Genomic DNA, 112,177 nt, shown 5'->3' with positions numbered 1-112,177 from the left:
CATCATGGCCACCGAGACCCGCCCGCTCCGCTTCGCCACCCAGGCCGTCCATGCCGGCGCGGCACCCGACCCCGCCACGGGCGCGCGCGTCCAGCCGATCTACTTCACCAACGGCTTCGTGTTCGAATCCACCGAGCAGGCCGCCGACATCTTCGCCATGCGGCGCACCGGCTTCTCCTACTCGCGCGGCTCGAACCCCACCGTGGCCGCCCTGGAGCGCCGCGTCGCCGCCCTGGAAGGCGCCAAGGCGGCCGTGGCCGTCTCCTCGGGCCAGTCCGCCCTACTCCTCGTGCTGATGACGCTGATGAAGAGCGGGGACGCTTATGTGGCCTCGCCGCGCCTGTTCGGCGGCTCGCTGGGGCTGATGAACCGGCTCGACGCCCGCTACGACCTCAAGCCGCTCTTCGCCAAGGGCCTGACGCCCGCCGATTTCGAGGCCGCGATCACGCCGCAGACGAAGGCCATCGTCTGCGAGTCGATCGTCAATCCCTGCGCCACGGTGATGGACATCGCCGGCATCGCCGAGGTCGCCAAGCGCCACAACCTGCCCCTGGTGGTGGATAACACCCTCGCCTCCCCGGCCCTGATCCGGCCGATCGAGCACGGGGCCGACATCGTGTTCCACTCGACCTCGAAGTTCCTCGGCGGGTCCGGCCAGACCATCGGCGGCATCATCTGCGACGCGGGCACGTTCGACTGGCCGGCGGCCGTGGGGCGCTACAACCTCATCACCGAGCCCTGGGCCGATTACGACGGGCTGGTCGTCTCCGACCGCTTCCCCGATTTCAGCTTCGCGGTCGCCTGTCGACTCTTCGGCCTGCGCGACCTCGGCCCCGGCCTGTCGCCGATGAACGCCTTCCTGACGCTCACCGGCATCGAGACCCTGCCCCTGCGGATGAAGCGGCATTGTTCGAACGCCAAGGCGGTGGCCGCCTTCCTCAAGGACCATCCGGCGGTGGCATGGGTGAGCTATCCGGCGCTGCCCGGCCAGAAGGGCGAGGAACTGGCCGCCCGCTACGTGCCCGATGGGCCGGGCTCGATCTTTACCTTCGCGCTGAAGGGCGGAGAGCCGGCGGCCGTGAAGTTCATCATGGGCCTGGAGCTCGTCTCGCACCTCGTGAATATCGGCGAGATCAAATCCCTGGCGATCCACCCGGCCACCACGACGCACCGCCAGCTGAGCGCGGCCGACAAGGCGGCGGCCCTGGTCGGGCCGGAGACGGTACGCCTGTCCATCGGCCTGGAGAATGTCGAGGATCTGATCGCCGATATCGCCCAGGCGCTGGATCAGGCCGCCGCCTGATCAGGCGAATTTGAGCGCGGCGGAGACCGCCGCTCCCAGGGAGGCGGCTCTGCCGCCGTGCTTCTTCAGGAACCACGGCACCCGGCTCTGCGGCATGGGCTTGCTGTACAGGTAACCCTGCGCATAGGCGCAGCCCTGCTCGCGTAGGAATTCCGCCTGCGCCTCGGTCTCGACACCCTCCGCGGTGACGTCGAGGCCGAGATTCTGGCCGAGCTGCACCACCGCCGTGACGATGGCGGCATCGTTGGGGTCTCGTTCGAGGTCGCGCACGAAGCTGCGGTCGACCTTGATCTCGTCCACCGGATATTGCTTCAGGTGGGTGAGGGAGGCGTAACCGGTTCCGAAGTCGTCCAGGGCGACGCGGATGCCGGCGCGGTGCAAGTCCGAGAGGATCGCCGAGACGCGGTCGCCATGGCCGCCGAGGAGCACCGTCTCCGTCACTTCCACGCCGATCCTGTCATGGGCGAGCCCCGCGGCGGAGAGATCGGCGATCAGGCATTCGGCGAGGTTGTCCTGCGCGAACTGCGCCGAGGACAGGTTCAGGAACACCCGGCCGGGATCGTACCCTTGCGCGATCCATCCCGCGATGTCGGCGAAGATCTGGCGCGCCAGGACATGGCCGACCGCGATCCCGATCTCCGCATCGTCGAAGACCGTCGAGAAACTAGCCGGCGAGAGGAGGCCGCGGGTGGGATGCTGCCACCGCGCCAGGGCTTCGAAGCCGATGATCCGACCCGAGGCGAGGCTGATCTTGGGTTGATAATAGGGGATCAGGCCGCCGACTTCGAGCGTCGACCTCATCTCGCGGGCGACGGAGACGCGATGTTCGATATCCGCCCGAAGCGCCGGAATGAAGAGCGTCGCGCGGTTTCGTCCGGCCGCCTTGGCCGCGTAGAGGGCGAGGTCCGCGTTGGTGAAGAGGTCGGTCGAATTGGCGGCGTGTTCCGGGTAGAGGGCGAGGCCGAGACTGGCGCGGAGCGAGACCACGCGCCCCGATACCCCCATCGCCGGTTTCAGCACGTCGAGGATCGCCCGTGACAGGGCATGGATGCGCCGGCTCGGCTGGTGACGGTCTTTCTCGCAGGGCGCGATGATGACGAACTCGTCGCCACCGAGGCGGGCGACGAGATCGTGTTCGCCGATGGCTTTGCCGAGACGCCGGGCGACCTCCTTGAGCACCGCGTCGCCCGCCTCGTGGCCGAGGGTGTCGTTCACTTCCTTGAACGCATCGAGATCGATGAGGATGAGGCCGATGCGCTCTCCCGACGCCTCTGCCCGGCTCAGCGCCGCATCGAGGGTGGTCTGGAACAGGGCGCGGTTCGGCAGGCCGGTGAGGACGTCGCGCTGGGCAGCGAGGCGGATCCGCTCTTCCACCGCCTTGCGGCTCGTCATGTCGACGAGGCTCGAAATGATGCGGGTCGACCCGTCCATCTCGACGGTGACCGCCGACAGCATGGCGTCCCGTCGCACCCGCCCCTGGGCTCCCGTGCTGATCTCGATCTCGTCGGCGGTGCCGGTCCTGTCGAGTTCCGCCTGGATCAGGCGGCGGGCATCCCCGCCGAGAAGATCGCGCGTCCTGTATTGTGTCAGGTCTTCCCCGTCGTCGAGCCCGTAGAAGCGGTTGGCGGCGTCGTTGGCATCCACGATCTGGCCGTCGTCCCGGCGGGACACCACGATCGGGATCGGCACCGCCTTGAACATGGTCTCGAACAGGCGGCGGCTTTCCGCCAGTTCCGTGTTGGCACGGCGCTCGGCCTGGGTCGCCATCCATTCCAGACGCCTGAGGCGGTTCGACCGCACCACGAACAGCAGCATCGCGATGTTGGACACCAGCACCGCGAGGCAGATGCCGAATGCCGTGGATGGCAGGGGGCCGGGCAGGAGATAGCCCGCCGTGAGCGCGACCGACGCGATTGCGCTGCTCGCCACGCTCCAGAAGAAGCGCGTCGGCACGACGATCATGTAGATCGCGGGCAGCAGGAGCATGACGAAGAGCGCGATGTCCGACCGCGACGAGCACAGGAGCGCGACGCAGCCGGCGACGATGATCTCCCACGTCACCATGACGGCCTGCAGCCTGCCGAAGCTCGCGACGTTCCGGGTTGCCAGCAAACAGATGAGGGAGATCAGGATGACGCCGCTACGGGCCGGTACGGCGACCCAGAAATGGGTCTGTCCCGCAAAGCGCCAGTCACTCAGGAGAAAGAGCGTGTTGAGGAGAACGCCGCAGAGGAAGACCAGCCGGGCATGGCGCAGGGTCTCGGGCAGGCGCTCCTGCTGGAACGCCGTTTCCCGCTCGACCGAGACGAATTCGCCGCCAATGGCGCTGAGACGATGCTTCCACATGGTGCATCACACTCTCACGCAATCGTCGCGCAGGCGTTAAGAACCGGCTGGACCGATAACAATCATCACTCTTTCGCCTTGATTCGTGTCAAGGCCCTCAGCGCACCGCGAAACGTCCGGACATCCTGCTCCGTCATGGCCATGCGGTGCAGCATGTCGCGCATGTTGCGGGCGATCACGTCACGCTTCTCGGGCGGGTAGAACCCGCTTGCGTCGAGGCTGCCTTCCAGGCTGGCGACGAGGGAGGCCATCGCCTCGCGCGTGGCGGGCGGCGACTGCATCTCGCCGGTGAAGGGGAGCCGGGCCTGGCCCGAGGCCTTGCGCCATTCGTAGCCGACGAGGAGCACCGCCTGGGCGAGATTGAGGGACGGAAAGTCAGGGGAGACGGGAAAGGTGACGATGGCGTCGGCCAGCGACACCTCGTCGTTGGTGAGCCCGATCCGCTCCCGGCCGAACATCACGCCCATGCGCTGTCCCGCCCGCGCGGCCACATCCGCCATCGCCTCGTCGGGGGCATAGGCGCGCTTCATCTGCCCGCGCTCGCGGGCCGTGGTGGCGAGCAGATAGTTCAGGTCGGCGATGGCCTCCGGCACCGTGGCGAAGACGGTGGCGCCGTCGAGCACATGCGTCGCCCCGGAGGCGGCCTCGCGCACGCCCTTCTTCGGCCAGCCGTTCTTGGGGGCGACGAGGCGGAGTTCGGAGAGGCCGAAATTGGCCATGGCGCGGGCGACCATGCCGATATTCTCGGCCAGCTGCGGTTCGACCAGGATGACGACGGGGGCGATCATCGTCGCCCTCTGCCATGGAGCGGGCCGGACGCATAGTCCGTATGGGGAGGATGGGGAGCCGCGGGGCGATCGCTTCGAGCGATGACCCTCGGGAGAAACGCCTTACAGCCTGTTCGATCGGATTTTTCGGCGGATTTTCGTGCCAATTGAAGAGATCATCCAATCAAATCTCCTCATCCCGAGGTGCCCTTTGCAGGAGCAAAGGGCCTCGAAGGAGCCCTCCAGTGGTCGCGGGATCCCTGGAAGGCTCCTTCGAGGCCGCTACGCGGCACCTCAGGATGAGGTAAATGCTTGGAAAAAACGACTCGGACAGGCGCTCAGATCTTACCGTCGAGACCCATCTGGTAGTATTTGTGGATGATCTTGTCCTGGTTCTCCAGGAGCCAGTCGATCGAGGGCTCGTTGGTCATGGCCTTGCGGATCGCTTCCGTCATGCCCTTGCGCTGGATCTCGAACAGGGCCTTGTGATCGACCGTCTCCGCCTCGATCACGCCGGGGCTGAGCCAGACCGAGCAGATGATGCCGAGATCGTTGGCCTTCTCCTTGGGGATGTAGCCGAGGCGCACCGCGTCGAGGACGCCGTTGGCGATGGCGAACTGCACCGTGCCCATGAGGATGGAGGTGTACTTTGATTCCGTGACGCTGACCTTGGAGACGCAGAGCGTCACCGGCCGCACCATGATGTCGGTGTTCAGGAGCGCGAAGACGCGGGAATGGCCGACCACCTGATCGCCCGTGAGGGTGGCGAGCGCCGTGCCGACCGGCCCGTCGAGCTCTCCGATGATGACCTCCGGCTCGGAGGCGGTGTTGGGCGGGCCGCCGGCGACCAGGGCCTCGCCGGCCCGCAGGATGATGCGTTCGCTCATGGACATGTCCTTCTCGATGTCGGAATGGCCCGCACATTCCCGCCCCGTCGCCGGATGTCCAGGGGGATCGGCGAATTTCGAGCCCGCCGACGCCCCGCCCGATCTGTAAGGGGCACGGCTTTCGCGTCCTGTTGCAGCGCGCTATGACCGCCGCAACGGGAGCGCGGCCGGCCCCGGCCGCGTGATGAGAAAGGTTCTGAGGATCATGTCGAAGATCAAGGTGGCGAACCCGGTCGTCGAACTCGACGGCGACGAGATGACCCGGATCATCTGGAGCGAGATCAAGAACAAGCTCATCCACCCCTATCTCGACCTCGACCTCGACTATTACGACCTCGGCGTCGAGCACCGCGACGAGACGAACGACAAGGTCACCGTCGATGCGGCCGAGGCGATCAAGCGCCACGGCGTCGGCGTGAAATGCGCCACCATCACCCCCGACGAGCAGCGGGTGGAGGAGTTCAAGCTCAAGGAGATGTGGCGTTCGCCCAACGGCACGATCCGCAACATCCTCGGCGGCGTGATCTTCCGTGAGCCGATCATCTGCAAGAACGTGCCGCGCCTCGTGCCGGGCTGGACCCAGCCCTTCGTCATCGGCCGCCACGCCTACGGCGACCAGTATCGCGCCACCGACTTCAAGGTGCCCGGCAAGGGCCGCCTGACCATCAAGTTCGAGGGCGACGACGGCACAATCATCGAGAAGGAAGTGTTCAAGTTCCCGGCCGCCGGCGTCGCGATGTCGATGTACAATCTCGACGAGTCGATCCGCGACTTCGCCCGCGCCTCGCTGAATTACGGCCTCGCCCGCAAATATCCGGTCTATCTCTCGACCAAGAACACCATCCTCAAGGCCTATGACGGCCGCTTCAAGGACCTGTTCCAGGAGGTGTTCGACGCCGAGTTCAAGGCGAAGTTCCAGGCGCTCGGCATCACCTACGAGCACCGCCTCATCGACGACATGGTCGCCTCCTGCCTCAAATGGTCCGGCGGCTACGTCTGGGCCTGTAAGAACTACGACGGCGATGTGCAGTCGGACACCGCCGCCCAGGGCTTCGGCTCGCTCGGCCTGATGACGTCGGTGCTGATGACGCCGGACGGCCAGACCGTGGAGGCGGAAGCCGCGCACGGCACCGTGACGCGCCACTACCGCGAGCATCAGAAGGGCAAGGAGACCTCCACCAACTCCATCGCCTCGATCTTCGCCTGGAGCCGTGGCCTCGCCCACCGCGCCAAGCTCGACGACAACGCGGATCTGGCCAAGTTCGCCAACACCCTGGAGAAGGTCTGCGTCGACACGGTGGAAGCCGGCTTCATGACCAAGGATCTCGCCCTCCTCGTTGGCCCCGATCAGAAATGGCTCTCCACCACCGGCTTCCTCGACAAGGTCGACGCGAACCTGAAGACCGCCATGGCCTGAGGGCGAGGCTCGGGTTCCCCCTCTCCCCGCCGGGCGGGGCGAGGGGAATGCCCGGCCATCGCCGCTTCAGGTTGAAGACCTTGCCGCCTCGGCGTTGCGCTTGCGGGTCGCGGCGGCTTTCTTTGCCGAGGCGGTGCGCTGCTCGGCGGTGCGGGAGGCCGAGGCCTTTCCGCCGGCGGTGCCGCCCTTGTGGGCCGCCGGGTGGGAGGTGGACTTGCCCCTCCCCGATCCGCCCGGATGCTTGCCGCCGCCATCGTCCTTGTTGACGGTCGCCCAGGCGCGGGCCTCGGCTTCCTTCTCCGGCACGCCGCGCTCCTCGTAGGAGTCCGCGATGTGCTCGGCCTTGCGGATCTGCTTGTCGGTGTATTTCGACTTGTCACCCTGTGGCATGGCGAGTTTCCCGTATCGGGCCCCTCGCCGCTGCCTCAGCTGTCGTCGGTCGGACCGTCCAGGATGGCGCGAACGCGGCGGATGAGATCGGTCCGGCGATAGGGCTTGTTCAGAAGGTCGAACTCCGAACCCCCGGCATCGGTTCGCTCGAGACTCGCCTCGGCGTAACCGGTGGTCAGCAGGACCTTCAATCGGGGTTGCCGCCGCTTGGCCTCGCGGGCGAGCATGATGCCGTTCATCCCGCCCGGCATGATGAGGTCGGTGAACAGCAGGTCCACCGAACCGCTCGAATCCAGGATTTCCAGCGCCTCGCGGCCGTTCCGGGCCATCAACAGCGTGTAGCCGCTGTCGCGCAGGATGGTTCGCGCCAGTTCGGCCACGTCCTCACGGTCGTCGACGATGAGGATGGTCTCGGTCCCCTGGCGATCCACCGTCCCCGGCACGGCGCGGTTGGGCTCCCGGTCGTCCTCGGCGGCGGCGGGGAAGGACAGGCGGACGCGCGTTCCCTCGCCGACGACGGACTCGATCTGCGCCGCGCCGCCGGATTGCTTGGCAAAGCCATAGACCATCGAGAGGCCGAGCCCCGTGCCCTTGCCCTCGTCCTTCGTCGTGAAGAACGGCTCCATCACCCGCGCCAGGGTCGGCGGCGAGATTCCCGCCCCGGTATCGGTGATGGTCACGGTGACGTAGCGACCCTCACCCAGGGGTTCCGACCCGCCGAAATCCTGTGAGCCCAGATCCTGCTCGCCGATATCCCGGTTCTCGGTGGAGATCACGACGGTGCCGCCCTCCGGCATGGCATCGCGGGCATTGATGAGGATGTTGAGGAGGGCGACCTCCGCCTGTGCCGGGTCGACACGGCAGTTCCAAAGGTCTTCGCCCAGGTCGAGCCGCAGCGTGATCGCGTCACCCAGGCTGCGCGCGGCCATATCCTCCATGCCCTTCACGAGGGCGTTGAGATTGACCGCGCGGCCGTCGAGACGCTGCTTGCGCGCGAAGGCGAGAAGCTGCTGGGTCAGGGTGGTCGCCCGTTCGGCGGCGGTCCGGATGTTGTCGGTGGCGCGCCGAAGGCGGTTCCGGTCCGCATCCGGACGGTCGAGCCCGTGGCTCAGAATATCGATGTAGCCGACGATGACCTGGAGAAGGTTGTTGAAGTCGTGGGCGATGCCGCCGGTCAGTTGGCCGAGCGCCTCCATCTTCTGGGCCTGACCCAACGCCTCCTCGACGGTGCGGCGGCGGGAGACGTCGAGCTGCGAGGCGAAGAAATACACGAGCTCGCCGGCCGCATTGTAGATCGGCGCGACGAACAGCGCGTTCCAGAACGTCGATCCGTCCTTACGGTAGTTGACGATCTCGGTGGCGAATTCCCGCCGGGCCTGGATCGCCTCGCGCAGGGCAGTCACGCTCTCCGGGTCGGTGCCCGGTCCCTGCAGGAAGCGGCAGTTGCGGCCGATGATCTCCTCGGCTTCATAGCCTGTCAGGCCGAGAAAGGCCTTGTTGACGAAGACGATCGGATTGTCGTCCTGCCGCGGGTCGGTGACCACCATCGGCATCCGGGTCGCTTCGACGGCCGTAAAGAAGATGTCGCTGGTGTGATCGGCGATCTCCGACACCGCTCCCGTTCTCACGCGCGGCGGTACACCAGCAGGCGGCTTCTCGGGGCTATCGGTCATCATCTGTCGATTGTCGTGCCAGGGAATGAAGGTGGGTCAGAAATACCCAACGGCTGGCACATCATCCGTTTCCCTCGACACATCTCGCGATGACGACGCAGGCGCCCCCGTCGTCATCGATCGAAACGACCTGGAGTTGCGCCCGACCGTCCGGGTCGGGACGCATCTTTAGGCCGTCGTCGTGCCGCGCCCGTCGTGGCCGACGCGGCATCCACCTCGGCGGAGCGCGGGTCAGGTCGCCGAGGGGGCGAAGCGCACGCTCTCGATATTGGCGCGTTCGAACGCCTGCATCACGTGCTGGTACGAGCGCTCCATCTCGGTCGCCTCGTCGCCTTCGGTCTCCTCGGGCTTCAGGACGAACATCAGCATCGAGCGTCCGGTGACGTCGTAGCGGTCGCCGATGGCCCAGGTGCCGACCTCCTGGCTGTCGGGCAGGTTGGTGTCGAGGAGCCGCGTCCAGCCGACGCCGCCGACGGAACCCGGCAGGGTGAAGGAGACGAGGTCGCTGTAGGCGTTGTAGAGGATCAGCAGCGTCGCATCGCCTCCCCGGCGGTGGATGCCGGAGGCCTGGGCGCGGCCGTCGAGCAGGACCGCGATGGAATGCGCGCCGCCATCCGTCCAGTTCTCCGTGGACATTTCCTCGCCGTCGGGCCTCAGCCAGGTGACGTCCTTGACGCCGAGGTCTTCGTCATAGGCGCCGGAGAGGAACCGGCCGCGGGTGAGGATCGGCAGGGCCTCGCGCAGGATGGTGAGGCGCTGCGTGAACTCGGCGAGGTCGCGACCAGCATCGTCGATCCCCTCCCAATCGAGCCAGGAGATCTCGTTGTCCTGGCAATAGGCGTTGTTGTTGCCGCCCTGGCTGCGGGCGAACTCGTCGCCGGCGAGCAGCATCGGCGTTCCCCGCGAGAGGAACAGCGTCGCCATCATGTTGCGCATCTGGCGGGTGCGCACCGCCTTGATCGCCTCGTCGTCGGTGGGACCTTCGACGCCGTAATTGTTGGACAGGTTGTGGGAGTGCCCGTCCCGCCCGTCCTCGCCATTCGCGAGGTTGTGCTTCTCGTTGTACGAGACCGTATCGTTCAGCGTGAACCCGTCATGGGCGGTGAGGAAGTTCACCGAGGCCCAGGGCTTGCGCCCACGCTTGTTGAACTTGTCGGCCGACCCGGTGATGCGCGAGGCGAGGCTCGGCAGAAGACCGGAATCCCCGCGCCAGTAGCCGCGGACATCGTCGCGGAACCGGTCGTTCCATTCCGCCCAGCCGGGCGGGAAGCCGCCGACCTGATAGCCGCCCGGACCGCAATCCCATGGCTCGGCGATGAGCTTGACCGAGTTCAGCACCGGGTCCTGCCGGCAGGTGTCGAGGAAGCCGCCGCCCTCGTCGAACCCGTGCGGCTCGCGCCCGAGGATGGTGGCGAGGTCGAAGCGGAAGCCGTCGACCCGCATCTCCGTCGCCCAGTAGCGCAGGGAATCGGTCACTAGCTGCAGGACGCGCGGGTGCGACAGGTTGAAGGTGTTACCGGTGCCGGTATCGTTGATGTAGTAGCGCTCGTCGCCCGGCATCAAGCGATAGTAAGAGGCGTTGTCGACACCCTTGAACGACAGGGTCGGCCCCTTCTCGTTGCCCTCGGCGGTGTGGTTGTAGACCACGTCGAGGATCACTTCGAGGCCGGCGCCGTGCATGCGCGCCACCATCTCCTTGAACTCGGAGAAGGCGAAATCCGGCACCGCCGCGTAGCGCCGGGCGGGCGTGAAGAACGAGATCGTGTTGTAGCCCCAGTAATTCACCAGGTTCTTTTCCTGGAGATAATCGTCCTGCACGAAGGCATGGACGGGCAGGAGCTCCACCGAGGTCACGCCCAGGCTCTTGATGTAGTCGAGCACGGCCGGGTTGCCGAGGCCGGCATAGGTGCCGCGCAGCTTCTCCGGCACGGCCGGATGCAGCTTGGTGAAGCCCTTCACATGGGTTTCGTAGAAGATCGTCTTCTCCCACGGCACGTGGGGCTTGCGGTCCCGTCCCCAGGTGAAGGCCGGGTCGATGACGCGGCTGCGGCGGGTGAAGGGCGCGGAATCGCGCTCGTCGAAGGTGAGGTCGTCGCCCGTCTCCATCTGGTAGCCGAACAGGGCCGGGTTCCAGGTGATCGAGCCGACGAGACCCTTGGCGTAGGGGTCGATGAGCAGCTTGTTGGGGTTGAAGCGGTGCCCGGCCTTGGGCTCGTAGGGACCATGGACCCGGTAGCCGTAGATCGTGCCGGGACGCGCGTCGGGCAGGTAGCCGTGCCAGATCTCGTCGGTATATTCGGGCAGTTCGATCCGCTCGAGTTCCTGCTCTCCGGCATCGTCGAACAGGCAGAGCTCGACCTTGGTGGCATGGGCCGAGAACAGGGCGAAGTTGACGCCGAGGCCGTCCCAGTTGGCGCCCAGCGGATAGGGCGATCCCTCTTTGATGCGCGATCGCACCGCCTTCGTCTGCGTGGCGGCTTGCGGCATCGGGGGGTTCTTGGCGACCATGATCACTCCAGGGGGGGCTCGGTGCCTGAGGCGGAGCCCGACGGCATGAATTCTGCCGAGTGAACGTTCATGCTTGACCGTAAGGTCCGCCGGCGCGGAAACTTTTTGCGGTGCGAGAGGCACTTTCGCGTCAATGCCGTACTATTGTCGGGTCGCTTTGCCGCGCTCGACATCGTCGCCGTTCTGGAGCCAGCCCATGCCCGACAGATCTTCCGTTTTGCAGACCGTCGCCGACCGGCACGGCGTCAGCGTCGACGCCGTGCGCCATCTCATGCGCGCGCTGGAAGCGGGCAATGGGACCATGGCCCAGTTCAACCATCCCGAACTCGGAGGGTTCGGCCAATGGTCGTCCGGCGGCATGACCATGATCGGCAACATGTTCGACGCGAATCTCAAGTCGCGCGTGGCGGCGATCTGCTCGGATCTCGCCCAATCCCTGCCCCCCGGCGGCTGGGACGACGGCTCGGCTTCCGCGACCTGGTGGCCCGCCGAACTCGGCCGACCGGCGACGTCCGGCTCGCAGAACGGCATGCGCTACGCCTATTTCCCGGATAGCCGGTTGCTCGCGGTGGAAACGGCGGGAACGCTCGTCCTCTACGATACCGGGCATTACGACATTTCCGGCGTCTCGCAGCAGCAGGGCGATACCCAGAGCCTCCGCTTCAGCGGCCGCAACGGTTACGTCGACCTCGAATCGCTCCAGCGGGTCAGCGTGGCCCCAACGCCGGAACGCTCCCTCGAACCGAAGCCGTTCCACCCCGACCCGATCGCGGCCCCGCCCCGCACCGAAGACCGCCCGCCCCCGACCCCGGAACCGGGCTTCGCCCAGGCCGGAGTCCCCTCGGGCGACGTGATCTCGACCCTCGAGCGCCTCTCCGAACTCCATCGCAAGGGCGTGCTCACCGAGGCGGAGTTTTCGTCCAAGAAGGCCGAACTCCTGGCGCGGTTGTAGTGGGCGCGGTCGGCGCCGAGCGATTGCGCCGGGACCTCCATCCCCACGGCCTCACCCTTGCCGCGGGGCTGGGACCGGAACTCGGCCGTGATCGGACGTGTCGTCAGGCCCGTCGCGCGCGGCCGGTCATGCAACTGCGCGCGTCATCGCCCGACTGGGCGGAATCACCGGGGAGCTCGCCGATCGATCCGACGGCATGCTTCCGGCGTCGAGAACCCCGCCCTACACGGTACGACACAACGTGCGGCGTCCCGAATACCTCCCGGCATCCGGACCCGCTCCCATTTGCGCGGCTTTTATCGTAACGAAGGCTCGATGACCGATAACGACATGCGCGAATCACGCGCCGCACTGATCTTGCTCGCTGTCGCCGTGGCGTCGGTCCTGATATTCGGAGCCGTCACGATTCTCATTCAGCTCTGAGCCGAATGCACCGACCACCGTGCCCCGGCGACCTCAGTGGGTCCAGGGCGCCGTGCGGTTGAATTTGAAGTTGTCCGAATAGGACAGGCCCTTGCGGATCGCGGGCTTCTGGGGCTGCTCGACCCGGAAGGTGATGCCGTTGCGGGTGGCGTAGGCGACGGCCTCGTCCTGGGTCTCGAACGACAACCTGACCTGCTGCAGCATGTCCGACGATCCGGTCCAGCCCATCAGGGGGTCGGTGTCGCGCGGGGAGCTCTGGTCGAATTCCAGTAGCCAGGCCTTGGTGCGGGCCGTGCCGGATTGCGAGGCATCCTTGGCGGGCTGATAGATTCGAGCACTCGGCATCGTGGGGTCGATAGCTCCAGCAGGAGAGAACGGCCGATACGCACGCGATTGGTCGGGGCGATAGGATTCGAACCTACGACCCTCTGGTCCCAAACCAGATGCGCTACCAGGCTGCGCTACACCCCGACACGCTCGCGCGCAGAGCGGAGGTACGGTTTTTGGAAGCAAACAGCAAGCGCGCCGCAGCGATAAGCGCCACGATGGTGAAGGAGAGCCGAAATCTGCGGCCCCTCCCCTGTCGGCGGCGCTGCGGATCAGACGGAGAACGCGACGCCGAGCTTCCGGTCCCGTCTCCAGACGACCGTGCAGGCGCGCGGTTTGGCGTAGGCGGTCATCACCAGGATGAACTCGTCCGGAACCTCGTCCGGAGTCTCGACCTCGATCTGTGCGCCGGTCTCGGACTGGTCCCAGACCAGGCAGTCGATATCCGCCCGCTCGCCCGCGAAGGAGAGCGCCCCGATGCGGAATGCACCTTTCCGCGAGGCGCGGCGACGATTGGTGGTCACGTCATGGATCCAGCTCTAACCTGACGCCGACTGTCACCCTGGCCGGTTAATTTTCAGGCTATCGGTACACGATCAGACCATCACGTCGACGACACGGTCCTGGCCTGCCGGACGGGCGGTCGATGTCGGTGCGGTGGGCGCGCCGACATTGACCGAGACCAGTTTCGGTTCGTCCTCCCCATCGCGAAGGGCCTCCATGCGGGCGCTCGTCACCACGTCGAGGGCCTTCAGCAGTCCCAGCGTGTTCAGCGAAACCGTGATCGTCATCGGGAGAGGCCTCCGTCGATGGATGGTGCTGCCATGTCTTGCAGCTTGGGACGCTACACGAGGATGTCGAGGACGCGTTTCTCGGTGTCGAGGGTCGATTTCATCACCGCCGTGTTGACCTCGAAGCTCGCCTTGCTCTCCATCAGCTGCATGGCCGAGCTCGACAGGTCGACCTGGGTCGGGCTGGGGAGGACCTGATCCACCTGGGTCGGGCTGGGCATGGTCATGCCGACCGAGGCGATCTGTTCCGCCGCGTTGCTGAAGCGCTGGGAGGCCGCCACCATCCCGCCGCCGCTGATCGAGATCGCGCCGCTCATCCTGCCGGTCTCCCGCTCGGGTACCCCCGTGAGCGACCATGCAAGCACGAGAACCCTGAAGCAATCGGTCGAACAATCCCTCGCATTCTAGCGACCTGCCATTCGACCAGCCCGGCATTCGCGTGACCGGCGCGGCTTGACCTCGGTGCCGCCGGTCGCCAACTCGACCTTCGGCGTTGCCCGGCACTCGCGGCGCGCTGAAAGGAATTTCGATGATCGATCTGCATTACTGGCCGACGCCGAATGGCCACAAGGTGACGATGTTCCTTGAGGAGGTCGGGCTCCCCTATACGATCAAGCCGGTGAACATCGGCAAGGGCGAGCAGTTCAAGCCGGACTTCCTCGCCATCGCCCCCAACAACCGGATGCCGGCCATCGTCGATCACGAACCGCCGGGGGGCGGCGCTCCGATCACCCTCTTCGAATCGGGCGCGATCCTGCTCTATCTCGCAGAGAAGACGGGGCGCTTCATCGCCGCCGACCTGCCGGGGCGGGCCGAGGTGCTGCAATGGCTGTTCTGGCAGATGGGCGGACTCGGGCCGATGCTCGGCCAGAACCACCACTTCTCGCAATATGCGCCGGAGAAGATCCCCTACGCCATCGAGCGCTACGTCAAGGAGACGAACCGGCTCTACGGCGTCCTCGACCGTCGTCTGGCCGACCGGGATTTTGTCGCCGGGCCCGATTACTCCATCGCCGATATGGCCTCCTATCCGTGGATCGTCCCCTGGGAGAAGCAGGGCCAGAACCTCGACGATTTCCCCAACCTCAAGCGCTGGTTCACGGCCATCGCCGAGCGTCCGGCCACGAAGGCGGCCTATGCCCGCGCGCCGGAGGTCAACCCCGACCACGGCAAGACCATGAGCGAGGACGCCAAGAAGGTGATGTTCGGCCAGACCGCCAAACGGGTCTGACCTATCGCCGGAGGCTGTCCAGCCTCACCGGGGCGGCGTGCGGGCGGGTCGCCAGCATGCCGTCGATGAGCGCCAGCACCTCGGCCCGGCCGCAATTGGCGGCCGGCTCGAACGGGGTCCAGGTCTGGGTGAAGTCGAGCTGGGCGAAGACGTCGCGGTAGCGGCGCAATTCGTTGGTGGTCAGCGGCACCCCGCGCACGAAGGCCTTGTGCGCCGAGATCGTCTCGGCCCGGCGGAAATCCTTCGGATCGAGCTCGAATTTCAGGGCGTCGCCGCAGAACAGGATTTTTCGCGCGCGGTCGAACAGGATTGCATGGCCGTCGAAATGCCCCGCCGTGCGGTGGAGTTCGAGGCCGGGCAGCGGTTCGAGGAAATCGTCGTAGGGCCAGGAGACCTGCAAGGCCGCGCTCCAGATGAAGTCGGCGGCCGGAAGGCAGAGTTCCGGGTCGAACCGGTCCTGCAGCTGCACCAGCGCCCCATAGGCATGCGGGTGCGAGGAAGAGAGCACCTGCATCCCGCCGAGCGAGGCGATGTGCTTCAGCGCCGCCTCGCTGAAGACCGGGCAGGCCTCGAAGCCCATATTCCCGTCTGGCGTCTGGATCAGGTAGGCGCTCGGCCCGATGCCCGAGACGGGGTCGTTCCAGAAGCGCCAGATGCCCGGCTCCAGCTCCTCCCAATGACAGGGGAAGCGGTCCTGTGCCTCGCGCTCGCTCCAGAACTGCCAGCCCTTCTGCGGCACCACGTGACGTGCGTCGAGGCACATCGGACACGAGGGCGGCGGCGCGAAATGGCGCTGCCAGAACCCGCAATTGTCGCAGGTATAGGCGGGGAGATCGAGGGCGCCGGCGAAGGGCAGGTATCCGGGAGACACGGTGGCGTTGCTCGGGTTCGGGGCGGGATGTCGAGGCCCGGCCATATAGGTCGCGTGGCGGGCCTGTCGCGGGTCGAATGACGAGAGGATCGCTTCGGGGTCGGCCGGGACGCATGGCTCCTGCGCCGGACGGCCCGGTTGCGAAGCGGCGGCGGCGTCGCGATCTCTCCCGGGTGGGGACGTTCATGGCCGGCGCGAGCCGGTCGCTCATGCAAACGGACACGCGATTCATGATCCCTCTTTCCGTTCTCGACCTCGCCTTCGTGCCGCATGGCGCGACGCCCGGGGACGCCCTGCGGAACACGCTCGACCTCGCGAGGGCAGCCGAGCGCCTCGGCTATCGGCGGTTCTGGCTCGCGGAACACCACAATATGGTGGGCATCGCCAGTGCGGCGACTTCCGTGGTCATCGGCCACGTGGCCTCGGGCACGAGCCGCATCCGCGTCGGGGCCGGCGGGGTCATGCTGCCGAACCACTCGCCCATGGTCATCGCCGAGCAGTTCGGCACGCTGGAGACCCTGTATCCGGGCCGGATCGATCTCGGCCTGGGGCGCGCACCGGGCACCGACCAGCGGACCTTGCGCGCCCTGCGGCGCTCGCCCGAGACGTCCGACCAGTTTCCGCAGGACGTCCTCGAACTCCAGGCCCTGCTCGGCGACGCGCAGCCGGGCCAGGTGATCCAGGCCGTGCCGGGGACGGGCACCAAGGTGCCGCTCTGGATCCTCGGCTCCAGCCTGTTCGGAGCGCAGCTGGCGGCCATGCTCGGCCTGCCCTACGCCTTCGCCTCGCATTTCGCGCCGGATGCGCTGATCGAGGCGCTTTCCGTCTATCGCGAGCGCTTCACCCCGTCCGAGCAGTCGACGGCGCCCCATGCCATGGTGGGCGTCAACGTCGTGGCGGCCGAGACCGATGCCGAGGCGCGCCGCCTGTTCACCTCGGCGCAGCAGCAATTCGCCAACATGTTCCGGGGCACGCGGGGCCTGCTGCCGCCGCCCATCGACGATATCGAGACCTACTGGTCGTTCTCCGAGAAGCGCCAGGCCTCGGGGATGCTCGCCCGCGCCATCGTCGGTTCGCCGGAGACCGTGCGCCGGGGGCTCGCCGACCTGATCGCCGAGACCGGGGCGGACGAACTCATGGTGGCGAGCGCCATCCACGACCATGCCGCCCGCGTGCGCTCCTACGAGATCCTGGCGGATGTCGCCGCGGCGCCGGTCCGGGCCGCTCCGGCGCGGGAACTCGTCGCGGGCTGATCCCGGCTCCGCCGGGCGGGGTCTCGCATCGCTCGGGCGGTGTGCCTATGGTGCGGCACCAACATTACGGGCCGACATGATCAAGAAGACGCACCTTCCCTCCGACGCGACTCTCGCGGACGTCGTCCCCACCCTGGAGGAGGCGGACGCCTATTTGAGCCGGCTGCTCACCAACATGCGCTTCTGCCAGAAACGGCACGGCAATGCCTCGGTCCGCATCGCGGTCACGGGCAAGGGTGGCCACCCGTCCTACCGGGTCGATTACGTCAAGCCGGTGGCGCCGGACCCGGACGGCACGCCGTTCGACGCCTATGGCGGCAAGGCCCATTACAGCTTCACCGCCATCAACATCATGGAGACCCACTGGAGCAGCCGCTCGATGAGCATCGACGAGGTGCTGAAACTCCAGGTGGACTTGCGGAAGCCGAAATTCGAGGAACGGTGAGTCCGGGGGCCTCGCTCTGATCGCTCTCGGCCGAGCCTGCTGCATTTATCCCTCTGCTTTTAGGCAGGGCGCGTCCCTCTCCCCCTTGTGGGGAGGAGGGTCCCGTGCATCCCGCGAGGTGCGTGGCTCTCATAGCGCTCGACCGCAGGCGGTCGGTTCAGCCCGCCAAGGGGATGCGGGAGGCCCGGTCGGGCAGGCGCGCGGTCTTCGCCCCGCCCGTTTGACCTGCGCCGAAGCCCGGCCGGGACGCGAAGGGCAGGAATGTCCAGCCGTCTCGTGTCCGGCCCTTCGTGGCGTAGAGCGCAGAATCCGCGCATTCGATGAGTTCCTCCGGCGTGTGGTGTCTGCCGGGGATGGCCGAGGTCGCGCCGATGCTGATCGTCAGCCCGATGGTCTCCCCACGCCAGAGGAAGGGCGAAGCGCGCAGGGCCGCGTTGGCCTGCTCGGCGATCTCGGTTGCCGCATCCCCCTCGATCCCGCGAAGCAGGATGCCGAATTCGTCGCCGCCGAGCCGCGCGAACATATCGGCGGGGCGGATGCTCCGCCGCACCACGTCCGCCACGTGTTTGAGCGCGGCGTCGCCGGCCACGTGGCCGAGACCGTCATTGATCCCCTTGAACCGGTCGAGGTCCATCAGCATCACGCTGAACGGCTCGCCGGTCTCGCGCGCGCACTCCCCGGCGAGCTGCCGCATGAACTGGCGCCGATTGGGCAGGCCGGTCAGGTCGTCCTCGGCGGCCAGCCGCTCCACCGTCGCCATCAGGTTGTCGACCACCGAGACGATGAAGCCGAAATTCCAGACGATGCCCGCCAGGATGAAGACCAGCAGGTCGATGGCGGCGAGGGAGATCAGGGACACATCCGGTGCGATGCCGCTGAGCCTCACCGTCACCGCGCAGGCGACGATGCCATGAGCCGTGATCGCGACGGTCAGCGCGCTCATCGTGATGAGCGCGCCGAGCTCCCGAATCCGGCGCCGGGCGAGATAGAGGACGGCGAGCGCGAGAGGAATGCATTGCGACGTGACGTAGAGCGGGTTCTGGCCCCACCAGGGTTGCCAGGTGAGCGCCATGGCGAGCACGCTGGCGGCCAGCAGCCCGGCATGGAGAGCCCAACGAGGCCCGTCCCCGTGGAAGCGGCGCAGGCCGACCGTGTTCAGGTAGAAGGCCAGACAGGCGACGGCGTTCCCGCCGACGGTGGTGGCGAAATTCCCGACGCCGCCATCGAGGGCGAGCAGGATGCCGCCCGCCACCTTGGCCAGGCTGCCCGCCAGCCAGTAGCGCACCCCGGCCAGCTCCCTGTAGCGATAGAGGACGCTGGCCCAGAGCACGCAATGGGAGAGCCCGGCTATCAGCACGACCAGATACAGCGTGTAAAAATCCGGCATGCGGGACGGGCACTCTCTCTTTCGGGTCACACGCTCACCGACCAAGCTTGGCGGTTTGGATATCTGAATACGCTATTCACCGCCGTTTGGGCGACTCGGTGTCTCTCACAAAACTCCCGCTGCGCCGTTAGCGAGAAGGGCCGTGAGCGGGACGCGACCGGGAGTTTCGTGAGGTACTCCCAAGGCGGGCATCGACATGAATGCATCGCCCGCTCGACCACGATCTTGACTTGCGCGGGCTCTCGGACTAGTCCGCCAACCTCATATCCGACGACATGTCGTCAATACGAACGCCGACCGGCCCTGTGAGGCCGGAGGTCAACGCCCGACAGCGCGATGCGCCCTCGGGCGAGTTTCGCGTTGGAAACAGGCCGTCGCTCCGCCGATCCAGACGAGTGAGTCTCGCCCTGTCGCAAGCGCATGAACCCCTTCGCATCGATGATGCGGTCAACGACGTCTGCCCCTGGTCGGGCAAGCCGATCGCGGCCGATTCCCTGACGCTCTACAACGGGTCCGTCGTCGGGTTCTGCAATCCCGATTGCCGGGACAAGTTCGCGTCGGCGATCAACGCCTTCGAGGCGGCGCTGCAGGTGCGGCGCGTCTCGTCCGCCGGCCTGTTCCAGTAGGTTCGGAGAGCCAGACGATGTTCGAAGGCCTGTCCGACCGCCTGTCCGGTATCCTCTCGGGGCTCACCCGTCGGGGTGCGCTCACGGAAGCCGACGTCACCGCCGCCCTGCGTGAGGTGCGCCGCGCGCTGCTCGAAGCCGACGTCGCCCTCGAAGTGGTGCGCGGCTTCACCGAGAAGGTCCGTGAGAAGGCGGTGGGCGCCGTCGTCGTCAAGTCGGTGACGCCCGGCCAGATGGTCGTGAAGATCGTCAACGACGAACTCGTGGCCATGCTCGGCTCCGAGGCCGGCCTCATCGATCTCAACGCCCCCGCCCCCGTCGCCATCCTGATGGTCGGCCTCCAGGGCTCGGGCAAGACCACCACCACCGCCAAGATCGCCCGGCGCCTGACCAACCGCGACAAGCGCAAGGTGCTGCTCGCCTCCCTCGATACCCGCCGCCCGGCCGCCATGGAGCAGCTGGCGATCCTGGCCAAGCAGGTCGGCGTCGACAGCCTGCCCATCGTCGAGGGCCAGTCGGCGGTGCAGATCGCCCGCCGCGCCATGGATGCCGCGCGGCTCGGCGGTTTCGACGTGGTGATGCTCGACACCGCCGGCCGCATCACCCTCGACGAGGCGCTGATGGCCGAGGCCGCCGAGGTCAAGGCGGCGACGAACCCCCACGAAGTCCTGCTGGTGGCCGACGCGCTGACCGGCCAGGACGCGGTGGTCACCGCCCGCGCCTTCGACGAGCGCCTGGGCGTCACCGGCATCGTGCTGACCCGCATGGACGGCGATTCGCGCGGTGGCGCGGCCCTCTCCATGCGCGCCGTCACCGGCAAGCCGATCAAGCTCGTCGGCACCGGCGAGAAGGTGGACGCGCTCGAGGAGTTCCATCCCTCCCGCGTCGCCAACCGCATCCTCGGCATGGGCGACATCGTCTCCCTCGTGGAGAAGGCGGCCGAGACCATCGACCACGAGCAGGCGCTCCGTACCGCGGAGAAGATGCGCAAGGGCAAGTTCGACCTCGACGACCTGTCGATGCAGCTCGCCCAGATGGAGAAGATGGGCGGCATCGGCGGCCTGATGGGCATGCTGCCCGGCATGGGCGCCATGAAGAAGCAGGTCGAGGGCGCCAATCTCGACGAGAACATGTTCAAGCGCCAGCGCGCCATCATCTCGTCGATGACCGCGCAGGAGCGCAAGAATCCCGACATCCTCAAGAATTCCCGAAAGAAGCGCATCGCCGCGGGGTCGGGGACGAAGGTGGAGGAGCTCAACAAGCTCCTCAAGATGCACCGGACCATGGCCGACATGATGAAGGCGATGGGGTCGGGCAAGCGCGGCATCGGCCAGGCGCTCGGCTCGATGTTCGGTCTGGGTGGGGGTGGCTTGGGCGGCGGGATGGGCGGCATGCCCGGCCTTCCCCCCGGTATGCCCGAGCCGACGCCCGAGCAGATCGAGGCCATGCAGAAGCAGATGGGCGGCAAGCTGCCTCCCATGCCGCCGGGCTTCGGCGGCGGAAAGATGCCGGGCCTTCCGGGGCTCGGAGGACCGAAGGGGCCGGGCGGTCTGCCGGGCCTCGGCGGTTTCCCGTTCGGGAAGAAGAAGTAGGGGCGAATGGGGAGTAGCGAATAGCGAAGGGGCGGCAGGCCGGCCCTCTTCGCTACTCACTACTCGCTATCCGCCAAGAACGATCAGGTTACCAACCTCCAGGAGCACACCATGTCCCTCAAGATCCGTCTCACCCGTGGCGGCGCCAAGAAGCGCCCGTATTACCGCATCGTCGTCGCCGATGCCCGCGCGCCCCGCGACGGCCGCTTCATCGAGAAGGTCGGCGTGTACGACCCGATGAAGGCCAAGGACGATCCGGCCCGCATCGTGCTCGAATCCGAGAAGATCCAGGCCTGGCTCGCCAAGGGCGCCCAGCCGACCGACCGCGTCCTGCGCTTCCTCGACGCCGCCGGCCTCGCCAAGCGCCCCGCGCGCAACAACCCGCAGAAGGCCGAGCCGGGCGAGAAGGCCAAGGAGCGCGCCGCCAAGCGCGCCGAGAAGGCCGCCGCCCCGGCCGAAGACGCCGCGGCCTAAGGCGTTTTCGCGATGGCGCGCCGTCCCGGAGGCAGCAACCCCACCGGCGATGGCGGCCGTCGCGACCGCCCGGGCCGCATCGGCTCGGGCTCCGCGACCTCCGCGCATCGGCCCCGGCCGATGCCGGAGGTGCCGCTCCCGTCCACCGATCCGAGCCTCGTCCAGATGGGCGAGTTCGGCCGTGCGCACGGGCTCAACGGCGAAATCCGCCTGAAATCCTATACCGGCGACCCGCAGGCCATCGGCTCCTACGGGCCGCTCATCGGCGCCGGGGGCCAACGCATCGAGCTCACCGACGTGCGCCGGGCCGGCGGAGCCTCGCCCGACCTGCTCGTGGTGCGGGTGAAGGGCGTCTCCGACCGCAACGGCGCCGAAGCCCTGAATCGCCTCGCCATCTACCTGCCGCGCGACCGCCTCGGCCATGTCGAGGACGAAGACGAGTTCTTCACGGCCGACCTCGTCGGCCTCGATGTGGTGGATGTGTCCGGCGCACTCCTCGGCACCGTCACCGACGTGCCGAATTACGGCGGCGGCGATCTCCTCGAGATCAAGCCGTCCCTCGGTGGTCCCACCGCGCTCCTGCCTTTCACCAAGGCCTTCGTCCCGACCCTCGACGTCGCCAACGGCCGGATCGTCGTCGATCCGCCCGACGACCTGTTCGCGCCCGCCGGGCCGAAGCCGCCCGACGAGCCCGCCTGAGGCGGGAGCGACCCGACCGGGCCGTCGCTCAGGGCTTGACGCTCGTCATCGCCGTCCGCGCCATCTCCAGCGGCGCCGACGTCACCGGCATCGGCCCATCGAAGGGCCGCTCGTGCAGTCCGATCATGCCCAGCGTCGTCACCGTGGCGACCGAGAACAGGATCATCGCCACGGCCTGCGGCACCGGCTTGTCCACGTGGATCAGCCCGATGGACACGAGGGTGAGCAGCGCCAGCACCATCAGCGTCAGCCATTTCGACTGGTCGCCCTGAACGTCGGCGAGGCCGAGGCGCGTGCCGCGCTCGGCCCGCAGGTTCATCACCGCGTCGAGAAGGCTCCCATGCGCGGCGGCTCCCGCCTCGGCGCTGTGCCGGGGATCGGCCACGGACTGCATCAACTCGCCCAGGGCCTCGTTGGCGGTCGCCGACGACTCGCCCACCGTCATCTTCGGCCATTCGTCGTCGATCAGCGCGTTCGCATAGGCGACCAGCTTGGTGCGGATCGCGGACATGTCGGAGGCCGTGGCGAGGCTCAGGTCATGCACGGCGAGGAGGTTGGTCTTCTCCGATTGGACGATCTTCGTCGCCTGCCGCTGACGCTCCCAGGCGTCGTTGGCCACGAAGCCCGTGAGCAGCGCCAGCATCACCGAGATGGCGTTGAAATAGGGGGCGACGACGCCGATCCCGAGCTTGTGCATGCCCGGCCGCGTCGCGGACCAGGTGGAGAGAAGGCTGATGGCACCCATGCAGATCGCGAAGACGGCGCTCAGAAGGACGAACATCAGCCAGACAGGCTGATCGAGCCAAAACGTCAGGACCACGCACTCATTCTCCCGCTCGGTGTTCGAGGCGGGGTCACCCTAGCGCTTCGCCGCTACCGAACCGTGAATCCGGGCGCGATCACCGCCGGTCGGATGGCGTCGCCACGTCCTTGCAGGGGGAGATCGCGGAGGGGGCAGGACGCGCGTCGACCGTGGGTGCCTCGAAGATCGCGAGATAGCCGACCCCGCCCTCCAGCACCGAGAAGCCGGTCTCTCGGTAGCCCGCCGCCGCGAGTTCGCACCGGAGCAGAGCCGGCGGCGTCCCGTGCCGCGAGGGAATCGCGTCGGCATCGACGATCCCGACCCGGCCGCCGGGCTTCATCGCGGCGGCGAGGTTGTGCAGGAGGCCATAGGGCTGGCTGATCTCGTGGTACATGTGGACCAGCAGGGCCGCGTCGAGGGAGCCGGGCGGGAGCCTCGGATCATGGGGCTCGCCCCGCACCACGGTGACGTTGCCGAGCTTGGCCTGCGCGATGCGGGCCGTCAGGTCGGCGAGGTAACGCGGCGTCACGTCCTCGGCGACGATCCGCCCCTGCGGCCCGACCCGCTCGGCCAGACGCACCGTGTAATAGCCGCTGCCGGCCCCGATATCGGCCACCGTCTCCCCGGGCGCGATCCGCATCAGCCGGGCGACCTGGCCGACCTCGTCGACCTTGTCGCGCTGGGCTTCCGACGCCCAGAGCGGCGCGATGATCTCGGCCACCGGCCTGTCCGGCTTCGGAAAGGCGGAGGCGGGGGCGCCGGGAGGTGCCAGCGGTTCTGCGGCGAAGGCCGGGACGATGAGGGTGAGGACGGCCGCGAGGGCGAGACGAGGAGGCATGGCGAGACAACGAAGCGGCCCGCCCGGAAGTGCCCTCCCCCGGTTGCGGCGCGTTGGCGTTCGTCGGCGGAGCCTGTCGCGGCGTAAGAAGGAAGGGCGTTGTTGACCCGCCCTCACCACACGCGCCATCAAGCGCCATGACGCCCGCGCCCTGGTCCGCCACGATCCTCACCCTCTACCCGGAGATGTTTCCCGGCCCGCTCGGCATCTCGCTCTCGGGCGATGCGCTCGCGCGCGGAACCTGGGCGCTCGAAGCCCGGCAGATCCGCGAGCACGGGATCGGCCGCCACCGCGCCGTGGACGACACCCCGGCCGGCGGCGGCGCGGGCATGGTGCTGCGCTGCGACGTGCTCGGTGCGGCCATCGATGCCGTTGCCTCCCCCGGCGATACCCGCCCCCGTCTGCTCATGAGCCCGCGCGGCCGCCCCCTGACGCAAGCGCGCGTGCGCGAGCTGGCGGAGGGGCCGGGCATCGTCGTGGTCTGCGGCCGGTTCGAGGGGGTGGACGAGCGGGTCATCGCGGCGCGGGGCCTCGAGGAGGTCTCCATCGGCGACTACATCCTGTCGGGCGGGGAGGTCGCGGCCTTCGTCGCCATCGATGCCTGCGTGCGCCTGCTGCCCGGCGTCATGGGCAAGGCGGTCTCGGGCGACGAGGAGAGTTTCGAGGGCGGGCTCCTCGAATACCCGCACTACACCCGGCCGCGGGAATGGGAGGGCCGTGCGATTCCCGACATCCTCACCGGCGGCAACCATGGCGCCATCGCCCGCTGGCGGCGGGAGGAGGCGGAACGGATCACCCGCGAGCGCCGGCCCGACCTGATGGGTGCGAGCAAGTCTCACCCGACAAAGGCCTGATTCTCAAAGACTTGGTCGAAAAAACCGGCGCCTTTGTGCCGGCCGGGACTGAATTTATCGCCCGAGCATCTTGCTAAGTCGCCGGGACGGGTCCATTGGCAGCGCCGGGCCACTCCTCCCCAACGAGGAGCATTCATCTGTAAGGATGGACTTTTATCATGACACGTCCCACCACGCGCCCCCGCGTGCCGAATTTCTCGTCCGGCCCCTGCACCAAGCGTCCCGGCTGGACCCTGCAGGCCCTTCAGAACGCCGCGCTCGGCCGCTCGCACCGCTCCCCCGCCGGCAAGGCCAAGCTGGTCGAGGCCATCGAGCTGACTCGCACCGTGCTGCGCGTGCCCGCCGATTACCGCATCGCCATCGTCCCCGCCTCCGATACCGGCGCCGTCGAGATGGCCATGTGGTCGATGCTCGGCCCCAAGGCCGTCGAAGTGGCCGCCTGGGAAGCCTTCGGCTCCGAATGGGTCACCGACGCGCTGCAGGAACTGAAGATCTCGCCCATCGTCCACGAGACCGCCTATGGCGTGCTGCCGGACCTGTCGGCCATCGACACGAAGCACAACGACGTCATCTTCACCTGGAACGGCACCGCCGCCGGCGTCCGCGTGCCGAACGGCGACTGGATCGCCGCCGACCGTGAAGGCGTGACCATCTGCGACGCGACCTCGGCCGCCTTCGCCATGCCGCTCGACTGGGCCAAGCTCGATGTCGTCACCTTCTCCTGGCAGAAGGTGATGGGCGGCGAGGCCGCGCACGGCATGCTGATCCTCTCGCCCCGCGCCGTCGCGCGCATCGAGAGCAACACCCCCGCCTGGCCGATCCCGAAGGTCTTCCGCATGGCCAAGGGCGGCAAGCTGATCGAGGGCATCTTCAAGGGCGACACGATCAACACGCCGTCGCTCCTCGCGGTGGAGGATTACCTCGACACGCTACGCTGGGCGCAAGTCATCGGCGGTCTCGACGCGCTCCATGCCCGTGCCGACGCCAATGCCAAGGTTGTCCACGACTGGGTGGCGCGGACCCCGTGGATCGGACACCTCGCCGTCGACCCGGCGACGTATTCGAATACCGGCGTCTGCCTCGTCATCACCGATCCGGACGTGCTGGCCAAGGGTGACGCCACCGTGGCGGCGGTGGCCAAGGGCATCGCCGACACGCTCGATGCCGAGGGCATCGCCTTCGACATCGGCGCCTATCGCGATGCGCCGGCCGGCCTGCGCATCTGGTGCGGCGGCACGGTGGAGACCTCGGATCTCGAGGCCCTGATGCCCTGGCTCGACTGGGCCTACGCCGCCCAGAAGGCGAAGCTCGCCAAGGCTGCCTGAGGCGACGACGCCCTCCCCCCTCTCCCCTCTGCGGGAGAGGGTGGCCCGCGCAGCGGGTCGGGTGAGGGGAGCGCGCCGTCCGGAGAGGTCGTCCCCTCTCCCGGTCGCTCCGCGACCACCCTCCCCCGCAATGGGGGGAGGGTTGAGACTTGCCGCGCCCTCACGCCTCACCTCCGAAATAATTCCCTTCCTCAAGAGCCGGAGACCATCATGGCTGCTCCCAAGGTGCTCATTTCCGATTCCCTCTCCAATGCCGCCGTCCAGATCTTCCGTGACCGCGGAATCGACGTCGACTTCTTCCCCAATCTCGGCAAGGACAAGGAACGCTTCGCGGCCGTCATCGGCCATTACGACGGTCTCGCCATCCGCTCGGCCACCAAGGTCACGGAGAAGGTGCTGGCCCAGACCTCGCGGCTGAAGGTCATCGGCCGGGCGGGAATCGGCGTCGACAACGTCGATGTCGCCGCCGCCACGGCGCGCGGCGTCATCGTGATGAACACGCCGTTCGGCAATTCCATCACCACCGCCGAACACGCCATCGCGATGATGTTCGCCCTGGCGCGGCAGATCCCGCAGGCGGATCTCTCGACCCAGGCCGGCAAGTGGGAGAAGAACCGCTTCATGGGCGTCGAGCTGACGGGCAAGACGCTGGGCATCATCGGCTGCGGCAACATCGGCGCCATCGTCGCCGACCGCGCGATCGGCCTGAAGCTCAAGGTCGTGGCCTACGACCCCTACCTCTCCCCCGAGCGCGCCCTCGAGATCGGCGTGGAGAAGGTCGAGCTCGATGCGCTGCTGGGGCGGGCCGACATCATCACGCTCCACGTGCCGATGACGGACAAGACCCGCAACATCCTGTCGGCCGAGAACCTCGCTCGGACGAAGCCCGGCGTGCGCATCGTCAATTGCGCCCGTGGCGGCCTCGTGGACGAGGTGGCGCTCCGCGCGGCCCTCGAGTCGGGCCATGTGGCCGGGGCGGCCTTCGACGTGTTCATCGAGGAGCCCGCCACCGCAAACCCGCTCTTCGGCCACCCGAACGTCATCTGCACGCCGCATCTCGGCGCCTCCACCAACGAGGCGCAGGAGAACGTGGCCCTGCAGGTCGCCGAGCAGATGTCCGATTACCTGATGACGGGGGCGATCACCAACGCGATCAACTTCCCGTCCATTTCCGCGGACGAGGCTCCCCGGTTGAAGCCGTTCGTGGCTTTGGCCGAAAAGCTCGGCTCGTTCCTCGGCCAGCTCACCGATGCGCCGATCAAGGGCATCCGCATCACCTACGAGGGCGCGGTCGCGGGCATGAACACCCGCGCGCTCACGGCGGCGGCGGTGACCGGGGCGCTGCGGCCCTTCCTGCAGGACATCAACATGGTCTCCGCCCCCGCCCTGGCGCGGGAGCGCGGCATCGTGGTGGACGAGATCAAGCGCGAGGGCGGGGCGAGCGACTACGAATCGGTCATCCGCATCACCGTGGATGCCGAGGACATGCCGCGCGACGCCGCCGGGACGGTGTTCCATGACGGCAAGCCCCGGATCATCGAGATCCGCTCCATCGCCATCGACGCCGCCTTCGCGCCGCACATGCTCTACGTGCGCAACCACGACAAGCCGGGCTTCATCGGCCGGCTCGGCACCATCCTGGGCGAGGCCGGCGTCAACGTCGCCACGTTCAATCTCGGCCGCGAGGAAGAGGGCGGCAACGCCATCTGCTTCTGCGCCGTGGATGCGCCGATCTCGGAGAGCGTGCGGGCGGAGATCGAGACGATCCCGCAGGTGAAGCGGGCACGGCCGGTGAGCTTCTGACCGGGGCGAGCTTTCGTTCGGCCTCACCCTACTACCCCCTTTTGCGGGCTTTCAGATTCGCACATGTCGCGGGATGCGCGGCTCTCCTCCCCCTTGTGGGGAGGAGTTGGAGGTGGGGGTGATTGGGCGACTCTCAGCCGTCGGAGGCGGGCGGAGCCACCCCCCAACTCCTGACCTCTCCCCACAAGGGGGAGAGGCACGCGGTCTGCCTACGAAAGCAGGTGTGCAAATCAAGCCAGGAAAGTAGGGCGGGATTTCGAGCGGCTGGCCTTCCAGCTCGCACGTCCCTTAAGGACCGAAGCGACAAGCATGGCGCGTGGCCCAAGGACTGGCCCTTCCGCCCGGAACATGCGAGAGGCCCGCGCATGAACATCGACGGCACACCCTACCGCACCATCCTGCCCGCCGCCGACGGCGCGTCCGTCGAGGTCATCGACCAGACCCGCCTGCCCTTCGCCTTCGAGATGAAGCGGCTCGCCACCCTGGACGAAGCGGCCGTCGCCATCCGCACCATGATCGTGCGGGGAGCGCCTCTCATCGGGGTGACGGCGGCCTACGGCCTTGCCCTGGGCCTGCGACGGGACGCTTCCGATGCCGGGATCGACCATGCCGTCGAGACCCTGGCCGCCACCCGCCCCACCGCCATCAACCTGCGCTGGGCGCTGGACCGTGTCGCCGCCAAGCTGCGCGAGGTCGAAGTCTCGGAGCGCGCCGCCTACGCCTTCGCCGAGGCCGGGCGCATCGCCGAGGAGGATGTGGAGAGCTGCCACGCCATCGGCCGCCACGGCGCCGCGATCCTGGCCGATCTGCACGAGGCCAAAGGTCGCCGCCTCAACGTGCTCACCCATTGCAACGCCGGTTGGCTCGCCACGGTGGATTGGGGCACCGCCCTCGCGCCGATCTATGTGGCGCACGAGGCCGGCATCCCGGTCCATGTCTATGTCGACGAGACCCGGCCGCGAAACCAGGGCGCGGCGCTCACCGCCTTCGAGCTCAACGCCCACGGCGTGCCGCACACCGTCATCGCCGACAATGCCGGCGGCCACCTGATGCAGCACGGCGAGATCGACGTCTGCATCGTCGGTTCGGACCGCACCACGGCCTCGGGCGACGTCTGCAACAAGATCGGCACCTACCTGAAGGCGCTGGCGGCCTCCGACAACCGCATCCCGTTCTATGCCGCCCTGCCCTTCTCCACCATCGACTGGACCCTCACCGACGGCGTCGCGCAGATCCCGATCGAGGAGCGCGACGGCCGCGAGGTCTCCCACCTCACCGGCCGCCTCGCCGATGGCGGCTTCGCCACGATCGAAGTGGTGTCGCCCGGCAGCCCGGTGGCCAACCCCGCCTTCGACGTGACGCCGGCGCGGCTGGTGACGGGCATCATCACCGAGCGCGGCGTGGCCTCGGCGGATGCGGAGGGATTGTTGGCGCTGTATCCGGAGCGGCGCTCGGCGGCTTAGCCGAGGGACGACTCCGCGCCGTTCCCGGCGGCTGCTCAGAGCCCTTTTTCGACTCGACCGGTCATATCGAGGCTAGACCGAGGAAAACGAAGATCGCCCGGTCGAGCCGGGCGATCTCGTCCTCGTCCAAAGTTCCTATCTTGTTGCCGAGCTTGGACTTCGGAACGGTCGTCACCTTGTCGGCCATCAGGCGAGACGGAGCGCGCAGACCATTCCGCATGCTTGGCGTCAGTGGGACCCGGAATAGGGGTGCGTCCGTCGGATCGGTCGTCAATGCACAGACCGTGATGGACTCGGTGGCGTCGAAGCGATCATCCTGAATGATCACGACCGGACGTGGCTTACCGGCGTAATCCTTTCCCCCGGAGACCGTCCAAATCTCCCCTCGCCTCACGCCTCGTCCCAAGACGATGCGGCATTGATGAAGCTCTGATCGTCCTCGGCATGACGGCTCGTGGCGACGGCCGCCGATTGCCGATGCGCTTCCTCGGCGAACGACGAGGAGCTTGGGTCCGGAATCCAGATTCTCACCGGCTTCAGACCCTGGCGGCGCAAGCGAGCGTGACGCTGACGGATCGTCTCTGTAGTCTGTTCGGACTTCGGTGGGGCGTTCATGGCAAACCTCGGGGCTTGACGGCCCATGCTAACCACTCCGGAGCACGAATGCCAAAGGCATCTGCCCTCGGCATCGGACCGGCTCCCATCAAACGGGGGCGTCCCACTGCCAGAACACCGACCCGGTAAATTCGAACACCCGTTCCCCGCGCTGGTTCTGCGCGGTGTTGTGGTGGGTCGCGACGCCCCAGCCCGGGCGCGAGGCCGACTCGCGCTTGTCGAGGAGGGTGCAGGCGTAGCGAATCGTGTCGCCGGCATAGACCGGGGCGAGCCAGCGCATGTCGCGAAAGCCGGGAGAGGGGCCGAGCTGCGGCACAGGACCGGCCCGTTCCGTCAGGGCGATGTCGCGCTGGCGGGTGATGTGCAGGCGCTTCATCCACACGGCCGCCGTGTGCCAGCCCGAGGCGCAGAGCGCGCCGAAATGGGTCTTTCGAGCGGCGTCCGCATCGAGATGGAAGGCCTGCGGGTCGTAGTCCCTGGCGAAGGCGATGATCGCTTCGGGGGTGAAGACGTGCCGGCCGAGATCGCGGATCGTGCCGAGCTTCGCCTGTTTGAGGAAGAGGAGCGTCTCCGCATCGTCGCCCTCGATCACCTCGACCGGGTCGCCTGGCGTCACCGCGCGGGGCGGCAGGGGATCGGCCCCGCGCCGGGCGAACATCACCGTGAAGGCCTGGGTCATCACGGACTCGTCGCGCCCGTTCACGACCGTGAGGGTGAAGCGGACGAAGCCGCGATCCGGCTTCGAGTTCGAGGCGCGGCACTCCTCCACCTTGGTGACGATCCGCAAAGCGTCACCCGGCAGGACGGGGCGGAGCCAGCGCAGCTGCGAGATGCCGGGCGAGCCCATGGAGGTGGCGCCGCGAAAGACATGGGCCTGGAGCAGGCGCATGCCGAACCCGGCCGTCTGCCAGCCGGAGCCGATCAACTGCCCCGCCAGCGTCGCCTTGGCGGCCTCCTCGTCGAGATGAAACGGCTGCGGATCGAACGCCTTCGCGAAGGCGACGATCGCCTCCCGCGTCACCGTGAGCGGGCCGCCCTCGATCACGTCGCCGGGGGTGAAATCCTCGAAGGTGATGCCGGTCATTGAACCTCTCGTCTTCGGGTCGAAGAGTTTCGGGTCGAAGGATGGCGTTGCGCTCGCTACAGGGGCGGCCCGCCTCTCCCCGCTTGCGGGGAGAGGATCACAAGCACCTCGTCGTGCTTGTGATGAGCGGAGCGAGGGTGAGGGGGCCGTGCCGGAGGAGGCTCATTCGGACTCGCCCCCTCACCGTCGGCTGCCGCCTCGCCGCGCCGACGACGAGGTCGTCGCTTCCCTCTCCCCGCCTGCGGGGAGAGGGGATGGGCGTCCTCACCCCGGCGGATGCCGACAGGCCGGTCCAGTTCCTCAATTGGCGAAGCGGAAATGCAGCACGTCGCCGTCCTGCACCACGTAGTCCTTGCCTTCGAGCCGGAACTTGCCGGCCTCCTTGGCGCCGCTCTCGCCCTTCAGCGTGGTGTAATCGTCGAACGCGATGGTCTCGGCGCGGATGAAGCCCTTCTCGAAATCCGTATGGATCACGCCGGCGGCGGCAGGCGCGCGGGTGCCCTTCTCGATGGTCCAGGCGCGCGCCTCCTTCGGACCCACGGTGAAGTAGGTGATGAGGCCGAGAAGCTCGTAGCCCGCGCGGATGACGCGGTTGAGGCCCGGCTCCACGAGCCCCACCGCTTCGAGGAAGTCGCCCTGGTCGGCCAGCGGCATCACGGCGATCTCGCTCTCGATCTTGGCCGAGACCACCACCGCGCGCGCACCCTCGGCCTTGGCCTGGGCGATCACCGCCTCGGAATAGGCGTTGCCCTTGTCGGCATCGCCCTCGTCCACGTTGCAGACGTAGAGGACGGGTTTGGCCGTCATCAGCCCGAGGGTCTGGAACAGCTTTTCCTCCTCCGGCTTGCGGCTCACCAGACGGGCGGGCTTGCCCTCGCGCAGCAGCGGCAATGCCCGCTGGACGAGGTCGAGCATCTCCTTGGCTTCCTTGTCGGCGCCCTTGGCCTTCTTCTCGAGGGCGAAGAGGCGCTTCTCGAGGCTGTCGAGATCGGCGAGCATCAGCTCCGTCTCGATGGTCTCGATATCCGCCTTCGGGTCGACCTTGCCCTCCACATGGGTCACGTCACCATCGGTGAAGCAGCGCACCACATGGGCGATGGCATCGACCTCGCGGATATTGGCGAGGAACTGGTTGCCGAGCCCCTCCCCCTTCGAAGCGCCGCGCACGAGGCCGGCGATGTCGACGAAGGTCAGCCGCGTGGGGATGATCTCCTTCGACGTGGCGATCCGCGCCAGATCGTCCAGGCGCGGATCCGGCACCGCCACCTCGCCGACATTCGGCTCGATGGTGCAGAACGGATAGTTCGCCGCCTGTGCCGCCGCCGTCTGCGTCAGCGCGTTGAAGAGGGTCGACTTGCCGACGTTCGGCAGGCCGACGATGCCGCATTTGAAGCCCATGATCGCGTGTCCGTCAGGTGAGTGCCAGCGTAGCGCTGGCGTGAGGCGTGAACGGGTTGATGACCCGAACCGTGTCGAGGATCTGTCCATCGGACAGGTCTTCGGACACGAAAGATTTGCACCCGGCCTGGATGGCCGATGCGATGGCCAGGCTGTCCCACCAGGAGAGGCGATACTGCATCTCTATCGCGATCGCCGTGCGGTGGGTCTGCGTATCCAGCGCTGCCGTGCAAGCAGGATAGAGGGTCGCCAGATAAGCGGCGGCGGCGCTCGGCGTGACGAGTTTACGCTTGTGCACCAGGACGGCGTAGCACTCGTTGAGGATTTGCGGACTGATCACGAGCCGGCGTTGACCGAATGCCAGTTTGATCAGGCGCACACTCGTCGCCCGCCTGTCAGCCGCCGCCGGATCCATGGCGTAGACCAGCAGGTTCGTATCGAAGAACAGCCGGTCGGTCATAGAGCTCCTCGCGCCTGGGCAGGTTTTCGGACACGCCCGACCAGCCGGGACCGTCGAGAAAGGCGCTCAAGGCGGCCAACTGATCCGCGACCTCGGGTGTCCTGCGGTCGGCCAAGGCCTGGCTCACGAAACGCGACAGGCTTTGCCCGCGCTTCGCCGCCTCGACCCGTGCCCACGCGAAAAGGTCTTCCTCCAGCGTGATGGTGAGGTTCTTCATGATGTCCACCTCCAGGACCGGAGATATCGTGTTCCCGTGTTTTCGTGTCAATCACGGCCGGTGGCCGCTGCGTTGACCTGCTTGACGTCGTCCCAGCCCCGGCCCGCCATGGCGAGGTGGACCTTGTTCTGAAAGCTCGCATCCTCGCCCTGGGCCAGCAGCGGAGCGTGGTCCGCCACGGCGCGGCAGAGATCTTCGACCCAGGCCCGCTCACCCTTGCCGAAATCGTTCAGGACGTAGGCATGGACGAGGGCCTTGTCGCCCGGATGACCGATGCCGAGACGGACGCGGCGGTAATCGTTGCCGCATTGGGCAGTGATCGAGCGCAGGCCGTTATGGCCGGCATTGCCGCCGCCGAGCTTCACCCGGAGCTTGGCCGGGGCGAGGTCGAGTTCGTCGTGCAGGACGATGACGTCGGCGAGGGCGATCTTGTAGAAGCGCTGGGCTTCCGAGACCGAGCGGCCGGATTCGTTCATGAAGGTCTGCGGCTTCAGCAGGACGACCCGTTCGCTGCCGAGCGTCGCCTCGGTCACCTCGCCCTGGAACTTGCGCCGCCAGGGCGCGGCGCGGTGGACGCGCGCCATCTCGTCGAGGGCGAGAAAACCGATATTGTGGCGGTTGCCCGCATAGCGGGCCCCTGGATTGCCGAGCCCGACGATCAGGCGCATGGCATCATCTCCAAGACGAGTTCGTCACGAGAGCGCTCTCCGCCGAAGTGGATGCCGGTTCGGCGGAAAAGAGCGCGGCAAAGCAGAAGATCTGGCGCTGCGCCCGACTCAACGTGGTCGGGCGCAGCTCCAGGACGGACGACGAAGAGGCGACGTCAAACGAAAAGGTGCCCCGACCTCGCGGCCGGAGCACCCGTGGAGAAAGACGAGACCGGGGCGCGAAGCCCCAGGGCCTCAATCCTCCTTCTTGTCTTCCTCGGCCTCGGCGGCCTCTTCGGCCTCAGCCTCGGCCTTCTCCTCGGCAGCTTCCGTCGCCTGCGCCTCGGCGATCGCGGCCTCTTCGGCCTCGACCTCGGCGCCGAGCACGGTCGGCGGCACGACGTTGGCGACGACGGCCTCGGCCTCGCCGGTGAAGGTCGTGTTGGCCGGCAGCGTCACGGCTTCGATGTGGATCGAATCGCCAATCTCGAGACCGGTCAGATCGACCTCGACCGCGTCGGGGATCGCGTCGGCCGGGACTTCGAGCGAGAGCGTGTGCAGCACGACGTTGAGGGTGCCGCCGTTCTTCTTGATGCCGGGAGCCTCGTCCTCGTTGATGAAGTGCACGGGCACTTCGACGGTGAGGTTCTGGCCCGCGACGACGCGCAGGAAGTCCACGTGCAGCGGCACGCCGGTCACCGGATCGAGCTGGAAGTCGCGCGGGATCGCGCGGGTCTTCTTGCCGCCGGCGTTGATCTCGAACAGGGTGGTCTTGAAGCCACCGGCGTAGATCAGGGTGCGGGTGCGGACGAGGTCGATGGCGATGGCCTGCGGAGCCTGGCCGCCACCATAGATGACGGCGGGAACGTTGCCCTGGCGACGAACTTCCCGGGCGGCCCCCTTGCCGACCCGGTCGCGTGCCACGGCCTCAAGCGGCTTTACTGCGCTCATGGCGTGATCCTTCAAAAAAACAGAAAAAAGCCGCGCAACGCCAAAGGCCGCCCGAAACGGACGGCCCTCACCGATCCACGACGCGCCCGTGCCTCCAAGGGTGTCTGGCGAGCGCGTGAGGTGCATACCCGCAAGAGCCGCGAAGCGCAATAAGCGCCGAGACGCGCGAGCAAGAGCCGGGACGCGACTGGGGAGAATGCCCGGCATCCCACCAATGCGGCGTTCATCATCCGAAGGGTCGGCTCCCGCCTTATGCGGACAAGCGAAGACTTCGTTCATTCGCTCCGCCGAGGATCGTACCCCGTGTGGCGAGGGATCCATCGATGACGCAGCCGGTCCTCTGGGCGCTGGGAGTCACCTCCGTCGCGGCGGCGGTCAGTTTGATCCTGGTGACGCGCTTCGAGAATGCCGCCCGCCCTCGGGAGCGCGGCGACGCGGTCCTCAACCTCGACAGCGCGAGCCCCGGCGGGACGAACCCGACGCGTTTCGCGCCCAACTCCGTCATTCTGGCGGCCGATTCCCTCGGGTCTGAACCGAACCAAGATATTGCTGCGGCTGCAGTTTTGTGATTCAGGTTCGCGGTTTTCAGCATGGAGGCGATGATGGCGGACCTGTTCTGGCTTTCGGATGAGCAGTGGGCGGTGATCGGGCCGTTCATGCCGGTCAACCAACCCGGCCCCGAGCGCAAGGACGACCGGAAGATCATCTCGGGCATGCTGCATGTGCTCATCTCAGGCTGCCGCTGGCAGGATTGCCCGGCGGAGTACGGTCCACGCACCACGGTCTACAATCGCTTCAACCGGTGGTCTCGGCGCGGGTTCTGGCGGGCGATGCTGGCCGCCTTGGCCAAGGCCGGGTGGTCGGGCGAAGCGGCAGCCATCGACAGCACTTACGTCAAAGCGCATCGCTCCGCCCACGGCGGTAAAGGGGGGGCAAAGCGCAGGCCATCGGCCCGTCGCGTGGGGGCCGGACGACCAAGATCCACGCCCTCACCGATGTCCTCGGACGCCCCGGCGTCCTCCTGCTGACATCCGGCAACGCCAGCGACGTCCGTACAGCCCCGGACGTGCTGGCCGCAGCCCCAGGCCGTATCCGCCGCCTGACCGCCGACAAGGGCTACGACGCCGACTGGCTGCGCGCCGATCTGCGGAAGAAGGGCATCACCCCCGTCATTCCAGGCAAACGCAGCCGCAAACGCAAGATCCGCCACGACAAGCGCCGCTATCGCGAGCGCTGGCGCGTCGAGGCCACCTTCTGCCGCCTCAAAGACTTCCGTCGTATCGCCACCCGATACGACAAGCTGGCCCGCAACTATGCCTCCGCCGTCGCACTCGCCGCTGTCATCGCCTTCTGGTGCTGATTGAGTCCAGACCCTCGGGCATTTCTCCACCGAGGTCGACGTGGCGGGGCGTAGCCTGAGAATGCTGGTGGATACCGGGGCGAGCATCTGCGCCTTCAGCTACGAAGACGCGCAGCGGCTGGGGCTCCACGTCTACGAGCGCGACTTCAACCGTCGCGTCGACACCGCCAACGGCTCCGTCTCCGTCGCGACCGTACGGATTCCGGTGATGCGGGTCGGGACGATCGGCATCCGCGACGTCGAGGCCGTGATCCTGCCCAAGGGGCGTCTCGGCAAGAGCCTCCTCGGTATGTCGTTCCTGCGGCGTCTCGAGGATTTCAAGATGTCCGACGGCCGGTTGACGCTGCGCGGCTGACGCGACCTCGCACCGCGCGCCGGCCTACTTTTGGCCGCCCCCGCTCCCGCCCCCGCCCGTGGCTAGGTTGCGGCGGGCATCGGCCTGTCCGCTCACGTCTCCGAAATACTTCGTCGCGTCGCCCAGTTGCATCGACGGCATGCAGTTCGGGGTGCAGGAATAGGATTCGCGGTCGAGGCCGCGCTGGACCGTGACGATCGATCCCTGCGCGGCCTGCACGCTGATGGTGGTCTCGGCGAGCATCGTGCCGGACGCGTCGAGGGCGATGAGGTTCGTCGAGCCGAAGCTCTTGCCGGTGAGGATGACGATCCCGTTCCGCTGAAGGGCGACATCCGCCACGAGGGGGTTCCCCACGATGACCGTCTGCGTCCGCTCGGGCAGGCGAATGACCTTGGCATTGTCGACGCTCACCGCCACGATGGCGGGCGCCGTCTCCGCGTGAGCGGGCGCCGCGCCGAGAGCGAGGAAGAGAGCGATGCCCGCCGCTCGGGCACGACGCTTCAAGGGCGAGGGTGTCGGCATTGACCGGTGGCCCATGGCTCGGGTGATCTCGGCTGCGACGGCGAGGTTCCGACAGGAGCGCGAGCACCGGAGGGGTCGGCCGCCTTTGTCGTCATGACAGTCTTATCGGCGTGTTGGTAAACGAAGATCTAACACCGGAAGGTGGCGCGCAGCCGTCTTTCCGGCTTCGTCCACGATCGCTGTTGCGTCTCGAACGCTTATTGCCCGTGCGACAGTTGCGGCCCGTAATATTTCCCGGATGTCCGCCTGTAACCCTGTGCGGGATCTACTGAAAAAGTATCCATTTTCCATTTAAAGTTTTTTTACCAAACCCCAACCGAGGGGCGTGTGAGGCCGTTTTCGGGCCCGGATTAACGTAATTTCAAGACAGAACAGTCCATCTTCATCCTCAGTCGCCGGTCGAAATACACCGCTCCTCGACGGCCACTTCGCAAGACGAACCATCAAGGAATACGATCATGTCGAACCTCTTCAAGCGTTTTGCCGCCGACGAGTCGGGTGCAACGGCGATCGAATACGGCCTCATTGCTGCGCTCATCGCCGTCGCAGTCATCGCCACTCTCACCACCATCGGAACCAACCTGAACGCGACCCTCGTTAAGGTCGCCAATGGCGTTAACAAGTAAGTTGGTCTGAGGCGGTTCGGGTTCGGGCTGCTTCCCTTAATCTTGCGCGACTGGTCGTCCACGCAAGTCGCGCGTGGATCGAACACCTCGCCGGACGATCCCCCCGCCGCCGATCGTCCGGCAGAGCTTGTTGAAGTCCCCCTGCTCGATGTGGACGGTGCGGCAGCAAGCTTTGACCTCCGATGGGGGCCGACACGGCCTTTGCTGCCGCGATGAGCACCCTGTGGCGAGGGGGACATGTAGGCCACGATCCGAATCCTGACCCCAGACCGAGACGTCCCCGATGGCGAGTGTCACGCTCCTGATCGTTTTCCCGTTCCTCATGGCCTATGCGGCCGCTCGGGATCTGCTGACGATGACGATCCCGAACGTGGTGTCCCTGCTGCTGCTGCTCGGATTCGCGACCTTCGCGGCCGCCACCGGGATGTGGGGCTGGGAACTCCTCAGTCATCTCGGAGCCGGCGCGGCGACTTTGGTCGTGACGTTCGGCCTCTTCGCGCTGGGCAAGATCGGCGGAGGCGATGCCAAGCTCGCCGCCGCCACCGCGGTGTGGATCGGGTTCGATCAATTGGCGCAATACCTCGTCGTGGCGTCGCTTGCCGGCGGCGCGCTCACCCTGGCGATCCTCGTCGCGCGGGCGCATCCCCTGCCGTCACTCCTCGGTCGCCTTCCCTTCGCCATCCACCTTCACGATGCGAAGACCAGCGTGCCCTACGGGATCGCGCTGTCCCTCGGAGCGCTGATCGTGATTCCGGAAACGATGACCTGGGCAAGAATGATGGCATCGTGAGGCCGAATGCACGTAGCGGGCGAACTTGCCGAGCCGGGTCCGAAGCTTGTCGAACCTGGTGCTTTATCGACCTGACCTATCGTAGGTCGAACAAGATTCGCATGCGTTAGTTTTCGTTAACCGTAATTTGAGGAATCCCGGCGAAGCCTGAACGGCGACGGCAACAGGCCGTCCTGTCAGGTTCGAACACGGCGATGAAACCAGCCCGCCTTGCCGTCATCGCCATCGCGCTCGCTGCCGGTTCGGGCGCCGCCTTTCTGATGAGCGGCAGCGATGCGCCGCCTCCGGTCCAAACCGTGGTCGAGGCGCCCCCTCCTCCCCCGCTCCCCGTCACGGATGTCCTGGTGGCCGCCGCCGACCTGCCGATGGGGCAGAACATCCAAGCCGCCGACCTTCGCTGGCAGCCCTGGCCCGACCAGGCCATCACCGTCGGCTACATCACGCGCACGGCCTCGCCCAACGGCATGGACACCATCGTCGGCGCGATCGTCCGCACCGCGTTCCTCGCGGGTGAGCCGATCCGCCCGCAGAAGCTCGCGCGGTCCGACGGCGGCTTCATGGCCGCAATCCTGCCCTCCGGCATGCGCGCGGTCGCCATCGTCACCGATACGCGCGGGTCGAGTTCGGCCGGCGGCTTCATCCTTCCCAACGACCATGTCGACGTCATCCGGACCTATCGCGACGAAGACGCCTCGCGTTCCGGGGGCGGCGAAGTCCAGATTTCGGAGACGCTGCTCACCGACATCCGCGTGCTCGCCGTCGGCCAGATCGTTCAGGAGCGGAACGGGACCAACGTCGTCACCGGCGAGACCGCGACCCTCGCTCTGACACCCGCCCAAGCCGAGACCGTCACCCTGGCCCAGAAGGTGGGACAACTCTCCCTCTCCCTGCGCAGCCTCATGGATGCCGGCCGGACCGTGGATGCCCCGCCGGAGACTCAGCAGGACACGGCCCTGACGGTCGTCCGCTTCGGCGTCGCCAAACAACAACCGCGTCGCTGAGATGCCGAACCGCGCGATGATGAAGGATTCTCAGATGACCACGAGACACCGGGTCCGCGTGGGCAGCCTGTCCGTTCTCGCGACCCTCGCCGGCCTGGTCCTCGCCGCCACCGCCGTGGCTGCGCCGCGGGACGGGTTCACGGCCGCCCCGATCGTCGATGTCGGCGGCAACGAATCCGGGACCTCGCGTCGCGTCGAGCTGACGACCGGGCGCTCCCTGGTGATCGACCTGCCGCGCGACGCCAAGGAGGTCTTCGTCGCCAATCCGAAGGTGGCCAACGCCGTCGTGCGCTCGACCCGCAAGGTCTTCGTCATCGGCATGGAGGACGGCGCGACCTCGATCTTCATCATGGACGCCGAAGGCCGCCAGATCACCGCCCTCGACGTCACCGTAGCGCGGGACCTCAAGCTCGGAACCCTGCGGCGGATCCTGCTCCAGAGCATTGCGGGCGGGCGGTTCGACATCCGGACCGCCGGCGACTCGCTGATCCTGTCGGGCTTCGTCGGCTCGGCGGCCGAGTCGGCCCAGGCCATGGACATCGCGACCGCCTTCGTCGGCCAGGCCGGCGGCGCCCCCGGCGGAGCCGGGGCCCGGGGCGCCGTCATCAACAACCTCACCATCCGGGGCAAGGATCAGGTGATGCTCCGCGTCACCGTCGTCGAGGTGGCCCGGACCGTGCTGAAGCAGTTCGGCGTCAATCTCAGCGGCAACTGGTCCGGCCTCAACCTCGCGAACGTCGCGCCCTTCGGTCTCAATGGCGGCCAGTTTCCGAACGGCAACGAGATCAAGGCGACGATCAACGGAGGCGGCGGGGCGAGTGTCTCGGCCACCCTGCGGGCCTTCGAACAGGCCGGCGTCTCACGCATCCTCGCCGAGCCGACCCTCACCGCGATCTCGGGGGAATCCGCGAAGTTCACCGCCGGCGGGGAGATTCCCGTGCCTGCCTCTCAGAACTGCACGGGGGGCGTCTGCTCCATCGGCATCGCGTTCAAGACCTATGGCGTGACCCTGAACTTCACCCCCGTGGTGATGGCGGAGAACCGTATCTCCGTGCGCGTCGCCACGGAAGTCTCCGAGATCGACCAGACCAACTCCTTCACCTTCGTCCAGGGCGATTCCACTGTCGCGGTGCCCGCCTTCACCCTGCGCAAGACCGAGACCACCGTCGAACTCGCCTCCGGCGGGACCATGATGACCGCCGGCCTGATCCAGCAGCGCAGCAAGGCCGCCGTCGGTGGACTGCCCGGCCTCGTGAACCTGCCCATCCTCGGTGCCCTGTTCCGCTCGCGGGACTACCAGCGGCAGGAGACCGAACTCATGATCATGGTCACGCCCTACATCGCCAAGGCGATGGAGGCGAAGCAGGTCGTGCGGCCGGATGACGGCTTCATCGATGCCCAGGACGGTCAGGGTATCCTGCTCGGCCGCCTGAACCGGGTCTACGGCTCGGGCGGCGCCGCGCCGCTGGGCGCCAATTACCGTGGCCGCGTCGGCTTCATCACGGACTGACGCGGCGATCTAAGATCGCGACGCCACGATTTCTCAGGACGAAGCGGCCCAGGCACCCTCAGGACCCGACCCCTCAATGTCACTCCTTCCCTTCCGCTCCCCCGTCGCACTCCTCGCGTCGATCGCCCTGGCCACCGCCCTCGGTGCGTGCCGTGCCGACCGCGCCGAGACCACCGGCTCGCTCTATCCGGCCGATTACCGGGTCCGCCATCCCATCGTGCTCGCCGATGCCACGCGCTCGCTGGACGTCTTCGTCACCGGGACCGGCCATGTCGATCCGCGACAGCGTGCCGATATCGAAGCCTTCCTACTGGAATTCCGCCGCTACGGGCGCGGCACCCTCATCCTCGACATCCCGCGCGGGGTCTCGCCGTCGCAGGGTGCCGCCGTGGAGCGGACCGGGGCGGCGATCCGCAGGCTCGGCGCCGACAACGGCATCGGCGGACGGCAGATGATCGTCACCGGCTACGCGGTGGCGGACCCGTTCCTCGCCGCTCCGCTGCGGCTCAGCTTCCAGCGCATGGAGGCGAAGGTCGCCAGCCAATGCGGCGTCTGGCCCCAGGATCTCGGCGTGGGAAGCCCGGGCTTCTCCTCGCGCAACGAGGCCCACTGGAATCTCGGATGCGCCATGCAGGCCAATGTGGCGAGCCAGGTGGCCGATCCGGTCGATCTCGTTCGCGGCCGGCCGGAAGGGCGCATCGACTCGATCCGGCGCACCGTCGACATCAATAAGCTGCGCGAGGGCAAGGATCCATCAACCATATGGCGTCAGGATGGGAAGACGTCGGTGAAGGCGGCCATCGAGAACTGATCGGCGCGTCCCCTCCCGTCGTTCGACAGAGCTTCGGCCCTCGTTGTCACCCAAAGCCCGGACCCCGCCCCATGCCTGACTTCAACGAGTCACCCGAGCGCGTCATCGCTCCGGTGCCGCGGATCACGATCCAGGCATTCTGCGAGACGGGCGAGACGGCCGCGTCGATCGAGGCGGCGGGAAGCGACAGGCGGCTGCAGAAGGCCCAGATCAAGATCCAGATGGGCGGCGGCCCCGCCGCCGTCGAGGCGTTCCGCCACGCGCCCACGCCCAACGTGGTCATCATCGAGACGCAGGGCACGAAGTCGCGTCCCCTGGAGATCCTCGATTCCCTGGCGGAGGTCTGTGACGAAGGGACGAAGGTCGTCGTCATCGGCCACGTGAACGACGTGCAGCTCTACCGCCAGTTCATCCAGCGCGGCGTGAGCGAGTATCTCATGGCGCCGGTGGAGCCGATCGTCCTGATCCAGGCCCTGTCCGACCTGTTCACGGCGCCCGGTGCCAAGCCGGTCGGCCGCACCATCGCGGTGGTCGGCGCCAAGGGCGGCGTGGGCTCCTCCACCATCGCCCACAACCTGGCATGGACCGTGGCGCGCGAGCATGGAATGGCGACGGTCATCGCCGATCTCGACATCGCCTTCGGTACGGCGAGCCTCAACTTCAACCAGGACCCGCCGCAGGGGATCGCGGAGGCGGTCTTCGCGCCCGAGCGCCTCGATTCCAACCTCCTCGACCGCCTGCTCTCGAAATGCAGCGACAACCTCTCGCTGCTCTCCGCGCCGGCCACCCTCGAACGGACCACGGACCTCACCGAGCCGTCCTTCGACAACCTGATCGACCTCCTGCGCGCCGCCGTGCCTTGCGTGGTCCTCGACGTGCCCCATACCTGGTCGGCCTGGACCCGGCGCCTGCTGATCTCGTCCGACGAGATCATCGTCGTCGGCCAGCCGGAGCTCGCCTCCCTGCGCAATCTCAAGAACCTGCTGACCCTGCTGCAGCAGAACCGGCCCAACGACGCCCGGCCGCGCATCGTCCTCAACAGCGTCGGCGTGCCGAAGCGCCCCGAGATCTCGGCCGGTGAGTTCGCCAAGGCCCTGGACGCCACGCTGACGGCCGCGATCCCCTACGATCCGGCCCTGTTCGGCACGGCGGCCAACAACGGTCAGATGATCGCCGAGGTCCAGGCGGGCGCCAAGGCCTCGGACGTGTTCTCGGAGCTCGCCGCGCGCATGATCGGGCGTTCCGAGACGCGTCGTGTCCGCGGGAACCTGTTCGAGCCTCTCCTGTCGCGGCTGTCCCGACGCAAGGCGTCGTGATGGCGGCGCGCTGCGTGGAGGTCCGTCATGTTCGGTAGGAGGAGCCCGGCCTCGGAGATCCCGAAGGCGGTCGCGGTTCCGTCCGCGCCAAAGCCGCAGGTTCCGATTCCCGTCCTCGACGACCAGCCGGGCCTGGCGAAGACCCAGCAGGTGGAGCGGCTCGTCCCCGTCCGGGAGGCGGTGAAATCGGAGGATTACTTCCGCACCAAGAGCATGATCTTCGGCGCGCTGATCGAGGCCATCGATCTGGCGCAGCTCTCGCGCCTCGACGTCGAATCGGCGCGCGAGGAGATCCGCGACATCGTCTCGGAGATCATCGGCCTCAAGAACATCGTCCTGTCCATCGCCGAGCAGGAGGAACTCCTCGACGACATCTGCAACGATGTCCTCGGCTACGGACCGCTGGAGCCGCTTCTGGCCCGCGACGACATCGCCGACATCATGGTCAACGGCGCCAACCGGGCCTTCATCGAGGTCGGGGGCAAGATCCAGCTGACCAACGTGCGCTTCCGTGACAACCAGCAGCTGATGAACATCTGCCAGCGCATCGTCAGCCAGGTCGGCCGGCGCGTCGACGAATCCTCGCCGATCTGCGACGCACGCCTCCCCGACGGGTCCCGCGTCAACATCATCGCGCCGCCGCTCGCCATCGACGGGCCGGTTCTCACCATCCGCAAGTTCAAGAAGGACAAGCTCACCCTCGACCAGCTCGTGACCTTCGGGGCGATCTCGCCCGAAGGGGCCCGCATCCTGCAGATCATCGGGCGCGTCCGCTGCAACGTGGTGATTTCCGGCGGTACGGGGTCCGGCAAGACCACCCTGCTGAACTGCCTGACGCGCTACATCGACGAGGACGAGCGGATCATCACCTGCGAGGACGCGGCCGAGCTGCAGCTGCAGCAGGCCCACGTCGTCCGCCTCGAGACCCGGCCCGCGAACATGGAAGGGTCGGGGCAGGTCACCATGCGCGACCTCGTGAGAAACTGCCTGCGCATGCGGCCGGAGCGGATCATCGTCGGCGAGGTACGTGGCCCGGAGGCGTTCGACCTGCTCCAGGCCATGAATACCGGCCATGACGGCTCGATGGGCACCCTCCACGCCAACTCGCCGCGCGAGGCGCTGGCCCGTATCGAATCGATGATCACCATGGGCGGGTTCAGCCTGCCCTCGCGGACCCTGCGGGAGATGATCGTCGGGTCGATCGACATCATCGTCCAGGCGACGCGCCTGCGCGACGGTTCGCGCCGCATCACCCACATCACCGAGGTGATGGGGCTCGAAGGCGACGTCATCATCACCCAGGACCTCTTCGTCTACGATGTGCTCGGCGAGGACGCGAACGGCAGGCTGGTCGGGCGCCATCGCTCCACCGGCATCGGCCGTCCGCGCTTCTGGGAGCGCGCACGCTATTACGGTGAGGAGAAGGCCCTGGCCGCCGCCCTCGATGCGGCGGCCGACGGCGCCGGCAACCCATGAACGCGCTGCAGATGCCCCTCGCCGTCGGGCTCGCGGCGGTGGCGGCCGGGGCCATCGCCTATGTGGTGCTGACCCCCCTCCTGTCGGGGGAGAACCGCGCGGCCAAGCGCATGCGAGCGGTCAGCGTGGTGACGTCCCCCGGCAGTCGCGCGGTCACGGCCAGCCGGCGCGAGCAGGTGGCCAGGAGCCTGAAGGAAGTCGAAGCCAAGCGCGGCGGGACGAAGGTCACGCTCGAACTCAGGATCGCCCGGGCCGGCCTGGATTGGACGAAGCAGAAGTTCCGTCTCGTCTCCGTGCTCATGGCCATCGTCGCCGGCCTCTTCGTCTTCGTCCTGACCTCGCACAAGCTCGCGACCCTGGCGGCCCTGTTCGCCGGCGGGTTCGGCCTGCCCCTGTGGATGCTGAGCGTCCTGCGCAAGCGGCGCATCGCCGCCTTCATCGCCGAACTGCCCACCGCCATCGACATCATCACCCGCGGCGTGCGCGCCGGCATCCCGGTGGGCGACTGTTTCCGCATCATCGCGCGGGAAGCCGAGGAGCCCATCCGCAGTGAGTTCCGCCAGGTGGTGGAATCCCAGACCCTCGGTCTCAGCCTCGGCGATGCCATGGTGCGGATGTACGAGCGGGTGCCCGTCTCCGACGTTAACTTCTTCGCCATCGTCATCGGCATCCAGGGCCGGTCCGGCGGCAATCTCTCGGAAGCCCTGAGCAACCTCTCCAAGGTCTTGCGCGAGCGCAAGAAGATGGCCGGGAAGATCCAGGCCATGAGCATGGAGGCCAAGGCCTCGGGCGGCATCATCGCGGCCCTGCCCTTCATCGTGGCGGTGCTGACCTACCTGTCGAGCCCGGCTTACGTCTCGCTGCTCTGGACGACGGATACCGGCAAGATGGCCCTCGTCGCCTCCGCGATCTGGATGTCGATCGGGGTCTTCGTGATGAAGAAGATGATCAGCTTCGAGGTCTGACCGCCCATGTTGTCCCTCATCGGCGAAAAGCTCATCGATCCGCGCTTCATCGGCATGGTTCTGGCCGGGGTGGCGGCCGCGGCGACGGCCTTCGCCCTGCTGCAGCCGCTTCTGGAGCCCGACAAGCTCAACAAGCGCATGAAGCTGATCGGCGACGAGCGCGAGGAGCTGCGCCGCCGCGAGCGTGACCGGCTCAACAATCGATCCACCCTGCGCGTGGCGCCGAAAGCGTACATGAAGCGGGTCGTGGACCAGTTCAACCTGAGCCGCTGGCTCGGCACCGATACCGCCCGGCGGCAATTGATCATGGCCGGATACCGCTCGCCGGGCGCGGAGACCGGGTTCCTGTTCTTTCGCATGATCACCCCGATCGCGGTCGGACTGGCGGCGGTCTTCTATCTGTTCGTCCTGAAGGTGCTGGACTACTCCGTCACCGTTCGTCTCATGATGGTCATCGCGGCCCTGCTGCTCGGCATTAAGGGACCGGAACTCTACCTGCTCAATGCCACGAAGAAGCGTCAGGCCGAGATCCAGGCGGCCTGGCCCGATGCCCTCGACCTCGCCCTGATCTGCGTCGAGTCCGGGATGTCGGTGGAGCACGCCATCCGCCGGGTCAGTATCGAAACCGTGACCCAGTCGGTCGCGCTGGCGGAGGAACTCGCCGTCACGGCGGCGGAACTGTCCTACCTGCCCGATCGCCGCATGGCGTTCGAGAACCTCGGCAACCGTGTGGGCCTCGATGCCGTCAAGGCGGTCACCACCGCCTTGATCCAGGCCGAGCGCTACGGCACACCCGTGGGCCAGGCCCTCCGCGTGCTGTCGCAGGAGAGCCGCGACCACCGCATGAACGCCGCCGAGAAGAAGGCCGCCGCCCTGCCGCCGAAACTGACCGTGCCGATGATCCTGTTCTTCCTGCCGGTGCTGTTCGTCGTGATCCTGACCCCGGCGATCATCCAGATCTACCGCTGAGGCGGCGCTCAGCCCCGCGGCATCTCGCCGGCGAGCGAGCGGCTGGAGGATCTGGGGGCTTTCTGCGCCCGGGCCTGGGCGGTCATCGCCCGCAGGGAGGCGGCGTTCGCGGCTGCCTCCTCCGGGGTCAGGTCGCCCCGGGTCAGTTCCTCCGCCTCCGCGAGCTTGCCCCTCAGTCCGAGGACCAAAGCGAGGTTCTGGCGCACCCGTGCATCCGCGCGCGGCTGGGCCACGGCGTTGCGCATCACGGTCTCCGCCTGATCGAGTTGCCTCGCCAGAGCGTAGGAGAGGCCGAGATTGGACAGGACCGTGGGATCGTCCGGCTGGATCTTCAGGGCGGCCTCGTAGAAGCCCTGCGCGCGGGCATGGTCGCCCATCTGGTCGGCCACCGCGCCCTGGGCGGAGAGCACGCGCCAGTCCGGCCGGGCCGGGGTATGGGCGTTCTGGAGCACTTCGGCGGCCTCGGTGAACCGTCCGACCTCCGCCAGGGCCTTGCCGTAGGCCGCCAGCACGGCCGAGTTCTTGGCGTTGCGCAGGGCCGTCTGCTGCAGCACGGCCACGGCCTGCGGCTTCTGGTTCGTCGCCTTCAGCGCCTGCGCATAGCGCAGGGCGAGGCCGACATCGTTCTGATCGGCATTGTATTTCTGGCCGAGCGCATCGACGTCGCGCAGGGTCACCACCTCGCGGCCCGGCGCACGCCCGAACGTCTTGAGGGAGAGCCCGCCGATCGAGCCGGTGGTCTCCGGCGAGCCCGACTGGCAGGCGCTCGCCAGGAGGCCGAGCAGCGTCACGCCGGCGAGACGCAGCGGGAGCGTCATCCCCGTCCGGGCCGGCCGCGATGACGAGGGCTGGTTTGAACGCAACGACACCATGACGTGCTCCGCACGAGCCTGCCGGTCGACGCTTCACGTCGCCGGTCGTGCGGTGATAGACCGTTAACCCTAATCGCCGGTTAACCCCACTTCAGGGCGTCCAAGGGTCAGCCGGCCGCGCCACGCAATGCCCCCGAGATCCGACCCTGCCCCATCTCAGCGCCGACGATCCCGCCGCCCTCCCGATCTTCTGCATCCGGAGCGAGGACTGGAGCAGCTTCGAAGCGGAACTCGGCGCGAGGCACAGGGCCTTCGCCAAGGCGACCGACTTTCAGCCGAAAGCCGGGCGTGTGGCGCTGCTTCCCGCCGAGGATGGCCGCGTGGATCGGGTCCTGTTCGGCCTCGGGGACGGAGCCGATCCGTTCCTGGTCGGCAAGCTGCCCGCGCTGCTGCCCCCCGGAACCTACCGGCTCGAACCCCGGCCCTTCCTCGACGGGCAGGCCGCTTGCCTGGCCTGGCTGCTCGGAAGCTATCGCTTCACGCGCTACCGCAAGCCGCAGCCGAAGGCCCCCGTCCTCGTGACCCCGGAGGGTGTCGATGCCGCCGAGATCCGCCGGATCTCCGAGGCGGTCGCCCTCGGGCGCGACCTCGTCAATACGCCCGCCAACGACCTCGGCCCCGAGGAGATCGAGGCCGTCGCCCGAGCCCTGGCCGATCGCCACGGTGCGGCGATCTCCGTGACCGAAGGCTCGGAGCTCGCCCGCGATTTCCCCCTCGTCCACGCGGTCGGCGCGGCCTCCCCCCGCGCGCCCCGCCTCATCGACATGATCTGGGGAGACGCGGACGCTCCGAAAGTGACCCTCGTCGGCAAGGGCGTGGTGTTCGATACGGGCGGCCTCGACATCAAGCCGTCGAGCGGCATGCTGCTGATGAAGAAGGACATGGGCGGTTCCGCCGCCGCCCTCGCCGCCGCCGCGATGATCATGGGCTCCGGCCTGAACCTGCGCCTGCGCGTCATCGTTCCCACCGTCGAGAACGCCATCGCCGGCAACGCGTTCAGGCCCGGCGACGTGTTCCGGAGCCGCGCCGGGCTGACGGTGGAGATCGGCAATACCGATGCCGAGGGGCGCCTGATCCTCGCCGACGCCCTCGCTTTGGCCGACGAGGAGAAGCCCGATCTCCTCATCGATTTTGCCACCCTCACCGGAGCGGCGCGGGTCGCGCTGGGGCCGGATCTCCCGGCCTTCTTCACCGAAGACGACGCCCTGGCCTCGGCCGTCTACGATGCGGGACAGGTCGCCGCCGACCCGGTCTGGCGGCTGCCGCTCCACAAGCCCTATGCCAGCCTGCTCGATTCCAAGGTCGCGGACCTCAACAACGTCTCCGGCGGCCCCTTCGCCGGGGCGATCACCGCCGCTCTGTTCCTGCGGCGGTTCGCGCCGGGCACGCGGGCGCATGTGCATTTCGACCTGTACGGCTGGAACCCCTCGACCAAGCCCGGCAGGCCGGAAGGCGGCGAGGTCCAGACCGCCCGCCTCGTCTACGCCCTCCTGAAGGAGCGCTATCCGGCCCGGTAGCGGGCGACTTCAGGCCGCGAGCTGCGCCTTCTCGGCGATATAGGCGACGCGCACCACGTCTTTGCCATAGGTCCGTTCCAGGCGGCGCACGGTGAAATGGGCGCGTGCCATCGCCTGGAAATGGTTCATGAAGGCGGTGTTCACGGCCGCCCCCCCGACCGCGCCGAGGATCGGTACCGCCTGCGCCGCGACCTTCTGCGAGACGACGAGGCCGAACCGCGCCGCGATCTGCGTGGAGAAGCGGATCAGGGCCGGGGCCGCCTCATCGAGCAGGGCGCGGTTGCCGGCATAGCGCGCCGCTTCCGACATGGTCTTGGCGAGTGCGGCGCGCACGGCGAAATACCCGCTCTCCGTCAGCGCCGTCTCGGCGCCGCTGCGTCCGCCCAGCGCGAAGACCTGGACGCAGGCCAGGGCGTTTTCCGGGTCCGACAGGTCTTCGCCCTCTTCCCGCGCGATCTGCGCGATGGAGCGCAGCATCAGCGTGGTCGAGACCGGCAGTTCCACCGGCAGGGTCGCGATGCCGAAGGCACCGCCCACGGCGCCGGACAGGGCCGCCATCGCCTTGTGTCCGAAATCGCCGGTGGGCAGGAAGCGCGCGAAGCGCTCGCCCGCCGTGCTCGCCGCGGGCACGGGGAGGTCGTCGAGCACCGGCACGGCGGTCGCCCCGGCGGCCGAGGCCGGGACGATGGTCTTCTCGGCCTCCGGCAGGGTCGCGAGGGCCACGCGCAGGGCCGTCCGCATGGCCCCTTCCGTGGCGCGCGACACCGCGTCGGTCACGGGCGCCGGAAGGCTGCGGCTGATCATGTCGAGGGGAGCCCCCGCCACCGCGGACAGGCGCGCGGCGAGGCCGGGCGTCTCCAGCGTGCGGACGGCACGCACGAGTGCGGCGCGGTCGGCATCGTTGAGGTCCGGGCCGGCCGACGCTTCGGCCGGGATGGAGCGGGTATCGTCGACGAGGGAAATGTTGCTCACGTCTGCGGTCTCATCCGTGTTTCGGGCGCCGGCGCGCCGGGTCGATCGCTGGAAGCAAGCGTGAGGCCCGCGGGATGGTTCCCGCTCACGGTCTCGGTGTCGCCCGAGGCGGCGGTCTCGGCGGCGGCGCGGGCCGCGCTGCGTTCACCGGCGCGCCCGACGAAGAAGCACAGGATCAGCACCGGGATGCCCACCGCCGCCGTGAAGGCGAAGAAGACCGGGTAACCGTAGCTGGCGACCATGAAGCCGGACGTGCCCGCCACGAGCTTTCCCGGCAGGGCGTAGAGCGACGAGAACAGCGCGTATTGCGTGGCCGCGAAGCCCGGCGCCGTGAGGCTCGACATGTAGGCGATCAGCGCCATTCCGGCGAAGGATCCGCAGAAATTGTCGATGGAGATCGCGGCGGTCAGGCGCCAGACTTCCGGTCCGCCATAGGACAGCCACGAGAAGGAGAGGTTGGAGGCCGCGCCCAGGAATGCGCCGGCGACGAGGGTGGGGAACAGCCCGAACCGGGTCATCGCCCAGCCGCCGACGAAGGCGCCCGCGATGCCGACCCAGATGCCGTAGAGCTTTGACACCGCGCCGATCTCGGTCAGGGTGAACCCGATCTGCCGGTAGAGCGGGCTCGCCATCACGCCTGAGATGAAATCCGGCATGCGGTAGAAAGCGACCAGGATGAGGATCGCCCACAGGCCCGGGCCGAGGCGGGTATGCAATTCGGTGAGGGGTTCGAGCACGGCGGCGCGGAACGACCAGGCCTTCGCCGGTGCGCCGGCCGGCTGCGCCGATGCGGCGTCCAAAGCCTCGGCGTGCTCCCTGTCGAAGGCGGGAGCGAGGAGTGCGGCGATCATGCCGACGCCCATGAGCCCGGCCATGCTGAAATAGGCCACCGACCATCCGGCCCAGTCGGCGATGAACAGGGCGCCCGCCCCGGCGCACATGAGCGCCAGCCGGTAGCCGAGGTTCGAGGTCGCCGCCATGACGCCCTGGAGATCGGTGCCGGCGGCATCGATGCGCCATCCGTCGATGACGACGTCCTGCGTCGCGGCGCAGATCGCCACGAGAAAAGCCCCGAGGCCGAGGAGGACGAGGCTGCTCGCCGGGTTGGCCGTGGCCATGAGCGAGAGCGCGAGGGCGACGGCGACCTGTGTGGCGATCATCCACGAGCGCCGGCGGCCGATGCGGGCGCTCAGGACGGGCACGTCGAAACGGTCGATGAGCGGCGCCCAGAGGAATTTGAGGGTGTAGGGCAGCGCCAGATAGCTGAAGAGGCCGATCGCCTTGATGTCCACGTCGGAATAAGCGAGCCGCGTGGAGAAGGTGCCGAGCACGAGCAGCAGCGGCAGGCCGGACGAGAAGCCCAGGGCCAGCATCAGGACGATGCGGGGATCCTCGACAATATCCCGCAAGGCGAGCTTGGTGCGCGCCTTTCCCGATACCTCTGCACTCTGAGCCATTCGTGGAACTCCTGAAGGCTTATGACCCTTTAGGGTCGGCTGCCATGTTCGCCGGACGCCGGTTCGTCCAAGGGGTCGTCACGGCGCGGTACGGCCAGTGCCGCCTCGTGTGACTGGAATGAAGAATGGTAACCAGGAACTTAATGAATGCGCATACTTTGTAGGTAGCTATTGGCTCGCAATGAGACATATTCCTTGCCGGCGAGTCGACGTAACGAGGAAATATCCTCCCGATCTATTTGCCGAGGCGGTCGTTTCGGTCTGTGCCGTCGAAGTGCTGCTGTCATCGGATGAGGGCGGTGGTACAAGCGTGATGTCAGGATGATGGGCAGCAGCAACAATCAGGTTTCGGCCGGACTTCGCCCGGTGGGGAACGCCTCCGTGGATGCCAAGATGTTCGCCATGGCTTTCGACGCCAGTCCCACGCCCATGGTGGTGACTGACCCTCGCCTTGCCGACAACCCCATCGTCTGGGTCAACGACGCTTTTCTGACGCTCACCGGTTATGCGCGCGCGGACCTGCAGGGCCGCAACTGCCGCCTGCTCCAGGGGCCGGACAGCGATCCGCGGACGATCGATGCCATCCGCGACGCCTTGAGGCGGCAGGCACCCGTCGAGGTCGAGCTGTGCAACTATCGGAAGGACGGCTCCTCTTTCTGGAACGCCATGACGATCTCGCCGGTCCGCAACGACTCGGGCGAGCTGGTGTATTACTACGCCGCCCAGGCCGACATGACCGAGAAGCACGCTCTCGAACTCGCCCTGCAGGAAACGAACGACGAGCTCGAACGGCAGGTTCACGAGCAGACCGCAGACCTGCGGGCCGCCCTGGAGGAGAAGACCGCGCTGCTCCACGAGGTCGATCATCGGGTCAAGAACAACCTGCAGGTCATCTCCTCCCTGGTCTTGCTGAAGGCGCGGCGAACTCCCCAGGGCGAGGCGCGCGATGCCCTTCAGGGCATGGCCGAGCGCATCGGCGCGCTTTCCATGGTGCATCGCATGCTCTATTCGGCCGGGGACGTGACCCGCTTCAATCTGGAAGAGTTCGCCGACGATTTCATGTCCGACCTCACCGCCGGCATCGACCCGGCGCGCACGGCGGTCACGGCAGAGGTCGACCCGATTTCCCTGCCGGCCGCCATCGCGGCACCCCTGGCCCTGATGCTGCACGAACTCGCCACCAACGCCGTCCGCCACGCCTTCCCGAACGATCGCGAAGGACGGGTCAGCATTTCCGCCCGCCGGTGCGAGACCGGCCTGCGCCTCCAGATCGAGGATGACGGGATCGGACGGAATGCCGCGGCGCCGAACCCGGCCGGGTTCGGCTGTTCCCTGGTGGAGATGGTGGTGAAGCAGCTGCGCGGGGTCATCACCTGGCACGAACCCGGTTCGGGTACGCGCGTCGAGATCGTGATTCCCCTTCAATCGGAGAGCCCCAGACCCGCCACGTCCGCGCCGCGTGAAGCCACGCTAGGGCAGGCAGGGTGAGCGGCGGGGACGGACTTCGTATCCTCGTCGTCGAGGACGAGGCGCTCATCGCCCTCGAACTCCAATGCCTTCTGGAAGATCTCGGCCACGTCATCGCCGGGGTGGCGGCAAGCTCGGCCGAAGCCATCGAACTCGGGCGGGCGACCTCCCCCGACATCGCCCTGGTGGACATCCACCTCATCGACGGCCCGACCGGGGTCGAGGTGGCGAGGATCCTGAGCCTCGACCCGCGCACCAGCGTCGTGTTCATGACCGCCAACGACAAGCGCATCCCCGCGGATTTCGCCGGTGCGTTGGGCGTCATCGCCAAGCCCTATTCGGAACGCGCGGTCGCGGGCGCGTTGCGCTACGTGGCGGCGATCCGGGCCGGGGGGCAACCCGAGCCGCACGGATCGGACGGGTTCCGGCCGGCGTCGGAGGGCGTGGCGGAGGATGCCCTCTGGTCGCAGAAGCCCTGGGGCGGGGCGAGGCCCTGACGCCTTCCGGCCTCAGTTCATGTCGTCGCGAGCCGTCTTCTTGAGGCGATAGAGCACCTCCAGCGCCTCGCGCGGTGTCAGGGCGTCGGGATCGATCCGGTCCAGCTCCTGCCGCAGGGCATCGTCCGCCGCTGGAGCCTGCACCTCCGGCAGGGGCGGCGGGGCGAGGCTGGCGAAGAGCGGCAGGTCGTCGATGCGCGGACGGGTCGGGCGGTCGCGCTCCGCCTTCTCCAGGTTTTTCAGGATCGAGCCGGCCCGGGCGATGACCCCGGCGGGCAGGCCGGCGAGGCGCGCGACCTGAAGGCCGTAGGACCGCTCGGCCACGCCCGGTACGACCTCGTGCAGGAACACCACTTCGCCCTTGTGCTCGGCCACTTTCAGCGTCGCGTTGTCGAGCCGCGTGAGACGCTGGCTCAGGGCCGTGAGTTCGTGGAAATGGGTGGCGAAGAGCGCGCGGCATCCGTTCTGTTCGTGGAGGTATTCGAGGCAGGCCCAGGCGATGGAGAGACCGTCGAAGGTCGCAGTGCCTCGGCCGATCTCGTCGAGGATGACGAGGGAATGCCGGCTCGCCTGGTTCAGGATCGCGGCCGTCTCCACCATCTCGACCATGAAGGTCGATTGCCCGCGCGCCAGATCGTCGGCGGCGCCGACCCGCGAGAACAGCCGGTCCACCACCCCGAGATGCACGCGGGTGGCCGGTACGAAGGCGCCCATCTGGGCGAGGACGGCGATGAGGGCGTTCTGGCGCAGGAAGGTCGACTTGCCGCCCATATTCGGCCCGGTGATGAGCCGGATGCGGCCGCGCCCTTCGCCGGACAGGTCGCAATCGTTGGCGATGAACGGCTCGCCGGACCGCCGCAGGGCCGATTCCACCACCGGATGGCGGCCGCCCTCGACGACGAAGCTGAAACTGTCATCGACGAAGGGGCGGCGCCAATCCCGCTCCACAGCCAGTTCGGCATGGGAGGCGGTGACGTCGAGGCTGGCCAGGGCGTCGGCGATGGCGGCGACGGTCTCGGCCTGGGCCATGATCCGAGCGGCCAGCGCATCGAAGACCTCGGTCTCGAGGGCCAGCGCCCGGTCGGCCGCCCCCGAGATGCGGCTCTCCAGATCGTTCAGTTCCACGCTCGAGAACCGCATGGCATCGATCATGGTCTGGCGATGGATGAACGTCTCGCGCAAGGCGCCCTTGAGGCAGGCCTCGCCCACTGCCTGCGGCACCTCGATGTAGTAGCCGAGCATGTTGTTGTGCTTGATCCGCAGGGTGCGGCAGCCGGTCTCCTCGGCATAGCGCGCCTGCAGCCCGGCGATGACCTTGCGTGAATCTTGACCGAGCAGCCGGGCCTCGTCGATCTCGGCATCGTAGCCGGCGCGCACGAAGCCGCCGTCGCGTCGGTTGAGGGGAAGGTCGTCGGCGAGCGCCGCGCGCAGATGCTCGACGAGATCGGCATCCACCGTGCCGAGGCGCTGGACGATGCCGGCGAGATCCTCCGGCAAGGCTTTCACCTCTCCACACCGCTGCGAGATCGCCAGGGCCGCGTCGAGACCGTCGCGCAGGGCCGCGAGATCGCGCGGCCCTCCGCGCCCGAGGCCGAGCCGCGATAGGGCGCGGGCGATGTCGGGCGCCCGCGCCAGGGCGTCGCGCAGGCTCCGGCGAAGGGCGCTGTCCTCCACGAGGAACGACACCGCCTCGTGGCGGCGCGTGATCGCCGACAGGTCGGTGAGAGGGCCGGCGAGATGCTCGGCCAGCAGCCGCGCGCCGATGGCCGACACGGTGCGGTCGATGGCGTCGAGCAGGCTGCCGGTGCGCTCGCCCGAGAGGGTCCGGGTGAGTTCGAGATTGGCGCGGGTCGCCGCGTCGATGGCCAGCGTCGCCCCGCTCGTCTCCCGGGTCGGCGGCGACAGGGCGGGCCGCGCGCCGATCTGCGTGCGCTCGATATAGAGCAGGGCCGCGCCGGCGGCGGCGAGTTCGGCCCGCCCGAACTGCCCGAACCCGTCGAGGGTCGAGACGCCGAACTGTTCCTTGATCCGCCGTTCCGCCGAGGCCGGTTCGAGCTCCGCCTGCGCCAAGGGCGTGACCGGGGCCTTCACCTCGCGCCAGAGGCCGGCGAGCGACGGGTCGGAATGGATCGCCTCGGAAAGCACGATCTCGCGCGGATCGTGGCGGGCGATGGCAGCACCCAGCTCGCCTTCGGGAACCTCGCTGAGCGAGAACCGGCCGGTGGAGATGTCGACGGCGGCGATGCCGTAGGCGTAGCCGGATTCCGAGAACTTGCGGCGGCCGAGAGCGAGGAGGACGCTGGCGCGCGACGGGTCGAGGAGACGGTCCTCGGTGATCGTGCCGGGGGTGACGAGGCGGACGACCTCGCGGCGCACCACGGATTTCGGTCCCCGCTTCTTGGCCTCCGCCGGGTCCTCGGTCTGGGCGCAGACCGCGACGCGATGGCCGAGGGCGATGAGGCGGCTGAGGTAATCGTCGGAGCGCTCCACCGGCACGCCGCACATGGGGATGTCCGCCCCGCCATGCTTGCCGCGCTTGGTCAGGACGATGCCGAGGGCACGCGATGCGATCTCCGCATCCTCGAAGAACAGTTCGTAGAAATCCCCCATCCGGTAGAACAGGAGGCAATCCGTGTTGGCCGCCTTGATCTCGATGTACTGCGCCATCATCGGCGTCGCGCCGGCGATGTCGAGGGGCGAGGCGCTCACCGTCTCCTCGGCCGGGACGCTGGTCTTCGGGCTGGAGCGGGCGGCGCGTTGGGACATGCGCCATCATAGCAGAGGCCGCCGGACCGGATCAGCGCCCCTGCCAGCATCATCTGGGGAGAACCGTGATCCCACGAAAAAAGGCCGATGCGTCTCCGCACCGGCCCTTCCGACGATGAAGCCGAAGGACGGCTCAGTAGCGCGGGCCGCCCGTCGTGGTGCCCTTGCGCTGCATGTAGCCTGGCTGCTGCGGGTTGCGGGAGTTCGGATCGCCGTGGCTGTAGGCGGCCGGGGCGCGGCGGTGGCGCATGCCGTGGCGGTGATGGTGGTGGCGATGGCGCATGCCGCGATGGCTGGCGTAGCCCGGGTGATGACCGCGGCTGACGACCTCGGTGGCGAGCGTATCGCCGGCGATCACGGGAGCGGCCGGCATGGCCGGGGCGGCGGAAGCGGCGCCGAGGCCGAGGGCGCTGAAAAAGGTTCCTGCCGCCAGGGCAAGTGCAATCTTGGTCATCGAGTAGTCCATCCGTTCGGATCGCGCCGCGCGCGTCGAGGCAACAAGTCGTTTGCCCGGACTCCGTTCCCATTCTTTTCGATGCACGATTACGCAGCGAAAAGCCGCCGAACGCATGAGGATCATGGGATGATTTTCGCATCGCGCACGTGATCCGCGCCGGCATGGCGAAACGGGGTTGCGCATCCTCCCGCTTGCCCGCACCACCACATCCGCGATGGCGACAAACCCCTCCCCCTCCGCTGCCCTGCCGATCGATGCGGCCCTGCCGGGCCTTCTCGCGGCCCTCGACGCCGGCCCATCGGCGGTGCTTGTGGCGCCCCCCGGAGCCGGCAAGACCACCCGTGTCCCGCTGGCCCTTCTCGACGCGCCGTGGCTCGGCGCGGCCGGCCGGATCATCCTCCTCGAACCACGGCGCCTGGCTGCCCGCGGCGCGGCCGAGCGCATGGCCGCCACCCTCGGTCAGCGCGTGGGCGAGACCGTGGGGCTGCGCGTCCGCCTCGGCTCGAAGATCTCGCGGGCGACGCGGATCGAGGTCGTCACGGAGGGGGTCTTCACCCGCATGATCCTCGACGATCCGGAGCTGTCCGGCATCGGCGCGGTGATCTTCGACGAGTTCCACGAACGCTCCCTCGACGCCGATCTCGGGCTCGCCCTCGCCCTCGACGCGCAGTCCGGCCTGCGCGACGACCTGCGCATCCTCGTCATGTCCGCGACCCTCGACGGGGCGAGGGTCTCACGCCTCATGGGCGATGCGCGGATCGTCGAATCCGAAGGCCGGGCCTATCCGGTCGAGACACGCCACACGGAGCGCGATCCCAACCGGCGGATCGAGGATGCGATGGCCGACGCCATCCTGCGCGCCCTGCGGGCCGATCCCGGCTCCGTCCTCGCCTTCCTTCCCGGACAGGGCGAGATCCGTCGGGTCGCGACGCTCCTCTCCGAACGGGTCGACGAGAGTACCGAGATCGCGCCGCTTTACGGCGCCCTCCCCCCGGCCGAGCAGGACCGCGCCGTGGCGCCCGCCCCGCCCGGAACCCGGAAAGTGGTGCTGGCGACCAGCATCGCCGAGACCTCGCTCACCATCGAGGGCGTCCGGATCGTGGTCGATTCCGGCCTGTCCCGCGTGCCGCTCTACGAGCCCGGCATCGGCCTGACGCGCCTCGTCACCGCCCGCGCCTCCCGCGCCTCGGTGGACCAGCGGCGCGGTCGCGCGGGGCGGACCGAGCCGGGCATCTGCCATCGCCTCTGGTCGGAGGCGGCGACCAGCGCCCTCGAACCCTTCACGCGGCCGGAGATCCTGGCCGCCGACCTGTCCGGCCTGCTCCTCGACTGCGCCGCATGGGGCGTCTCCGACCCAGCCACCCTGTCGTTCCTCGATGGCCCGCCCGCTCCCGCCCTGGCGGAGGCGCGCGCGATGCTGCGCGATCTCGCCGCCCTCGATGGCGACGGGCGGCTCACCGAGACGGGGCGGGCCTTGCGCGCCATCCCCCTCCCCCCGCGCCTCGCCCGGATGGTGGTCGCGGCGGCCGGGTTCGGGCGGGCGCGGGAGGCGGCGGATCTCGCCGCGATCCTGGTGGAGCGCGGCCTCGGGGGCGACGATGCCGACCTCTCCGTCCGCGCCGACCGGTTCGCCCGCGACCGCGGAACCCGCGCCTCCGACATGCGACGTTTGGCGCGCGGCTGGGCCGAGCAGGCCGCCGGATTCGCGGGCGCGGTGCCGACGGCCGATGTTTCCGGGGCCGGAGCGCTCCTTGCGCTGGCCTATCCCGACCGCGTCGCCCGCTCGCGGGGGCGGGACGGCGAGTTCGTCATGGCGAACGGACGCGCCGGGCGCGTGGACCCGGCCTCGGCCCTTGCCCGCGAACCCTTCCTCGTGGTGGCCGACATCGCCGGCACGGCGGCCTCCGGGCGCATCCTCGCCGCTGCCACGATCACCCTGGACGACATCGAGGCCGCGTTCGCGGAACGGATCGACTCCGTCACCCAGGTGGTGTTCGACAAGGGCTCCCGGTCCCTGAGGGCGCGCGCCTCCCGCCGCCTCGGTGCCGCGACCCTCGGCGAGCGGATCCTGCCGGTACCGTTGGATGCGGCATCGGCCGTCATCCTGGCGCGGGGCATCGCCGGGCTCGGCCTCGACAGCCTGCCCTGGACGCCGGCCCTGGCCCAATGGCGGTCCCGCCTGAGCTTCCTGCGCGCGGCCGAGGGCGAAGCATGGCCCGACCTCTCCGACGCGGCGTTGAGCGCATCGGTGGAGAACTGGCTCGCGCCGGAGATCGAGGGACGCACCGGCCTCGACGCCGTCACAGCCGACGATCTCGGCCGCTCCCTCAACGCACTCCTCCCGTGGGACATGCGTCACCGCCTCGACGCGGAGGCGCCGACCCATGTGGAGGTGCCCACGGGGTCGCGCATTCCCATCGACTACGATGCCGAGGGCGGTCCGGTCCTGGCCGTCCGGGTGCAGGAGCTGTTCGGCCTCGACCGCCATCCCGCCATCGCCGGCGGACGGGTGCCGCTGGTTCTCCACCTGCTGTCACCGGCGTCGCGGCCGATCCAGATCACGAAGGACCTGCCCGGCTTCTGGCGCGGCTCATGGAGTGCCGTGCGCGCCGAGATGCGCGGGCGCTACCCGCGCCATCCCTGGCCGGACGATCCGTTGACCGAGCCGCCGACCCGGCGGGTGAAGCCGAGGGGGACATGATGAACACGCTTGATTCGTTCGCGGCGCTCTTCGATCCGCGAGGACGGATGTCCCGCCGGAGCTATCATCGCCGATTGATCGGGATGCTGCTGCTTTTCTTCGTCTCCGGCAGCGTCGCCATCCTTGCCGCGTCGCTGGATGCGCGGTTCACGGGCCTCGCCATCGTCGGTGTCAGCGTGGCCGGAATAGCTGTCCTGCTCATGGTGGCGACGATCCGGCGCCTGCACGACCGGGGCCGGACGGGATGGTGGATGCTGCCCGACGTCATCACCACCCTGGCTGGCTTCGCGCCGCTCGAGACTCTCGCCGACGTCTATCCGTGGCCCGTGATCGCCGCCACGCTGGCCATGACCGGGTTCAACCTGTGGTTCTTCGTGGAAACCATCTGCCGGCGGGGTACGCCCGGCCCGAACCGCTACGGGCCGGAGCCCGAGCGGTAAGCGGGTGTCAGTGGACGCGCGCCCGGTCCACCACGGCGCGGGCCGCCTCGAAGGCCTCGTCCGCATCGAGTTCGGTGGTGTCGAGGAGGACGGCGTCGGCGGCCGCCTTGAGGGGCGCCGTCGAGCGTTGCGCGTCCCGCGCATCGCGGGCGACGATGTCGGACAGGATCGCCCCGAGGCTCGCCGACTCGCCGCGCCGCAGGAGTTCGAGGTGTCGGCGCCGGGCGCGCTCCTCGGCGGCGGCGGTGATGAACAGTTTCACCTGGGCCTGCGGACAGACCACCGTGCCGATGTCGCGCCCGTCGAGGACGGCACCGCTGGCACCGCCGGCGAAACGCTGCTGCCAGGCGAGCAGGGCCGCGCGCACCGCCGGGATCGACGAGATGCGCGAGGCCGCGTCTCCCATCGCCCGCTCGCGCAGCCTCGGGTCGGCGAGCCGGTCGGCGATCAGCGTCGCGGCGGCCCGAGCGGCGGCGGCGTGATCGTCGAGATTGCAGCCGGCATCGATGACGGTGAGGGCCACGGCCCGGTAGAGCAGACCCGTATCGAGATGCGGCAGCCCGTAATGCGCGGCGAGGCGCTTGGCGAGGGTTCCCTTGCCCGAGGCGGCGGGTCCGTCGATCGCGATGACCATCGGCATGGGGCTCACTCCGCGATGCGGCCGCCGAGCGCCCGCATCGTCGGCAGGAAGCTCGGGAAACTGGTGGCGATCATCGCGCCGTCATCGACGGTCACGGGTTGCTTCGTCGCGAGGCCCATCACCAGGAAGGCCATGGCGATGCGGTGGTCGAGATGGGTGGCCACGGTGCCGCCGCCACGCGCGGCGGAGCCGTCGCCCTCGACGATGAGGTCGTCGCCCTCGATCCGGTAGGTCACGCCGTTCTCGCGCAAACCATCCGCCACGGCGGCGAGCCGATCGGATTCCTTCACCGTCAGTTCGTGCAGCCCGTTCATCCGGGTGACGCCCTCGGCAAAGGCGGCGGCCACGGCGAGGACGGGATATTCGTCGATCATCGCCGGGGCCCGCTCGGCCGGCACGTCGACGCCCTTGAGGCGGCTGGCGCGGACATGGAGATCGGCCACGGTCTCGCCGCCCTCGTCGCGCTCGTTACGACGCTCGATATCGGCGCCCATCTCCAGCAGCGTCGTGATGAGGCCGATGCGCAGCGGGTTCATCATCACCCCCTCGATCGTCACTTCGGAGCCCGGGACGATGAGGGCCGCCACCAGGGGGAAGGCCGCCGAGGACGGGTCGGCCGGCACGATCACGTCGGTGCCGCGCAGGGTGGGCTGGCCCGTGAGGGCGATGCTGCGACCATGGCCGCCGGGTCCGTGAGGGCTCACGATTACCTCGGCCCCGAACAGGCGGAGCATCCGCTCGCTATGGTCCCGGGTCGCCGCCGCCTCGATCACCGTCGTGGTCCCCGGCGCGTTGAGGCCGGCGAGGAGCACGGCGGATTTGATCTGCGCCGAGGCGACGGGAGTCTCGTAGGTGATCGGAATGGCTTCCCTCGGCCCGCGAAGGGTGAGGGGCACGCGGCCGCCCTCCTCCTCGCTCAGAACCTGCGTGCCCATGCGGATCAGCGGATCGAGGATGCGGCGCATGGGGCGCTTGCGCAGGGAGGCGTCGCCGTCGAAGGTCGCGGTGACGTCCTGTCCGCCGACCACGCCCATCATCAGGCGCGAGCCCGTGCCGGCATTGCCGAAATCCAGCACGCCGGCCGGATCGGTCATTCCGCCGATGCCGACGCCGCGCACGACCCAGCGCCCCTCCCCGAGACGATCGATCCCGGCTCCGAGGGCTCTGGCGGCCTCCGCCGTGCGAAGGACGTCGTCGCCTTCGAGCAAGCCCTCGATGCGGGTCTCACCGATGCTCAGGAGACCGAGGATCATCGCCCGGTGGGAGATCGACTTGTCGCCCGGCGGCCGCAGCGCGCCGCGCAAGGGCGAGCCGGCGGAAGCGGTCAGGGGCTGCGGTTCGGAAGTGTGCGACACGGGAATGATGACTTTTCGGCTTCTGGCGCAGTCGGGCCGTCGGAGCCGACCCTTCGGCCGGCGGCGACGTCATGGGGCCGGTTACCACGCAGGCGGGGCGGCGTCATCCGACCCGTCGCGGCCTGCGTGGGGTCGAATCCGGACGCGGTTCGGGCCGAACGCGGTGGATCGCCGGCGCGGGAGCATTTGACAGGACGGTTTCACCCGACTAACGGGGCGCCTCTCCCAAATCCCTATCAGAGGTTCGCCCGTGGCCAGACCGGAACTCGGCTTGAAGCGTCAATGCATGAGCTGCGGCGCGAAATTCTACGATCTCGACAAGGATCCCGCGACCTGCCCGAAATGCGGGACCATCTATCAGGCCGCCGCGACGTCGCGCATCGCCGCTCCCGCCCTCGCCTCCCGCGCCGCGGCCGTTCCGGCTGACGACGACGAGGATACGGACGCCGAGAAGGGCGGTCCCGAGATCGTGTCCCTCGACGAGGTCGAGGCCGCCGAGGACGAAGCGGATACCACGACCGGCGACGACGACGCCGATTCGACCGACGCCGACGACACCTTCCTCGAGGAGGAAGATACCGGCGACGACGACGTGGCCGATCTCATCGACGGCGATATCGAGAACGACGAAGAAAGCTGAGGCGCGTCCCCGCCTCGCTTTGCCTGTCCCGAGGCCCAGCGCCGAAAATTCTCGGCGATGAATGCGATTAGGGGCTTGAGTCCAGGCAACGGCCCGAATATAGAACCGCCTCCGCCGGACGCCGCGAGGCAGATTGGCGGAACGACCATCGCGAGACGTGTTGCGGTGGTCCCAGAAGTGGGGCCTTAGCTCAGCTGGGAGAGCGCTTCCATGGCATGGAAGAGGTCATCGGTTCGATCCCGTTAGGCTCCACCATTTCTTTTCATCCGGTTCGCGGATGTCGCCCCGAGGGGCGCCGTCAAACGAATCGGACAAGACCAGTCTCGGTGAGGTTCACCGAAGATGACGACATTCGCGAGACGGCGTCGCGATTGTCCTGGAATGTGGGGCCTTAGCTCAGCTGGGAGAGCGCTTCCATGGCATGGAAGAGGTCATCGGTTCGATCCCGTTAGGCTCCACCATTCACTTTCAGCCGCCTGCCCATCCTCTCCAGGGCCGTGTGTCGTCCCGCCCCGACCACTGACTTTCCAAGATCGCCGGCAAGGCCGTTGTCCCTCCCTGGTCGATGCTGCCACGCGCGTTCCCCGGAACACCGATGCGTCTTGGCATCGCGAATGCCGCGGCTTGTGGGGTGATAACTCTACCGCGCGGAATGGTGTCGCCCTTCGAAATTCAATCGTGCGTATGTCCGGTCGCAAGCTCGATTGCGGAAGACGTCGGCTCTGATCGGTCCATCGAGATCATCCTGCCCGATACGGGAAGCTTTGACGTGAGGGAGATGCAGAGCGACCTGTTCGTCTTCGGCGCGTGACGGGTGCGCCTCGGCCCATGGGCTTCGTGAGCGGGCAATCCGCTTGCCCCGCCCATCGGTCGGGCAGGGACGTCGCCGCCCCGCCCCGGCATAGGCCTCGGATACCCGTGTCCGATGCCGATCACGCCGCGATGCGTGGCGCGACCGGCCTGTGGGAGACGATCCCGCTCAGACGATGTGGAAATCCTGGTACGTGAGCGCGATCGGGTGATCCAGCACGGCGAACGTCACCGCCGAGGCGCTTCCGCTGCCGTCCTTGTCGTAGGACAGGGTCCCCGTGCTGCGGTCGTAGAGGATGCGGTCGCTGGAATCCGCCGAACCGGTGGAGAGATCCTTGAACGCCGTGGCGGCCAGCGTGCCCGTGGGCAGGACCGGGGCGACCGCCTTCGCGATCTCGATCGTATCGGCGGTCTCGAAATCCGTGATGTGATCGACGTTGGCGGCGGAGAAGGCGGTGCTGAAGCGGAACGTGTCGCTGCCCGCTCCGCCGGTGAGGACGTCCTTGCCGAGCAGGCCGTCGAGCCGGTCATCGCCGGCATTGCCCACGAGGGTGTTGGCGACCTTGCTCCCCGTGATGGCGTCGGCGAAGACCGAGCCGAGGACGGCTTCGATGGAGGTCAAGGTATAGGTGCTGCCGAAGGTGCCGGTCGCGGTGCCGGCGCCGAGATCCACGATGGCGCCATTGACGGCGCCGAAAAGGTCGTCGTTCCGGAAATCGAGGGTGTCGATGCCGGACCCACCGTCGATCGTGTCGTTTCCGGCGTGGCCGGTGAAGCGGTTCGCAAGGCTATCGCCGGTCAGGTGGTCGTCGAACTGGGTGCCGACGATGGCCTCGATCCCGATCAGCTTGTCGGTGGTGCCGAAGCCGTCCGTCGCCGTGCCGGCCGCGAGATCGACCGTGACGCCCGAGCCGCCGCCATTGTCGACGTCCCTGTCGTAGCGAACCTCGTCGAAGCCCTTGCCGCCGTTGATCGTGTCGTTACCGCCGAGCCCGTAGAACCCCTCGTAGGCGGCGCTCGCGGCGTTGCCTCCGGTCAGGATGTCGACATATTGCGTGCCGCGCACGACCTCGATGCTGATCAGCGTGTCGTGGTTGCCGAACCCGTCCGTGGCGGTGCCCTTCGCGAGGTTGACGGTCACGCCCTGGAGCCCGCCGAAGCTCGCGTCCCTGTCGTAGCGGGCCGCGTCGTTGCCACCGCCGCCGTCGAGGGTATCGTCACCGGCGAGGCCGATCAGGCTGTCGAAGCTCCGGTCGTTCGTGTCGTTGCCGTGCAGCTTGTCGGCGTATCGGGTTCCACGCACGCCTTCGATGTTGCTGACCGTATCGGTGGTGCCGAACCCGTCGATGGCGGTCCCCGCCGCGAGGTTCACGGTGACGCCGCTGTTGCCGCCGAAACTGGCGTCCTTGTCGTAGCGCAGTTCGTCGTAGCCCGAGCCGCCATCGATGGTGTCGTTCCCGCCGAGGCCGAGGAAAAAGTTGTTCGCGCTGTTCGGGTCGGTGTCCCCGCCCGAGAGCTTGTCGTCATAGGCGGTGCCTCGCACCGATTCGATGTTGCGAAGCGTATCGACGGTCCCGAACCCGTCGACGGCCTTGCCGGTGGTGAGATTGACGGTGACACCCTGCGTGCCGCCGAAGGCCGCGTCGCGATCGTAGCGGACCTCGTCGAAACCGCTGCCGCCGTCGATCACGTCCTTGCCGGCGAGCCCGTAGAAATACTCCCCCGTGATGTCCAGGGCGACATTGCCTCCCGTAAGCTTGTCGGCGAGTTGCGTTCCCATCACCGCTTCGATGGAGATCAGCGTATCGGCGCTGCCGAATCCATCCGTGGCCTTGCCGGTGGCGAAGTTGACGATGACGCCCTTCGTGCCATTGTTCCGAAAATCGTTCGCATAATTGGCGATATCGAATCCGGCGCCACCGTCGATCCGATCCTTCCCGTCGAGGCCGGAGATGACATCGTCGCCTGCCATGCCATTGATGGTATCGCTCTGGCCGAGCGCATCCAGGTAGCTGTCGTTACCGGGTGTGAGATTGACCACCGACATGTTCGCCCCGCCGTCAAATCAATGATTCGTGTTGAATTCGAAGTGTTCGAAAAGGAATGGCGGGTGTTGATACCCCGGTCGTGTCCGAGATCAAATAGTCTTTGTGCGACGACGCAGTGATGGCCGTCATCCGGACGTGGGAAGATTGGAGGTTGGTCGTCCGGGCCGGGGTATTGCTCGGCTGCCCATGCCGGCCTTCGGCGCGGCCCTCCATCCCCCGGCACAGCCCTGTCGGAGGCCGGCGATCCCGCTCCGCGTGACGATGCTGCATGACCGGCGCTACGGCGACGGCGTGTGCAGGCAAGCGCCGCATGATAATCCGGGGTCATGACGCGTCCCGCAACACCGCTCGCCCTCACCTCGCGCTCCGCTTCGGACGCCGAGGCGCTGATCGAGACCCTGAGCACACGGCTCCTGAACGGCGACAGCGCGACGACGGTGCTGGAGGGCTGGTGCGAGGAGCGTCGGCTCGCGTCGGAGGCCCGTCTGGTGGCGACGCGGGTTCCGGGTCCCGAACGGCTCCCGAGCCCGGTGCAGAGCCGGCGGCTGGCTTTGTCCCACGGAGAGGCGGTTCGCTACCGGCACGTCCGCCTGAGTTGTGCCGGCTACGTCCTGTCGCAGGCCGAGAACTGGTACGTCCCGGCGCGTCTGACGACGGAGATGAACCTGTCCCTCGACAGGACGGAGGCTCCCTTCGGCCGGGTGGTCCACACCCTGTTCCCGAAACGCCGAAACCTCCGGCTGCTGAGATTGTGGCCGCGGGATGCGGGTGTTCCCGGCCCGTCGGATCTCGTCTTCGCCATCGAGGCGATCCTCTCGGACCGGTCGGGGCGTCCGATCTGCGAGGTCAGCGAGACCTATACGGGCGCCATCCTCGCCAGGGGCGAGGTCTAGGCGAGCGGCTCACTCGTCGAGGCGGGATTCCGGGTCGAGCTTCGACAGTTTCAGCAGGTTCTGGCCGTAGGCGGTCTTGGCGAAGAGCTCGCCGCGGGCGATCAGCTGCGCCTTGTCGATGAAGCCCTGGAGATAGGCGATCTCCTCCAGGCAGGCGACCTGGAGGCCCTGCCGGTTCTGCAGCGTGCGCACGAACTCGCCCGCCTCCAGCAGGCTGTCATGCGTCCCCGTATCGAGCCAGGCATAGCCGCGCGACATGCGCTGCACATGGAGTTCGCCGAGGTCGAGATAGGCCTGGTTGACGGATGTGATCTCCAATTCGCCGCGCGCCGAGGGCTTCACGGCGGCGGCGATGTCGAGCACCCGGTTGTCGTAGAAGTAGAGGCCGGTCACGGCCCATGGGCTTTCCGGCTCCGTGGGCTTCTCGACGATGCGCAGGGGCCGTCCGTCACGGTCGAGGGTGACCACGCCGTAAGCCTCCGGGTGGTCCACGTGATAGGCGAAGATCGTCGCGCCGGTCTTCCGTTCGCGCGCCTGTTTGAGCATGGCGCTCATGCCCGAGCCGAAGAAAAGGTTGTCCCCCAGCACGAGGGCGACGTCGTCCGTGCCGACGAAGTCGCGACCGATGGTGAAGGCCTGGGCGAGGCCTTCCGGGCGCGGCTGAACGGCGTAGCTGAAGGAGAGGCCGAACTGCTCGCCGGTGCCGAACAGACGCTCGTAATTGCCGAGATGCTCGGGGCTCGAAATGATCAGGATCTCGCGGATGCCGGCGAGCATCAGCACCGAGACCGGATAATAGATCATCGGCTTGTCGTAGACGGGCAGCAGCTGCTTGTTGATCGACAGGGTCGCCGGATGGAGGCGCGTGCCGGACCCACCGGCGAGAACGATGCCCTTCATGACTGTGCCTCTGCTGAATGATGCGCGGGGCCGACAAGCCGGTCGAGGATGTCGTCGAGGGCCGCCTGCCAGGGGCGCGGCGCCAGCCCGTAGGCCTTCGTCAGGCTCTCGGTGGACAGTTCCGAATTGGCGGGCCGCCGCGCGGGCGTCGGATAGGCGCTGGTGGGGATGCCGTTGACCGGAACGCTCCGTCCGCCGCGTGCGGCCGAACCGGCGACGATGGCTTGCGCGAAACCGTGCCAGGTGGTGGCGCCCGCATTGACGAAGTGATGCGTGCCCGTGGGCGCGTCGCTGTCGGCGGAAAGACGCAGGGCGATGTCCGCGAGGGCGGCGGCGAGATCGGCGGCGGAGGTCGGGCAGCCGCGCTGGTCGTTCACCACGTTCAGCGCATCCCGCTCGGCTGCGAGCCGCAGCATCGTCTTCACGAAGTTGCCCCGGTGCGGGCTCACGACCCAGGCGGTACGCAGGATGGCGTGGCGCGGATTGGCGGTGCGGACCGCCATCTCGCCGGCGGCCTTGCTGGCGCCGTAGACGCTGGTCGGACGGATCGGCGCGTCCGGCGCGTAGGCGCCCGATGCGGCGCCGTCGAAGACGTAATCGGTGGAGACGTGGACGAGGGGGATGCCCCGCCGCGCCGTCTCGGCCGCCAGGATGGCGGGGGCCAGGGCATTGAGGCGCCAGGCTTCCACCACCTCCGACTCGGCCTTGTCCACGGCGGTGTAGGCGGCGGCGTTCACCACCGCCCCGATGGTGCGCTCGGTAAAGATCCGCGCCACGGCTGTGGCATCGGTGACGTCGAGTTCGGTACGGGTCGGGGCGACGAGGGTCACGCCCGCGCCCCAATGCCGGGAGGCCTGCAGTTCGGTGCCGACCTGGCCCGCTCCGCCGAGGATCAGGATATCCATCTCAAGCCTTCGTCGCTTGCGTGCCGAGGCCGAGGCGCTCGCCGGTATAGCGGCCCTCGCGGATCGGGCGCCACCACGCCTCGTTGTCGAGATACCAGCGCACGGTCTCCTCAAGCGCTTCCTCGAAGGATTTGGTGGGGGTCCAGCCGATCTCCCGCTCGGCCTTGCCGGGGTCGATGGCGTAGCGCCGGTCGTGGCCCGGCCGGTCGGCGACGAAGGAGATCAAGCGCTCGTGCGGCCCATGCTCCGGCCGCAGCCGGTCGAAGGCGGCGCAGAGAGCCTTCACCACGGCGAGGTTGTTGCGCACCGAGCGGCCGCCCAGGAGATAGGTCTCCCCGAGGCGGCCCCGTTCCAGCACCGCCACGAGGCCGCGTGCGTGGTCCTCCACGTGGATCCAGTCGCGCTCGTTGAGGCCGTCGCCATAGACCGGCAGGGGCCGGCCTTCGAGGGCGTTGAGGATCATCAGGGGGATCAGCTTCTCCGGGAAATGCCGGGGGCCGTAATTGTTGGAGCAGTTCGTCACCAGAACCGGCAGGCCGTAGGTCTCCCCCCAGGCCCGTGCCAGATGGTCGGAGGCGGCCTTGGAGGCCGAATAGGGCGAGCGCGGGTCGTAGCGGCTGTCCTCGGTGAAGAACCCGTCCGGCGGGAGCGAGCCGTAGACCTCGTCGGTGGAGACGTGGAGGAACCGGAACGCCGCCTTCGCTTCGCCGCCGAGGCTTTCCCAGTAGGTACGGGCGCCATCGAGCATCACCTGCGTGCCGACGACGTTGGTGCGGATGAAGGCGCCCGGGTCGGTGATCGAGCGGTCCACATGGCTCTCGGCGGCGAGATGCATCACCGCGTCGGGCCGGAACTCGGCGTAGAGGGCGTGCACGGCGGCGGGATCGCAGATGTCGCCGGTCACCAGCCGGTGCCGCGGATCGCCGTCGAGGGGCGCCAGCGAGATCGGATTGGCCGCATAGGTCAGCGCGTCGAGGGTCGCGACCTCATGGCCGAGATCCTGGACGAGGTGCAGGACCAGCGCCGAGCCGATGAAGCCGCATCCGCCCGTGACCAGAATGCGTTGGGATTTGGCCATGTTCATAGATCCTGGTGGTCACGCATGGGCGGTTCGGTATCGCGTCGTTCCGACGTGCCTTCGCCGAGGGGGCGGGCGGTACTTCAGAACACCGCGCCCAGATCGGCGAAGGACGGTGCCACGCGGTCCTTGTCGGACAAGACCGCCTCGTCCTCGCCGACCGGCCAGTCGATAGCCAAGTCCGGATCGTTCCATGCCAGATTGCGGTCGTGCTCACGGCTGTAATAGGTCGACACTTTGTAGGCGACCATGGTGTCGGGTTCCAGGGTGCAGAACCCATGGCCGAAGCCCACCGGGACGTAGAGTTGTTCGCCCTCGGCGGCGTCGAGCCGGACGGCGACATGCTGTCCATAGGTCTCGGATCCGCGCCGCAGGTCGACGGCGACATCGAGGATGGAGCCCGACAGGACGCGCACGAGCTTGGCCTGGCCCGCCGGTGCGAGCTGGAAATGCAGGCCGCGAACGGTCCCGCTCTGGGCGGAGAAGGATTGGTTGTCCTGCACGAAGGCGTCGGCGATCCCGGCACCGGCCAGGACATCGGCCCGGAAGGTCTCCGAGAACCAGCCCCTGTCGTCGCCGAAGCGATTGGGCACGACCCGCTTCACCGCGGGAATCCGTGTCTCGACCACACGCATCGCGATTCTCCATTCAACTTCGGCGGCTTCTAGGCGCGTGCCGGGACGCCCTGTCAAGGCATGCGGCTGCGTATCGGGTCGGTCTCCACCCTGCGCTTGCCCCTCCCATGCCGGAGGGCTAACTCCCGCTTCCCGCGAGGCGGGGCCGCCCCGGCGGCCGCCGGAACCGTTCGAGAGGACGAAGGATGACGATGAAGTTCACAGCGATGCCAATGCGATCCGCCGTGGCCGTCATGGCCCTGATCGCGATGACGGGAGGGGGCTTCGCCCAAAAGGGGGCCGACCCGAGCGGGGTCTGGCTCACCGAGAACGGGGATTCGAAGGTTCGGATCGCGCGCTGCGGCGGTGGCTATTGCGGTACCCTGGTGAGCGTGCCGGGCAAGGGCCTCGATTCCAAGAACCCGGATGCCTCGCTCCAATCCCGCAGCCTGATCGGCGTCCAGATCATGAACGCGGCGACCCCGTCCGGGGACGGCTACGAGGGTTCGCTCTACAACCCCAACGACGGCAAGACCTATTCCGGCAGTCTCACGGTCAAGGGGCCGAACGTGGTCGAAGTGGCGGGCTGCGTCATGAGCGTGTTCTGCAAGCGCCAGACCTGGAAGCGCGTCAACTGACGGAGAGCGCCTGGGCGATGGCGTCGATCGCCGCCTGGGCGCCGGTTCCCTCCGGGCCGCCGGCCTGGGCCATGTCGCGGCGTCCGCCGCCGCCCTTGCCGCCGAGATGCCCGGCCCCGGCGCGGACGAGGGAGACCGCGTCGAACCGGTCGGTCAGATCCTCGGTGACGCCGACGACGAGGCCGGCCTTGCCGTCCGGCGACACGCCCACCAGGGCGACGATGCCGGAGCCGATGCGGCTCTTGCCGGCATCGGCGAGACTCTTCAGGTCGCGCATCTCGACGCCCTCGACGACCTTGGCCATCAGCTTGACGCCGCCGACCTCGACGATACCGTCGTCGTTCCCCGACGAGCCGCCCATGGCGAGCTTCTTCTTGGCGTCCGACAATTCGCGCTCCAGGCGGCGCCGCTCATCGATGAGCGCGCTCAGCCGCTCGGGCACATCGGCGCTCTGGACCTTGAGGAGCCCGGCGATCTGGCCGAGGGTGCGGCTCTCCTCGGCGTGGTGACGGCGTGCCGCCCCGGCGGTGAGGGCCTCGATGCGGCGCACGCCCGCACCGACCGCGCTCTCGCCGAGCACCGAGATCTGCCCGATCTCGCCCGTGCGGCCCGCATGGGTGCCGCCGCAGAGTTCGATGGAGAAGGCCGGAAGCCGGCCCTCCTCCGCGAGTTCGCCCCGATCGTCGACCGGGCGTCCCATGGAGACGACGCGCACCTCGTCGCCGTATTTCTCGCCGAACAGGGCGCGGGCGCCTGAGGCGACGGCCTCGTCCTGGGCCATCAGCTTCGTCACCACGGGCGTGTTCTGCAGGAGCACCGCATTGGCGATGTCCTCCACGGCGCGGAGCTCGGCCTCGTCCATGGGTTTGGGATGGCTGAAATCGAAGCGCAGGCGCTCGGCCGAGACCAGCGAGCCCTTCTGGGCCACATGGTCGCCGAGCACTTGGCGCAGGGCCTCGTGCAGAAGATGGGTGGCCGAATGGTTGGCGCGGATCGCCGACCTGCGGGCGTGATCGACGGTGAGCTCCGCTGCCTGCCCCAGGGTCAGCCGCCCCTCGTCGACGGTGACGTGATGCACGAAGAGATCGCCGAGCTTCTTCTCCGTGGCGGTGACCCGCGCGGTCAGGCCCGACGCGGTCAGGCGGCCGGTATCGCCCACCTGACCGCCGGATTCGGCATAGAACGGGGTCTGGTTGAGGAGCACGAGGCCGGTCTCGCCGGCCGACAGGCTCTCCACCTCGGCCCCGTCGCGCAGGAGCGCGGTGACGATGCCCTCCGCGCCCTCGGTCTCGTATCCGAGGAACTCCGTGGCGCCGACGCGCTCCTTGATGCCGTACCAGACCGTCTCGGTGGCGGCCTCGCCCGAGCCGGTCCAGGCGGCGCGGGCGGCTTTGCGCTGGCGCTCCATTGCCTGGCCGAACGCGTCGGTGTCGACGCCGATGCCGCGGGCCTTCAGGGCGTCCTGGGTCAGGTCGAGGGGGAAGCCGTAGGTGTCGTAGAGGGTGAAGGCGGTCTCGCCGGACAGGTTCTGGCCGGAGACCAGGGTGCGGCTCTCGGAATCGAGGATGGCGAGGCCCCGCTCGAGGGTGCGACGGAAGCGGGTCTCCTCCAGGCGCAGGGTCTCCGAGATCAGGCTCTCTGCGCGTGTCAGTTCGGGATAGGCCTGCCCCATCTCGCGGACCAGGGTGGGGACCAGGCGGAACATCACGGGCTCGCGGGAGCCGAGGAGTTCGAGGTGGCGCATGGCCCGGCGCATGATGCGGCGCAGGACGTAGCCGCGGCCCTCGTTCGACGGCAGCACGCCATCCGCGATGAGGAACGAGACGGAACGCAGATGGTCTGCGATGACGCGGTAGGAGGCGACGTTGCCCACCTCGGGAGGACGGCCGACGGCGTGGCTCACCGCATCGATGAGGGCCTTGAACAGGTCGGTGTCGTAGTTGCTGGTGACGCCCTGGAGAATCGCCGCCATGCGTTCCAGGCCCATGCCGGTATCGATGGAGGGGCGCGGCAGAGCGAGGCGGTTGCCCGGCTCGATCTGCTCGTACTGCATGAAGACGAGGTTCCAGAATTCCAGGAACCGGTCGCCGTCCTCATCGGGAGAGCCGGGAGGACCGCCCTGCAGGCCAGGGCCCTGATCGATGAAGATCTCCGAGCAGGGTCCGCAGGGGCCTGTATCGCCCATCTGCCAGAAATTGTCGGAGGTGCCGATGCGGATGATCCGGTCGTCGCCAAAACCCGCGATCTTTTTCCAGAGATCGGCCGCATCGTCGTCATCCGCATAGACGGTGACGAGCAGCCGGTCCTTCGACAGGCCGAATTCCTTCGTGATCAGGCTCCAGGCCAGTTCGATCGCCTGCGGCTTGAAATAATCGCCGAAGGAGAAGTTGCCGAGCATCTCGAAGAAGGTGTGGTGGCGGGCCGTATAGCCGACATTGTCGAGGTCGTTGTGCTTACCGCCGGCGCGGACGCATTTCTGCGCCGTGGTGGCCCGGTTGTAGGGCCGCTTCTCGACGCCGGTGAAGACGTTCTTGAACTGCACCATCCCCGCATTGGTGAACATCAGGGTCGGGTCGTTGCGGGGGACGAGGGACGACGACGGCACCACGGCGTGGTCCGCCTTGGCGAAATAGTCGAGGAAGGCCGACCGGATCTCGTTGACGCCGCTCATCGTGAAATGACTCTGTCGTGCGCTTTGGGCCGTCGAGACGACGACCCGAGGCTTCTTCGTGGCTTGCGCCCTCATAAGGAGGCCGGACCGTCGAGTCACGCCCGGTTCGCGACGGTCGGTTTCGCTTTCTGCATCGCGCAGGCTGGGAACGGTCCGCCGCGTCCATCACGGATCCCGAAGCTCGGCCTTCCGAGGATCGCCCATATGCCGGTTGAAATTCGCCTTCTCGCCTTGTCCTGCCTGCTCGGCCTCGTCCACATCATCATCGCCGCCGGCGCCGCTCTGCGCCAACGCGGATAGCTCGCCTGGAAAACCAGCAATCGCGAGGGAACCGCACCGGACCTCACCGGAGCCGCTGCGCGTCTTGAGAAGGCGTCGAAGAACTTCTTCGAGACGTTCCCGATCTTCGCGTCCCTGGTCCTCGCCTGCGCCGTCACCGGACGGCACAACACGGCGGTGGTGCTCGGCGCCTATCTCTAGTTATTCGCGCGCCTGATCTACCTGCCGATCTTCGGCTTCGGCATCCCGAAGGTGCGCACCGCCGTCTGGAGCGTGGCGATCCTCGGCATCCTGTTCGTGCTGTGGGGCCTGATCGTTATGATATTGCCATATTAGGCAAAGACTTGAACCAGAGCATTATGCAGGGAGGTTGCTTTGACGGCCTCCATGCATCTCAATGGCAATTTTGTTGATCTCAAGTGCCGACGTACATTTCATCCTGCGACGGTTCTGGGCTGGACCAGTCCAAAGGTTCGGACATACTCCAAAGCTGCGCCCACTCGCTAAGGTAGGATTGGCAAATATCCGTATCTTCAATTAATACAACGTTCTCACGACTTTTGACTGCGTTGTGGGAGAGGTTGAATGAACCAGTGACCACACACTTAGGCCACATCACTAAGCCTTCATTTCTTTCTCCAAATATCAAAAATTTATGATGCATCCGTGGAATTTGATGAGCATTCGGGTCGTTTGCAAAACCCATGCATCTGACCGCATCGCCACCATGATAGTAGTTTCCGCGATTGTCGAATAGCCAACTCTGGACTGTGCTGTTGTATTGTGGGTGAAATTCCTGTTGTCCGGGATAGCTTTCGGTAAAATCTCCAGCGTCAAACGGGGTCAGATTATTGTAAAGCGAGCGAATTTTAAGCCGCTGCTGAGAATAATTCGGAAATCCGATGTCTTTGCGAAGAAAGTCTTCTTTTTGTACGGTAATTGCAACACGTGGTGATTTGGCAAGGGCCGACAGAATCTGAGTATTTGTTAGCCAGGCTACGGCGCCTACGACAACTTCATGGCGTTCACTGAGCTCGACAAAAAGCCTTTCAATGCCATCAAAATAAGTCGTGACCTTAGCCGATGTACTTGTCGCGGAATGGTTTTGGAGTGCACGATAGGAAAAGTCTTTCGCATCGGATTTGCGATTACTACTTGGTGACTTCTCACGAATAAATTTTTGTGAAAGTTTGTTGAGATCACGTATATTTTTCACAAAATTACCTCAAGAAGCAATAACTATCGCGACCTTATTTGCAGGAATTCGGGTGTTGATTGCAATTTCAGAGAAAACCGCCAAGCCAGATCCTTGGCTGCTTTCTCTGAAATTCATACTCGTCAGCCTAAAATTCTAGGCCTCGCCTTCGTCCAGATCGTCCTCGGTGGGCTTGGCCGTCTCGAGGATCTTGTCTGCGAGCAGGCCGGAATTCTGCCGGATCGCCGCTTCGATCTTGTTGGCGATGTCCGGATTATCGCGCAGGAAGCCCTTCGAGTTTTCGCGGCCCTGGCCGAGGCGCTGGCTCGCATAGGAGAACCAGGCGCCGGACTTCTCCACGATCCCGGCCTTCACCCCGAGGTCGATGAGCTCACCGACCTTGGAGACGCCCTCGCCGAACATGATGTCGAATTCCACCTGCTTGAAGGGCGGGGCGACCTTGTTCTTGACGACCTTGACGCGGACCTGGTTGCCGATGGCCTCGTCACGGTCCTTCAGGGTCGAGATGCGGCGGATGTCGAGGCGCACCGACGCGTAGAACTTGAGCGCATTGCCGCCGGTGGTCGTCTCCGGGCTGCCATACATGACGCCGATCTTCATCCGGATCTGGTTGATGAAGATGACCATGCATTTGGAGCGCGAAATCGAGCCCGTGAGCTTGCGCAGGGCCTGGCTCATCAGGCGCGCCTGAAGGCCGGGCTGGCTGTCGCCCATCTCGCCCTCGATCTCGGCGCGGGGCGTCAGCGCCGCCACCGAGTCGACAACGAGCACGTCGATGGCACCCGAGCGCACCAGGGTGTCGGTGATTTCCAGGGCCTGTTCGCCGGTATCGGGCTGCGAGATCAGGAGATCGTCGAGCTGCACACCGAGCTTGCGCGCATAGACCGGATCGAGGGCGTGCTCCGCGTCCACGAAGGCGCAGACTCCGCCCTTCTTCTGGGCTTCGGCGATGGTGTGAAGGGCAAGGGTGGTTTTGCCCGAGGATTCGGGGCCGTAGATCTCGATCACCCGGCCACGCGGCAGGCCGCCGACGCCGAGCGCGATGTCGAGGCCGAGCGACCCGGTGGAGACGGTCTCGACCTCCGCCACCTTATCGTTCTTGCCGAGCCGCATGATCGAGCCCTTGCCGAAAGCACGCTCGATCTGGGACAGCGCGGCATCGATCGCCTTCGCCTTGTCCTTGTCCACCATCGGGGAATCCACAACTTTCAGCGCGGGCTGGGCCATTCGTCGGCATCCTTATGCATGGGGAGAGCTCAAGGCTCAATGTGCCTCGGATGCGAATGATGTACTTGTTTTGTTCTTTTTTCGCAAGGTGCCGGGTGCCGATTTCGCATCATTCGGTGGGAGAACGTCGCCCTAACGGGCGATCGTCTCCTTCACCGTTTCCACGAGCTGCTTGAGGCTGAAGGGCTTGGGCAGGAAATTGAAATCCTCGCCCTCGGGGAGGTTCTTGCGGAACGCGTCCTCGGCATAGCCGGAGACGAAGATCACCTTCAGGTCCGGGCGGTGCTTGCGCAATTCGCGCAGCAGCGTCGGACCGTCCATCTCCGGCATCACCACGTCGGAGACGACGAGGTCGATGGTCTGGTCGACATCGCTGATGAGGGCCAGGGCGTCGAGGCCGGAGGCGGCTTCCAGAACCGTGTAGCCCCGTGCCGACAGGGCTCGACTGTTGACCGCGCGCACCGGATCCTCGTCCTCGACCAGCAGGATCACGCCCTGCCCCGTATGATCGGGCGAGGGTTTGCGCGGGGCGGATTGCCCGCTGCCGGGCTTTTCGACGTCGCGTGCTCCCCGGAGCCGGCTGGCGGCGATCTCCGCGTTGCTCTGCGGGGCGGCGGATGCGAGGGCGGGATCGGGGGCGGGCTCGGCGGCCGGTTCGTGACGCGGCAGGTAGATTCGGAAGGCCGTGCCGCTGCCAACGGTCGATTGCACGTCGATGGTGCCGCCGCTCTGCTTGACGATGCCGAACACGGTGGAGAGGCCGAGGCCGGTCCCCTTGCCGATGTCCTTCGTGGTGAAGAACGGCTCGAAGATCTTCTCCATCACGTCGGGCGGGATGCCCTCGCCGGTATCCAGCACCTCGATCAGGACGTGGTCGCCCGCCGGTGCGCCGGGCCGGCGCTCGGTGTTCTCCAGTCCTTCGAGGATGTTGGCGGTGCGGATCAGCAGGCGGCCGCCATTGGGCATCGCATCGCGGGCATTGACCGCGAGATTGACGATGACCTGCTCGAACTGGTTCACGTCGGCCTTGATCGGCCAGATGTCGCGCCCGTGCTTGAGGTCGAGGTCGACACGCTCGCCGAGCAGGCGCTTCAGCAGCAGCGTCAGGTCGGACAGCGCCTCGCCGACATTCATCACCTCCGGTCGCAGGGTCTGGCGCCGCGAGAAGGCCAGCAGTTGCCGCACCAGGCTGGCTGCCCGGTTGGCGTTCTGCTTGATCTGCATGATGTCCTGGAAGGCCGGATCGGTGGGCCTGTGGCTCGCCAGGAGCAGGTCGGAATAGCCGATGATGGCCTGGAGGACGTTGTTGAAGTCGTGTGCGATGCCGCCGGCGAGCTGGCCCACCGTGTCCATCTTCTGGGTCTGGGCGATCTGCTGTTCGAGCTGGCGCTGCGCCGTGGTGTCGAGGGCGTAGAGGATCACGCGCTCGCGGTCGGCCTGGGAGGACCCGTCCTCCGCAGCCGCGGTGTCGCCGCCGGCCGGGCTGAGCCAGACCCGCGCCGAGCGATTCCCCGGCCCCGCCAGTGCGACCTCAATGGGTTGCACCTCGATGGTCCCGTCGGCGGCCTTCACCAGGGCGCTCTCGAGGGCGGCCCGGTCGCGGTCGACCAGGGCCTCCCACATGGTCGGCTCGGTGCCGAGTTCGCCGCGCCCGTCCGGCACGGCCTGGCGCGGCGTCCCGCCGAAGAGCCTGGCGAAGGACGCGTTGGCGCGCGCGATACGCCCGGTGGGGTCGAGGGTCGCGATGGCGATGGGGCTGTTGTTGAGGAAGCGAGCGAGCCGCACTTCGGCGGCGCGCTGCGGCTCGTCGCTCTCGGCCCCGGCCGAGCGGTTGAGTACGAAGGTGCGTGACGGCCCGGGCTTGCCGTCCTGGCCGAAGGCCACGCGGTGATAGAGCCGGGTCGGCAGGGGCTGGCCGTTGCGGCGCCGCAGGTCGAGGTCGAAACGGTCCGTGCGGACCTCGCCGGGTAGTCCCTCGGTGGCGGTGAGCACATCGGCGCTGGGCGCGATATCGGGCAGGCGCAGGCCGCCCGAGCCGACCGTGGCGAGGTCGTAGCCGAGCCAGAAGGCCAGCGTCGCGTTCATGTAGACGATAGAGCCCGACGGATCGATGGAGAGGAAGCCGGCCGGCGCATGATCGAGGTAATCGATCGCGTGCTGAAGCTCCTGGAAGACGTTCTCCTGGCGCTCGCGCTCGTGGGTGATGTCGGTGACCGTCCACAGGGTCGCCGGGAGCCTCGGCCGCTCCACCGCCCGCACGGCGATGCGGAACCAGGCGAAGGCGCGCTCGGTCTCGCCCTGGGGCGGGGGCGCCATGCGGATCTCCTCCACATGGCCGCGCCCGTCATGGGCCGCCTGGGCGAGGCGGTAGACCGCCTCCGATACGTCCGGCGAGCCGACGAAGACGCGCTCCACCGGCCTGAGGTTGGAGAAGGTCTCCCCGCCGGAGATCCGCAGGTAGGCCTCGTTGGCGTAGATCAGGCGGCCGCCATCCTCGACGACGATGGCGCCTTCGGGCGAGGCGTCGACGATGGCCTTGGTGATGTCGTCGCGGCCGGTCTGGCCCGCGAGCTGGAGCGCGCCGATCGCCAGGGCGAACAGGCAGAACACGCCCGCCATGGCGAGCAGGGCGAGAAGACCCAGGATGAGCGGCTGCGCCTGCTCGTTGGCGACGAAGGACAGGCCCACCGCCGCGCCGACGAGAAGTCCGGCCAGGACGAGGAGCAGCCCGACCCGCCCAGGCCTTTCCGACCGGTCGATGGCGCTCGACACCGGTTTCGTTGGTCCGCTCACCTCAGCCATCTCGGCGCCATTCCACCCTCGAGCGATCCCGGTTAGCGCCCAGGCCGCGTCGGCAGCAAGGGTGTCCGCCGGACGTTAGGGACAAGTCTCGTCAAAAAAGGTGCATAAAGCGTGGCGCTTTCACGCCGCCCTGCGCTTCAGCCGCATGACGAAGCCGATCACCTCGGCCACGGCGCGGTAATGCTCGGCGGGAATCTCGGAATCGATCTCCACCGTCGCATGGAGCGCCCGCGCCAGCGGCGGGTTCTCCATGATCGGCACATCGTGCTCCTTGGCGACGGCGCGGATGCGCAATGCCAGGGAATCGACGCCCTTGGCGACGCAGATCGGCGCCGCCATGCCCGCCTCGTAGCGCAGGGCGACGGCGTAGTGGGTGGGGTTGGTGACGATGACCGTGGCGGTGGGGACGTCGGCCATCATGCGCTTGTTGCCCCGCGAGGCGCGGATCTGCCTCATCCGGCCCTTCACCTCCGGATTGCCCTCGCTCTCCTTGTGCTCCTGCTTCATCTCTTCCTTGGTCATGCGCAGCTTCGAGCGCCAGCGGAAGCGCTGGTACAGGGCGTCGCCCATGGCGATGACCACGAAGATGGCGAGCATGCCGCCGAGAAGCTTGAGGGCGATGCCGAGGATCGCGGGCAGCATCGCCGCCGGATCGAGCCGGGCGAAGACCTCGAGCCGGTCGCGCTCGTTCCACAGGATGGTGCTCGCGACGACCCCCACCAGCATCAGCTTGGCGAGCCCCTTGAGGAACTGGACCAGGGCCTCGACGCCGAAGATGCGCTTGATGCCGGCCATCGGCGAGATCCGATCGAATTTCGGCATCAGGGCATCGGTGGAGAAGACAAGCGGGTGCTGGACGAGACCGCCGGCGAGGCCTGCGATGACCACGAGGCTGACCGGAATCACGAGCGCCTGGGCGCAGATGAGCAGCATCCGCATCCCCATCTCGGTATAGGCGGTGGGGTCGGAGGGGACCTGATGCGCGTTCATCAGGAAGGCGCGCAGGCTCACCACGAGATCCTTGGCGATCGTTCCCGATGCCAGCAGCAGCGCCATCGTGAAGGCTGCCAGGATGAAGAAGGTGTTGACCTCGATGCTGTTGGCGACGTTGCCCTGCTCGATCGCCTTTTCGATGCGCCGTTGAGTCGGCTCTTCTGTCTTGTCTTCCTGGTCGCTGTCGTCGGACACGGCTCAGCGCTCCCCTGTCCGGCGCATCGTCGGACCGTTCGACACCGCCTTCATCGCCCGGTCAACTCGCCGAGGTAGCGGCCGATATCGTCGAGGAAGACGCTCATCATGATGCCGAGGCTGCCGAACAGGATCAGCATGCCGATGAGCACGGAGGCCGGCACCGCGATGAAGAACACCTGCATCTGCGGCATCAGGCGCGAGAGCACGCCGAGGCCGACATTGAACAGGATCCCGAAGGCGATGAACGGCGCCGAGATCTGGACCGCCAGGAGGAAGCCGCGCGCCATGGCCCGGAGCGCCAGCTGGGCCGCCTCGCCCATGGCCAGAACGCCGTCGGGCGGCAGCATCACGTAGCTCCGGCCGATGGCATCGAGCGCCACATGATGCAGGTCGGTGGCGAGGATGAGGGTGATGCCCAGCATCATCAGGAAGTTGCCGAGCGCCGCCTGCTGGCCGCCCTGCGTCGGGTCCACGGTCATCGCGTAGGACAGGCCGAGCTGCTGCGAGACGATGACGCCCGTGGTCTGCAACGCGGCCAGCACCATGCGGACGGTGAGGCCCAGGACGAGCCCGATCAGCAATTCGCCGATGAGGAGCGAGATCAATCCGGGCGCCGCGAGCGCAGCGCCCTGCATCGGCAGCAGCGGTCGCACCATCGGGAACAGGATCAGCGAGACGAGGAGCGCGAAGGCGAGACGGATGCGCGGCGAGACGGATTGTTCGCCGAGCCCCGGCAGCAGCATCATCAGCGTGCCGATGCGCGCGAAGGTGAGCAGGTAGGCCGCCGCGATGCCGGGCAGGAGCAGGTTCATGATCCTGCATAGCAGCGCCCGGCCCGGCGCGTCATCCGCCCGATACGATGCGGGCGGCGATGCGGGTCATGTAGCCGGCGAGCGCGTCGCCCATGAAGGGCAGCATGAACAGGAGCGCCGCGAAGACGGCGACGATCTTGGGCACGTAGATCAGCGTCTGCTCCTGGATCTGCGTCAGTGCCTGGAGCAGCGACACGATGAGGCCGACCACGAGGGCAACGATCATCAGCGGCCCCGCGACCTTGAGGAACACGAAGATCCCGTCCCGGGAGACGTCGAGGATGGCAAGGCCGGTCATGGACTGATGTCTCGTTGTGGGTGAAATGGCAGCGTCTGGTGCGCATCCCCCTCCCCACTGAGGCTACTGGATTCGCACATTTCGCGGGTTGCGCGGCCCTCCTCCCCCTTGTGGGGAGGAGTTGGAGGTGGGGGTGGTCGGGCGACCCTGATGCTGCGGAGGCTGGCGGAGCCACCCCCACTCCTGACCTCTCCCCACAAGGGGGAGAGGGACGCGATCTGCCTGAAAGGAAAAACGGGTGGATCCAGTCGCCCGGTGAGCTGAGGGGATTCTCGCGCTAGATCTGCATCCGCATGATTTCCTCATAGGCGGAGATCACGCGGTCGCGGACGGCGACCAGGGTCTGCAGGGCGGTCTCGCTCTCGGCGACGGCGGTCACCACGTCGACGACGTTGGCCTTGCCGCCCGCCACCGACAGGGCCTGGGCATCGGCTTTCGCGCCGCTCTCGCCGATCTTGTCCATGGCCGAGGTGAGCAGCGAGGTGAACCCGCCATCCGCCCCCGAGGTCGGGGCGATCCTGGGCGTACCGCCCTTCATCCCGCCGATGTTCTGGACGGCGGCGTAGGCTCCTGCGGCGAAGGCGTTGGTCGGCATGGCGGCGGACTTTCGGGAGAGGAAGAGCGTCAGGCCTTGAGGATGGCGAGGGTGGCGTTGATCATCTTGCGGGTCGCGGTGACCATGTTCAGGTTGGCCTCGTAGGAGCGCTGGGCCTCGCGCATGTCCATGTTCTCGATCAGCCCGTTGACGTTGGGCATCCGCACCTCGCCGCGCGCATCGGCGCTGGGATTTCCCGGATCGTACTTGGTGCGGAACGGCGAGTTATCCCGCCTCACCCGCCCGGCCTCGATCATCGACGCGCCGGTCTCGCGGTCGATATGCTGGGTGAAGGTGGGGATCTTGCGCCGGTAGGGTTCGGCGCCGACCCCGCTCGGGGCCGAATCCGCGTTGGCGATGTTCTCGGCGATGATCCGCATCCGGCCCGACTGGGCCTTGAGACCGGATGCCGCGATGGTCAGGGATTTCAGGAATTCCACGGCGCGTACTCCGCAAGCTCAGGGGTGGGCGGAACGATCAGCGCTTGCCGATGGCGATCTTCAGTTTGTCGAGGCTCTTCTGGTACATCGTCGCGGCGAGCTGATAATCGGCCTGGTTGTCACCGGCCTTCATCATCTCCTCCTCGAGATTGACCCCGTTCCCGCTCGGCCTGATCTCGAACCCGTTGAACCGGCGCGGCTCCGCGCCCGGGCCTTCGGGGCCGCCGTTGAGGGCGATGTGAGCCGGGCTGGTGACGGCGAGGCCCGAATTGCCACCCGTGGATCCGGAGGGCTGGGCGAGATCGCCGGTCCCGCCGCCGAAGCTGGGGCTCGCGAGATCGCGCGGCTTGAAACCCGGCAGATCGGCGTTGGCGACGTTCTCGGCGAGAAGCTTCTGGCGCGTCTGATTCCACTGCATCCGCGTGCGAAGCATGGAGAGAATGGGGAGATCGGTGACGGACACGGTGCTCGGAGCCCCTCGGCGCCGCCGGATGACCCCGGAGCGATGGGCAAAATCTGCCGCCTCCATGGTTAACGTCCGGTTAAGAGCCTGGCTGTCAGCAGCGGATGCTCGGCGCGGAAGTTGCCTGTTAACGAACTCTTAACGTTATTGCCTTCCGCCGCTGCGACCGTGATATCAGGACAACCTGTGCTGCGTAGGGCCTCCGGCCCGAAACCCGAAAGAGCCCGATCTTGTCAGCGTTCTTTAATTCGGACGGCTCCTTCCCGCTCCAGTTCCTGATCATATTCGCCGTCATTTTCGCCGTTCTGGCCGCCATCGTCCTGATCTTCCGGCGGTTCTCCGGCAGGGGCATGGCCCTGTCGAAATCCGGTCCGCGCGGCCGTCAGCCCCGTCTCGGCATCGTCGACATCTACGAACTCGACCGGCAGCGGCAGCTGATCCTGCTGCGCCGGGACAATGTCGAGCATCTGCTCCTCGTCGGCGGTCCCAACGACGTCATCGTGGAGCGCAACATCCACCGGGGCGCGGGATCCCGCCTCCCGCTCGACGAGTCGGCCCGGGCGGAGCCGCTCCCCGAAGAGCCGGTCTTCGAGCCGGCGCGGCCCGCCGATCCGCCCGCGCCGCCGGTCATGCAGCCTCCCGTCTTCCACGAGCCCAGGGCGCCGATTCCGGAACCGGCCGCGATCGTCAATGCGCCCGCCGAGCCCCCTGGCGAGGGCCTCGCCGAGTCGAAGCCCGCTCCCCGCTTCACCAAGGCGGATCTGATTGCGGCGAAGGCGGCGCGGCGGAACCCGCCGCCTTTGGCCAACCTGAAGCCCGAAGCTCCGGACCTGCCACGTCCGGCGGTCACCGCGCCGGATGTGGTCGCCGAACCGATCGTCCCTGCCGTCGAAGCGCAGAAGCCAGCCAAGGCGCCGGAAGCCCCACCCGCACCGGTGGCGCCCGCCGTGATCGAGGCGCCGAGCCCGGAGAAGGCCCCGGAGAAGGCGGTTCGGCCACAACCTCCGGTGAAACCCGCGCCCGTCGCGGAGGCGGCTCCCGTCGTTCCGCCGCCCCTGGCGCGGCCGACGAGTTCCCGCCCCGTGGACGCGGCCATCCTGTCCGACATGGCACGGCAGCTCGAAGAGGCCCTGCGCCGGCCTTCGGCCGCGATCTCCCCCTCCACGCAGGCCGTCCCGTCGACACCGCCAAAGGCGCCCCCCGTGCCCCCCGTGCCCCCCGCCGAGCCGAAAGTGGCGGCGGCGAAGCCCGAACCGCGTCCCGAACCCGTTGCCCCGGAGAAGGCGAAGGCGGACCAGCCGATCGACCCGATGGCGGCCGCCATGGCCACGCCCGTGGAGATCGCCCCGGACGAGTCGCCCGTGGTTCCTGCGAAGGACAAGCCGGCGAGTGCCGGACCGGCTCCGACCGAACCGGTCTTCGCCGATGCCGTGTCGAGCGAGCCCGCGCGGAGCGAGCCTGCGACCACCCAACCGGACGTGTTCCTTCCGGCCCCGCCGCCTCCGCCCGCTCCCAAGAAGGTGCCCGCCGCGAGCCAGAATCCATTCTCGGTGGAGGAGATCGAGGCGGAGTTCGCGCGGTTGCTGGGACGTCCCCTCGACAGGAAGGGCTGACCCCGCCGCGGCTATTCGGCGGCGGAGCGTGACGGGAAGCCCTTTCCGTCATTGGCGAGTGTGGTCGGCAGGGCGAAGGCCCCCTCGGTGGGCTCGTCCTTGCGCCCGATGAAGCGACCGAAGAGCCGGACGAAGAAGCGCGACAGGTCGTCCACCAGGACGAAGATCGCCGGCACGAAAATCAGCGATAGGCCCGTCGAGACGATGAGGCCGCCGATGACCGCGACGGCCATCGGCGCGCGAAATTCGCCGCCGATGCCGAGCGCCATGGCCGACGGCACCATGCCCGCCGCCATGGCGATGGTGGTCATGACGATGGGCCGGGCGCGTTTTCGACCGGCGTCGATGATGGCGGTGGCGCGGTCGACGCCTCGTGCCATCTCCTCGATGGCGAAATCCACCAGCATGATCGCGTTCTTGGTCACCACGCCCATGAGCATCAGGATGCCGATCACCACCGGCATCGAGATGGGCATGTGGAAGATCAGCAGCCCGAGGATCGCCCCGCCGATGGAGAGGGGCAGCGAGAACAGGATGGTGAGCGGCTGAAGGAAGTTTCCGAACAGCAGCACCAGAACGCCGAACACCATCATCAGCCCCGCGCCCATGGCGAGGGCGAACCCTTCGAACACCTCGCCCATGATTTCCGCGTCGCCGGTCTGGCTGATGCTCACGCCCGGCGGCAGGTTCTTCGCGGTCGGCAGCGCCATCACGGATTCGATCAGGGTGCCCAGCGCGTCCGAGCCCTCCATGTCGGCCTCCAGGGCCACGCGGATCGAGCGGTCGTAGCGGTCGATCGCCGTGGGACCACGCCCGAGGCTGAGATCGGCCACCGTGGAGAGCGGAACGGAGGCGCCCCCCTTCACCGGGACTTTCAGGCTCTCCAGCTGGGACAGGTCACCGCGCAGGGCGAGCGGCAGCTGAACCCGGATCGGAACCTGCCGGTCGACGGCGTTGAACTTGGCGAGGTTGGCGCCGATGTCGCCGATGGTCCCCACCCGCACGGTCTCGGCGATGAGGTCAGTGGAGACGCCGAGATCGGCCGCGACGCCGGCTTTGGGGCGGATGCGGATCTCGGTGCGGTCGAGGGGGGCGGTGGAGAGCACATTGACGAGGTGGGGCACGGAGGCGGCCTCGCGCTGCAATTGCGCCGCCGTCTCCGAGACGAGGCGCAGGTCCGGCCCCGAGACGATGAGGGCGAGATCGCGCTGGCCGCTGTCGCGCAGGGACCAGAACCGGATGTCCGGCTCCTCCCGCAGGATCGCGCCGATGACCCTGTCGAGCTGCTTTTGGGTGCGGTGACGGGCGTTCTTCGGCGTCAGGTTGATGGTGAAGCTCGCGAGCCGCACCTCCTTCTTGGCGGGCAGCTGGCGGCCGCCATCCACGAACACGCTGCGCACTTCGGGCAGCGCCTTGATCTTGTCGACGATGCCGTCCGTGATGCGGGTGGTGTCGGCGAGCCGGGCACCGGGCGGCAATTCGACCACGAAGATCGTCCGTGCCGCATCCTCCGCAGGCAGGAAGCCGGCGGGCAGCAGACCGGTGGACATGATCGATCCGGCAAAGCAGGCGAGCCCCACCACCAGGGTGATGAACTTGTGCCGCACCGACCACGCGACCACGCGGGTATAGGCCCGCATCACCGGCCCCTCGCGCTCGTGGTCGGGGCCGTGATCGCGCAGGAAATAGGCGGCCAGCAGTGGCGTGATGAGGCGCGCCACCAGCAGGGACATGAACACGGCCGCCGCGATGGTGAGGCCGAACTGCTTGAAATACTGGCCGGCGATGCCGCTCATGAAGGAGACGGGTGCGAAGATCGCGATGATCGTGGCGGTGATCGCGATGACCGCGAGGCCGATCTCGTCGGCGGCTTCGAGAGCCGCCCGGTAGGCGGATTTACCCATCCGCATGTGCCGGACGATGTTCTCGATCTCCACGATGGCATCGTCCACGAGGATGCCGGTCACGAGGGTGATGGCCAGCAGGCTGACCGCGTTGAGCGAGAAGCCGAGGGTGCTCATCACCCAGAAGGTCGGCAGCACCGAGAGGGGCAGCGCGATGGAGGCGATGAGGGTCGCCCGCCAATCGCGCAGGAACAGGAACACCACGATGACGGCCAGCGCCGCGCCCTCGATGAGGCTCAGCATCGCCGAGTGATAGTTGCCCACCGTGTTGATGACGGAGGTGTCGATCAGGTCGAACCGGACACCGGGATTCTTCGTGCCGAGATCGGCGATCTTGCGAGCCACCGCGCTGGCGACCTCGGCATCGCTGGCGCCCGTCGCACGCGAGATCGCGAAGGCGACGACGGGCTCGCCGTTGAAGCGCGCGAAGGTGCGCGGCTCCTCCGACCCGTCCACCAGCGTCGCCAACTCGTCCAGGCGGACCTTGCGGTTGCCCGGCACGACGATGGAGGTCTGGGCCAGGGTGTCGAGGCTGGCGGCACCGGCCAGCGTCCGGATCGACTGTTCCTGGCCGCCGAGTTCGCCGCGCCCGCCCGCCATGTCGGCCGAGGTGAGGCGGAGCTGGCGGTTCACGTCCGCCGCGGTAATGCCCAGCGCCAGGAGCCGGTCGGGTTTGAGCGTCACGCGGATCTCGCGGGCGACACCGCCCAGGCGCTCGACGCCACCGACGCCCTTCACGCCCTGGACCTGCCGGGCGATCACGTCGTCGATGAGCCAGGACAGGTCCTCCGACGTCATGGCCGGTGCCGAGGCGCCGTAGACCATGATCGGCAGTCCGGCGATCTCGACGCGGCTGATGATCGGCTCGTCGATGGTGCGCGGAAGCGTCACCCGCACCTTGGCGATGGCGTCCTTCACGTCGTTGACGGCGCGGTCCACGTTCACTTCGAGCCTGAACTCGATGGTGGTGGCCGAGACGCCCTCCGAGATCGTCGAGATGATGTGCTTGACGCCCTTCACCCCGGCGACGGCATCCTCCACCACCTTCGTCACCTGGGTCTGCAGTTCGGAGGGAGCCGCGCCGGCCTGGGTGACCTGGATCGCCACGATCGGGATGTCGATGTTCGGGAACTGCGTGATCGGCAGCGAGCGGAAGCTGACGAGCCCGAGGATCATCAGGACGAGGAACAGCACGATCGAGGTGATCGGCTTGCGGATCGCCCAGGCTGAGATGTTGAGGCGCATGGGCTGACGGGTCCGATTCTCAGCGCGACGTCACGGAGGCGGCGGCTTCGGCCTTCGGCTGCACCGGTCTGACCCGGTCGCCATGGCGCAGAAAGCTGCTGGCCCGCGCGACGACGGCCTCGCCGGATCTCAACCCCTCGCGGATTTCCATGAACCCGTCCGCCGCGAGGCCGGAGACGACCTTACGGGCCTCCACCGTGCCGTCATTCACCACGTAGACGAGGGCCGAGCCGTCGATCCCGTAGAGTACGGCGGAGAGGGGAACGGCCACGGAGTTGCGCCGCGCCACCTCGACCTTGCCGCGGGCGAAGGCGCCAATGCGCAGGGCCGGGTCGCGGTCGAGGCTGATACGGATCTTGCCGAGGCGCGTCAGCCGGTCGATCTCCGGGTCGATCCGGCGGACCTTGCCCGTCACGATCCTCCCCAGGTCCGCTTCGAGACGCACGATGTTGCCGCGCTCGATCCGGGGCATCCAGGTTTCCGGCACCTCGCCTTCGAGTTCGATCTCGCCACGCGCGATGAGCCGGAACAACGGTTCGCCCGTGGAGGTCGCCGCCGCGCCGATCCTGGCGGTGCGGCGGCTGACGATGCCTCGGTCGGGTGCCTTGATGTCGGTGCGCGCGCGCCTGAGGGCGATCTCGTTGCTCTGCGCCCGCGCCGCCGCGAGATCCGCTTCGGCGAGTTGCAGGCCTCCGTTCGCGGCAGCGAGCCTGCCTTCGCCGCCCTGGGCGGCCGAGACCCGCTGCTCCAGCACCGCCGCCGTGGCGTTCCCGGTCTTGATGAGGGAGCGGGCACGCTCCAGCGAAAGATTGGCCTCGATCTGCGCGGCCTCGGATTGGACGATCTGGCTGCGGGCCTGGACGATGGCCGCCTGAGCCTTGGCGATGGCGGCGACGTTGGCCGCCTCCTGCGTGGCGATCATCTCCAGCGAGAGCCGGGCCAGAACCTGCCCTTTCTCGACCTCGGCGCCTTCCTCCACCAGCAATTCGGTGATGCGGTAGCCCTCGATTTCGGGCGCCACCAGGATTTCGTCGCGCGGGACCAGGGTGCCGGTGACCACCGCCTGCTCGACGATCTCGCGATCGGCGGCGGCGACGATGGTCACCGCCGGCGCGGGCGCGGTGGAACCGCTCGTCGGCGGGACTTCCGCCGCGTGGATCACATGGGACGACACGAGGAGCGGAAGGATCGAGAAGAGCCGAAGCAGGCGCATGAAGAGGTGGCTCACCGTTCGACGGATCGATCTGGAAGACATCGTCGGCGCGGAGCCGCTTTTTACGCCCATGCAACGTGACACCGGCGTTTTCGTGACGCTCGACGCATTGCGTGTGGCAACGCTTTGACCTTCGACGGTGCGACCCGCTGAAATGTACCAGCGTCCGGACATTCGGGACGACCTCATGGCCAGTCGGTGAAAGCTTTCTCCAGGAACTTTGCCGCCGCGAGCGCTCGCGCATCGTCTCCGAAGCGGGCGATGACCTGCACCCCGAGCGGCGGCCCCTCCCCCGGCACGGGGACGGTGACGCACGGCACGCCCATCATCGTCCAGAGCCGGTTGAAGCGGGAATCGCCGGTGGAGGCGTAACCCTCCGGCGCTCGGCCCGGGGCCGAGACCGTCAGCAGGACGTCGAGGTCGGAATTGCGCAGGATGTCCCTCAGGCTGCGCCTGGCGTGATGCGCCACGCGCCGGGCCGCATCGTAGGCCGCGGCCTCGATGGTCCGGGATGTGTCGAGATGGGCGCGCAAGAGCGGAGGCAGCGAATCGCGGTGGGTTTCGTATTCCCAGGCGAGGGCCTGCGCGGATTCGAAATCCTGGATCGTCGCGTGCTCGTCGACGGCATGGCGGAACTCGTCGGGCAGGGTGAAGGCGCGGATGCCGGCGCCCGCCGCTTCCGCCATCGCCCGCGCCCGGTCGAGGGCCTCCAGCGCCTCGGGTTCGGCAGCCTCGCAATAATCCGGGATGAGCAGCCCGATCCGCGGCACCGTGGCGGGCTGGTCGATCTCCGGCCGGCCGGCGATGAGGGCGAGGGCATGGGCGGCATCGGCCGCGCTCGCGGCGAACAGGCCGAGCGTGTCGAGGGTCCAGGAGAAGCACTTCACCCCCACCGTCGGCAGGAGTCGGAACGACGGTTTCACGCCGACGACGCCGCAATAGGCAGCCGGCCGGATCACCGAGCCGCCGGTCTGAGTTCCCAGGGCCAGCGGCAACATGCCCGCGGCCACGGCCGCCGCCGAACCGGCGGAGGATCCGCCCGGCGTGCGGCCCGGCGCACGGGGATTGCGGGTCTCGGTCGGATCGATGAAGGCGAAGGCGGTGGTGGTGGTCTTGGCCAGGGGCACTGCGCCGAGGCGCTTCAGCCGCGCCACGATGGGGGCATCGGCGCGCGGTTGCCAGCCACGATAGATCGACGACCCCATCTGCGTCGGCAGGTGGGCGGTGTCGATGATGTCCTTGATGCCCACCGCGATTCCAGCGAGCGGTCCCGCATCGGGAACGTGCGGATCGGGATCGGTCGCCACGAAGGCGCGGATCGATGGTTCGTGCTCGGCTATCGCGTCCCGGGTCAGCGCCACGGCCTGCGCGGGGGTGAGCGACCCCGCTTCGATACGGGCGCGCATGGACAGGAGCGAGAGCATCGTCATCGGGTGGCTCGCGGGGACGCGGTTGATGGGAAGCGGGTGGCTCGTTCTAAGCAGGTTTCACCAAGACGGTCACCGGTTTGGCATTCCGAAACCTCTGACACCCCAAAGGTAGGAGCGAGGTGAAACCTCGGCCTGCCGACGCGAACCCGCTCAGGGGGCGGCGAGGAGCGTCTCCGGCCGCCCGTTCGGATCGTCGAGGTGATGGCAGTTGCGCCGGGGAGCGTCCAGCGGAGCGCCGTTCCACGAGGCGTCGGCCTTGCAACTTCCGGATGAGCCATTCATTGCCGCTCAGCTTTGGTCTCTCTCATGCATGGCGCGTCGGCCGAGGGAGAGCGACGATGGAAAGCGTGCCCGAGACACGCGCCAGGCCGGAGCGCTTCGAGAGTAGGGACGTGGGAGACGATGGCGGGAGTCGAGACGCAGGCGGCCAAGGATCGCGTGGGCATGATGTGCCAGTCCCTGCGCCGCGCCATCGTCGAGCGTGCGTTGGCACCCGGTGACCGCCTGCCGGAGGATGCCCTGGGCGAGCGCTTCGGCGTGAGCCGCACCATCGCGCGGCAGGCTCTGGGGCAACTCGCCGGTGAGGGACTGGTGGAACTGCGCCGCAACCGGATCGCCATCGTGGCGACCCCGAGCTGGGAAGAGGCGCGCGACACGTTCGAGGTCCGCATTTCCCTCGAACGCCTCGTGGTCCAGCGCCTGGCCGGTCGCCTCACCGCCGAGCAGGAAGCGATCCTGCTCGCCCATATCGATCAGGAGGACGCGGTTCGCGGCGGACCCGAAGCCCCGTCGATCCGCCTCGCCACCGAGTTCCACCTGCTTCTGGCGCGGATGACCGGCAGCCCCGTCCTCGTCCGCTACGTGGCCGAGCTCGGCTATCGCTGCGCGCTGACCCTCTCGCTCTACAGCCGGCCGCATTCGTCGGATTGTGCCGTCAACGAACACCGCGAGATCGTGGCCGCGCTGATGGCCGGCGACGTCGACCGGGCGACCCACCTGATGGATCACCACCTCGATGCCGTGGCGGTGCGCGCGCACATCGTCGCCGAGCCGCCGCGAGACCGCGACCTCGGCCGGGTCCTGGCGCCCTACGTCACGGAGAAGAGTACTTTGCGACGCCGGGCTGGTTGAAGCGGCGCAAATGCGATTTCGCGCCGGCTTGCGACCTGCGCCAATCCATCGGCTTTAATCTCTCGGCAACCCTGAAAGCCTAGGCCCCTCTCCTCGGACCGTCGGCCCTGACAGGAGAAGCCCGCCTTGCGTGAACCGTTCGTTCCCGATGCGCTGGCCGAGCGGCTGCGGGCCAAGCGGCGCAATACGAGGCCGGTAGCGGCCCTGGTCTGCGAGCCCGCCAAACCCGTCTTCGCCGAGTTGCTCGATGGGCGCGGGCATGGCACCGGGCAGTTCGTCCGGCTGTCGCAGGGCATGGTGGAGCGCATCGCGCGGGTGATGCGCGATGAGGTCGTCGGCGGAGGGGCTTGAACGGCCGGCGAGGCCGCATCCCACCGGACGCTGTTCCGGTTCGGCGAGAACGGCCGTACAGAGCCGGCGATGGATCTCAGACCGTACCAGCGCGCCAGCCTCGATGCCCTCTATGCCTCGTGGCGCGACGAGACCGGCGATGGGCTGATCGTCCTGCCCACGGGGGCGGGCAAGGCCTTCGTCATCGCGGCCCTGGTGCGGGAGGTGATCGCCGAGCGTCCCGATGCGCGGATCGCCATCGTCACCCATACCCGCGAGCTCATCGCCCAGAATCATCGTGAGCTCATGACCTACTGGCCTGATGCGCCGGCCGGCATCTACTCGGCCGGGCTCAACCGGCGCGAGACCGCGACGCAGATCCTGTTCTGCGGCATCCAATCGGTCTGGAACCGCCTCGACGCCATCGGTGCCTTCGACGTCGTGGTGGTGGACGAGGCCCATCTGATCCCGCGCGATGCCGAGACCCGCTACGGTCGGTTCCTCTCGGGCCTGCGCGCCGTTCGGCCGGACCTGCGCGTCGTCGGCCTCACCGCGACCCCGTACCGGCTCGATAGCGGCCGCCTCGACGAGGGCGAGGGCCGGCTGTTCGAGCGGATCGTCTACGAGGCCAATGTCGGCGACCTGATCCACCAGGGCTACCTCGCGCCCCTGATCTGCAAGGCCACCGCCACGGCGCTCGACGTCTCGGGCGTGGCCAAGCGCGGCGGCGACTACATTCCCAGCGCCCTCGAAGCGGCGGTGAACCAGGACTGGATCACCCGCGCGGCGGTGGAGGAAATGGCCGGTTTCGGCCGCGACCGCCGGGCCTGGCTCGCCTTCTGCGCGGGCGTCGCCCATGCGGAGGCGGTGCGCGATGCGGTTCGGGCGGAGGGCTTCAGCTGCGAGATGGTGACGGGCGAGACCGGCAAGCGCCAGCGCGACCGGATCGTGCGCGACTTCACCGCCGGGCGCCTGCGCTGCCTCACCTCGGTGGGCGTCCTCTCCACCGGCTTCAACGTGCCGCGCGTGGATCTCATCGCCCTGTTGCGGCCGACCCAGAGTACGGGGCTCTATGTCCAGCAGGTGGGCCGTGCCTTGCGCACCGCGCCGGGCAAGTCCGATGCGCTGATCCTCGACTATGCCGGTCTGGTGCGGATGCACGGGCCGGTGGACATCGTCACCGCGCGCAGTGCCGCCGCGATCAAGGGCCGTGAGGGCGAGGTGCGGGCAAAGCCCTGCCCCGGCTGTGGCGCGCTCATCGCCCTCAATGCCAGCACCTGCGAGGCGTGCTGGGTGGAGCCGGACGAGACCGAGGAGGATGGGCCTGGCCACGAGGCAGCGGCCGACGACGAACATCCGATCCTGTCCCGCACGGTTCCGGTCTGGCAGAGTATCTCCCGATGGCGGCTCGGTCGCCATGCGGCGTCCGGCAGCCTCGATGTCGAGTTCCAGACCGAGGACGGATCGAGCCACCGGGTGCGGATCGCCCTGGAGCAGGCGGGCTATGGTCGCGAGAAGGCGGTGCAATGGTGGCGTCAGCTCGGCGGGGGGCGCGACGTGCCCATGACCGTCGTCGAGGCCCTGGCGCGGACCGAGGAACTCACCCGCCCCGCCGCCATTCTGGTCCGCGCCAACGGCCGGTTCTCGGAAAGCGTCAGCTACCGCTTTGCGGACGGCCGCACCTTCGTCGATACGCGGCGGCTCGCCGGAGCCGACGCCTGAGCGTGCTCGCTTATGCCGAGACGCCGTGCTTCGTGAGCAAGCGTTCGGCGCTGTCGTTCCAGACCTCCATCGTCACGATCAACCCGTCGCGGACGGTGAAGCGGTCGACGTAGCGGTTGCCCTCGAACGGGGTGCCATCCGGCCATTCGCCGTAGAGGGTGCCGAGGCTGTAGACCGTGGTGAACCCCTCCCCCGGCACCACGTCCAGACGTTCCATGCGCTTCTTCACCCAGGCATAGCGGCCCGCGTTGAACGCCGTCACCTCGCGCGGATGCCGGAAGACGCGGCCGCCGGTGAAGACGATCTCGATCCCCGGCGCCATGTAGCCCGCCGCCCTCTCCGGATCCGGCACCATGGAGGCTTCGAGATAGGCGGTGACGATGGCCGCGTCGGTGCCGGTATCGGTTTTCGGTGTGTCGCTCATGCTTCCGCTCCCCATTCGATCGCGAGCCTGCCCGAAGCTCGACCGAAGTGCATGCAATTAGTGTATGCAGTTTGGCGTGAAAGCAGGCAGCGGGATTCCTGTGCGCAGGAATTATCTATATATTTCAATTGCCTGGGAAATGGCATGGCGGTTGCGGCGACGGATGCAATTCTTCCGGAGCTCCGATCCATGCGCAAGCACAGCCCATCGCCGATGACCCGCCGCCTCGCCCTCGGCGCGACCGCCCTGATCGGGCTCTCGCTGATCGTTCCGATCCAGGCGGCCGAGTCGATCAAGATCGGCCTCGTCACCGCCCTGTCCGGCCAATCAGCGAAATCGGGCGAAGCGATCTCGCGCGGCATCGGGCTCGCCATCGACGAGATCAACGCGGCGGGCGGCGTCCTCGGGCGTCCCCTGGAACTCGTGGCCCGCGACGACGAAGCCAACCCGTCGAAGGGCGTGCTGGCCGCCCGAGAGCTGATCCAGCGCGTCGGCGTCGTCGCCCTGGTCGGCGGTCTCGATACCCCGGTATCCATGGCGATCGTGCCCATCGCCAACCAGATGAAGGTGCCCTTCCTCGGCCCCTGGGCGGCGGGCACCGGCATCACCCGCAACGGTGCCGCCGACAATTATGCGTTCCGGGTCTCGGCGGTGGACGCCCTCGTGGACGAGGCCCTCGTCGCCTACGCCGTCAAGACCTACCAGGCCAAGAAGCCCGGCATGATCCTCGTCAACAACGCCTGGGGCGAGTCGAACCAGCAGGGCCTCACGGCGGCCTTGAAGGCCGTGGGCCTGCCCGCCGCCGGCATCGAGAAATTCGAGGCGTCCGATGTCGACATGGTGCCCCAGCTGACCCGGCTGAAGGAGGCCGGCGCCGACGCCCTGTTCATGGTCGGCAATGTCGGACCCTCGGCCCAGGTAGTGAAATCCCTCGACCGGATGGGCTGGACCGTTCCCGTCGTGTCGCATTGGGGACCGGCCGGCGGTCGCTTCGACGAACTGGCCGGCCCGAGCGCGGCCAAGGTCCATTTCATCCAGACCTTCACCTTCGCCGGCAACGCCTCGCCCAAGGCCGTCGCCGTGCTCGATGCCCTGAAGGCGAAGTACCCGGCGATCAAGTCCATGGCCGACGTGACCCCGGCGGTGGGCATCGCCAACGCCTATGACGCGACGCATCTCCTGGCCCTCGCGATCGGCGAGGCCAAGTCCACGAAGGGGCCGGACGTGCGCGACGGCTTCTACAAGATCGCCACCTATCCCGGCCTCATCAAGACCTACGACAAGCCCTTCGCCCCGGACCGTCACGACGCGCTCGGCCCGCAGGACTACGTCTTCACGCGGTTCAAGGACGGCGAGATCGTCGCCGTGGCGAACTGAGGGAGCGGCCATCGCCATTTATCCCACCCGCCACCTCATCCTGAGGCGCCGCGAAGCGGCCTCGAAGGAGGTCTCCGGAACTCACTGTGCGAACTGGACGCCTCCTTCGAGGCCTCCGCTTCGCTTTGGCGCCTGAGGATGAGGTGGCTGGGTGGGATGGACGACATGATACGGTGAAAGTGAGAATTCCATGCTGACCGGCTCCCTCGTGAGCGGCCTCGGTCTCGGGAGCATGTACGGGCTCATCGCCCTCGGCTTCCATGTGACTTATGCCGTCTCCGGCACCGTGAACTTCGCGCAAGGCAGCGCCGTCACCCTCGGGGCGGTGCTCGGCTACATGCTCGGCATCACGCTCGGCTGGCCGATGCCCCTGGCGGTGGCGGCGGCCCTGGCCGGCTGCGCGCTCCTCGGCATCGTGGTCGAACGCATCCTGGTACGGCCCTTCGTCGAGCGTGGCTCCGATGCTTGGCTGCTGGCCACGGTGGCGGGCGGCGTGGTGCTCGACAACGTCATCCTGTTCACTTTCGGCAAGGAGCCGCGCAGCCTGCCCTCGCCCCTGGCGCGTGACCCGATCGACCTGTTCGGCACCGGGATATACCCGCTGCAGATCGTGATCCCGGTGGTCGGCCTCGCCGTCGCCTTCGCCATCCGCACGGTGTTCCGCCGGACCGATCTCGGCCGCGTTCTCCTGGCGGTAGCGCAGAATGCCGACGCCGCGCGGCTGATGGGCATCGACGTGCGTCGCACGGTGGCCTGCGCCTTCGCGCTCTCCGCCCTGCTCGCGGGCGCGGCGGGCCTCCTCATCGCTCCGCTGTTCTCGGTCTCGGCCGAGATGGGCACCCTGTTCGGCATCAAGGCCTTCGCCGTCGCCATTCTCGGCGGGATCGGCTCCGCCACCGGCGTGGTCCTGGCCGGGCTGCTCTACGGCGTCGTGGAGGCTCTGGTCACCGGATATCTCGGCTCCGGCTACACCCAGATCGTGGTGTTCTCGGTGATCATCCTCGCGCTGGCGCTGCGCCCCGACGGCCTTCTCGGCCGGGCCGCCGTGAACAAGGTCTGAGCCGATGCGCGCCGGAAGCTCCGCCCTGCCCCTCGCCATTCTCGCCCTCACCCTCGCGGGGATCGGCCTCGTGGCCGCCACCGACGGCTACAGCCATTTCATCATCGCCCTCGTGACGTTGACGACGCTGGCCGGAACGGGGCTGAACGTCCTCCTCGGCCTCACCGGTCTGATCTCCTTCGGCCATGCCGGATTCTACGCGATCGGCGCCTATGCGAGCGCCATCCTGACCCTTTCCGGGGTCAGCTTCTGGCTGGCGCTCCCCGCTGCCGGCCTGCTCTCCGGGGTTCTCGGCGGCGTGCTCGCGATCCCCGCCATGCGGGTGAAGGGCCCCTATCTCGCCATGGTGACGATCGCCTTCGGCTTCATCGTCGAGCATGGGCTGATCGAGGGCGGCGCGCTCACCGGAGGCCAGAACGGCCTCGTCATCGCCACCGGCCCGACCCTGTTCGGATTCCCGTTCCTGGAACGCGAACTCGCGATCCTGTCGGTGCTCGGCGCCGGCCTCGCCCTCTACGGCTTCCACCGCCTCGCGCGCAGCCGCCTCGGCCTCGCCATGCGGGCGGTACGGGACGCGGATGTCGCCGCCGCCTCCCTCGGCTTCGATCCGGTGCGGGTGAAGATCCTCGCCTTCATGATCTCGGCGGCGCTGACCGGCCTCGCCGGGGCGGTGCTGCCGCCGTTGATGCTGTTCATCGCGCCGAGTTCGTTCCCGTTCACCCAGTCGATCCTGTTCGTGCTCTCGGTGGTGGTGGGCGGTGCCGGCACGGTGCTGGGGCCGCTCTTCGGTGCCCTCGTCACCGTCCTCCTGCCGGAGACCCTGTCGGGTCTCGCCGAATACCGCCTGCTGTTCTTCGGCCTCGCCACGCTGGTCGTGCTGTGGCTGGTGCCGGCGGGCATCGTCGGCAGCCTTGCCCGGCTGCTGCCGCGCCGCCTCACCGGGGCCGCGTCCGGAACCGGCGGCGACGTCGCGTCCTATCTGGCCCAGCCACAGCCCGAGGCGCTCGCGGTGGAGGGGATCGGCATCAGCTTCGGCGGCATCAAGGCGGCGCAGGACGTCTCGGTGACGGCCGCCCCCGGAGCCGTCACCAGCATCATCGGCCCGAACGGGGCCGGCAAGACCACCGTGCTCAACATGGTCTCGGGTTTCTACCGGCCCGGTGCCGGGGCGATCCGACTCGCGGGTCGGGATCTCGCCGGACTGTCCGCCCACCGCATCGCCCGCGCCGGAATCGCGCGGACCTACCAGACCACGCGGCTGTTCGGCTCACTGTCTGTCATCGATAACGTGACCCTCGCCATCGCCCCCGGACGCCTGTTCAGGACGGGCGCGGGAAGCGACGTCGATGCTGCCACCGCGCTCCTCGCCTTCGTCGGCTATACCGGGGCCCTCCACCGGCCCGCCGCCGAACTGCCGCATGTGGACCGCCGCCTCGTGGAGATCGCGCGCGCTCTGGCGGGCCGACCGCGCGTCCTCCTTCTCGACGAGCCGGCGGCGGGCCTCACCCGCGCCGATACCGACCGCCTGGGCAGCCTCCTGCGTCGGATCGCGGAGTGCGGAATCGTGGTGGTCCTCGTCGAACACGACATGCCCCTCGTCATGGGCATCTCGGACCATATCCTCGTCATGGATGCAGGACGACCCATCGCGCTGGGGGATGCCGCCACGGTACGGGCGGATCCCGCCGTTCTGCGGGCCTATCTCGGAGGCGCCGACACCCCTGCCCGGCCGCGTCCGTCCCCATGGACGGGCCCCGCCGACGCGGTCCTCTCAGCCCTCGACCTGACCGCAGGCTACGGTGCCGCTCCGGTCCTCGACCGCCTCTCCCTCGATGTCCGGCCCGGTGAGACCGTGGCGCTCCTCGGGGCGAACGGGGCCGGCAAATCCACCGCCATGCGCGCGCTCAGTGGCCTGCTGCGTCCGGTGGACGGATCCGTCATCCTGGAGAACCGCTCCGTGTCCGGCCTGCCGGCCCATGCCATCGCCCGCCTCGGCCTCGCCCTCGTGCCAGAGGGCCGCCAGGTCTTTCCGGAGCTGTCGGTGGTGGAGAATCTGCGCCTCGGCGCGCATGGACGGAAGACCTCCATCGATCCGGGCGAGGTGGAGGCCCTGCTCGACCGGTTCCCCCGCCTGCGCGACCGGGCGACGAGCCGGGCCGGCCTGCTGTCCGGCGGAGAGCAGCAGATGCTCGCCATCGCGCGCGGGATGATGGCGCATCCGCGCATCCTCCTCCTCGACGAACCCTCCCTCGGGCTTGCGCCGTCCATGATCAACGCCCTCTACGCCGTGGTGGCGGAGTTGCGCGACCAGGGCGTCACCATCCTCATCGTCGATCAGATGGCCGCACTGGCCTTGACCGTTGCGGATCGCGGCTACGTCCTGGAGCAGGGCCGCGTCGTCGCCACCGGATCGGCGGCGGAGCTCTACGCCGATGAAGCTCTCGCCGCCGCCTATCTCGGCGCTGCGTGACAATCTGAGCCTATGAGACAGATGAAGGAGCGCGACGCTTTGACGGACGCAGGTAACGACCATGGCCGCTATGCCTACAGCGCCTTGCCCGACCGCCCGGTCTACGATTGGCCGGGGGGCAAGCGCCTCGCCGTCTACGTGGCGCTCAATCTCGAGACCTTCGATTTCGGATCGGGCCTCGGCGCCGAACTGGCTCCCGGCGGCCCTCAGCCCGACGTGTTGAACTACGCCTGGCGCGATTGGGGCAATCGCGTCGGTGCCTTTCGGATGAAGGCCCTCTTCGACGAGCTTCGCCTTCCCGCCAGCGTGCTGGTCAACAGCCGGCTCTACGAGGATTGTCCCGGCCTAATCGAGGCCTTCCGGGCGCGGGGCGACGAGATCGTCGGGCATGGCCGCACCAATGCCGAGCGCCAGGGCAACCTCGAAGAGGAAGCCGAGCGGGCACTCATCGCCGAGGCCACCGCCACCCTGACGCGGGAGGAAGGGAAGCCCCCCGCCGGATGGCTCGGCCCCTGGATCTCGCAATCACGCGTCACGCCCGATCTCCTGGCGGAGGCGGGCTACCGGTATCTCCTCGACTGGGCGCATGACGACCAGCCGGTCTGGTTCTCCACCCGCGACGGCGGTCGCATCCTCTCCGTGCCGTATCCACAGGAACTCAACGACATCCCCGCCATCGTCGCCAGGAAGGACTCCGCGCGGGACTTCGCCGCCATGATCGTCGACGCGTTCGACGAGATGCTGGTGCAGTCGCGGGAGGCGCCCCTCGTCATGGGGATCGCTCTGCATTCCTACATCGTCGGCCAGCCGCACCGGCTGCGGCCGCTCCGGGAGGCGCTCACCCATATCGCCTCTCATCGCGACGAGATCTGGCTCACCACCGCCGGAGGTATCGCAGGCCACGTGTTGGCGAGCGCGGTAGCCGATCCGCGATAGGGCGGACGCCACGGGGCAATCGACCGGGACGACGAGATTGGCCACTCCGTCCGTAATTCGCCGGTCAGAGATGCGGTATAAAAGGGTGGAAGGCGCCGGAACCTTGCGCCATATAGGGGACATGACCGAAACATCGACATACCCCTACACCCTGGAAATCCTCAGCCCCCGCACCGAGGGCGCGACCTATCAGTGGGCCATTCGCAAAGGCGGCAAGCTCGTCCAGCGCTCGGATCGCAGCCTGACCAGCGAGGCCAAGGCCCGCGAGAACGGACTCGCCCAGATCGAGAAGCTTCTTTCCGGCTTCGGCGAGCGGTAAGCTCGTCGTCCTTCGATCACGGTTGCATGAGCGGCGGCTGACCCATCAACGCGGTAATGCCGTGAATCACGCGCGCTTCGAAGAAGCCCCCGTCGGGAATGCCCGGCGGGGGCTTCTTTCGTTTCCATCGTGACACGGACGCCCTCGAACGGTCGGTCCGTGTCATCAGCCAGGATATCGCGCAGTCTGTCGGAACATCGCTGTGAGTGGAACCTCGGCAGCTTGAGGCGGCAAGCTGCTTCGGAATCTTTTCTGGCATATTATATCCCAGTGGTGCATTCCTGAGTTCGATTGCTGGGAGGCCGTTTCATGGCAAAGCCGATACAACCCGATCGTCCGATTTGGCCCCAACTCCCGGACAAGCCCGGCGACGTCGATCCGGTTTTCGAAGATCAGACTCCGTCGAGCGAGCCCGCGCCGAGCTTGCCGCAAGCCGATCGCATATCCGCCGACCCGGCAGAGGGTAGCGAGCCCGTGCGCCTGCGTTGAGCGCCGAAGTCATTCCTGGTGAGAGCCACGAGTCGCAGGCCAGCACGAGACGGATCCGCTGCGAAGCTTGAAACCTCTCGTCGGCCGCGTTGGTTGACGTCCCAGAGATCCACTCGTGAACTTTGGGACATTTGATGACGAAGAACGCCGCGTTACTCGCCAGTGTGTTGTTGACCGCCTCGGCACCTGCCTTCGCGCAGTCGGCGGGTCCCGCCGAGATCAAACAGCCGGGTCCGGCGCGCATGACCTCGCCGGGCACGTCGGATGTGCCGGTGGTGAAGCCGGGCGGCATCGATAACAGCGGTCCGGGTTCCATCGGGACCGAAGCCTATGGCTCCACCGGCGCGGAAAGCCGCTCGAACAATTCGGGGGCCGCGGGCAACGCCAACAAGCCGGAAGTCGCGATTCCCAACACCGGCGGTGGTGGCGGTCGATAAACGGAAGGCGATGGACGACCGACCGGCCCGCGTGAGGGGGGCACAATCGCGGGCCGGTCGATGTACCGCGCATTCATGGCCTGAACGCGCGATCCCTGGAATGCCCGGTGGAGCCGGGCGCGAACGACGTCCTGCTCAGGATGCCGCGGGGTGAGCCATCGCGGCCTCGCCGGGCGATGCCCGTTCTCCCGCCGGCTCCCGCTTCACGCGGAACCAGAGGGCGTAGAGGGCCGGGAGAAACAGCAGGGTCAGCAAAGTGCCCACGCCGACGCCGCCGATGAGGACGTAGGCCAGCGCTCCCCAAAACACCGAGTGGGTGAGCGGGATGAAGGCGAGCATGGCGGCGGCGGCGGTCAGGATGACCGGGCGGGCGCGTCGCACGGTCGATTCGACGATGGCCTCGTAATCCGACAGCCCCGACGCCCGGTCATGGTGGATCTGATCCACCAGAATGAGTGTGTTGCGCATCAGGATGCCCGACAGGGCGATGAGGCCGAGGATCGCGTTGAACCCGAACGGCTGATGGAAGATCAGCAGGGTCGGCGCGGCGCCCACGAGGCCCAGCGGCGCGGTGGCGAACACCATGAACATGGTGGCGAAGGAGCGCACCTGGATCATGATGACCGTGAGCGTCACGATCAGCATGATTGGGAACACCGCCACGAGCGACATCATCGCCTTCGCGCTTTCCTCCACGGCGCCCGCCGTGTCGATGCGGTAGCCCGGTGGAAGCTTGGCCTTGATCGGTTCCAGCAGGGGGAAGATCTGGGCGTGGATGTCCGGCGGCTGTTTCCCGTCGAGGACGTCGCCCTGAACCCGGATGTAGCTTTCCCGGTTGTAGCGCTTCAGCACCGCATCCTCGCTGCGGCTCTCGAGCCGCGCGACCTGGGAGAGGGGTACCTGGCGCCCGTCCTTCGTCGCGAGGGTGAGGTCCCCGACTTCGCCGAGCGAGCGCCGTTCCGGGCCGGGGCTGCGTAGCAGGACATCGACCGAGCGCAGGTTCTCGCGCACCTGGGTGGCCGGCATGCCGTTCAGGTAGCTCTGCAATTGCTGGCCGGCTTCCTTCGGTGTCAGGCCGATCAGGCGCAGTCGCTCCTGGTCGAGAGCGAGGTGCAGGTTGGGGGTCTTGTCGCCCCAGTCGAGATGGACCATCCGCATGTTCGGGTTGGCCGCCATGACGTCGCTGACCTCGGCGGCGATGCCCCGGATCACGTCGAGATTCGGCCCGACCACCCGGAAGGCCACGGGGAAGCGGATCGGTGGCCCGAAGACGATCTGCAGGACACGCACCCGTGCCTCGGGGAAGCGCCCCTCGTCGACGAGTTTGCGGACCTTGGTCCGCAGGGCGTCGCGCGCCGCCGCGTCGGCGGTCTGCACCACGATCTGCGCGAAGGCAGGATCGGGCAGCTCGGGATCGAAGGACAGGACGAAGCGCGGCATGCCCTGGCCGACATAGCTCGTGATCTCACCGGCTTCCGGCAACTCGCGCAAGGCGGTTTCCAGCCGCGTCACGCTGGCCTCGGTGGTGGCGAAGGCCGAGCCCGCCGGCAGGGTCACCTCGACGATGAGCTCGGCGCGCTCCGAGTTCGGGAAGAACTGCTGCTCCACCTTACCCATGGCCACCACCGCGCCCGCAAACAGGGCCACGGTGATACCGGCCGCCATCCATTTGTGGTCGACGGACATCCGCACGAGGCGGCGCAGGCGCTGGTAGTTCCTGGTGGCGTAGATCGCGTCGTGGCCGCCTTCCACCCGCTTGATGTTCGGCAGGAGCTTGACCCCGAGATAGGGCGTGAAGGTCACGGCCACGATCCAGGAGATGATCAGCGAGAAGGCCACCACCCAGAAGATGTTGCCGGCATATTCGCCGGCCGTGGACGCCGCGAAGCCCACGGGGAGGAAGCCCGCGATGGTGACGAGGGTGCCCGTCAGCATCGGCGCGGCGGTGGCGCTCCAGGCATAGGTCGCCGCCTCGATCCGGTCGGCGCCCTCCTCCATGCGCACGACCATCATCTCGATGGCGATGATCGCGTCGTCGACGAGGAGGCCGAGCGAAATGATGAGGGCGCCCAGGGTGATGCGGTCGAAGTCGCGACCGGTGATCATCATCACCACGAACACCGCCGACAGGGTGAGCGGCACGGCCAGCGCCACCACGATGCCGACCCGGAAGCCGAGCGCGGCGAGGCTGACCACGATCACCACCCCCAGGGCAGTGAAGAACTTGACCATGAACTCGTGGATGGCCTCGTCGATGACCTTGGCCTGGTCGGTGATCTTCGTGAACGAGATGCCGACGGGCGTTTCATGATGGATCGCGATCTCCTCGGCATTGAGCGCCGCACCGAGATTCAGCCCGTTGAAGCCGGGCTTCATCACCAGGCCGAGCATCAGCGCGGGCTCGCCATCGTTGCGGATGGCGAAGGTCTTCGGATCCTCGTAGCCGCGCTTCACCTCGGCGATGTCGCCGAGCTTGAAGCTGCGATCGCCCGCCGCGACGGGCAGGTTGCGGAGGGCATCGAGCCCATCGATGGCGCCGTCGAGTCGGAGATAGACGCGCGGTCCCCCCGCCTCGATGAATCCGGCCGGGGTCACGTCGTTCTGGTTGGCGAGAGCCGCCAGCAATTGCTGGCCGGTGATGCCGAGCGTGGCGAGGCGCTGGTAGGAGATCTCGACGAAGATCTTTTGGGCCTGCTCGCCGAGGATGTTGATCTTCTCGACGCCGGGTACGCGAAGCAGGCGCTGGCGAAGCTCCTCCGCCCGCATCACCAATTGCCGGTGCGGTAGATCCTTGGCCTGGAGTGCGTAGAGAGCGAAGTAGATGTCGGAGAATTCGTCGTTGAACAGCGGCCCCAGCACGCCGCGCGGCAGGCTGGAAGCCTGGTCGGAGAGCTTCTTGCGCGCTTGATAGAACTCCGCCTGGAGCTTGGCCGGAGGCATGTTGTCCTTGAACAGCACCTTCATCAGCATGAGCCCGGGCCGGACCGTGGTCTCGACGCGGTCGTAGTAGACAAGCTCCTGCAGGCGCTTCTCCAGCGGATCGGCGACCTGGCGCTGCATCTCGTCGGTGGTGGCGCCGGGCCATGCGGCCGAAACCACCATGACCTTCACGGTGAAGGCGGGATCCTCGGCCCGACCGAGCTTTTCGAAGGCGAAGAAGCCGGCGCCGGTGAGCGCGATCAGCAGGAACAGCGTGACCGCCCGCTCCCGGACGGCAAGCGCGGAAAGATTGAAGCCGCTCACGGTGCCACTCCGGTCGTCGCGAGGGGAGAGACCCGGACTTTCTGCCCGGCCTTGAGGAGATGCGCCCCGAGGGCCACGATCCGGTCGCCGGGATTCAGGCCGGAGACGATGTCGGCGTTCTCCTCGGCCATGCGGGCGACGGCGACGGATTGGGCCGTGACGGTCTGGGTCTCCGCGTCGTAGCGCCAGACCGACGCGCCCTGGCCCTGGTCGAACAGGGCGCCGAGCGGCACCGCCACCGCGGCCGCCCGTGCGGCGTCGGTGGATTTGAGTTGGAGCGTCACCGTGGCGCCCAGTGGTGCGGTCTCGCCGCCGCCCGAGAGAATGTAGCGCGCCCTGTAGGTCCGGGTCGCGGCATCCGCCGTGGCGGAGAGCTCACGCAGCCGCGCCGGATAGGTCACCTCGCCCTCGGCATAGAGGATGGCCGAAGCCTCGCCCTGCGCGGCGCGCCGGCTCCCCTCGGGCAGGAACACCTCGGCCTCGCGGGCGCCGTCGCGCGCCAGCTTCACCACGGTCTGCCCGGCGGCGACAACTTGGCCCGGTTCGGAGGGCACCTCCATCACGACGCCGTCGGCATCCGCCTGCAACTCGGAGTACCTGGCCTGATTGGCGATCTGGCTCGCCTGCGCCTCGGCATTGGCGAATTGCGCGATGGCGGAATCGGCCGCACCCTTGTTCTGGTCGTAGGTCTGTTTCGAAGTCCAACCGTCGGAGACGAGCTTGCGGCTGCGCTCCTCATCGGCCTTCGCCTTGATCATCTGTGCGCGAGCCGCCTCCACCGAGGCACGGGCTGCATTGAGCGCCAGGCTGAAGTCGGTCCGGTCCAGGCGCATCAGCGGCTGGCCCCGCGTCACCCGATCCCCCGGGTCGACGAGCCGTTCGAAGATCTTGCCGCCGACGCGAAAGCCGAGATTGCTCTCGGTCCGAGCCCGGACGACGCCGGTATAGCGCGCGATCCCTCCGCCACCCCGCGCGACCTCGACGGTCTGGACCAGGGGCGGTTGAGGCGACACGGCGGTCTCACCGGGCGAGCAGGCCGCCAAGGCAAGACCGACAATCCCGAGGGCAATCCTCGCATCCATCACGCATTCCCCCGGCAACCGCACCATCATTAAGATGATGATCGTAATATATTCGGGCATGGGCCAGCGTCAAGGGTGTGGCGGGATTATGCTGAAGCCATGCAGGCAGCCGGGATGGTGAGGGCACGCCCGTGACGGTGCGCGGCCGGCGGCATCACCGTCGCCGACCCGCTCTTCGAAGCGAAAACGGCGGCCGAGGGAGATCAGACAAATTGGGAAGCTTCGGCCAAAGCGGCGCAGCCGTGGTACGCTCGCTGCGATCGTATTCCGATCACCATGTTCCGAGCGCCGAGCGATCGATCAGGAGCGGCAGCGAGGCGCCGGGACACGTGCTGATGCCCGGTAGCGACGCATATTCGCTGGGACGTCGGTCGCGGCGCCGGGGAAGGCTCATTCCCGCAAGGGGCGAGCTTCGAGGATGGCCGCCAGAATGAAGGGACGCTTCATCAGCGGACCGGTATTCCCGCGGTTGACGAAGTCGTTCGCGCCGGGATGTCGTCGCACGGCTTTACCGAGATCGAGCCGGTAGCCCTCCTTGAAGACGAACGGGGGCGCCATGGAATTCGCGAGGTAAGTTTCGACGGCAGCCGCCACCTCCTCCTGGGAGATGAGGTTCAGTTTGCAAAGGGCGGCTGTCGTCAGCTTCTCGGTCATTCGGAACGGTAAGGCTGCGGGGCAATCCCCGCAACCGTCCCACCGTCGCGCCGTACCGAAGAAGACGGGTGAGCGTATGGCGCCGCCGTCTTAGCGGTCGCGACGCTCCCGAACGGTGCCACGCTCTTCACGCCGCTCCATCCGCTCCTCGCGCCGATCCGGATCGACACCGAGCACGCCCCCGACGGTGCCCGTCGCGGCCCCGACCGCACCGCCGACCACCCCACCGACGGGACCGGCCGCACGATTGCCATCCTCGATCCCGCGTTCGGCGCCCCGTACCGTCCCCTGGGCCTGCGCCGATGCGGCCAGGGCGAGGGGCGAAAGAAGGACGGCCGCAGCGATAAGGGCATGTTTCATGAGGGTCTCCTCAACTGATGGATCGAACGGGAGGCTCACTTGGGCGAGCCTACCCTGTGTGATCGGTCAACGGTCGAAAGACGGATTGGTCGCAAGCGTGGCCCTGAGAGACACGCTGGAGCGTCAACTAGAGCTGCGCCCGACCACGTTGGGTCGGGGCACATCTCTAGGCCTTTGTTTTGCCGCGCTGTTTTTCGCCGAACCGGCATCCACTTCGGCGGTGAGCGCTCGAGGGCGTTCCATCAGGGCAGGTTGGAGATGACGGAGCGGCCCCGGGCCAGGGAGGCACGTCGAAGGACGAAGCTCCTTGGACGCCAACTCGCGGTTCCAATCAAACCTATGGCTTGACCGCAGCCTTCTTGGACGGCTCCGCGTGTTTGATGCTGCCTGTCTCGGAGACGCGATCCCGCGCCTGATCGAGGCGCTTCTTCGAGGCGACAAGCTCGCGCTGTGAGCCGGCAAGCTGCCCCTTGGCTGCGTCGCGCGCGGCAGCAGCTTGTTGAAGTTCCTCTCGCGCAGAGGCGAGCTTGCCTTGCCACTCATGCAGGAGATCGTTGTTTGCCTGTTCCAACTCTTTTTGGCGGTTGACCGCCCCGTCGCGATCCGCCCGCAGGAGGCCGACCTGATCGGTGAGATCGCGGTATGCCGAAGCCTTGTTCGCGAAGGCTCCCCATCCTGCAAAAGCGTAGACCGCCAGAATCAAGTTCAACGCCACCGTACGTGTCGGCGTCCAAGCAAACAGCACCGCAAGTTTCCAGCGCAGAAGTTCAAGCAGGCGAGGCATGGACCGTTTGTCTCCCACCGCAACTGGGCGGACCCCCTGGTCCGAACGGCTGACCGATGAATGTCGAGAGAATGCCCGTGCAGCGTTAATGCCTGCTTACGACGAGCAAGAGTGAGCCGCTCCTGAATGTATCACGAGGTCGCCGTCGACGACCGCCGCTATGAACGAGAGTGTCGATCAATCGCCGCGTCGCCGTTACCGTCCCGCTGGAGTTCTTCCGGCAGGACGAGCGCAAGGTTCTGGCGGGCAATCAGATCGGTGACGCCGACAGGCCGGTAGGCCCAGGCATCCACGCCGACATCGCATGAAAAGCGGGTATCGGGCAGCGATCCATGGGTGTGGCCATAGAGGTGCCGCGTCCCGCGCCACAAACCCGGCCAAGCCCGATGGGCGTAGTGAGCAAGGAACAGTCGCCATTCCTTGCCGGCGGCATCGCTGACGGTGATCCGCGCACTCTCCTGCGGCGGCTTTACCCATGGCAGTTCGAGGACCCGATTGGTGTCGTGATTGCCGCGGATCAGCCGCTTTCGCCCCCTCAAGGCAAAAAAGATCTCCGCACAGCGAGCCCGGCTGGCGCCGGCCGCGAAATCGCCGAGATGCCAGACTTCGTCGTCGTCGCCGACGACCTCGTTCCAGCTTTTGATCAAAGCCGCGTCATGATCATCGAGCGACCCGAACGCAACTCCCCGCTGACGCAGAATGTGGGAGTCTCCAAAGTGTGTGTCGGCTGTGAAGAAGGTGGCCATGCGACTCCCACGGCGCCGGGTGCCTCGAGCGGTCGCCTGCCATTCAAACGCTTCCACTTTGCGGGGGATCGGCACTCCGGCAGAAAAGTCGCGTTGATCAGGACGCTGCCATGCACTTCCAACGCTCGGCCGCGTGCGTGCGAGACAGAAGTCGAGCGGAATTCAGATTTGGCCGACACGGAATGGGGGGAATTCGTGGGGGCCGTCCGTCAGGCCGAACTCGCAAGCAAATGCAAGGGTTTGGCTAAATGGCGGAGGGAGCGGGATTCGAACCCGCGATACCGTTTCCGGTATACACACTTTCCAGGCGTGCGCCTTCAACCACTCGGCCACCCCTCCAGTCTCTCACATCGTTGCCAGCTTTTGCAGCGGCGGCGATGAGCGAGTGGCGTGCTGTACAAGCCGAGTTCCCCCCGTGCAAGGGACCAGCGTACCGATCCGGTGAGGAAACATGCGATTTTCCGGCTGCCGCCGGGTGCCTGTGTCCCATCGGCACCGGGGCGGTCGCGACTGAGGGCGGAGATTGCGTCACCGCTTGAGGATCAGGCTGGCCGAGCGCGATGCGTCGAAGGATGCCACGGGCAGGTGCGATACCGCGGGCTCGGGGGATCGGACCCGGTATCGCCACGGATCCTCCCGGATCGGGAACGGCGCGAGCGAGACCGAGTTTTATCGACCTCCACCGTGCCTCGTTAACTCTTCGCTAACCCTGAGCCCGGCAATTCTTGCCGGGTCCACGTGGGACGTGAAGGGTGTCGAGAATGAGCGAGGCGGGCTCCGCCGCGTCGGGTCCGGGGATGAGCGTCTCGCAATTCGCGAGCTTCGCGATCCCGAACCGTGCCAACCTGACCGCGCTTTCGAAGCGCACGGACCTGTTCTTCGCCACCGCCGTGATGGGCATCCTCACGGTGCTCATCTTCCCGCTGCCCGCGTTCCTGCTCGACCTGCTGCTCGCCGTCTCGATCATCATCTCGGTGCTGATCATGATGACGGGGCTGTTCATCGACAACCCGCTCGAATTCACCGTCTTCCCGACCCTGCTCCTCGTCGCGACCCTTCTGCGGCTGGCCCTGAACCTCGCCTCGACGCGGCTCATCCTCGGCCATGGCCACGAGGGGACGGCGGCGGCGGGCCACGTTATCGAAGCCTTCGGCAACTTCGTGATGGGCGGCAACTTCGTCATCGGCATCATCGTGTTCGCGATCCTCATCATCGTGAACTTCGTCGTCATCACCAAGGGTTCGGGCCGTATCGCGGAAGTCGCCGCCCGCTTCACCCTCGACGCCATGCCCGGCAAGCAGATGGCGATCGATGCCGACCTCTCGGCCGGCCTCATCGACGAGAAGGTGGCGAAGGCCCGACGCGCCGCGCTGGAGGAGGAATCCTCCTTCTTCGGCGCCATGGACGGTGCCTCGAAATTCGTGCGCGGAGACGCCATCGCCGCGCTGCTCATCACCTTCATCAACGTGATCGGCGGCATCATCATCGGCGTCGCCCAGCAGGGCATGCCCTTCGGCGCGGCCGCGAAGTCCTACACGCTGCTCACCATCGGCGACGGCCTCGCGAGCCAGGTGCCGGCCCTCATCGTCTCGACGGCGGCGGGTATCCTCGTCTCCAAGGCGGGCGTGAAGGGCTCGGCCGACAAGGCGCTGGGCAAGCAGCTCGCCAACTACCCGAAGGCGCTCGGCATGTCGTCGGGCGTGATGGTGCTGCTCTCGTTCCTGCCGGGCATGCCGATGCTGCCCTTCCTCGCCCTCGCGGGGGCCTCGGGCTACGCCGCCTGGCACTTCGCCAAGATCGCCCGCGAGGCCCCTCCCCTCGACTCCGATGGTGCGCCGATGGACGCCACCGCGGTGGCTGCGGCCCAGGCCGCCAAGGAGGAGACGGTGACCGATCTCCTCAAGCTCGACGACCTCAAGCTCGAAATGGGCTACGCGCTCCTCGCCCTCGTCAACGGACAGGAGGGCCAGGATCGGCTGACGGACCAGATCAAGGCCCTGCGCCGCCAGCTCGCGGCGGAACTCGGCTTCGTCATGCCCTCGGTCCGCATCCTCGACAACGTCCAGCTCGATTCCAACGCCTATGTCGTGCGGGTGAAGGAGATCGAGGCCGGCACGGGGCAGATCTTCCCCGGCCAGTTCATGGCCATGGACCCGATGGGTGGACAGGTTCAGCTGCCCGGCCAGCACATGCTCGAGCCGACCTTCGGCCTGCCCGCCACGTGGATCGACGCCTCCCTGCGCGATCAGGCCCAGCTCAAGGGCTACACCGTTGTGGACGCGGCCACCGTGGTCTCGACCCATCTCACCGAGATCATCAAGGCGCATGTGTCGGAACTGCTGAACCATGTGGAGGTCCAGAAGCTGCTGAAGGAGCTCTCGAAGGATCATGCCGACCTCCTCAAGGAGGTGGTACCCTCACAGATCGGCACCACTGGCATCCAGCGCGTGCTGCAATTCCTCCTCGCCGAGCGGGTCTCGATCCGCGATCTCGGCTCCATCGTCGAAGGCATCGCCGAGGTGGCGGGCCATGTGAAGAACCCGCGCGACATCGTCGAGCATGTCCGCGCCCGCCTCGGCCGCCAGATCTGCGCGCAGTACCAGGGCCATGACGGCATGCTGCCGATCATCACCCTGTCACCGGCCTGGGAGCAGGCCTTCCTCGAATCCATCGCGGGCGAGCGCGACGAGCGCTACCTCGCCATGCAGCCATCCAAACTCTCGGAATTCGTCAACACGGTGCGCGACCGCTTCGAACAGGCAGCACGCATGGGCGAGATGCCGGTCCTCGTCACCTCGGCTCAGGCCCGGCCTTTCGTGCGTTCCATCATCGAGCGCTTCCGCCGTGAGACGGCGGTGATGAGCCAGGCGGAAATCCACCCGCGCGCCCGGCTGCGGACGGTGGGTTCGGTCTGAGGCCGAGATCCGGAAACACGGTGAGGGTCCGCCCGACCGTATCGCGGCGCTCTAAAGGCTCCTTGAGCCGTTTTTCCAAAGCTCCGCCTCATCCTGAGGTGCCGCGTAGCGGCCTCGAAGGAGACGTCCAGAGATCGCGCGACCACTGGAGGTCTCCTTCGAGGCCTTCGTTGCGCTTCGGCACCTCAGGATGAGGTGATCTGATTGGATGATGGACCTTCGTGAGAGCACCCGCTGAGACATCCGATCGAGCGGAGGCTCAGAGCGGCTTCTTCTCCAGCTTCTTCTCAATCCTGGTCGGATCGAGACCGGGCGCGACGACCGGCGGTGCTGGCACGGCCGAGGCCTGCGGCGCATTCGCGAGGTCGGCGAGGCGTGAGCGCTCGTAGAGCAGGACGACCACCACCGAAATCAGCGCCGGGATCCAGAAATAGAACACCCGGAACACGATGACTGCCGCGATGATCGCATCCTTCTGGCCGGGATCGGTGATCTGCATCGCCGTGATGAAGACCAGTTCGAAGACGCCGAGCCCGCCCGGTGCGTTCGAGACCAAAGCGACCGAGAACGAGGCGAGGAAGATCGCGATGACGGCGATGGGGCCGGGATTCACCGCTTCCGGCAGGGCGAAATACAGGATGCCGGCCGCGCCGAGCAGTTCGAGCGGTGCCGCCAGAAGCTGGCGCCCCATGATCGCCGGGCGCGGATATTCGAGCTTGAATTTGCGGATGTGGAGCGGCGGGAGGCGCAGGATCGACCCGGCGACGTAGAGCGCGACGAAGGCGAGAAGGCCGATGCCGACGATGAGCGCGGTCTTCGGGTCGGTGAGAAAACCGGGCAGGATCCCCTTGAGCCGCGAGAGCAGCTGCGGTTCGATCACCAGGACGACGCCACCGAGCAGGATCGTCCCGAGGAAGAAGGTGAACGAGCACAAAGCCACCAGCACCGCCACCTGGGCGGCCGAGAGGCCTTTGGCCGTGTAGGCTCGGTACCGCACCAGGGCGCCCGAGAAGACCGAGGCACCGATATTGTGGGAGAGCGCGTAGGTCGTGAACGAGCACACCGCTACGAAGAACCACGAGATTCCGCGCACGCCGAGATGCAGCAGCGCGATCCGGTCGTACCAGGCGAGGGCCGCATAGGCGACGAGGGTCGAGAGCCCCGCCAGGGCCATGCGATGGGGCGGGATGGCGACGATGGCCCCCCATACCGCCGCCATCGATGTGGTCTTCAGCTCCTGATAGAGAAAGTAGCCGGAGATCGCGATCGCCAGGATGCCGATGAGCGGCCAGGCGAAATCCTTGATTGTCTTCATTGCGAACCGGTCATGCCCCCACAGCCCAGACTACCTGCACGACCGCGCTGAGCATCGCAAGCGAGACGGCCGGCTAAGGCATTCCCCGGACAGATGTCATGTGAACATGACGACTTCGTGCCGCCCGCGCCGACGGATCGCTCAAGCGCGAATGCGGGAGAGGCCGATGCCGTCCATGGCGGCCTGGTCGCGGGCCGCTTCGGCGACGCGTTCGGCCGTGCGCTCGCGATCCTCGAGGATCTCGATCTTCTTGAGCTCCTCGAACGCCTCGCCGAGTTCGGCCTTGGCATCGGTGAGCTGGCTCTCGAGGGCGAGTGCGGATTGGCGCATGTTGTCCCGGCGGGTCGCGGCGGCGCGGGCATAGGTGGGATAGGCGAAATGGCCGGTATCGGTGATGCCGGCGCGGCCTTCCTCGTAGGCGACCTCGCGGTCGAGTTCGGATGCCATCCGGTTGAAATCGGCCATCATCATTTCGATTTGCGTCACCCGCCGACGCTTCTCGTCGACCTGGAAGCGGCGCAGCCGGATCAACGTGTCACGCGATTTCATATTGAGGGTCCCATTCCACGCCACGCACGAAAGGCCGGTGCTGTCGGCGCCTGAAGCGAATGAGATGACGTTCCGAACGTCACTCAGGCGCTTCCGACGATCGCTGCCAACCGTTGATAACCCTCGCCTATCGAGGTTGCTTCTTCCTTACTCTGACCCAGAAAAGCCTCGATACTTGGCATCAACGCCACCGCCTCGTCGACTTCCGCCGACGCGCCGGCCCTGTAGGCACCGAGCCGGATCAGCTC

The 112,177-nt window shown here is 67.6% G+C and carries 104 protein-coding genes, 4 tRNA genes and 1 pseudogene (1 of these 109 cut by a window edge); 49 read left to right on the top strand and 60 right to left on the bottom strand.

Features of this window, described 5'->3' with window-relative positions:
* Positions 1-4 precede the first annotated feature (4 nt).
* Positions 5-1,303, top strand: a complete 1,299-nt coding sequence (locus A3OM_RS0105820; RefSeq protein ID WP_018042791.1) for an aminotransferase class I/II-fold pyridoxal phosphate-dependent enzyme — start codon at positions 5-7, stop codon at positions 1,301-1,303.
* On the opposite strand, the gene A3OM_RS23510 is transcribed toward A3OM_RS0105820, so the two are convergent.
* The 3 genes from A3OM_RS23510 to A3OM_RS0105805 form a co-directional block, all read right to left on the bottom strand.
* Positions 1,304-3,649, bottom strand: coding sequence for a bifunctional diguanylate cyclase/phosphodiesterase (locus tag A3OM_RS23510; RefSeq protein ID WP_051074302.1), 2,346 nt, complete (start codon positions 3,647-3,649; stop codon positions 1,304-1,306).
* 65 nt (positions 3,650-3,714) lie between these two features.
* Positions 3,715-4,437 (bottom strand): RNA methyltransferase, encoded by a 723-nt coding sequence (locus A3OM_RS0105810; protein WP_018042790.1) that lies wholly within the window; start codon positions 4,435-4,437, stop codon positions 3,715-3,717.
* A gap of 317 nt (positions 4,438-4,754) precedes the next feature.
* Positions 4,755-5,303, bottom strand: a complete 549-nt coding sequence (locus A3OM_RS0105805; RefSeq protein WP_018042789.1) for a formaldehyde-activating enzyme — start codon at positions 5,301-5,303, stop codon at positions 4,755-4,757.
* A gap of 205 nt (positions 5,304-5,508) precedes the next feature.
* On the opposite strand from A3OM_RS0105805, the gene A3OM_RS0105795 reads away from it, so the two are divergent.
* Complete coding sequence (locus A3OM_RS0105795; protein ID WP_018042787.1) at positions 5,509-6,720, top strand: NADP-dependent isocitrate dehydrogenase; 1,212 nt, start codon at positions 5,509-5,511, stop codon at positions 6,718-6,720.
* A 66-nt stretch (positions 6,721-6,786) separates the two neighbouring features.
* On the opposite strand, the gene A3OM_RS0105790 is transcribed toward A3OM_RS0105795, so the two are convergent.
* The 3 genes from A3OM_RS0105790 to glgX form a co-directional block, all read right to left on the bottom strand.
* On the bottom strand, positions 6,787-7,110 hold the full coding sequence (locus A3OM_RS0105790) for a hypothetical protein (RefSeq protein ID WP_018042786.1): 324 nt from the start codon (positions 7,108-7,110) through the stop codon (positions 6,787-6,789).
* A 35-nt stretch (positions 7,111-7,145) separates the two neighbouring features.
* A complete protein-coding gene (locus tag A3OM_RS0105785) occupies positions 7,146-8,783 on the bottom strand; it encodes a hybrid sensor histidine kinase/response regulator (protein ID WP_026175759.1) in 1,638 nt (545 codons plus the stop codon).
* Between the two features lie 231 nt (positions 8,784-9,014).
* Positions 9,015-11,291 carry a glycogen debranching protein GlgX gene (gene glgX, locus A3OM_RS0105780; protein ID WP_238253852.1) on the bottom strand — a complete coding sequence of 759 codons (2,277 nt, stop codon included), beginning with the start codon at positions 11,289-11,291 and terminating at the stop codon, positions 9,015-9,017.
* 196 nt (positions 11,292-11,487) lie between these two features.
* Between glgX and A3OM_RS0105775 the strand changes: the two genes are divergently transcribed.
* Positions 11,488-12,243: an SHOCT domain-containing protein gene (locus tag A3OM_RS0105775; protein ID WP_043764302.1), complete on the top strand. Its 756-nt coding sequence runs from the start codon at positions 11,488-11,490 to the stop codon at positions 12,241-12,243.
* Positions 12,244-12,699: 456 nt separating this feature from the next.
* On the opposite strand, the gene A3OM_RS0105765 is transcribed toward A3OM_RS0105775, so the two are convergent.
* From A3OM_RS0105765 to A3OM_RS0105745, 5 genes are all read right to left on the bottom strand, one after another.
* Entirely contained in the window at positions 12,700-13,011 is a 312-nt protein-coding gene (locus tag A3OM_RS0105765) for an ETC complex I subunit (RefSeq protein ID WP_018042781.1), read from the bottom strand.
* Positions 13,012-13,060: 49 nt separating this feature from the next.
* A tRNA-Pro gene (locus A3OM_RS0105760) sits at positions 13,061-13,137 on the bottom strand.
* Positions 13,138-13,265: 128 nt separating this feature from the next.
* Positions 13,266-13,517, bottom strand: a complete 252-nt coding sequence (locus A3OM_RS0105755; protein ID WP_018042780.1) for a PilZ domain-containing protein — start codon at positions 13,515-13,517, stop codon at positions 13,266-13,268.
* A gap of 72 nt (positions 13,518-13,589) precedes the next feature.
* Positions 13,590-13,784: a hypothetical protein gene (locus A3OM_RS0105750; RefSeq protein WP_018042779.1), complete on the bottom strand. Its 195-nt coding sequence runs from the start codon at positions 13,782-13,784 to the stop codon at positions 13,590-13,592.
* A 53-nt stretch (positions 13,785-13,837) separates the two neighbouring features.
* Positions 13,838-14,101 carry a hypothetical protein gene (locus tag A3OM_RS0105745; protein ID WP_157196436.1) on the bottom strand — a complete coding sequence of 88 codons (264 nt, stop codon included), beginning with the start codon at positions 14,099-14,101 and terminating at the stop codon, positions 13,838-13,840.
* A gap of 212 nt (positions 14,102-14,313) precedes the next feature.
* Between A3OM_RS0105745 and A3OM_RS0105735 the strand changes: the two genes are divergently transcribed.
* A complete protein-coding gene (locus A3OM_RS0105735; RefSeq protein WP_018042776.1) occupies positions 14,314-15,015 on the top strand; it encodes a glutathione binding-like protein in 702 nt (233 codons plus the stop codon).
* A gap of 1 nt (position 15,016) precedes the next feature.
* Here the strand turns inward: A3OM_RS0105735 and A3OM_RS0105730 are convergent, their stop codons facing one another.
* Positions 15,017-15,931, bottom strand: coding sequence for an MBL fold metallo-hydrolase (locus tag A3OM_RS0105730; protein ID WP_018042775.1), 915 nt, complete (start codon positions 15,929-15,931; stop codon positions 15,017-15,019).
* Positions 15,932-16,116: 185 nt separating this feature from the next.
* On the opposite strand from A3OM_RS0105730, the gene A3OM_RS0105725 reads away from it, so the two are divergent.
* Positions 16,117-17,139: an LLM class flavin-dependent oxidoreductase gene (locus tag A3OM_RS0105725; protein ID WP_026175756.1), complete on the top strand. Its 1,023-nt coding sequence runs from the start codon at positions 16,117-16,119 to the stop codon at positions 17,137-17,139.
* Positions 17,140-17,215: 76 nt separating this feature from the next.
* Positions 17,216-17,584: a hypothetical protein gene (locus A3OM_RS0105720; protein WP_018042773.1), complete on the top strand. Its 369-nt coding sequence runs from the start codon at positions 17,216-17,218 to the stop codon at positions 17,582-17,584.
* Between the two features lie 157 nt (positions 17,585-17,741).
* On the opposite strand, the gene A3OM_RS23505 is transcribed toward A3OM_RS0105720, so the two are convergent.
* The gene (locus A3OM_RS23505; RefSeq protein WP_018042772.1) at positions 17,742-18,971 is read right to left on the bottom strand and encodes a GGDEF domain-containing protein; all 1,230 of its coding nucleotides are present in this window, start codon (positions 18,969-18,971) and stop codon (positions 17,742-17,744) included.
* 395 nt (positions 18,972-19,366) lie between these two features.
* Between A3OM_RS23505 and A3OM_RS0105710 the strand changes: the two genes are divergently transcribed.
* From A3OM_RS0105710 to rimM, 4 genes are all read left to right on the top strand, one after another.
* Positions 19,367-19,597 carry a hypothetical protein gene (locus A3OM_RS0105710; RefSeq protein WP_018042771.1) on the top strand — a complete coding sequence of 77 codons (231 nt, stop codon included), beginning with the start codon at positions 19,367-19,369 and terminating at the stop codon, positions 19,595-19,597.
* A 17-nt stretch (positions 19,598-19,614) separates the two neighbouring features.
* Positions 19,615-21,189, top strand: coding sequence for a signal recognition particle protein (gene ffh, locus A3OM_RS0105705; protein WP_018042770.1), 1,575 nt, complete (start codon positions 19,615-19,617; stop codon positions 21,187-21,189).
* A 111-nt stretch (positions 21,190-21,300) separates the two neighbouring features.
* A complete protein-coding gene (gene rpsP / locus A3OM_RS0105700) occupies positions 21,301-21,663 on the top strand; it encodes a 30S ribosomal protein S16 (protein WP_018042769.1) in 363 nt (120 codons plus the stop codon).
* A 12-nt stretch (positions 21,664-21,675) separates the two neighbouring features.
* Positions 21,676-22,362, top strand: a complete 687-nt coding sequence (rimM, locus tag A3OM_RS0105695) for a ribosome maturation factor RimM (protein ID WP_018042768.1) — start codon at positions 21,676-21,678, stop codon at positions 22,360-22,362.
* A gap of 28 nt (positions 22,363-22,390) precedes the next feature.
* On the opposite strand, the gene A3OM_RS0105690 is transcribed toward rimM, so the two are convergent.
* The gene (locus tag A3OM_RS0105690; protein ID WP_026175754.1) at positions 22,391-23,182 is read right to left on the bottom strand and encodes a DUF4239 domain-containing protein; all 792 of its coding nucleotides are present in this window, start codon (positions 23,180-23,182) and stop codon (positions 22,391-22,393) included.
* A gap of 79 nt (positions 23,183-23,261) precedes the next feature.
* Positions 23,262-24,002, bottom strand: coding sequence for a methyltransferase domain-containing protein (locus tag A3OM_RS0105685; protein WP_018042766.1), 741 nt, complete (start codon positions 24,000-24,002; stop codon positions 23,262-23,264).
* Between the two features lie 137 nt (positions 24,003-24,139).
* Here A3OM_RS0105685 and trmD point away from each other — a divergent pair, with 137 nt between their 5' ends.
* The 4 genes from trmD (at position 24,140) to mtnA (ending at position 29,447) form a co-directional block, all read left to right on the top strand.
* Positions 24,140-24,856, top strand: a complete 717-nt coding sequence (trmD, locus tag A3OM_RS0105680; RefSeq protein ID WP_018042765.1) for a tRNA (guanosine(37)-N1)-methyltransferase TrmD — start codon at positions 24,140-24,142, stop codon at positions 24,854-24,856.
* 158 nt (positions 24,857-25,014) lie between these two features.
* Positions 25,015-26,181 (top strand): phosphoserine transaminase, encoded by a 1,167-nt coding sequence (locus A3OM_RS0105675; RefSeq protein WP_018042764.1) that lies wholly within the window; start codon positions 25,015-25,017, stop codon positions 26,179-26,181.
* A gap of 210 nt (positions 26,182-26,391) precedes the next feature.
* Positions 26,392-27,984, top strand: coding sequence for a phosphoglycerate dehydrogenase (gene serA / locus A3OM_RS0105670; protein WP_018042763.1), 1,593 nt, complete (start codon positions 26,392-26,394; stop codon positions 27,982-27,984).
* Positions 27,985-28,349: 365 nt separating this feature from the next.
* A complete protein-coding gene (gene mtnA / locus A3OM_RS0105665) occupies positions 28,350-29,447 on the top strand; it encodes an S-methyl-5-thioribose-1-phosphate isomerase (RefSeq protein WP_018042762.1) in 1,098 nt (365 codons plus the stop codon).
* 61 nt (positions 29,448-29,508) lie between these two features.
* Here mtnA and A3OM_RS0105660 read toward each other — a convergent pair whose 3' ends face one another.
* The 8 genes from A3OM_RS0105660 to A3OM_RS0105625 form a co-directional block, all read right to left on the bottom strand.
* Positions 29,509-29,841 carry a type II toxin-antitoxin system PemK/MazF family toxin gene (locus tag A3OM_RS0105660; protein ID WP_026175753.1) on the bottom strand — a complete coding sequence of 111 codons (333 nt, stop codon included), beginning with the start codon at positions 29,839-29,841 and terminating at the stop codon, positions 29,509-29,511.
* The gene (locus A3OM_RS0105655) at positions 29,838-30,089 is read right to left on the bottom strand and encodes an antitoxin MazE family protein (protein ID WP_238253853.1); all 252 of its coding nucleotides are present in this window, start codon (positions 30,087-30,089) and stop codon (positions 29,838-29,840) included. Before A3OM_RS0105655 ends, A3OM_RS0105660 begins: the two co-directional genes overlap by 4 nt.
* Positions 30,090-30,150: 61 nt before the next feature.
* Positions 30,151-31,146 carry a MaoC family dehydratase gene (locus A3OM_RS0105650; protein ID WP_018042759.1) on the bottom strand — a complete coding sequence of 332 codons (996 nt, stop codon included), beginning with the start codon at positions 31,144-31,146 and terminating at the stop codon, positions 30,151-30,153.
* 300 nt (positions 31,147-31,446) lie between these two features.
* The gene (gene ychF / locus A3OM_RS0105645) at positions 31,447-32,544 is read right to left on the bottom strand and encodes a redox-regulated ATPase YchF (protein ID WP_018042758.1); all 1,098 of its coding nucleotides are present in this window, start codon (positions 32,542-32,544) and stop codon (positions 31,447-31,449) included.
* Positions 32,545-32,557: 13 nt separating this feature from the next.
* Positions 32,558-33,004, bottom strand: coding sequence for a PIN domain-containing protein (locus tag A3OM_RS24720; protein WP_081612629.1), 447 nt, complete (start codon positions 33,002-33,004; stop codon positions 32,558-32,560).
* Positions 32,940-33,221 (bottom strand): hypothetical protein, encoded by a 282-nt coding sequence (locus tag A3OM_RS24715; RefSeq protein ID WP_051074372.1) that lies wholly within the window; start codon positions 33,219-33,221, stop codon positions 32,940-32,942. The genes A3OM_RS24720 and A3OM_RS24715 overlap by 65 nt, the downstream gene beginning before the upstream one ends.
* A 47-nt stretch (positions 33,222-33,268) precedes the next feature.
* Positions 33,269-33,889: an aminoacyl-tRNA hydrolase gene (gene pth, locus A3OM_RS0105630; RefSeq protein WP_018042755.1), complete on the bottom strand. Its 621-nt coding sequence runs from the start codon at positions 33,887-33,889 to the stop codon at positions 33,269-33,271.
* 234 nt (positions 33,890-34,123) lie between these two features.
* Positions 34,124-34,819, bottom strand: a complete 696-nt coding sequence (locus A3OM_RS0105625; protein WP_026175751.1) for a 50S ribosomal protein L25/general stress protein Ctc — start codon at positions 34,817-34,819, stop codon at positions 34,124-34,126.
* A 323-nt stretch (positions 34,820-35,142) separates the two neighbouring features.
* Between A3OM_RS0105625 and A3OM_RS0105620 the strand changes: the two genes are divergently transcribed.
* The 3 genes and pseudogenes from A3OM_RS0105620 to A3OM_RS23490 all read left to right on the top strand — a co-directional run.
* Positions 35,143-35,388, top strand: a complete 246-nt coding sequence (locus A3OM_RS0105620) for a hypothetical protein (RefSeq protein WP_018042753.1) — start codon at positions 35,143-35,145, stop codon at positions 35,386-35,388.
* A gap of 33 nt (positions 35,389-35,421) precedes the next feature.
* Positions 35,422-36,179 (top strand): IS5 family transposase gene (locus A3OM_RS25075; RefSeq protein ID WP_085984248.1). Its coding sequence is split into 2 segments (ribosomal slippage): positions 35,422-35,758 and positions 35,758-36,179, totalling 759 coding nucleotides; the frame shifts between segments, so codons are not numbered across the junction.
* 25 nt (positions 36,180-36,204) lie between these two features.
* A pseudogene (locus tag A3OM_RS23490) lies at positions 36,205-36,534 on the top strand (TIGR02281 family clan AA aspartic protease); the annotation flags it as partial.
* A gap of 24 nt (positions 36,535-36,558) precedes the next feature.
* Here the strand turns inward: A3OM_RS23490 and A3OM_RS0105600 are convergent.
* The gene (locus tag A3OM_RS0105600) at positions 36,559-37,071 is read right to left on the bottom strand and encodes a pilus assembly protein N-terminal domain-containing protein (RefSeq protein ID WP_198290810.1); all 513 of its coding nucleotides are present in this window, start codon (positions 37,069-37,071) and stop codon (positions 36,559-36,561) included.
* A 443-nt stretch (positions 37,072-37,514) separates the two neighbouring features.
* On the opposite strand from A3OM_RS0105600, the gene A3OM_RS0105595 reads away from it, so the two are divergent.
* The 9 genes from A3OM_RS0105595 (at position 37,515) to A3OM_RS0105555 (ending at position 46,520) form a co-directional block, all read left to right on the top strand.
* Positions 37,515-37,682 carry a Flp family type IVb pilin gene (locus A3OM_RS0105595; protein ID WP_018042748.1) on the top strand — a complete coding sequence of 56 codons (168 nt, stop codon included), beginning with the start codon at positions 37,515-37,517 and terminating at the stop codon, positions 37,680-37,682.
* 283 nt (positions 37,683-37,965) lie between these two features.
* A complete protein-coding gene (locus A3OM_RS0105590) occupies positions 37,966-38,472 on the top strand; it encodes a prepilin peptidase (protein WP_018042747.1) in 507 nt (168 codons plus the stop codon).
* A 194-nt stretch (positions 38,473-38,666) separates the two neighbouring features.
* Positions 38,667-39,473, top strand: coding sequence for a Flp pilus assembly protein CpaB (gene cpaB / locus A3OM_RS0105585; RefSeq protein WP_018042746.1), 807 nt, complete (start codon positions 38,667-38,669; stop codon positions 39,471-39,473).
* A gap of 34 nt (positions 39,474-39,507) precedes the next feature.
* Positions 39,508-40,983, top strand: coding sequence for a type II and III secretion system protein family protein (locus tag A3OM_RS0105580; RefSeq protein ID WP_026175747.1), 1,476 nt, complete (start codon positions 39,508-39,510; stop codon positions 40,981-40,983).
* A gap of 76 nt (positions 40,984-41,059) precedes the next feature.
* A complete protein-coding gene (locus A3OM_RS0105575) occupies positions 41,060-41,794 on the top strand; it encodes a CpaD family pilus assembly protein (protein ID WP_018042744.1) in 735 nt (244 codons plus the stop codon).
* A 71-nt stretch (positions 41,795-41,865) separates the two neighbouring features.
* Complete coding sequence (locus tag A3OM_RS0105570; RefSeq protein ID WP_018042743.1) at positions 41,866-43,110, top strand: AAA family ATPase; 1,245 nt, start codon at positions 41,866-41,868, stop codon at positions 43,108-43,110.
* A gap of 27 nt (positions 43,111-43,137) precedes the next feature.
* Complete coding sequence (locus A3OM_RS0105565; RefSeq protein WP_018042742.1) at positions 43,138-44,586, top strand: CpaF family protein; 1,449 nt, start codon at positions 43,138-43,140, stop codon at positions 44,584-44,586.
* Complete coding sequence (locus A3OM_RS0105560) at positions 44,583-45,551, top strand: type II secretion system F family protein (RefSeq protein ID WP_018042741.1); 969 nt, start codon at positions 44,583-44,585, stop codon at positions 45,549-45,551. Before A3OM_RS0105565 ends, A3OM_RS0105560 begins: the two co-directional genes overlap by 4 nt.
* Positions 45,552-45,557: 6 nt before the next feature.
* A complete protein-coding gene (locus A3OM_RS0105555; protein ID WP_018042740.1) occupies positions 45,558-46,520 on the top strand; it encodes a type II secretion system F family protein in 963 nt (320 codons plus the stop codon).
* An 8-nt stretch (positions 46,521-46,528) separates the two neighbouring features.
* Here A3OM_RS0105555 and A3OM_RS0105550 read toward each other — a convergent pair whose 3' ends face one another.
* A complete protein-coding gene (locus tag A3OM_RS0105550; protein WP_018042739.1) occupies positions 46,529-47,338 on the bottom strand; it encodes a tetratricopeptide repeat protein in 810 nt (269 codons plus the stop codon).
* A 248-nt stretch (positions 47,339-47,586) separates the two neighbouring features.
* On the opposite strand from A3OM_RS0105550, the gene A3OM_RS0105545 reads away from it, so the two are divergent.
* Positions 47,587-48,909, top strand: a complete 1,323-nt coding sequence (locus A3OM_RS0105545; RefSeq protein WP_245257833.1) for a leucyl aminopeptidase family protein — start codon at positions 47,587-47,589, stop codon at positions 48,907-48,909.
* Positions 48,910-48,918: 9 nt separating this feature from the next.
* On the opposite strand, the gene A3OM_RS0105540 is transcribed toward A3OM_RS0105545, so the two are convergent.
* Complete coding sequence (locus A3OM_RS0105540; RefSeq protein ID WP_018042737.1) at positions 48,919-49,881, bottom strand: EcsC family protein; 963 nt, start codon at positions 49,879-49,881, stop codon at positions 48,919-48,921.
* Positions 49,878-51,338: an AmpG family muropeptide MFS transporter gene (locus tag A3OM_RS23485; RefSeq protein WP_018042736.1), complete on the bottom strand. Its 1,461-nt coding sequence runs from the start codon at positions 51,336-51,338 to the stop codon at positions 49,878-49,880. Before A3OM_RS23485 ends, A3OM_RS0105540 begins: the two co-directional genes overlap by 4 nt.
* A gap of 393 nt (positions 51,339-51,731) precedes the next feature.
* On the opposite strand from A3OM_RS23485, the gene A3OM_RS0105530 reads away from it, so the two are divergent.
* Together A3OM_RS0105530 and A3OM_RS0105525 are read left to right on the top strand one after the other, a co-directional pair.
* On the top strand, positions 51,732-52,826 hold the full coding sequence (locus A3OM_RS0105530) for a PAS domain-containing protein (RefSeq protein ID WP_051074371.1): 1,095 nt from the start codon (positions 51,732-51,734) through the stop codon (positions 52,824-52,826).
* Positions 52,823-53,302, top strand: a complete 480-nt coding sequence (locus A3OM_RS0105525; RefSeq protein WP_018042734.1) for a response regulator — start codon at positions 52,823-52,825, stop codon at positions 53,300-53,302. The genes A3OM_RS0105530 and A3OM_RS0105525 overlap by 4 nt, the downstream gene beginning before the upstream one ends.
* A 12-nt stretch (positions 53,303-53,314) precedes the next feature.
* Here the strand turns inward: A3OM_RS0105525 and mutS are convergent, their stop codons facing one another.
* Both mutS and A3OM_RS0105515 read right to left on the bottom strand, forming a co-directional pair.
* The gene (gene mutS, locus A3OM_RS0105520; RefSeq protein WP_018042733.1) at positions 53,315-56,068 is read right to left on the bottom strand and encodes a DNA mismatch repair protein MutS; all 2,754 of its coding nucleotides are present in this window, start codon (positions 56,066-56,068) and stop codon (positions 53,315-53,317) included.
* A 133-nt stretch (positions 56,069-56,201) separates the two neighbouring features.
* Positions 56,202-56,522 (bottom strand): hypothetical protein, encoded by a 321-nt coding sequence (locus tag A3OM_RS0105515; protein ID WP_026175744.1) that lies wholly within the window; start codon positions 56,520-56,522, stop codon positions 56,202-56,204.
* Positions 56,523-56,739: 217 nt separating this feature from the next.
* Here A3OM_RS0105515 and hrpB point away from each other — a divergent pair, with 217 nt between their 5' ends.
* Together hrpB and A3OM_RS0105505 are read left to right on the top strand one after the other, a co-directional pair.
* Complete coding sequence (gene hrpB / locus A3OM_RS0105510; protein WP_026175743.1) at positions 56,740-59,226, top strand: ATP-dependent helicase HrpB; 2,487 nt, start codon at positions 56,740-56,742, stop codon at positions 59,224-59,226.
* Positions 59,223-59,666 carry a DUF805 domain-containing protein gene (locus A3OM_RS0105505; RefSeq protein ID WP_018042730.1) on the top strand — a complete coding sequence of 148 codons (444 nt, stop codon included), beginning with the start codon at positions 59,223-59,225 and terminating at the stop codon, positions 59,664-59,666. Before hrpB ends, A3OM_RS0105505 begins: the two co-directional genes overlap by 4 nt.
* A 7-nt stretch (positions 59,667-59,673) precedes the next feature.
* Here A3OM_RS0105505 and cmk read toward each other — a convergent pair whose 3' ends face one another.
* Both cmk and aroA read right to left on the bottom strand, forming a co-directional pair.
* Entirely contained in the window at positions 59,674-60,306 is a 633-nt protein-coding gene (gene cmk / locus A3OM_RS0105500; RefSeq protein ID WP_018042729.1) for a (d)CMP kinase, read from the bottom strand.
* A 5-nt stretch (positions 60,307-60,311) separates the two neighbouring features.
* A complete protein-coding gene (aroA, locus tag A3OM_RS0105495) occupies positions 60,312-61,661 on the bottom strand; it encodes a 3-phosphoshikimate 1-carboxyvinyltransferase (RefSeq protein WP_018042728.1) in 1,350 nt (449 codons plus the stop codon).
* A 250-nt stretch (positions 61,662-61,911) separates the two neighbouring features.
* Here aroA and A3OM_RS0105490 point away from each other — a divergent pair, with 250 nt between their 5' ends.
* The 4 genes from A3OM_RS0105490 (at position 61,912) to A3OM_RS25700 (ending at position 63,112) form a co-directional block, all read left to right on the top strand.
* On the top strand, positions 61,912-62,301 hold the full coding sequence (locus A3OM_RS0105490; protein ID WP_026175741.1) for a TIGR02300 family protein: 390 nt from the start codon (positions 61,912-61,914) through the stop codon (positions 62,299-62,301).
* Between the two features lie 179 nt (positions 62,302-62,480).
* A tRNA-Ala gene (locus A3OM_RS0105485) sits at positions 62,481-62,556 on the top strand.
* A 130-nt stretch (positions 62,557-62,686) separates the two neighbouring features.
* Positions 62,687-62,762 (top strand) — tRNA-Ala (locus tag A3OM_RS0105480).
* Positions 62,763-62,896: 134 nt separating this feature from the next.
* Entirely contained in the window at positions 62,897-63,112 is a 216-nt protein-coding gene (locus A3OM_RS25700; RefSeq protein WP_156465605.1) for a hypothetical protein, read from the top strand.
* Between the two features lie 168 nt (positions 63,113-63,280).
* Here A3OM_RS25700 and A3OM_RS0105470 read toward each other — a convergent pair whose 3' ends face one another.
* Positions 63,281-65,158 carry a calcium-binding protein gene (locus A3OM_RS0105470; protein ID WP_018042725.1) on the bottom strand — a complete coding sequence of 626 codons (1,878 nt, stop codon included), beginning with the start codon at positions 65,156-65,158 and terminating at the stop codon, positions 63,281-63,283.
* 327 nt (positions 65,159-65,485) lie between these two features.
* On the opposite strand from A3OM_RS0105470, the gene A3OM_RS0105465 reads away from it, so the two are divergent.
* Positions 65,486-66,052 (top strand): hypothetical protein, encoded by a 567-nt coding sequence (locus A3OM_RS0105465; RefSeq protein ID WP_018042724.1) that lies wholly within the window; start codon positions 65,486-65,488, stop codon positions 66,050-66,052.
* Positions 66,053-66,061: 9 nt separating this feature from the next.
* On the opposite strand, the gene rfbA is transcribed toward A3OM_RS0105465, so the two are convergent.
* The 4 genes from rfbA to rfbC form a co-directional block, all read right to left on the bottom strand.
* Complete coding sequence (gene rfbA, locus A3OM_RS0105460; RefSeq protein WP_018042723.1) at positions 66,062-66,952, bottom strand: glucose-1-phosphate thymidylyltransferase RfbA; 891 nt, start codon at positions 66,950-66,952, stop codon at positions 66,062-66,064.
* A complete protein-coding gene (gene rfbD, locus A3OM_RS0105455; RefSeq protein WP_018042722.1) occupies positions 66,949-67,857 on the bottom strand; it encodes a dTDP-4-dehydrorhamnose reductase in 909 nt (302 codons plus the stop codon). Before rfbD ends, rfbA begins: the two co-directional genes overlap by 4 nt.
* Before the next feature lies 1 nt (position 67,858).
* Positions 67,859-68,935 (bottom strand): dTDP-glucose 4,6-dehydratase, encoded by a 1,077-nt coding sequence (rfbB, locus tag A3OM_RS0105450; protein ID WP_043764471.1) that lies wholly within the window; start codon positions 68,933-68,935, stop codon positions 67,859-67,861.
* Between the two features lie 83 nt (positions 68,936-69,018).
* Positions 69,019-69,570, bottom strand: coding sequence for a dTDP-4-dehydrorhamnose 3,5-epimerase (rfbC, locus tag A3OM_RS0105445; RefSeq protein WP_018042720.1), 552 nt, complete (start codon positions 69,568-69,570; stop codon positions 69,019-69,021).
* A 212-nt stretch (positions 69,571-69,782) separates the two neighbouring features.
* Here rfbC and A3OM_RS0105440 point away from each other — a divergent pair, with 212 nt between their 5' ends.
* Positions 69,783-70,187 carry a DUF2147 domain-containing protein gene (locus tag A3OM_RS0105440; protein WP_198290847.1) on the top strand — a complete coding sequence of 135 codons (405 nt, stop codon included), beginning with the start codon at positions 69,783-69,785 and terminating at the stop codon, positions 70,185-70,187.
* On the opposite strand, the gene alaS is transcribed toward A3OM_RS0105440, so the two are convergent.
* The 10 genes from alaS to flgB all read right to left on the bottom strand — a co-directional run bounded on the left by alaS (position 70,180) and on the right by flgB (position 82,181).
* Positions 70,180-72,858, bottom strand: coding sequence for an alanine--tRNA ligase (gene alaS / locus A3OM_RS0105435; protein WP_018042718.1), 2,679 nt, complete (start codon positions 72,856-72,858; stop codon positions 70,180-70,182). The genes A3OM_RS0105440 and alaS overlap by 8 nt on opposite strands.
* A 694-nt stretch (positions 72,859-73,552) precedes the next feature.
* Positions 73,553-74,353 carry a phospholipase D-like domain-containing protein gene (locus A3OM_RS25695; protein ID WP_157196435.1) on the bottom strand — a complete coding sequence of 267 codons (801 nt, stop codon included), beginning with the start codon at positions 74,351-74,353 and terminating at the stop codon, positions 73,553-73,555.
* A 135-nt stretch (positions 74,354-74,488) separates the two neighbouring features.
* The gene (gene recA / locus A3OM_RS0105420) at positions 74,489-75,580 is read right to left on the bottom strand and encodes a recombinase RecA (RefSeq protein WP_018042716.1); all 1,092 of its coding nucleotides are present in this window, start codon (positions 75,578-75,580) and stop codon (positions 74,489-74,491) included.
* A gap of 132 nt (positions 75,581-75,712) precedes the next feature.
* Positions 75,713-78,382 carry a response regulator gene (locus A3OM_RS0105415; protein ID WP_026175739.1) on the bottom strand — a complete coding sequence of 890 codons (2,670 nt, stop codon included), beginning with the start codon at positions 78,380-78,382 and terminating at the stop codon, positions 75,713-75,715.
* A 120-nt stretch (positions 78,383-78,502) separates the two neighbouring features.
* Positions 78,503-79,570, bottom strand: coding sequence for a flagellar biosynthesis protein FlhB (flhB, locus tag A3OM_RS0105410; RefSeq protein ID WP_018042714.1), 1,068 nt, complete (start codon positions 79,568-79,570; stop codon positions 78,503-78,505).
* 50 nt (positions 79,571-79,620) lie between these two features.
* Complete coding sequence (gene fliR / locus A3OM_RS0105405; protein ID WP_018042713.1) at positions 79,621-80,385, bottom strand: flagellar biosynthetic protein FliR; 765 nt, start codon at positions 80,383-80,385, stop codon at positions 79,621-79,623.
* 31 nt (positions 80,386-80,416) lie between these two features.
* Entirely contained in the window at positions 80,417-80,683 is a 267-nt protein-coding gene (fliQ, locus tag A3OM_RS0105400) for a flagellar biosynthesis protein FliQ (protein ID WP_018042712.1), read from the bottom strand.
* A gap of 277 nt (positions 80,684-80,960) precedes the next feature.
* A complete protein-coding gene (fliE, locus tag A3OM_RS0105395; protein WP_018042711.1) occupies positions 80,961-81,278 on the bottom strand; it encodes a flagellar hook-basal body complex protein FliE in 318 nt (105 codons plus the stop codon).
* 29 nt (positions 81,279-81,307) lie between these two features.
* Complete coding sequence (gene flgC / locus A3OM_RS0105390) at positions 81,308-81,718, bottom strand: flagellar basal body rod protein FlgC (protein ID WP_018042710.1); 411 nt, start codon at positions 81,716-81,718, stop codon at positions 81,308-81,310.
* 37 nt (positions 81,719-81,755) lie between these two features.
* Positions 81,756-82,181: a flagellar basal body rod protein FlgB gene (gene flgB / locus A3OM_RS0105385; protein WP_026175738.1), complete on the bottom strand. Its 426-nt coding sequence runs from the start codon at positions 82,179-82,181 to the stop codon at positions 81,756-81,758.
* A gap of 230 nt (positions 82,182-82,411) precedes the next feature.
* Between flgB and A3OM_RS0105380 the strand changes: the two genes are divergently transcribed.
* Positions 82,412-83,794: a hypothetical protein gene (locus A3OM_RS0105380; RefSeq protein WP_018042708.1), complete on the top strand. Its 1,383-nt coding sequence runs from the start codon at positions 82,412-82,414 to the stop codon at positions 83,792-83,794.
* An 11-nt stretch (positions 83,795-83,805) separates the two neighbouring features.
* On the opposite strand, the gene A3OM_RS0105375 is transcribed toward A3OM_RS0105380, so the two are convergent.
* Complete coding sequence (locus tag A3OM_RS0105375) at positions 83,806-86,943, bottom strand: efflux RND transporter permease subunit (RefSeq protein WP_018042707.1); 3,138 nt, start codon at positions 86,941-86,943, stop codon at positions 83,806-83,808.
* A 19-nt stretch (positions 86,944-86,962) separates the two neighbouring features.
* Positions 86,963-88,156 carry an efflux RND transporter periplasmic adaptor subunit gene (locus tag A3OM_RS0105370; protein ID WP_018042706.1) on the bottom strand — a complete coding sequence of 398 codons (1,194 nt, stop codon included), beginning with the start codon at positions 88,154-88,156 and terminating at the stop codon, positions 86,963-86,965.
* Between A3OM_RS0105370 and A3OM_RS26530 the strand changes: the two genes are divergently transcribed.
* Positions 88,155-88,286: a hypothetical protein gene (locus A3OM_RS26530; protein WP_018042705.1), complete on the top strand. Its 132-nt coding sequence runs from the start codon at positions 88,155-88,157 to the stop codon at positions 88,284-88,286. The genes A3OM_RS0105370 and A3OM_RS26530 overlap by 2 nt on opposite strands.
* Before the next feature lie 55 nt (positions 88,287-88,341).
* Here A3OM_RS26530 and A3OM_RS0105360 read toward each other — a convergent pair whose 3' ends face one another.
* Positions 88,342-89,580, bottom strand: coding sequence for an amidase (locus A3OM_RS0105360; protein ID WP_026175737.1), 1,239 nt, complete (start codon positions 89,578-89,580; stop codon positions 88,342-88,344).
* A gap of 408 nt (positions 89,581-89,988) precedes the next feature.
* Here A3OM_RS0105360 and A3OM_RS0105350 point away from each other — a divergent pair, with 408 nt between their 5' ends.
* The 3 genes from A3OM_RS0105350 (at position 89,989) to A3OM_RS0105340 (ending at position 92,769) form a co-directional block, all read left to right on the top strand.
* Positions 89,989-90,717 (top strand): GntR family transcriptional regulator, encoded by a 729-nt coding sequence (locus tag A3OM_RS0105350; RefSeq protein WP_018042702.1) that lies wholly within the window; start codon positions 89,989-89,991, stop codon positions 90,715-90,717.
* A gap of 126 nt (positions 90,718-90,843) precedes the next feature.
* Positions 90,844-91,068: a hypothetical protein gene (locus A3OM_RS0105345; RefSeq protein ID WP_018042701.1), complete on the top strand. Its 225-nt coding sequence runs from the start codon at positions 90,844-90,846 to the stop codon at positions 91,066-91,068.
* Positions 91,069-91,137: 69 nt separating this feature from the next.
* Complete coding sequence (locus tag A3OM_RS0105340; protein WP_018042700.1) at positions 91,138-92,769, top strand: DEAD/DEAH box helicase; 1,632 nt, start codon at positions 91,138-91,140, stop codon at positions 92,767-92,769.
* A gap of 10 nt (positions 92,770-92,779) precedes the next feature.
* On the opposite strand, the gene A3OM_RS0105335 is transcribed toward A3OM_RS0105340, so the two are convergent.
* Positions 92,780-93,193: a nuclear transport factor 2 family protein gene (locus A3OM_RS0105335; RefSeq protein ID WP_026175736.1), complete on the bottom strand. Its 414-nt coding sequence runs from the start codon at positions 93,191-93,193 to the stop codon at positions 92,780-92,782.
* 189 nt (positions 93,194-93,382) lie between these two features.
* Here A3OM_RS0105335 and A3OM_RS0105330 point away from each other — a divergent pair, with 189 nt between their 5' ends.
* The 6 genes from A3OM_RS0105330 to A3OM_RS0105305 all read left to right on the top strand — a co-directional run bounded on the left by A3OM_RS0105330 (position 93,383) and on the right by A3OM_RS0105305 (position 100,281).
* The gene (locus tag A3OM_RS0105330) at positions 93,383-94,570 is read left to right on the top strand and encodes an ABC transporter substrate-binding protein (RefSeq protein ID WP_026175735.1); all 1,188 of its coding nucleotides are present in this window, start codon (positions 93,383-93,385) and stop codon (positions 94,568-94,570) included.
* A 190-nt stretch (positions 94,571-94,760) separates the two neighbouring features.
* Positions 94,761-95,630: a branched-chain amino acid ABC transporter permease gene (locus A3OM_RS0105325; RefSeq protein WP_018042697.1), complete on the top strand. Its 870-nt coding sequence runs from the start codon at positions 94,761-94,763 to the stop codon at positions 95,628-95,630.
* A 4-nt stretch (positions 95,631-95,634) separates the two neighbouring features.
* On the top strand, positions 95,635-98,100 hold the full coding sequence (locus tag A3OM_RS0105320) for a branched-chain amino acid ABC transporter ATP-binding protein/permease (RefSeq protein WP_018042696.1): 2,466 nt from the start codon (positions 95,635-95,637) through the stop codon (positions 98,098-98,100).
* Between the two features lie 21 nt (positions 98,101-98,121).
* Positions 98,122-99,036, top strand: coding sequence for a polysaccharide deacetylase family protein (locus A3OM_RS0105315; protein WP_018042695.1), 915 nt, complete (start codon positions 98,122-98,124; stop codon positions 99,034-99,036).
* Positions 99,037-99,157: 121 nt separating this feature from the next.
* Positions 99,158-99,355, top strand: a complete 198-nt coding sequence (locus A3OM_RS0105310; protein WP_018042694.1) for a hypothetical protein — start codon at positions 99,158-99,160, stop codon at positions 99,353-99,355.
* A 623-nt stretch (positions 99,356-99,978) separates the two neighbouring features.
* Positions 99,979-100,281 (top strand): hypothetical protein, encoded by a 303-nt coding sequence (locus A3OM_RS0105305; RefSeq protein WP_018042693.1) that lies wholly within the window; start codon positions 99,979-99,981, stop codon positions 100,279-100,281.
* Between the two features lie 135 nt (positions 100,282-100,416).
* Here A3OM_RS0105305 and A3OM_RS0105300 read toward each other — a convergent pair whose 3' ends face one another.
* The 7 genes from A3OM_RS0105300 to A3OM_RS0105270 form a co-directional block, all read right to left on the bottom strand.
* On the bottom strand, positions 100,417-103,524 hold the full coding sequence (locus A3OM_RS0105300) for an efflux RND transporter permease subunit (RefSeq protein WP_018042692.1): 3,108 nt from the start codon (positions 103,522-103,524) through the stop codon (positions 100,417-100,419).
* Positions 103,521-104,606: an efflux RND transporter periplasmic adaptor subunit gene (locus A3OM_RS0105295; RefSeq protein ID WP_026175733.1), complete on the bottom strand. Its 1,086-nt coding sequence runs from the start codon at positions 104,604-104,606 to the stop codon at positions 103,521-103,523. Before A3OM_RS0105295 ends, A3OM_RS0105300 begins: the two co-directional genes overlap by 4 nt.
* Positions 104,607-104,996: 390 nt before the next feature.
* On the bottom strand, positions 104,997-105,260 hold the full coding sequence (locus A3OM_RS0105290; protein WP_018042690.1) for a hypothetical protein: 264 nt from the start codon (positions 105,258-105,260) through the stop codon (positions 104,997-104,999).
* A 90-nt stretch (positions 105,261-105,350) separates the two neighbouring features.
* Complete coding sequence (locus A3OM_RS0105285; RefSeq protein ID WP_018042689.1) at positions 105,351-105,620, bottom strand: hypothetical protein; 270 nt, start codon at positions 105,618-105,620, stop codon at positions 105,351-105,353.
* Positions 105,621-105,957: 337 nt separating this feature from the next.
* Positions 105,958-106,404, bottom strand: coding sequence for a hypothetical protein (locus tag A3OM_RS23480; RefSeq protein WP_018042688.1), 447 nt, complete (start codon positions 106,402-106,404; stop codon positions 105,958-105,960).
* A gap of 158 nt (positions 106,405-106,562) precedes the next feature.
* A complete protein-coding gene (locus tag A3OM_RS23475; RefSeq protein WP_051074301.1) occupies positions 106,563-107,150 on the bottom strand; it encodes a metallophosphoesterase in 588 nt (195 codons plus the stop codon).
* A gap of 249 nt (positions 107,151-107,399) precedes the next feature.
* Positions 107,400-107,489, bottom strand: a tRNA-Ser gene (locus A3OM_RS0105270).
* Positions 107,490-107,947: 458 nt separating this feature from the next.
* Here A3OM_RS0105270 and flhA point away from each other — a divergent pair.
* Complete coding sequence (gene flhA / locus A3OM_RS0105265) at positions 107,948-110,065, top strand: flagellar biosynthesis protein FlhA (RefSeq protein ID WP_245257832.1); 2,118 nt, start codon at positions 107,948-107,950, stop codon at positions 110,063-110,065.
* Positions 110,066-110,324: 259 nt separating this feature from the next.
* Here the strand turns inward: flhA and A3OM_RS0105260 are convergent, their stop codons facing one another.
* From A3OM_RS0105260 to fliI, 3 genes are all read right to left on the bottom strand, one after another.
* Positions 110,325-111,380 (bottom strand): lysylphosphatidylglycerol synthase domain-containing protein, encoded by a 1,056-nt coding sequence (locus A3OM_RS0105260; protein ID WP_018042685.1) that lies wholly within the window; start codon positions 111,378-111,380, stop codon positions 110,325-110,327.
* Between the two features lie 141 nt (positions 111,381-111,521).
* Complete coding sequence (gene fliJ / locus A3OM_RS0105255; protein WP_018042684.1) at positions 111,522-111,929, bottom strand: flagellar export protein FliJ; 408 nt, start codon at positions 111,927-111,929, stop codon at positions 111,522-111,524.
* A gap of 83 nt (positions 111,930-112,012) precedes the next feature.
* On the bottom strand, positions 112,013-112,177 hold the 3' end of the coding sequence (gene fliI / locus A3OM_RS0105250; RefSeq protein ID WP_018042683.1) for a flagellar protein export ATPase FliI. 1,191 nt of this gene lie beyond the right edge of the window; the window shows 165 of its 1,356 coding nt (coding positions 1,192-1,356); its start codon lies off the right edge, out of view; its stop codon occupies positions 112,013-112,015.

Source organism: Methylobacterium sp. 88A (genome assembly GCF_000376345.1).
GTDB lineage: Bacteria > Pseudomonadota > Alphaproteobacteria > Rhizobiales > Beijerinckiaceae > Methylobacterium > Methylobacterium bullatum.
Note: the sequence above shows the minus strand (reverse complement) of the source record. Positions and strands in the feature narration are given on the sequence as shown.

Excerpts from the sequence above, each read along its gene's own strand:
- A3OM_RS0105820 (WP_018042791.1), top strand. The coding sequence starts at position 5 with ATGGCCACCGAGACCCGCCCGCTCCGCTTCGCCACCCAGGCCGTCCAT.
- A3OM_RS23510 (WP_051074302.1), bottom strand. The coding sequence starts at position 3,649 with ATGTGGAAGCATCGTCTCAGCGCCATTGGCGGCGAATTCGTCTCGGTC.
- A3OM_RS0105810 (WP_018042790.1), bottom strand. The coding sequence starts at position 4,437 with ATGATCGCCCCCGTCGTCATCCTGGTCGAACCGCAGCTGGCCGAGAAT.
- A3OM_RS0105805 (WP_018042789.1), bottom strand. The coding sequence starts at position 5,303 with ATGAGCGAACGCATCATCCTGCGGGCCGGCGAGGCCCTGGTCGCCGGC.
- A3OM_RS0105795 (WP_018042787.1), top strand. The coding sequence starts at position 5,509 with ATGTCGAAGATCAAGGTGGCGAACCCGGTCGTCGAACTCGACGGCGAC.
- A3OM_RS0105790 (WP_018042786.1), bottom strand. The coding sequence starts at position 7,110 with ATGCCACAGGGTGACAAGTCGAAATACACCGACAAGCAGATCCGCAAG.
- A3OM_RS0105785 (WP_026175759.1), bottom strand. The coding sequence starts at position 8,783 with ATGACCGATAGCCCCGAGAAGCCGCCTGCTGGTGTACCGCCGCGCGTG.
- glgX (WP_238253852.1), bottom strand. The coding sequence starts at position 11,291 with ATGGTCGCCAAGAACCCCCCGATGCCGCAAGCCGCCACGCAGACGAAG.
- A3OM_RS0105775 (WP_043764302.1), top strand. The coding sequence starts at position 11,488 with ATGCCCGACAGATCTTCCGTTTTGCAGACCGTCGCCGACCGGCACGGC.
- A3OM_RS0105765 (WP_018042781.1), bottom strand. The coding sequence starts at position 13,011 with ATGCCGAGTGCTCGAATCTATCAGCCCGCCAAGGATGCCTCGCAATCC.
- A3OM_RS0105750 (WP_018042779.1), bottom strand. The coding sequence starts at position 13,784 with ATGACGATCACGGTTTCGCTGAACACGCTGGGACTGCTGAAGGCCCTC.
- A3OM_RS0105745 (WP_157196436.1), bottom strand. The coding sequence starts at position 14,101 with ATGAGCGGCGCGATCTCGATCAGCGGCGGCGGGATGGTGGCGGCCTCC.
- A3OM_RS0105735 (WP_018042776.1), top strand. The coding sequence starts at position 14,314 with ATGATCGATCTGCATTACTGGCCGACGCCGAATGGCCACAAGGTGACG.
- A3OM_RS0105730 (WP_018042775.1), bottom strand. The coding sequence starts at position 15,931 with ATGGCCGGGCCTCGACATCCCGCCCCGAACCCGAGCAACGCCACCGTG.
- A3OM_RS0105725 (WP_026175756.1), top strand. The coding sequence starts at position 16,117 with ATGATCCCTCTTTCCGTTCTCGACCTCGCCTTCGTGCCGCATGGCGCG.
- A3OM_RS0105720 (WP_018042773.1), top strand. The coding sequence starts at position 17,216 with ATGATCAAGAAGACGCACCTTCCCTCCGACGCGACTCTCGCGGACGTC.
- A3OM_RS23505 (WP_018042772.1), bottom strand. The coding sequence starts at position 18,971 with ATGCCGGATTTTTACACGCTGTATCTGGTCGTGCTGATAGCCGGGCTC.
- ffh (WP_018042770.1), top strand. The coding sequence starts at position 19,615 with ATGTTCGAAGGCCTGTCCGACCGCCTGTCCGGTATCCTCTCGGGGCTC.
- rpsP (WP_018042769.1), top strand. The coding sequence starts at position 21,301 with ATGTCCCTCAAGATCCGTCTCACCCGTGGCGGCGCCAAGAAGCGCCCG.
- rimM (WP_018042768.1), top strand. The coding sequence starts at position 21,676 with ATGGCGCGCCGTCCCGGAGGCAGCAACCCCACCGGCGATGGCGGCCGT.
- A3OM_RS0105685 (WP_018042766.1), bottom strand. The coding sequence starts at position 24,002 with ATGCCTCCTCGTCTCGCCCTCGCGGCCGTCCTCACCCTCATCGTCCCG.
- trmD (WP_018042765.1), top strand. The coding sequence starts at position 24,140 with ATGACGCCCGCGCCCTGGTCCGCCACGATCCTCACCCTCTACCCGGAG.
- A3OM_RS0105675 (WP_018042764.1), top strand. The coding sequence starts at position 25,015 with ATGACACGTCCCACCACGCGCCCCCGCGTGCCGAATTTCTCGTCCGGC.
- serA (WP_018042763.1), top strand. The coding sequence starts at position 26,392 with ATGGCTGCTCCCAAGGTGCTCATTTCCGATTCCCTCTCCAATGCCGCC.
- mtnA (WP_018042762.1), top strand. The coding sequence starts at position 28,350 with ATGAACATCGACGGCACACCCTACCGCACCATCCTGCCCGCCGCCGAC.
- A3OM_RS0105655 (WP_238253853.1), bottom strand. The coding sequence starts at position 30,089 with ATGGGCCGTCAAGCCCCGAGGTTTGCCATGAACGCCCCACCGAAGTCC.
- A3OM_RS0105650 (WP_018042759.1), bottom strand. The coding sequence starts at position 31,146 with ATGACCGGCATCACCTTCGAGGATTTCACCCCCGGCGACGTGATCGAG.
- ychF (WP_018042758.1), bottom strand. The coding sequence starts at position 32,544 with ATGGGCTTCAAATGCGGCATCGTCGGCCTGCCGAACGTCGGCAAGTCG.
- A3OM_RS24720 (WP_081612629.1), bottom strand. The coding sequence starts at position 33,004 with ATGACCGACCGGCTGTTCTTCGATACGAACCTGCTGGTCTACGCCATG.
- A3OM_RS24715 (WP_051074372.1), bottom strand. The coding sequence starts at position 33,221 with ATGAAGAACCTCACCATCACGCTGGAGGAAGACCTTTTCGCGTGGGCA.
- pth (WP_018042755.1), bottom strand. The coding sequence starts at position 33,889 with ATGCGCCTGATCGTCGGGCTCGGCAATCCAGGGGCCCGCTATGCGGGC.
- A3OM_RS0105625 (WP_026175751.1), bottom strand. The coding sequence starts at position 34,819 with ATGAGCGCAGTAAAGCCGCTTGAGGCCGTGGCACGCGACCGGGTCGGC.
- A3OM_RS0105620 (WP_018042753.1), top strand. The coding sequence starts at position 35,143 with ATGACGCAGCCGGTCCTCTGGGCGCTGGGAGTCACCTCCGTCGCGGCG.
- A3OM_RS0105600 (WP_198290810.1), bottom strand. The coding sequence starts at position 37,071 with ATGGGCCACCGGTCAATGCCGACACCCTCGCCCTTGAAGCGTCGTGCC.
- A3OM_RS0105595 (WP_018042748.1), top strand. The coding sequence starts at position 37,515 with ATGTCGAACCTCTTCAAGCGTTTTGCCGCCGACGAGTCGGGTGCAACG.
- A3OM_RS0105590 (WP_018042747.1), top strand. The coding sequence starts at position 37,966 with ATGGCGAGTGTCACGCTCCTGATCGTTTTCCCGTTCCTCATGGCCTAT.
- cpaB (WP_018042746.1), top strand. The coding sequence starts at position 38,667 with ATGAAACCAGCCCGCCTTGCCGTCATCGCCATCGCGCTCGCTGCCGGT.
- A3OM_RS0105580 (WP_026175747.1), top strand. The coding sequence starts at position 39,508 with ATGACCACGAGACACCGGGTCCGCGTGGGCAGCCTGTCCGTTCTCGCG.
- A3OM_RS0105575 (WP_018042744.1), top strand. The coding sequence starts at position 41,060 with ATGTCACTCCTTCCCTTCCGCTCCCCCGTCGCACTCCTCGCGTCGATC.
- A3OM_RS0105570 (WP_018042743.1), top strand. The coding sequence starts at position 41,866 with ATGCCTGACTTCAACGAGTCACCCGAGCGCGTCATCGCTCCGGTGCCG.
- A3OM_RS0105565 (WP_018042742.1), top strand. The coding sequence starts at position 43,138 with ATGTTCGGTAGGAGGAGCCCGGCCTCGGAGATCCCGAAGGCGGTCGCG.
- A3OM_RS0105560 (WP_018042741.1), top strand. The coding sequence starts at position 44,583 with ATGAACGCGCTGCAGATGCCCCTCGCCGTCGGGCTCGCGGCGGTGGCG.
- A3OM_RS0105555 (WP_018042740.1), top strand. The coding sequence starts at position 45,558 with ATGTTGTCCCTCATCGGCGAAAAGCTCATCGATCCGCGCTTCATCGGC.
- A3OM_RS0105550 (WP_018042739.1), bottom strand. The coding sequence starts at position 47,338 with ATGACGCTCCCGCTGCGTCTCGCCGGCGTGACGCTGCTCGGCCTCCTG.
- A3OM_RS23485 (WP_018042736.1), bottom strand. The coding sequence starts at position 51,338 with ATGGCTCAGAGTGCAGAGGTATCGGGAAAGGCGCGCACCAAGCTCGCC.
- A3OM_RS0105530 (WP_051074371.1), top strand. The coding sequence starts at position 51,732 with ATGTTCGCCATGGCTTTCGACGCCAGTCCCACGCCCATGGTGGTGACT.
- mutS (WP_018042733.1), bottom strand. The coding sequence starts at position 56,068 with ATGTCCCAACGCGCCGCCCGCTCCAGCCCGAAGACCAGCGTCCCGGCC.
- A3OM_RS0105515 (WP_026175744.1), bottom strand. The coding sequence starts at position 56,522 with ATGACCAAGATTGCACTTGCCCTGGCGGCAGGAACCTTTTTCAGCGCC.
- hrpB (WP_026175743.1), top strand. The coding sequence starts at position 56,740 with ATGGCGACAAACCCCTCCCCCTCCGCTGCCCTGCCGATCGATGCGGCC.
- A3OM_RS0105505 (WP_018042730.1), top strand. The coding sequence starts at position 59,223 with ATGATGAACACGCTTGATTCGTTCGCGGCGCTCTTCGATCCGCGAGGA.
- cmk (WP_018042729.1), bottom strand. The coding sequence starts at position 60,306 with ATGCCGATGGTCATCGCGATCGACGGACCCGCCGCCTCGGGCAAGGGA.
- A3OM_RS25700 (WP_156465605.1), top strand. The coding sequence starts at position 62,897 with ATGCGTCTTGGCATCGCGAATGCCGCGGCTTGTGGGGTGATAACTCTA.
- A3OM_RS0105470 (WP_018042725.1), bottom strand. The coding sequence starts at position 65,158 with ATGTCGGTGGTCAATCTCACACCCGGTAACGACAGCTACCTGGATGCG.
- A3OM_RS0105465 (WP_018042724.1), top strand. The coding sequence starts at position 65,486 with ATGACGCGTCCCGCAACACCGCTCGCCCTCACCTCGCGCTCCGCTTCG.
- rfbA (WP_018042723.1), bottom strand. The coding sequence starts at position 66,952 with ATGAAGGGCATCGTTCTCGCCGGTGGGTCCGGCACGCGCCTCCATCCG.
- rfbD (WP_018042722.1), bottom strand. The coding sequence starts at position 67,857 with ATGGATATCCTGATCCTCGGCGGAGCGGGCCAGGTCGGCACCGAACTG.
- rfbB (WP_043764471.1), bottom strand. The coding sequence starts at position 68,935 with ATGGCCAAATCCCAACGCATTCTGGTCACGGGCGGATGCGGCTTCATC.
- rfbC (WP_018042720.1), bottom strand. The coding sequence starts at position 69,570 with ATGCGTGTGGTCGAGACACGGATTCCCGCGGTGAAGCGGGTCGTGCCC.
- A3OM_RS0105440 (WP_198290847.1), top strand. The coding sequence starts at position 69,783 with ATGCGATCCGCCGTGGCCGTCATGGCCCTGATCGCGATGACGGGAGGG.
- alaS (WP_018042718.1), bottom strand. The coding sequence starts at position 72,858 with ATGAGCGGCGTCAACGAGATCCGGTCGGCCTTCCTCGACTATTTCGCC.
- recA (WP_018042716.1), bottom strand. The coding sequence starts at position 75,580 with ATGGCCCAGCCCGCGCTGAAAGTTGTGGATTCCCCGATGGTGGACAAG.
- A3OM_RS0105415 (WP_026175739.1), bottom strand. The coding sequence starts at position 78,382 with ATGGCTGAGGTGAGCGGACCAACGAAACCGGTGTCGAGCGCCATCGAC.
- fliR (WP_018042713.1), bottom strand. The coding sequence starts at position 80,385 with ATGAACCTGCTCCTGCCCGGCATCGCGGCGGCCTACCTGCTCACCTTC.
- fliQ (WP_018042712.1), bottom strand. The coding sequence starts at position 80,683 with ATGACCGGCCTTGCCATCCTCGACGTCTCCCGGGACGGGATCTTCGTG.
- fliE (WP_018042711.1), bottom strand. The coding sequence starts at position 81,278 with ATGCCGACCAACGCCTTCGCCGCAGGAGCCTACGCCGCCGTCCAGAAC.
- A3OM_RS0105375 (WP_018042707.1), bottom strand. The coding sequence starts at position 86,943 with ATGCGCCTCAACATCTCAGCCTGGGCGATCCGCAAGCCGATCACCTCG.
- A3OM_RS26530 (WP_018042705.1), top strand. The coding sequence starts at position 88,155 with ATGAAGAGGTGGCTCACCGTTCGACGGATCGATCTGGAAGACATCGTC.
- A3OM_RS0105370 (WP_018042706.1), bottom strand. The coding sequence starts at position 88,156 with ATGCGCCTGCTTCGGCTCTTCTCGATCCTTCCGCTCCTCGTGTCGTCC.
- A3OM_RS0105360 (WP_026175737.1), bottom strand. The coding sequence starts at position 89,580 with ATGCTCTCGCTCCTGTCCATGCGCGCCCGTATCGAAGCGGGGTCGCTC.
- A3OM_RS0105350 (WP_018042702.1), top strand. The coding sequence starts at position 89,989 with ATGGCGGGAGTCGAGACGCAGGCGGCCAAGGATCGCGTGGGCATGATG.
- A3OM_RS0105340 (WP_018042700.1), top strand. The coding sequence starts at position 91,138 with ATGGATCTCAGACCGTACCAGCGCGCCAGCCTCGATGCCCTCTATGCC.
- A3OM_RS0105335 (WP_026175736.1), bottom strand. The coding sequence starts at position 93,193 with ATGAGCGACACACCGAAAACCGATACCGGCACCGACGCGGCCATCGTC.
- A3OM_RS0105330 (WP_026175735.1), top strand. The coding sequence starts at position 93,383 with ATGCGCAAGCACAGCCCATCGCCGATGACCCGCCGCCTCGCCCTCGGC.
- A3OM_RS0105325 (WP_018042697.1), top strand. The coding sequence starts at position 94,761 with ATGCTGACCGGCTCCCTCGTGAGCGGCCTCGGTCTCGGGAGCATGTAC.
- A3OM_RS0105320 (WP_018042696.1), top strand. The coding sequence starts at position 95,635 with ATGCGCGCCGGAAGCTCCGCCCTGCCCCTCGCCATTCTCGCCCTCACC.
- A3OM_RS0105315 (WP_018042695.1), top strand. The coding sequence starts at position 98,122 with ATGAAGGAGCGCGACGCTTTGACGGACGCAGGTAACGACCATGGCCGC.
- A3OM_RS0105310 (WP_018042694.1), top strand. The coding sequence starts at position 99,158 with ATGACCGAAACATCGACATACCCCTACACCCTGGAAATCCTCAGCCCC.
- A3OM_RS0105305 (WP_018042693.1), top strand. The coding sequence starts at position 99,979 with ATGACGAAGAACGCCGCGTTACTCGCCAGTGTGTTGTTGACCGCCTCG.
- A3OM_RS0105295 (WP_026175733.1), bottom strand. The coding sequence starts at position 104,606 with ATGGATGCGAGGATTGCCCTCGGGATTGTCGGTCTTGCCTTGGCGGCC.
- A3OM_RS0105290 (WP_018042690.1), bottom strand. The coding sequence starts at position 105,260 with ATGACCGAGAAGCTGACGACAGCCGCCCTTTGCAAACTGAACCTCATC.
- A3OM_RS0105285 (WP_018042689.1), bottom strand. The coding sequence starts at position 105,620 with ATGAAACATGCCCTTATCGCTGCGGCCGTCCTTCTTTCGCCCCTCGCC.
- A3OM_RS23480 (WP_018042688.1), bottom strand. The coding sequence starts at position 106,404 with ATGCCTCGCCTGCTTGAACTTCTGCGCTGGAAACTTGCGGTGCTGTTT.
- A3OM_RS23475 (WP_051074301.1), bottom strand. The coding sequence starts at position 107,150 with ATGGCCACCTTCTTCACAGCCGACACACACTTTGGAGACTCCCACATT.
- flhA (WP_245257832.1), top strand. The coding sequence starts at position 107,948 with ATGAGCGTCTCGCAATTCGCGAGCTTCGCGATCCCGAACCGTGCCAAC.
- A3OM_RS0105260 (WP_018042685.1), bottom strand. The coding sequence starts at position 111,380 with ATGAAGACAATCAAGGATTTCGCCTGGCCGCTCATCGGCATCCTGGCG.
- fliJ (WP_018042684.1), bottom strand. The coding sequence starts at position 111,929 with ATGAAATCGCGTGACACGTTGATCCGGCTGCGCCGCTTCCAGGTCGAC.